The organism is Actinomadura sp. NPDC049382 (genome assembly GCF_040677125.1).
Classification (GTDB): Bacteria; Actinomycetota; Actinomycetes; order Streptosporangiales; family Streptosporangiaceae; genus Spirillospora; species Spirillospora geliboluensis.
The window spans coordinates 1-88,105 of the sequence record NZ_JBFARO010000030.1 but is presented as its reverse complement, the minus strand read 5'-3'; the positions used below and the strand labels follow the sequence as shown (position 1 = coordinate 88,105).

Genomic DNA, 88,105 nt, shown 5'->3' with positions numbered 1-88,105 from the left:
GCCTCGCCGCCGCCACCGCCCACGCGCGCGGCGACCGGGTAGCCGAGCAGGCCGACGGCGATCATGGCGATGGCGCAGCCGTGCGGGCTGCCCACCGGGGCGCGCCGCCCGGCGGCGGCGGCGAGCCCGAGCAGGGCGGGCACGGCGAGGCCCGCGAGCACGACCCGCGCGCCGGGCGACCATTCGTGGGCGGCGGCGACGGCGAGGAACCCGAAACCGGCCGCCGGGGCCAGCGGCAGCAGGAGCAGGCTGCGTTCGCCGTGCCCGCCCGCGGGCAGCGCCCACCGGGCGCGGCCGCGCAGGAGCGGGCGCAGCAGCGCGGCGCCCACGGCGGCGACGGCGAACCAGGGGAACGGCGCGAGGGCGGCACGCCAGCCGGCTCCCACCGCGCCGACTGGGCCGGGGGCGGCCGCCAGTGCCAGCGGCATCGCCAGGACGAGCATGCCCGCGAGCACGCCCGCCCAGACGGCGGTGAGGCGCCGGTCGCGGCGCTCCAAGACGAGCACGAGCGAGGCGGGCAGGACGATGCCGGCACCGGCGCCCTGGGCCGTGCGGGCCAAGGCGATCAGCGGCAGCGACGGGGCCGCGCGGGCGGCGCCGAGACCTGCCAGCAGCACGGCCAGGCCGGTCGCGAGGACCGTCCACGCGGGGAACCGGCGGGCGGCCGCGGCGGCGAGCGGCACGGCGAGCAGCAGCGCGGGCAGCGACAGGCCGGTGGCCTGCAGCAGCCGGGGGACGCCGGAGTCGCCGAGGCCGAGGTCGCCCAGCGCGGCGGGCAGCACGTCCGCGGAGGCGTCGGGCACGGTCAGCACGGCGGCGGGCAGCGCGGTGCCGGTCAGCAGCAGCGCGCCGAGCCCCGCCAGCCTGCGGCGCCCCGCGCGTTCGGCGGGGGCACCGGGCGCGGCGGGGGCACCGGGCGCGGCACCGGGCGCGGCGGGGGCGGCGGGGTGCTCGGCCGTCAGGGGCGGGGCGGGAGGCGGGTGCGCTGCGTCGCCGGACACTGCGTTGCCGGACACTGCGTCGCCGGACACGGCCTGCTCCTTCGGAGGTCGTCATCCGCCGCAGCGCGCATTTCCAGAAAAGGAAGGATGTCCAAATTGGGACGATTAATCTAATTCGCGGTATTCGGCGGGATGAGTGGCTGCCGTCCCCGCAGAACTTAGCGCGGCTGCGCGCTCGCCGCCTTGCGTCCCAGCCAAATGGCCGTCCACCACAGCGCCCCGAAAACGACGCCGAGGAAGAACATGACCGGCACCATGAACCCGGTCGCGATGAGCAGCACCTGCAGCACGGTGCCCGCCGGAACCGCCCACGGCCGGCGCAGCAGCCCGGCCAGCACCAGGCAGGCGAGCGCGAGGCTCCCGCACACGCCGCCGGCGACCGCGCCGTCCACGTCCAGCACCGCCACGGCCACCGGGATCGCCAGCGCGATCACGATCGCCTCGCAGGCCAGCACGGTGGCGAACAGCCTGCGCGCCGGGTTGTCCGCGACCTGGGTGCTCATGACCGTCCCTCCGCGACGCGCAGCAGTGTGCGGGCGTCGCCCGCGGTGACCACCGACCCGGTGATCAGAACTCCGGCGCCCCGGTACTCGCCGGTCTCCTCGGCGAGGCCGATCGCCCGGTCGATCGCGTCGTCCAGCCGCTCGGCGACATGGACGCGCTCGGGGCCGAAGATCCCCTCGGCGATCTCGGCCAGCTCCTCGGGCGGCATCGAGCGCGGCGAGGAGTTGCGGGTCACCACCAGCTCGGTCAGCACGGGTTCGAGCTGGTCCAGCACGCCCGCGACGTCCTTGTCGGCGGAGATGGCGAGCACCCCGGCGAGCCGGGTGAAGCCGAACGACTCGGTGACGGTCTGCACCGTCGCTGCCATCCCGGCCGGGTTGTGCGCAGCGTCCAGCAGGACGGTCGGGCCCGTCCGCGCGACCTCCAGCCGGCCCGGCGAGGCCGACTGGGCGAAGCCGCTGCGCACCAGCGCCGGGTCGAGCTGCCCCTCCTCGCCGCCGAGGTAGGCCTCGCCCGCCGCGATGCGGGTCGCGGCCTCCAGGTTGGCCTCCCCGCGGGTCGGCGCGCCGCCCGCGAACGCCTCCACGGCGGCCAGGGCCGTCGCGGCGTTGCCCGCCTGGTGCTCGCCGAACAGCGGCAGGAAGATCTCGTCGTAGACGCCGTGCAGGCCCTGGAGCCGGAGCTGCTGGCCGCCGACCGCGACGTCGCGGCTCAGCACGCCGTACTCGATGCCCTCGCGCGCCGCGGTCGCGCCGATCTCGGCGACCCGGCGCAGCAGCACCTCGGCCGCCTCGACCGGCTGCTGCGCCAGCACCGCGACCGCGCCCGGCTTGATGATCCCGGCCTTCTCGCCGGCGATCTCCTCCAGCGTGTCGCCGAGGTAGCGGGTGTGGTCGAGCCCGATCGGGGTGAGCACGGCGACCACGCCGTCCGCGACGTTCGTGGCGTCCCAGGCGCCGCCCATGCCGGTCTCGACCACGGCCACGTCGACCGGCGCGTCCGCGAACGCGGCGAACGCCATCGCGGTCAGCACCTCGAAGAACGACAGCCGGGACGGGTGCTTGCCGTCGACCAGCTCGACGTAGGGCAGGACGTCCTCGAAGGCCGCGACGAAGCGCTCCTCGCCGATCGGCTCCCCGTCGATCGCGATGCGCTCGCGCAGCGTGGTCAGCTCGGGGCTGGTGTACAGGCCGGTCCGCAGGCCGCGCTCGCGCAGCAGCGCCTCGATGAGCCGGGCGGTGCTGGTCTTGCCGTTCGTCCCGGCGATGTGGATCACCGGGTACGCGCGGTGCGGCTCCCCCAGGACGTCGACCAGGTCGCGGACGCGGTCGAGGGTGGGATCGATCTCCCACTCGACCCCGCGCGCCATGATCGCGGCGACGGTCGCCCGGTAGCCGGCCGGTTCGGTTCGCTGACTCACGGTTCGAGCCTACTCGGCGGCGCGCCGCACTCCGTCCGGGCCCACACTGGAGGAGTGGACGTGTTCTTCCGGGAATGGGAGCGCCGCGCTCCGGGCGAGACCCGCGACGTCGGGCGGGCCCGCGCCCTCGCCGGCGCCCTGGGCGTGCTGGGCCCGTCCGCGCCCGTCCTGACGGTCGTCGGCTCCAAGGGGAAGGGCACGGCGGCGACTTATGCCTCGGCCTTTCTCGCCGCCGCCGGCTTTCGCGTGTGCACCGTCACCAGCCCCGGCCTCCGCACCAATCGCGACCGGATCCGGATCAACGGACGCGCCGTTTCCAGCGAGGAACTGGCCATTCTCGCGGCCGACCTCGATACGGCCGTCCGCGCGCTCCCGCCGCCCTCGGACGGGTACCTCTCGCCGTCCGGGCTCTTCCTGCTCGCCGGCGTCCTGCACGCGCGCCGGGCGGGCGCGGACGCGCTCGTCCTGGAGGCCGGCATGGGCGGGCGGTCGGACGAGGTCGCCCTGTTCCCGCCGGACGTCGCCGCGATCACGCCGGTCTTCCTGGAGCACACCGGCGTCCTCGGCGACACCGAGGCCGAGATCGCCCGGGAGAAGCTCGGCGTGGCGGCGCCGGGGACGGTCGTGCTGTCGGCGCCGCAGTCCGCGCCGGTCGCGGAGGTGCTGCGGGGCGTGGAGGTCGTCGGCCCCGGCGGCGCGGGCCTGCCCGCCGACCTGCTGCCCGCTGGCCTCGGACGCGCCGGAGCCGAACTCGGCGTCGCCGCCGCCCGCCGCCTGCCGGGCGCCGCGGAGCCACCGGCCGCGAGGCTGCGCGAGGTGCTGGCGTCGGTCGTCCTTCCCGGGCGGATGTCCCGGCACGCGGTGCCGGGGTCCGCGACGGAGGTGCTCGTCGACGCCGCCATCGACGGCGCCGGGGTCACCGCCGCGCTGGCCGCCGCGCGGCACGCCTGGGGGACGGTCGACCACGCCGTCGTCTGCCTCCCCGACCACAAGGACCTGGACGGCGCCGTCGCCGCGCTGGGCGACCTGCCCGTGACGTTCGTCCGGCTGCCGCTGCCGCACCTGCGCTTCACCCGCCCGCTGCCGGACGCCTGGGACGTCGTCGACGCCGACGCGATCACCCCGGAGTCGCTGGCGACGCTCGGGCACCGCGTCGCCGTCCTCGGCACCGGCTACTTCACCGGGCGCGTGCTGGACGTCCTCGGCGCCGACACCGAGCGGCTCTTCGTCACTTCGGCTTCTCGACGTCCTTCCTGATGCGCCCCATCACGTCGGCCATCAGCGGGAACTGCGGGTTCACCGTCGGGCGGTTCGCCGCGACGATGCCGTAGGAGTCCCGGGTCGCCCACGCGCAGTAGGTGTGGGTCTCGGCCAGCACGGCGAACGTGCCGCAGAACGCCTTCGCGCCCTTGCCGCCCAACGGGACGTCCTGGCCCCAGATGAACGTGGTGGGACGCGTCTTGCGCAGGAACGCCGCCGGATCGCCCACCGCGCCCGTTCCGCCCATGAACAGGACGTTCAGCTTTCGCACCGGCTCCGCGGTGTAGACGGCCGTGCCGTGCTGCGCGGCCGGGACGCCGCCCGCCTCGACGGCGCGCGCGATGAACGGGTACGCCGCGCTCGCCTGCGGCGCCGTCAGCGCGTCCTTGTGGAGCCCGCCGGCCGCCGCGCCCGCCGTGATCACTTTCTTGGGCGCGGGGAGCGCCGCCGTGGGCGCGTCCTGCACGCCGCCGCCGCCCGTCCGGAACGCCAGCGCCCCCGCCATCAGCGCGACCCCGGCGACCACGGCGGCGCCGGCGACGAGCAGCAGCCGGGGGACGCGCCGCCGCCGTCCGGCGGCCGGCGCGGCGGGGACGGGCGGCAGCGGGCCGGTGCCGTCCCTGACCACCGGATGGCCGCCGGTACCGACGGCGGGATGCCCACCGGTGCCCACGGCGGGGTGCCCGCCGGTGCCGACCACGGGATGCCCGCCGGTGCCCACCCGCGGGAAGGCGCCCGAACCGCCCACCATCGGGTGCCCGCCCGTACCCAGCGACGACAGCGGCCCCGTCCCGCCGGAGTCGGCCGACCACCATGGGCGCTTCCCGCCCCAAGGCGCCGGATCGGCGCCTCCTTGCGCGGCTCCTTCGGCGCCGCCCCGAGCCGAGTCCGCCTCATCGCCGGACATGTAGCCCGGCATGCCGGGCTGGCCCTCGGCGGGGGGAACACCCGCACCCCCCTCAGAGACCGGCCGGTCGGGCTCCCTACGCTCCGCTCGCGCTCCGCTCCGGGAACCGGACTGACCCTCGGTGGGGGAAACCCCCACACCCCCCTCAGAGAGCGGCCGGTCCGGCTCCCTACGCTCCGCTTGCGCTCCGCTCCGGGAACCGGACCAGCGGGGTGACTCCGCCATTGCACTCCTGATGGTTCACCTAGCACCAAAAGCCCGCAGGCCCACCCGGATCGTAACGGCGGCGGGCCCGCCGCGCCGACGGTTCGCGCGGTCGCGTCCGGGGTTCGCGCGTCAGCCCGCGGGCAGCGCCGCCAGCTGCGACTCCAGCCGGGTGATGTCGGCCTCCGCCTGGGCGAGCCGGTCCCGGTTCTTCGCGACGACGGCCTCGGGCGCCTTCGCCATGAACGCCTCGTTGCCGAGCTTGCGCCGGGCCTGCTCGACCTCCTTGCGGGCGGCGGCGAGGTCCTTCTCCAGGCGCTTGCGCTCGGCGGCGACGTCGATCGCGCCGGCGGTGTCGAGCCGTACCGCGACGCCCTCGACGGGCAGGGACGCGGTCGCGGCGAACCCGTCGCCGGGCGCGGTGAGGCGCAGCAGCGCGCGGACGCCCTCCTCGTGCGCGGCCAGCGGCGACCCGCCCCACTCCAGCGCCGCCGCGACCCGCTGACCCGGCTTCAGGCCCTGGTCGGCGCGGAACCGGCGGACCTCCGTCACGAGCCGCTGCAGCGACTCGATCTCGGCCTCGGCGGCCCGGTCGGCGCGGGCGGGCTCGGCGGCCGGCCACGGCGCGGTGACGATCGTGTCGCCGCCGGTCAGGGACGTCCACAGCTCCTCGGTCACGAACGGGATGACCGGGTGCAGCAGCCGCAGCAGCTTGTCGAGGACCTCGCCGAGGACGCGCCGCGTCGCCTCGGCCCGCTCGTCGGCGAGCTGCACCTTGGCGAGCTCCACGTACCAGTCGCAGACCTCGTCCCACGCGAAGTGGTAGAGCGCCTCGCACGCCTTCGCGAAGTCGTAGGACTCCAGGTGCTCGTCGACCTCGGCGATGACCGTCTGGAGGCGCGACAGGATCCACGCGTCGACGGTCGTCACCTCGGCGGGCATGGCGCCGCGGACGTGCGCGCCGTTGATGAGCGCGAACCGCGTCGCGTTCCACAGCTTGTTGCAGAAGTTGCGCGAGCCCTGCGCCCACTGCTCGGCCACCGGGACGTCGCCGCCCGGGTTCGCGCCGCGCAGCAGCGTGAAGCGGGTCGCGTCGGCGCCGTACGCGTCCACCCAGTCGAGCGGGTCGATGACGTTCCCGAACGACTTGGACATCTTCTTGCCGTACTGGTCGCGGACCATGCCGTGCAGGGCGATGGTGTGGAACGGCTGGACGCCGTCCATCGCGTACAGGCCGAACATCATCATGCGGGCGACCCAGAAGAACAGGATGTCGTAGCCCGTCACCAGCACCGACGTCGGGTAGAACCGCTGCAGCTCGGGCGTCTTGTCAGGCCAGCCGAGCGTGGAGAACGGCCACAGCGCCGAGGAGAACCAGGTGTCGAGGACGTCGCCGTCCTGCGTCCAGCCGGCGGGCGGCTCCTCGTCCGGGCCCGGGCACGCGACCTCGCCGTCCGGCCCGTACCAGACCGGGATGCGGTGCCCCCACCACAGCTGCCGGCTGATGCACCAGTCGTGCATGTTGTCGACCCACTCGAAGTAGCGGGCCGCCATCTCCGGCGGGTGGATCGCCACGCGGCCGTCGCGGACGGCGTCGCCGGCGGCCCGCGCCAGCGACTCCACCTTCACGAACCACTGCAGCGACACGCGCGGCTCGACGACCGTGGAGCAGCGCTGGCAGTGCCCGACCGAGTGCTTGTAGGGGCGGACCTCCTGAACGATCCGGCCCTGCTCGCGCAGCGCCGCGACGACCGCCGGGCGCGCCTCGAACCGGTCGAGGCCCTCGAACGGGCCGGACGCGGTGACGACGCCGCGCTCGTCCATCACCGACATCGACGCCAGGTCGTGCCGGCGGCCGATCTCGAAGTCGTTCGGGTCGTGCGCCGGGGTCACCTTGACCGCGCCCGTCCCGAACGCGGGGTCGACGTGCGCGTCCGCGACGACCGGGATGCGGCGGCCGGTCAGCGGGAGCTCGATCTCCCGCCCGACCATGTGCGCGTAGCGCTCGTCGTCGGGGTGGACGGCCACGGCGGTGTCGCCGAGCATCGTCTCCGCCCGGGTCGTCGCGACGACCAGCTCGTCCTCGCCGGAGCCGTACCGGATCGAGACCAGCTCGCCGTCGACCTCCTCGTGCTCGACCTCGATGTCGCTCAGGGCCGTCAGGCAGCGCGGGCACCAGTTGATGATGCGCTCGGCGCGGTAGATCAGGCCGTCGTCGAACAGCCGCTTGAAGATCGTCCGGACGGCGCGGGCGCGGTCGTCGTCCATCGTGAACGCCTCGCGCGTCCAGTCGACGCTGTCGCCGAGCCGGCGCATCTGCCCGAGGATCCGGCCGCCGGACTCGGCCTTCCACTGCCAGACCCGCTCGACGAACGCCTCGCGGCCGAGGTCGTGGCGCGACAGGCCCTCCTTGGCCAGCTCGCGCTCCACCACGTTCTGGGTGGCGATGCCGGCGTGGTCCATGCCCGGCACCCACACCGCCTCGTGGCCCTGCATGCGGCGCCGCCGGACGAGGGTGTCCTGGATGGAGTGGTCGAGGGCGTGCCCCATGTGCAGCGAACCGGTGACGTTCGGCGGCGGGATCACGATCGAGTACGCGGGACGCTCCGGCGCGCGCTCGGGGTCGGCGGTGAACAGCCCCGCCGATACCCACCGCTCGTAGAGCCGGCCCTCTACATCGGCCGGTCGGTACTGGGTGGGCAGGTCGACGTCCGCGGCGGCCCCCTGGCCGCGCTCACTGCTGGGCTGTGTCACGGCTGACGATTCTACGGGGACGCAGGGGGTGAGGCGCCCCGGGGACGTGCGCGGGTGCGCGACAATCGGCACCGGCGAGCACCCCGCCGAGCCGCCTCGCCGTTCCGGCTCCTGGAAAGGACTCAAGTTGAGCGGTTGGAACCCCCCTCCCCCGCCCGGCGGCGCCCCTCAAGGTCAGCCCATCCCCCCGCCGCACCAGGGCCCGCCCGCACCCGGCGGCCCCGTCCCCCCGCCTCCCGGCGCCCCGGTGCCGCCCGGCGGCGGCGTTCCCCCCGGCCCGCCCATGCCCGGTGCACCCATGCCCGGTGGGCCGGTGCCGCCCGGCGGGCCCTTCCCGGGGGCGCCCTACGGGCCGCCGCGGCGCCGCGGGGGCGGCGGCAAGGCCCTCGGCTGCCTGATCGGGGGCTTCGTCGTGTTCCTCCTGCTGTGCGCGGGCGGGTACGGCATCTACCTGCAGCAGACGTCCCACACGCTGACCGCGCCGTCGTCGGCCGGCGGCATGAGCCGCGACACCGCCACCGAGGCCAAGGCCGACGACGCCGTGAACCGGTTGAGCCGGATCCTCAGCGACGCGAGCGACTACAAGGTCCACCGGACCGTCAGCGCGGTGTACGGCCTCGGCAAGGAGAAGTACCTGTTCGTCGGGGGCACCGGCGACCACCGGCTGAAGTACCCGGAGCAGGACTTCAACGGCGCCGTCAGCAGCGCTTTCACCGGCATCGACAACACGGTCTACTCGCCCAGCACGGTGAAGCTGTCGGACGCGGGCGGTGACGGCGTCGGCCTGTCCACCACCATCCAGGTCTCGATCATCACCTCCGCAGGGACGCGGAACACCACCGGCTACATGGCGTCCTGGTCCACCAGGACCACCATGGGCATCGTCATGCAGATCGGCGAGCCGTCCGAGAGCATCGACCTTCCGAGCGTCATGCGCCGCATCCGCGCGGACGTGGAGGACTGAGCGCGGGCGCGGAGGAGCGGGCCGCCTCCCCGTCCGTCCGGCTGAGAGCGTTTTCCCGCCGAGGTCGGGACACAGGTCACCTGACACCGGGTCGCCCCGCCCGAAAAGGTGGTGCCCTGAGGTCCGCGACACCGGGCGGAGAGAGAGGGACGGGATGCGAGCGGTACTGGCACGCGCCGCCGTGCTGGCCGGCGCGTTCACAGCGGGGGCCGTGGCGGCACGTGCCGCGACCATCCCTCACCTCCGCCGGCTCACCGCGGACCTGCAGCGCTCCCGGGAGCGGATCCTCGCCAGCCGGGAGGAGGAGCGGCGGCGGCTGCGGCACGACCTGCACGACGGGCTCGGGCCGACCCTCGCCAGCCTCGCCATGTCGCTGGACGCCGCCCGCATCACGCTCGCCTGCGAGCCGGAGCGGGCCGACCCGCTGCTCGCCGACGTCCGGGACCGGCTGGCCAGCGCCGTCGGCGAGATCCGCGACCTCGCGCACGGGCTGCGCCCGCCCGCGCTGGACGACCTCGGCCTCGTCGCCGCCATCGAGTCGTTCGCCGACGGCTGCTGCGAGCGGGTCGACGTCCGGTTCGACGGCGAGCCCGCCGGGCTGCCCGCCGCGGTGGAGGTGGCCGCGTACCGGATCGCGCAGGAGGCGCTGACGAACGTCCGGCTGCACGCGCCGGCGAGCTGCGCGTCCGTCCGGCTGAAGCGCGACACCGACCTGCACCTGGTGGTGGCCGACAGCGGGCCCGGGCTGACCGACGCCGCGCGCGGCGGCGGCCGGCCGCGGCCCGCGCGGGGCCTCGCCGCGATGCGGGAGTGGGCCGCCGAGGTCGGCGGCAGCTGCGAGATCACCTCCCGCAGCGGCGGCGGCACCCTCGTCGCGGTCCGGCTGCCGCTCGGCGCCGCGGAGACCGCCGCCGGGTATCATCAACGTCCCTCGGTCGGGAGAAAGCGGGCGTAGATGTCGGAGACCATCCGGGTCCTCATCACCGACGACCACCCGGTGTTCCGGCAGGGCCTGAAGGGCCTCCTGCAGGCGCTGGGCGTCGAGGTCGTCGGCGAGGCCGAGAACGGGCCCGAGGCCGTGCGGATGGCGGCCGAACTGCAGCCCGACGTCGTCGTGATGGACCTGCACATGCCCGGCGGCAACGGCATCGAGGCCACCCGCACCATCACCCGCACGAGCCCGCGCATCGGCGTCCTGGTGCTCACCATGTTCCGCGACGACGACTCGGTGTTCGCGGCGATGCGCGCCGGCGCCCGCGGCTACCTGCTGAAGGAGTCGGGCGCCGAGGAGATCGCGCGCGCCGTCCGGGCGGTCGCGGCGGGCGAGGCCATCTACGGCCCGGAGATCGCGCGCCGCGTGCTCACCTACTTCACCGACATGCCCGACCCGCGGCAGGCCGCGTTCCCGCAGCTGACCGAGCGGGAGCGGGAGGTCCTCGAACTGATCGCGCAGGCCCGCAGCAACGCCGAGATCGCCGCGACGCTCTTCCTCAGCCAGAAGACCGTCCGCAACCACGTCTCGAACATCTTCATGAAGCTGCACGTCGCCGACCGCGCCCAGGCCATCGTCCTCGCCCGCGAGGCCGGGCTCGGCGAGTCCGCCCCCCGCTGAACCCCCGCGCCGGGCCGAGTCGTCCGCGCCCCGCCGCATTCCAAGGCACGGCCGCCCGAGCGTCCGCGCCTCCGGTGCCCCTGCCTCCGGTGTTCGTGCGTCCGGGTCCGGGCCGTCGCCCCCGGAAAGGCGGAACGCCCCCGGTCGGTGTGACCGGAGGCGTTCCTGGGCTTCTCTCGCTCGCCCTACGCGCTCTTCTCGCGCGGTTCGCGCTTGGGGCGGTCGCGCGGGACGAGGGTCGGGTTGACGTGCTCCAGCACGGCCTCCCGGGTGATCACGACGCGGGCGACGTCCTGCCGGCTCGGGACCTCGTACATCACGGAGAGGAGGACCTCCTCCATGATGGCGCGCAGGCCGCGGGCGCCGGTGCCGCGCAGGATGGCCTGGTCGGCGATCGCCTCCAGGGCGTCGTCGGTGAACTCCAGGTCGACCCCGTCGAGCTCGAAGAGGCGGTGGTACTGGCGCACCAGCGCGTTCTTCGGCTCGGTGAGGATGTTGATCAGGGCCTCGCGGTCGAGGTTGTGCACGGAGGTGATCACCGGGAGCCGGCCGATGAACTCGGGGATCATCCCGAACTTCAGCAGGTCCTCCGGCATCACGTCGCCGAGCACGGCCGACGACTCCTCGAAGTCGGACTTGGAGCGGATCTGCGCGCCGAACCCCATGCCCTGCTTGCCGACCCGGGATTCGACGATCTTCTCCAGCCCGGCGAAGGCGCCACCGCAGATGAACAGCACGTTCGTGGTGTCGATCTGGATGAACTCCTGGTGCGGGTGCTTGCGGCCGCCCTGCGGCGGGACGCTCGCGGTGGTGCCCTCCAGGATCTTCAGCAGCGCCTGCTGGACGCCCTCACCCGAGACGTCCCGGGTGATCGACGGGTTCTCGCTCTTGCGCGCGACCTTGTCGACCTCGTCGATGTAGATGATCCCGGTCTCGGCCTTCTTCACGTCGTAGTCGGCCGCCTGGATCAGTTTGAGGAGGATGTTCTCGACGTCCTCCCCGACGTATCCGGCCTCCGTCAGCGCCGTTGCGTCCGCGATCGCGAACGGGACGTTGAGGAGTTTGGCGAGCGTCTGCGCGAGTAGCGTCTTGCCGGATCCGGTGGGGCCGAGCAGCAGGATGTTCGACTTGCCGATCTCGACCGGGTCGTCTCTGCCGCTGTCACCCGACTGGATTCGCTTGTAGTGGTTGTAGACGGCGACGGAGAGCGCCTTCTTCGCCGTCTCCTGCCCGATCACGTAGGAGTCGAGGAACTCGTAGATCTCCCGCGGCTTGGGCAGGTTGTCCCACTTGAGGTCGGAGGTCTCGGAGAGCTCCTCCTCGATGATCTCGTTGCAGAGATCGATGCACTCGTCGCAGATGTACACGCCCGGACCCGCGATGAGCTTCTTGACCTGCTTCTGGCTCTTCCCGCAGAACGAGCACTTGAGCAGGTCACCACCGTCGCCGATGCGTGCCACCCAACTGTCTCCTTTTCGTGGGGCCGCCCGCCTTGGAGGATGCGGCGCAGCTCGGTTGCGTCCCGAAGGCTCTCGACGTTGGACTCGACGTTACCGCCTCCGACGGACTTGGAAAGCCCCTCGCCCGGAAGTGTGGCGCCCGGGCTCGGGGACTCTCCCGTCCTTGTGCCGTCTCAGGACGACACTACCTCGGCTTTCCGCTTCCTGCTGGCGAAGACGTCGTCGATGAGGCCGTAGTCCTTGGCCTCGTCCGCCGTCAGGATCTTGTCGCGCTCGATGTCGTGGCGCACTTCGTCGATGCTCCGGCCGCTGTGCTCGGCCAGGATGCTCTCCAGCAGCTCGCGGATCCGCATGATCTCGCGCGCCTGGATCTCTATGTCGCTCGACTGCCCGTAGGTGCCCTCGGTCGCGGGCTGGTGGATCAGTATCCGCGAGTTGGGCAGCGCGGCCCGCTTGCCGGGCGTGCCGGCGGCGAGCAGCACCGCGGCGGCCGAGGCGGCCTGCCCGATGCAGACCGTCTGGATGTCCGGCTTGACGAACTGCATCGTGTCGTAGATCGCCGTCATGGCGGTGAAGGACCCGCCCGGCGAGTTGATGTAGATGCTGATGTCGCGGTCCGGGTCGATGGACTCCAGCGTGATCAGCTGGGCCATCACGTCGTTCGCGGAGGCGTCGTCGATCTGCACGCCGAGGAAGATGATGCGCTCCTCGAACAGCTTGTTGTACGGGTTCATCTCCTTGACCCCGTACGTGGTGCGCTCGACGAACGACGGAATGATGTAGCGGTTGTCGACCGGCATCGGGCCGGCGCCCGGCCGGACGATATCGGCGAAACCGGGACGGTACAGGTCGCTCATGGTGGGCCTCCGATCAGTGGTCAGGTCGTCAGGAGACGGTGCCCTCGGAGGGCACCTGGGTGGCACTGAGCACCACGTGGTCGACGAACCCGTAGTCCTTCGCCTCGTCGGCGGTGAACCAGCGGTCCCGGTCGGAGTCGCGCTCGATCTGGTCGAGCGCCTGGCCCGTGTGCACGGCGATCTTCTCGGCGAGCGTCTTCTTCACGTAGAGCATCTGCTCGGCCTGGATCTTGATGTCGGAGGCCGTGCCGCCGATGCCGCCGGACGGCTGGTGCATCATGATCCGCGCGTGCGGCAGGGCGTAGCGCTTGCCGCGGGTGCCGGCGCACAGCAGGAACTGCCCCATCGACGCGGCGAGGCCCATGCCCACCGTGACGATGTCGTTCGGGACGTACTGCATGATGTCGTAGATCGCCATGCCGGCGGTGACGGAGCCACCTGGCGAGTTGATGTAGAGCGTGATGTCGCGGCGGCCGTCCTCGGCCGACAGCAGCAGGAGCTCGGCGCAGATGCGGTTGGCGATGTCGTCGTCGACCTGCTGGCCGAGGAAGACGATGCGCTCGCGCAGCAGCCGCTGGAACAGCTGGTCGCCCAGAGGCAGCAGGGGCGCCTCGGCGACCCGTGCCTGGATCCGCGACGACTCGTCGAAAGTCGGAGGCATGCTCACCGGGTGTTCCTCCGGTCCTTTTAATCGGTTCGGATGCTTGGACATTAACGCGCTCCCGGGCCCGCTTAAGCCCGGGGGGCCGCCTTTTCGCCAGGGGCGTACCCGCGTGCGGCCGGATGTCCCGCGCGTTCCGGACGATCTTCGCCAACGCGGCGCCCCGTCCCCGGCCGGAACGGGACACGCCCCGCACCCGGTGGTCGGGTGCGGGGCGTGTCCGCGATGCGCCGGGGACGTCCCGGAGGCGTGCGGCCGCCCCGGAGCGGGGCGAAGCCGTCAGAAGCCTCAGGCGTCCTTGTCCTTGGCGTCCTTCTCGTCCTGCGCCTCGGTGGCCGGGGCCTCCTCAGCGGCGGCCTCAGCGGTCTCCGCGGGCGCCTCCTCCGCGGCGGCGGCGTCCTCGCCCTCCTCCGCGGCCTGGACTGTTTCGCCCGTCTCGCCGTTCAGCTCGCGCTGCACGGCCTCGACGTCGATCTCGTTGCCCGACTCGTCCTTGACGGTGACGTGCTCGACGACGAGGTTCAGCGCCTTGCTGCGCAGCACCTCGGAGACGATCGCCGGAAGCTGGTTGTTCTGCGTCAGGTACTCGGCGAGCTGCTGCGGCTGCACGCCCATCTGCATCGCCTGCGTGACGACGTACTCGCTCAGCTCCTCGTTCTCGACGCCCAGCTCCTCCTGGACGGCGAGCTGGTCGAGGACGAACCCGCCCTTGACCGCGAGGCGGGCGGCGTCGGCGACCTCGGCGTCGAACTCCTCGGCGGACTTCTCCTCGTCCTTGAGGTAGTCCTCCTTGGTCATGCCGGCCATCTGGAGCTGCTGCTCCAGCTGCTGGTTGCGGCGGCCGATCTCCTCTTCCACGACCTTCTCGGGAAGCGGGATGTCGACCTTCTCCAGCAGCGCCTCGAGGGCCTTGTCGCGCGCCTCGGACAGCTGCTGCAGCTTCACCTGCCGGCCGAGCCGGGTCCGGACGTCCTCGCGCAGCTCCTCGATGGTGTCGAACTCGCTGGCGAGCTGGGCGAACTCGTCGTCCAGGTCGGGCAGGTTCTTCACCTTGACGCTCTGCACGGTGACGGTGATCTCGGCCTCCTCGCCGGCGTGCTCGCCGCCGACCAGGGTGCCGGTGAACGTCGCGTCCTCGCCGGCGGCCAGGCCGGTCAGCGCCTCGTCCAGCCCCTCGATGGCCGAGTTGCTGCCGACCTCGTAGGAGTAGCCGGTGGTGGAGGCGTCCTCGATCTCCTCGCCGTCGATGCGGGCGACCAGGTCGATGGAGGCGAAGTCGCCCTCCTCGGCGGCGCGCTCGGCATTGGTGAGGGAGGCGAACCGCTCGCGCAGGTTGCCGAGGGTCTCCTCGACCTGCTCGTCGGTGACCTCGGCGTCGTCCACCACGACCTCGAGGCCGTCGTAGTCGGGCACCTCGAACTTCGGCCGGATGTCGACCTCGGCGGTGAACGCGAACTGGGTGCCGTCGTCCAGCTCGGTCACCTCGACGTCGGGCTGGCCGAGCACGAAGATCTCGGTCTCCTCGACGGCGCGGCCGTACAGCTCCGGAAGGGCGTCGTTGACGGCCTCCTGCAGGACCGCACCCCGGCCGACGTACTTGTCGATCAGCGGGGCGGGGACCTTGCCGGGCCGGAAGCCCTTGATCCGCACCTGTTGCGAGATCTCCTTGTACGCCTTGTCGAGGTTCGGCTTGAGCTCGTCGAACGGAACCTCGACGGTGAGCTTGACCCGGGTGGGGGTCAGCTCCTCGACATCGGTCTTCACTGGGGTTGGTCTCCTTGATCGGGCGCTGTCTCGGCCGCGGCGTTCGACGCGTGCTCAACTCGAGGGGCGCGGCCACGCCGAAAGCCGGCTCCGCGCCTTCGCGCGCTCAAGTGTATGGGGTCACGGCGCCGGCTGCGGACATCGGAGGCCCGCAACACCGGCGAACACCTGTCAACGATGCCGCACAGGCAGTGACATACGTGCCCCGAACCTCCATACTCGTCCGGGATGAACGGGATAGCCGCGGCCTTCAGTGCGACCGGTCTCTACTACCTCGGGTTCGCCGTGTTCAAGCTGGCGGCGGACCGGATGCCCGCGCTGCGGGGCAACCGCATCCCGCACATGATCTGGACGATCGTGAGCAACTGGATCTTCCTGATCGCGCTCTCGGTCGTGCTCGGCGGGCTCACCCTGCAGATCATCGCCCTCCGGAACCTGCCGCTGTCCACCGCCGTGCCGATCTTCATGTCCGGCATCGTCCCGCTGCTGCTGATCGCGCTCGTGTTCTTCGGCGAGCGGCTCACCGCGCGCGAGTGGCTGAGCCTGCTGCTGACCGGCGCGGCGATCCTGCTGCTGACCGCGTCCCTGAGCGGGGACGAGCCGATCGGCTCGGCGGACGCCCCGCTGTGGAAGATCGCGGTCGTGGTGGCCCCGGCGGTGGCGGTGCCCGTGCTGATCCTGGTCCTCGGCGACTACCGGCCGGACGGCCGGCACGCCCGCCCGGTCACCGGCATCGCCTACGGGCTCAGCGCCGGCTTCCCGGTCGGCACCGCCGAGCTGGCGATCAAGGGGTGGAGCGACGACCCGCACGCCGCCGGAGCCGACATCCTCGCGACGCCGTGGCCGTACCTGACGGTGGTGGCGGCCGGCATCGGGTTCGGGATCATGGTGACGGCGTTCCAGCGCTGCCGGGTCTCGATCGTGGCGACGGTCATGACGGTCGCCGCCAAGTCCTACCTGCTGGCGATGGGCTCGTTCATGTACGGGGAGCCGTGGCCGCAGGACGCCGCCCGCTCGGCGATGCGGCTCGGCGCGCTGGCGCTGGGCGCGGTCGCCGTCCTGCAGTTCCCCCGGCACCGGCCGGTCGAGGAGGAGCCGGACGGGGCGTCCGGCGGGGCCGCGGCCCGGGAGGACGCGGCCGCCGCGCGCGACCCGTTCGGCGGGGCGGCGGTCGGCGGCCCGGTGCTGGGCGGGCCGGTGCTGGGCGGGCCGCGGCTCGGCGAGGTGTACGGGGCTCCGGTGCCGCCGCCGCGCTCCCCCTACGCGCAGGACCCGCTCGGCCAGGGCCCGTACAACCCGCCGGAGGGATACGAGCGGCCGGAGGCGCAGGCCCCACAGGAAGGACCCTCGCGGGAGGGAGCGCCGCCGCGCCGGCCGATCCGTCCGCAGAGCCCGACCGAGACCGGGTCGGACGGGCGCTGGCGCGGCTTCAACGAGTGAGCCCCCGGCCCGCCCGCGCCGGTGGGCGGCCTGTTCCGGACGCGACGGTCCCCGGCCTCCGCTGAGAGGCCGGGGACCGGTTCGTCTCAGCGGCGCTTGGAGTCGCCGCCCGGGAGGCCCTTGTCGAGGCCGGCCCGGCGGAGGGCGTCGGCCATGGCGCCGCCGCCTCCCTGGCCGCCGCGCTGGTTCTGACCGCCGCGGCCCTGCCCGCCGCGCCCGCCGCCGCGCTGGTTCTGGCCGCCGCGGTTCTGCCGCCCGCCGCCGTCGCGCTGCTGCTCCCGGCCCTGCCGCGGGCCGCCCTGGCGCCCGCCGCCCTGCTTGGCGCCGCCGCCCTGCTTGGCGCCGCCCTGCTTGCCACCACTGGACTTGCCGCCACCGGGCTCGTCGTCCAGGCGGAGGGTGAGCGAGATGCGCTTGCGCTGCAGGTCGACGTCCAGGACTTTCACGCGGACGATGTCGCCGGGCTTGGCGACGTCGCGCGGGTCCTCGACGAACTTGTCGGACATCGCGGAGATGTGCACGAGCCCGTCCTGGTGGACGCCGACGTCGACGAACGCGCCGAACGCGGCGACGTTGGTGACGACGCCCTCCAGCAGCATCCCGGGTTCGAGGTCGGAGAGCTTGTCGACGCCCTCCTTGAACACGGCGGTCTTGAACGCCGGGCGCGGGTCGCGGCCGGGCTTCTCCAGCTCGGCGAGGATGTCGGTGACGGTCGGCAGCCCGAACGTGTCGTCGACGAAGTCGCCGGGCTTGAGCGCGCGCAGCGCGGCGGTGTTGCCGATGAGGCCCTTGATGTCATCGCCGGCCGCGTCCAGGATCCGGCGGACGACGGGGTACGCCTCCGGGTGCACGCTGGAGGCGTCCAGCGGGTCGTCGCCGCCGGGGATGCGCAGGAAGCCCGCGCACTGCTCGAACGCCTTCGGCCCGAGGCGGGGCACCTCCTTCAGCCCGGCGCGGCTGCGGAACGGCCCGTTGGCGTCGCGGTGCGCGACGATGTTCTCCGCGAGGCCCTCGCCGATGCCGGACACGCGGGTGAGCAGCGGCGCGGACGCGGTGTTGACGTCCACCCCGACGGCGTTCACGCAGTCCTCGACGACGGCGTCCAGGGAGCGGGACAGCTTCACCTCGGAGACGTCGTGCTGGTACTGGCCGACGCCGATCGACTTGGGGTCGATCTTGACCAGCTCGGCGAGCGGGTCCTGCAGCCGGCGGGCGATGGACACCGCGCCGCGCAGCGAGACGTCCATGCCGGGCAGCTCGCGGCCCGCGTACTCCGACGCCGAGTACACCGACGCGCCCGCCTCCGACACCATGATCTTGGTGAGCCCGAGGTCGGGGTGCCGGGCGATCAGCTCGGCGGCGAGCTTGTCGGTCTCCCGGGACGCGGTGCCGTTGCCGATCGAGACGAGGTCGACCTTGTGCTCGCGGGCGAGCCGCGCGAGCGTCTCGATCGACTCGTCCCACTTGCGGCGCGGCTCGTGCGGGTAGATGGTGTCGGTCGCGACGACCTTGCCGGTGGCGTCCACGACGGCGACCTTGACGCCGGTGCGCAGGCCCGGGTCCAGGCCCATGGTGGCGCGGGTGCCGGCGGGCGCGGCGAGCAGCAGGTCGCGCAGGTTGGCGGCGAACACGCGGACCGCCTCGTCCTCGGCCTCCTGCCGCAGCCGGGTGCGCAGGTCGATGCCGAGGTGGACGAGGATCCGGGTGCGCCAGGCCCAGCGGACGGCGTCGGCCAGCCACGGGTCGCCGGGGCGGCCCTGGTCGGAGATCTGGAACCGGCGCGCGATCTCCGCCTCGTAGGAGCTGCGCGGCGCGGAGTCGTCGGCCTCCTCGGGCTCCAGGTCGAGGTCGAGGACCTCTTCCTTCTCGCCGCGGAACAGCGCGAGGACGCGGTGCGAGGGCAGCTTGGCGAACGGCTCGGCGAACTCGAAGTAGTCGGAGAACTTGGCGCCGCTCTCCTCCTTGCCCTCGCGGACCCGGGAGACCATCCGGCCCTGGTTCCACATGCGCTCGCGGAGCGCGCCGATGAGGTCGGCGTCCTCGGCGAAGCGCTCGACGAGGATCGCGCGGGCGCCCTCCAGCGCGGCGGCCTCGTCCGCGACGCCCTTCTCGGCGTCGACGTAGCCGGCGGCCTCGGCGTGCGGGTCGCGGGACGGGTCGCCCAGCAGCGTCTCGGCGAGCGGTTCGAGGCCGGCCTCGCGGGCGATCTGCGCCTTGGTGCGCCGCTTGGGCTTGTACGGGAGGTAGATGTCCTCCAGCCGCGCCTTGGACTCGGCGGCCATGATCTGGGCGCGGAGCTCGTCGGTGAGCTTGCCCTGCGACTCGACCGACTCCAGGATGGCGGCGCGCCGCTCGTCCAGCTCGCGCAGGTAGCGCAGCCGCTCCTCCACGGCGCGGAGCTGCGCGTCGTCGAGCGTTCCGGTGGCCTCCTTGCGGTACCGGGCGATGAACGGGACGGTCGCCCCGCCGTCGAGCAGGTCCACCGCGACCCGCACCTGCCCCTCGCGGACGCCGATCTCCTCGGCGATGCGCTGGGTGATGGTCGGCGTGGTCTGGCCGGTGGACGTCTGGCTGATGGTCGCTGTCACAGCTTGGATTCGCTTTCTCCCCTGGGTGTCGCCTGTGCATTGTCCAGGGAACGGGGCCGGTTGTCTTGTCACCGCTCGAATGACGGACCGGTCGGCGACCGGCCGTCCCGCTCACTCCGCCAGAGGGTAGGGCTAACTCCCCCATGATCCGCCCCGGTTCGGGGGCTTAGGCCCACTGGGCGGCGGGGCGTCCGGCGACACAATGGTGGGACCGGGAGCCCGGCGCGGCGGGCTGCCCCAGGACCTCGGATCCCTTGGAGGACGGGTGGACGGCAGGAAGCGCCTCATCGACCGGATGAGCGAGATCGCCCGGGGGACGTTCCTCAACGTCCTCCGCTCGGTGGTCCAGATCGTCCTGGCCTACGCGGTGAACCTCCCGCTGTTCATCCTCGCCGTGCTGGCGATCGCCTTCATCCCGCTGGGGGTGGGGATCGTGCTGGCGCCGGCGGTGCTGCTGGCGATCCGGGCGGTGGCGAACCTGCAGCGGACCCTGGCCGCGGACTGGCAGGGCGTGTCGATCCCGGAGCCGTACCGGCCGGAGCCGGCCGGGGCGTCCGGTCCGATCGGGCGCTTGAAGTGGGTGCTCGGCGATCCGGCGACGTGGCGGGATCTGCTGTGGTCGCTGCTGAACGTGCCGGTCGCGCTCGTGCTCGGGGTGCTGGCCGGGGGCATGACGGTGTACGGGCTTGAGGGCGTGTTCTTGGCGTGGTGGGTCGCGCTGCTGACGAACTACGGCTGGGGCCCGTTCTGGATGCTCGACGACTTCGGCGTGGTCGGGTACGTGGGGACGGCCGTCGGCGGCGCCCTTCTGCTGGTGCTGTCGGTTCCGGCGGGCGGGGCGATCCTGAAGGCGCACGCGCAGTTCAGCCGGTCGCTGCTGGCGCCGACGCGGAGCGCGCTGGCCGAGCGCGTGCGGCGGCTGACCGAGACGCGGGCGGAGACGGTGGACGCCTCGGCCGCCGAACTGCGCCGCATCGAGCGGGACCTGCACGACGGCGCGCAGGCCCGGCTGGTCGCGCTGAGCATGAACATCGGCCTCGCCGAGGAGATGATGAAGCACGACCCGGAGACCGCGCAGCAACTGCTCGCCGAGGCGCGGGAGGCGAGCGGGACGGCGCTGACGGAGCTGCGCGACCTGGTGCGCGGCATCCACCCGCCGGTGCTGGCCGAGCGCGGCCTGGACGGGGCGGTGCGGGCGCTGGCGCTGACCCTGCCGCTGCCCGTGGACGTCCACGTCGACCTGCCGGGGCGGGCCGACGCGCCGGTCGAGTCGGCGGCGTACTTCGCGGTCGCGGAGATGCTCGCCAACGTCGTCAAGCACTCCGCCGCGCGGCGGGCCTGGATCCAGGTCGAGCACTCCGGCGGCCGGCTGCTGATGATCGTCGGGGACGACGGGACGGGCGGCGCCGACCCCGCCGCCGGCAGCGGGATGCGCGGTATCGAGCGCAGGCTCGCGGCGTTCGATGGGACGATGGCGGTGACGAGCCCGCCCGGCGGGCCGACCGTCGTCACCATGGAGCTGCCGTGCGCGTTGTCATCGCCGAAGATCTCGCCCTCCTCCGGGACGGGCTGATCCGCCTGCTCGGCGCGTTCGGCTTCGAGGTCGTCGAGGCGGTGGACAACGGGCCGTCGCTGCTGCGGGCGCTGACCGCGCACCGCCCGGACGTCGCGGTGGTGGACGTCCGGCTCCCGCCGACGTTCACCGACGAGGGGCTGCGGGCGGCGCTGGAGGCCCGCAAGGAGATCCCCGGCCTGCCGGTGCTGGTGCTGTCGCAGCACGTGGAGCAGCTGTACGCGCGGGAGCTGCTGTCCGACAGCAGCGGCGGCATCGGCTACCTGCTGAAGGACCGCGTGTCCGACGTCAAGGTGTTCGTGGAGGCGGTGCGCCGGGTCGCGGACGGCGGCACCGCCCTCGACCCGGACGTGGTGGCGCAGCTGCTCACCCGGCACGCCCGCGAGGAGCCGCTGCAGCGGCTGACTCCGCGCGAGCGCGAGGTGCTCGGGCTGATGGCGGAGGGGCGCTCGAACGCCGCCATCGCGGCGAAGCTGTTCGTCACCGAGAAGGCGATCAGCAAGCACACCAACAGCATCTTCGGCAAGCTCGGGCTGCCGCCGTCCGAGGACGACAACCGCCGGGTGCTGGCCGTCCTCGCCTACCTGGGCGCCTGAGCCTTCCCCTCGGCGCGGGCTACCGGGCCCACGGCGGGACGATCCGCTCGGCGCCCTGGGGGGCGATCGCGCACTTGGTGTCGTCCACCAGCTCGTCGGGGTCGTAGGCGAGGCAGCCGGCGTGGGCGGCGACGACCGCGGTGAAGCCGGTGTCGCCGGTCGCCATCTGCCGGGGCACGTCGGCCGCGAGCACGATGGTGTCGCCCGGCCCGGCCTCCATCGTGCGGCCGTCGAGGTCGATGGTCGCGGCGCCGTCCAGGAACGTCCACACCTGCTCGGTGTCGAAGGCGTGCAGCGGGCCGGTCCTGCCGGGGAGCATGTCGACGCGCCAGACGGCGATGCCCTCGGTGCCGCCCTGGGTGGGCGTCGCGAACGTGGTCATGGTGCCGTTCGGCGTCTCGGTGCGGCGGCCGTCGGCGTTGCGGATGAGCGTCACGGGTCCTGATCCCCTAGGTTTGGACAACATGGTTGTCCATATAGTCAACGAGGTTGTCTTTCATGTCAAGCGACGGCACGGCACCTGACGGTGCGGCACGCGGCGGCGGGCCCCCGGACGCGCCCGGCTTCGAGCTTCCGCTGCGGCTCTTCCTCGCCTTCCGCGTGATCGTCGACGAGGTGCACGCCGAACTGGCGCGCGAGGGGCATCCCGAGCTGCGCCCGATGCACGGCTTCGTCTTCCAGGCCATCGGCCCGGACGGCACGACGGCCGTGGAGCTCGGCCACCGCCTCGGGGTGTCCAAGCAGGCCGCGGGCAAGATGGTCACGTCGCTGGAGCGCGCCGGGTACGTCGAGCGCGGCACCGACCCGCGGGACGCCCGGCGCAAGATCGTCCGGCTGACCGCGCGCGGGATCGACTCGCTCGACCGCTCCGCGCTGGCCTTCGAGCGGATCCGGGCCGACTGGGTCCGGACGCTCGGCGCGGACCGCGTCCGGGCCCTGGAGCACGACCTGCGCCGCATGACCCCCGCCGAGCTGTGGCGGCTCGACATGCCGGGCTGGTTCGGATCCGGCTGAACTTTTTCGCGGTCGGTGACCGTACGGGTCCAGGCAGTCGCTTAGACCACTCGCGGCGGGGCCCGCGGGGTTGCCGCAGGCCCTTGAACGCGCCGTTCCGCCCGGTTACCATCCTCCCAATTCTTAGGAAACTTTCCTAAGAGTTGAGCGGGGATTCCTGTTTGATTCGGGGGCCGGACCGAACGGAGAATCATGTCAAGACCGGGCGGACGGCGGGCCATCGCGCTCGCCGGCGCAGCGACACTGGCGGTGGCCACCGCCCTGCTCACGGCGCCACCGGCGTCGTCGGCGGGGACCGTCACCGCCACCTGCAAGAAGGGTTCCGACTGGGGCACCGGCTTCGACGGGACCTGCACCATCACCAACGGGAGCGGCGCCGCCGTCACCGGCTGGAAACTCGAAGCGGACCTGCCGTCCGGGACGTCCATCGGCAACGTGTGGAACGCGACCAAGACCGTCTCCGGGAACCACTACACCTTCACCAACGCGGGCTGGAACGGCACGATCGCGGCCGGCGCCACCGCCAGCTTCGGGTTCGGCGGCAGCGGCTCCGGGTGGTTCACCAACTGCACGGTCAACGGCGCGTCCTGCGACGGCTCGGGCAACCCCGGCGACGACACCGAGGCCCCGACCGCCCCGTCCGGCCTCACGGTCACCGGCAAGACCGCCACCAGCGTGACGCTGTCCTGGACCGCCTCGACCGACAACGTCGGCGTGAAGGGCTACGACGTCTACAACGGCAACACCAAGGCCGCCTCGACGACCGGCACGAGCACCACCGTCGGCGGGTTGTCCGCCAAGACCGCCTACACCTTCAGCGTCAAGGCCACGGACGCCGCCGGGAACACCTCCCCCGCCTCGGCCTCCGTGTCGGTCACCACCGACGACGGCGGCGGCGGCAACCCCGGCGCCGGCGACAAGGTCATCGGCTACTTCGCCGAGTGGGGCGTCTACCAGCGGAACTACCACGTCAAGAACATCCAGACGAGCGGCTCCGCCGACAAGCTGACCCACATCAACTACGCGTTCGGCAACGTCACCGGCGGCCGGTGCGCGATCGGCGACTCCTACGCCGACTACGAGAAGGCCTACACCGCCGACCAGAGCGTCGACGGCGTCGCCGACACCTGGGACCAGCCGCTGCGCGGCAGCTTCAACCAGCTCCGCAAGCTGAAGAAGCTGCACCCGAACCTGAAGATCCTCTGGTCGTTCGGCGGCTGGACGTGGTCCGGCGGCTTCACCCAGGCCGCGCAGAACCCGGCCGCGTTCGCCGAGTCCTGCTACAACCTGGTCGAGGACCCGCGCTGGGCCGACGTGTTCGACGGCATCGACATCGACTGGGAGTACCCGAACGCCTGCGGGCTGACCTGCGACACCAGCGGGCCGGACGCGTTCAAGAAGCTGATGAGCGCGGTGCGGGCCAAGTTCGGCTCCGGCAACCTCGTGACGGCCGCGATCACCGCCGACGCCAGTGACGGCGGCAAGATGGACGTGACCGACTACGCGGGCGCCGCCCAGTACGTCGACTGGTACAACCCGATGACCTACGACTACTTCGGCGCCTGGGACGCCAAGGGGCCGACGGCGCCGCACTCGCCGCTCACGTCCTACCCGGGCATCCCGCACGCCGGGTTCAACTCCACCGACACCATCGCCAAGCTCCGGGCCAAGGGCGTCCCGGCGAGCAAGCTGCTGCTCGGCATCGGCTTCTACGGCCGCGGCTGGACGGGCGTCACCCAGTCCGAGCCCGGCGGCACCGCCACCGGCGCCGCGCCCGGCACCTACGAGGCCGGCATCGAGGACTACAAGGTCCTCAAGGGCAAGTGCCCCGCCACCGGCACCGTCGCCGGCACCGCCTACGCCAAGTGCGGCAGCGAGTGGTGGAGCTACGACACCCCGTCCACCATCCGGGGGAAGATGTCCTTCGCCAAGGACCAGGGCCTGGCGGGCGCCTTCTTCTGGGAGCTCAGCGGCGACACCGCGAACGGCGAGCTGATCGCCGCGATGCGCGGCGGACTCGGCTGAGCGCGATGAGCCGTCTCGGCTGAGCTGTTCGCAGGAAGGGGTACTCCCAGCCCCTCAGCAGGCCGAGACATCCGGGCCCCCGACCAGACGGACGCCGGTCGGGGGCCCGCCCCTTTTCTCGGGCGGTCGCCTGGTTCAGGCGAGGGACTGGCCGCCGTCCACCGTGAGGACCTCGCCGCTCATGTAGGGGTTGGCCATCAGGAACACGGCGGCGGAGGCGGCCTCCTCGGCCGTCCCGAACCGTCCGAGCGGCATGGCGGCGCCCGCCTCGGCGATCGCCGCGTCGCCCTCCGCGCCGTCGGCTCCGTAGCGGCTGCGCAGCAGGGGCGTGTCGATGGCGCCGTAGCGGACCGCGTTGGCCCGCAGCCGGGCCGGTGCCAGCTCGACGGCCAGCGCGCGGGCGAGCGTCTCGACGGCGCCGGCCGCCGCGACCGGCGCGGCCATGCCCGGACGCGGGCGGGCCACGAGGATGCCCGAGCTGAGCGTGATCGAGCCGCCCGGCTCCATACGGGGGACGGCGGCGCGCACGATGTCGAGGACCGCCCCCACCGGAGCCGCGACGGCGTCCCGCGCGGCGGCCCGGCCGAGTTCGGTGACCGGGCCGATTCCCGCGGGGCGCCCGGCCGTCATCAGGACGTGGTCGACGGCGCCGGCCCGTGCGAACACCTCCTCGATCGCGTGGTCGTCGGTGACATCGGCGGGCATCCCGTGCACCTCGGCGGGGGCGCCGGTTCCGGCGGCGGTCACGCGGGCGACGGCGGACCCCAGCCGCTCCTCGTCGCGGCCGACGAGCAGGATGCGCGCGCCGACCGAGGCGAGCAGCCCGGCGGCGGCCAGGCCGATGCCCGAGCTGCCGCCGAGGACCACCGCCGTCCGTCCGGCCAGGCTCGACGGGCGCGGCGAGCGGACGGGGACGGGCGCCGGTGCGGGTGCGGCGGTCGTGGCCATGGGACCCTCCTAAATAAACCATCCGGTTGTTTTAGTGTGATCCCGTGGGCGGGCCCAAGTCAACCGGATGGTTTAATTACGGCCATGGGCTACGACGCCGAGGCGACCCGCCGGCGGATCTTCGAGGCCGCCGCCGCCGAGTTCGCCGCGCGCGGGCTCGCGGGCGCCCGGATCGAGCGCATCGCCACCGAGGCGCGGGCCAACAAGCAGGCCATCTACCTCTACTTCGGCAGCAAGGAGAAGCTGTTCGGCGCCGTGGTGCGGGCCGCGATGGAGGAGATCGGGAAGACGACCGAGATCGACCCCGCCCGCCTGACCGAGTCGGTGGGCCGGCTCTTCGACTGGTACCAGGAGCATCCGGAGCTGATCAGGCTCCTGCTCTGGGAGGCCCTGGAAACGCGGGGCGAGGTCCAGGGCGAGGACGAGCGGCGCGAGGCGTTCCGGCGGAAGGCCGACCGCTTCGCCGGCGCCGCCGGCGGCAGCGCGGAGCCGGGCGCCGGATCGCCGGAGGTCAGGGACCTGATGTTCACCGTCTTCGGCCTCATCGCGTGGAACTTCGCCGTCCCGCAGTTGCGGCGACTGATCCTGGACGAGGACGACGAGGCCGCCGCCCTGGCGCGCCGCCGCGCGGCGGTCCTGGAGGCCGCCCGCGTCCTCGCCGAAGCGCACGGGTCCGGCGGGGCCGGGTCCGCGCGATGATCAGCGCGGTGCTGTTCGACCTCGACGAGACGCTCCTCGACCACGAGGGCGCGGCGGGCGAGGCGGTCGCCCGCCTGTTCCCGGACGTGGACGAGGAGTGGCTCGTCCGGCGCTGGCACGAGCTGACCGAGGAGGCCGTCGACCGGTACCTGGCGGGCGAGCTGGACTTCCCTGGCCAGCGCCGCGCCCGGATCCTCCGGCTCGCCCCGGAACTCGGGCTCGGCGACTGGGACGACGCCCGCGCCGACGCGTGGATCGCCCGGTACGTGGCGCTGTACGAGGCGGCGTGGCGCCCGTTCCCCGAGGCCCGGCGCGTCCTGGACGTCCTGGCGGCGCGCGGCCTGCGGCTCGGCGTGATCACGAACGGGGACGCCGCGCAGCAGCGCCGGAAGATCGGCGCGATCGGCCTGGCGGACGTCCTGCCGTACGTCGTGGCGTCCAGCGAGGCCGGCTCCGCCAAGCCGGACCCCGCGATCTTCCGGACGGCCTGCGCGGGCCTCGGCGTCCCCCCGGAGTGCGCCGCCTACGTCGGGGACCGGCTCGTCACGGACGCGCAGGGCGCCGCCGCGGCCGGGCTCACGGGCGTGTGGCTCGACCGCGCCGGCGGCCCCGCGCCGGGCGAGCCGTCCGTCCCGCGCATCACGACGCTGAAGGAGCTGCCCCGGCTGCTCGCCGGCCGCTGACGCCGGGGTCAGCCCGTCTGCAGGACGGCCTCGATCTCCAGGATGATCTGGACCTTCTCCCCCAGCCCGAGGCCGCCGCCGCCCGGGACCTTGGCGGTGTCGCCGACCCCGAACTCCAGGCGGCTGATCTCGCCCGTCGCGGTGAACCCTGCGCGGGCGCCCTTGAACGGGTCGTCCTCCCGGAACGGGTCGGGGCCGAACCCCTCGATCTCCAAGCGCAGCGGGACCTGCCGGGTCAGGCCGCGCAGCGTCAGCTCGCCGTCCAGGACGAAGCCGTCGCCGTCCCGCCGCACCCCGGTGGAGCGGTAGGTCATCGCGGGGTACTTCGCGACGTCCAGGAAGTCGGCGGACCGGACGTGCTCGTCCCGCGTGGCGTTGCCGGTGTCGACGGAGGACAGGTCGATGGTCGCGGTCACCGACGAGTCCAGCGGGTCGTCGCCGGTCACGATCGTCCCCTCGAACGTCCCGAACCGGCCGCGGACCTTGCTGACCATCAGGTGCCTGATCGTGAAGCCGACGCCGGAGTGGAGGGGGTCGATGGCCCAGGTGCCGGCGACGTAGCCGGGGACCTCGACAAGCTCGGCGGTCATGGTGTCTCCTAGGTTATGAATGGTAAGGCGGTTCCGATCGGTAACCGCTCCCATAGTGCGGAGACCCCCGCGGTCGGCACAAGAAGGCACTTTTTTCTGCCCCGGTAACCTGGAGGGAACCATGGAGCACCACCCGGACCAGTGCCGGGCCCGCGAGATCCTCGACCGGGTCGGCGACAAGTGGTCGCTGCAGGTGATCGCGCTGCTCGGCGAGGGGACCAAGCGGTTCACCGAGCTCAAGCGCGAGATCGAGGGCATCAGCCAGCGGATGCTCACGGTCACGCTGCGCGGCCTGGAACGCGACGGCATCGTCACGCGGACCGTCTACCCGGTCGTGCCGCCCCGCGTGGAGTACTCCCTCACCCCGCTCGGCGCCACCCTGATGGACGCGGCCGAGACCCTCGTCATGTGGGCGGCGAGCCACATCGACCAGATCGACAGCGCACGCGCCGACTACGACGCGCGCGCGGCCGCGGAGGCGTCCCTCGTGAGATCCGCGTCGCAGAACACGCAGACGTAGTGCTCGTCTTTCACGACGTTGAGCTCCCCGCATTCGGCGCAATGCCGGAAAACGAACAAGGCCGTGAATTTCTCGGGCCGCTGAAACCCCGCACGGTCTAGCGCGGCGGCGACGGCGGGCCAGGATTCCTCCCCCGGGCAATACCCGGTCGACTGGTTGCTGACCTCGGTGACCACCGCGCCGTCGAAGGCGATCTCACCCGCTGCCAGGACGTCGCGTCCGCCGGCGCACACCACGTGCTCGCTGCGGCGCGGCGCAATGCGCAGAACCCCGTCGAGAGTGACGACAAAGGTGAACGGCTCGTCCTGGGCCTTCACGTCGGACGCCGACCTGACGGGCTCACCCGCCGTCCCGGGACGGACCAGCGCCCGCAACTCCGGCGGCCCCACATAGGCGTACACATCGCCACCGTAGGATCGTCCGCCGCTCGGCGCACCCGAAAACCATGTGCCGCTCCCCAGGCCGCGGGGTACGGTGGACGGCGATGGTCATTCACGAGGTGGGACGGCGAGCTAGCCGCGCCGAGCTGGGGAACGAGCAGTCGTGCCCGGCCCGGCTCGGCGGTGTGCGCCGTCATCCCATCGACCTCGTGAGGCCGTCCCATGCGCTCTTCTGACATCCGCTCGACCTTTCTCGGCTTCTTCCAGGAACGCGACCACCGCGTCGTGCCGTCGAGCCCGCTCGTCCCGTCCGATCCGACGCTGCTGCTGACGAACGCGGGCATGAACCAGTTCAAGCCGTACTTCCTCGGCGAGACCACGCCCGAGCATCCCCGCGCGGTATCGGCGCAGCGGTGCGCGCGCACGTCCGACATCGAGAACGTGGGCCGCACCACCCGGCACGCGACGTTCTTCGAAATGCTCGGCAACTTCTCCTTCGGCGATTACTTCAAAGAAGAGGCGATCACCTGGGCGTGGGAACTGTTCACGCGCCACTACGACCTCGACCCGGAACGCCTCTGGGTCACCGTCTACCGCGACGACGACGAAGCGCACCGCCTGTGGCGGCGCATCGGCGTCCCGTCCGACCGCATCCAGCGGCTGGGCATGGAGGACAACTACTGGTCGATGGGCATACCCGGCCCGTGCGGACCGTCGTCCGAACTCCACTACGACCGGGGCCCGTCCTTCGGCCGCGAAGGCGGCCCGGCCGTGGACGGCGAGCGCTACCAGGAACTCTGGAACCTGGTCTTCATGCAGAACCTCCGCGGCGAAGGATCGGGTAAGGACGATTACCCGATCCTGGGCGAACTCCCGGCGCGGAACATCGACACCGGCCTCGGCCTCGACCGCCTCGCCGCGATATTGCAGGGCGTCGACACCGTCTGCGAAACCGACCTCCTTTCGCCGACCCTCCGCCTCGTCCAGGAAAGGGCGGGACGCGCCTACCCCGGCCGCGACGGAAGCGACGACTCGACGTCCTTCCGCGTCGTCACCGAGCACTCCCGCTCGATCGCGTTCCTCATCGCGGACGGCGTCCTGCCCGCCCGCGACGGCCGCGGCTACGTCCTGCGCCGCCTGATGCGCCGCGCGATCAGGCACGCGCGCCGCCTCGGCATCGACCCCGCGCTCCCGGACCTGACGTCCAGCGTCGTCGGCACCTACCCGGAACTGGCGCCGCAGTCGGACCTCATCCGCCAGGTGGTCACCTCCGAGGAAGAGGCGTTCGGCCGCACGCTCCGCCAGGGCACCCGCCTCCTCGACACGGCGATCACCCGCGCCACGTCCACGATCTCCGGCCGCACGGCGTTCGAGCTGCACGACACCTACGGCTTCCCGATCGACCTGACCATCGACGCGGCGCGCTCCGCGGGCCTCACCGTCGACGAGGACGAGTTCGCCGAACTCCTCGACCGGCAGCGCCGCCAGGCGCACCGGGCCGGCCAGGACCGCAAGGGCGACGCGGTCGCACGCCAGGACCACTACCGCCGCATCACCGCGCGCCACGGCCTCACGGACTTCGTCGGCCACCACACCGAAACAGCGGAAACACGCATCACCGCGCTCCTCGACCCCACCGGGGAACTCCCGAGCGCGCACGAGGGCGACGAGATCGACGTGATCCTGACCCGCAGCCCGTTCTACGCGGAGTCGGGCGGCCAGGTCGGCGACACCGGAATGATCCGCACCACCGGCGCGACCCTGCACGTCCTCGACACCCAACTAGGACTGGACGGCCTCCACGTCCACACCGTCCGCGTCCTGAACGGCGAGCTGCGCCCCGGCGACGAGGCGGAGGCGTCCATCGACGGCGACCGGCGCGCGGCCACCGCGCGCTCCCACAGCGCGACCCACGTCCTGCACGCGATGCTGCGCCGCCTCCTCGGCGACCACGCGACCCAGCGCGGCTCCCGCGTCGAACCCGGCCGCCTGCGCTTCGACTTCGCGCACTTCTCCCCCGTCGACACCGTCCCCGTCCAGACCCTCGTCAACGACTACCTCCTGGACGACCCCGAAGTGCGCGTCTGGGAAACCAGCCGCTCCTCAGCGAAAAAGGCAGGAGCGCTGGCGATGTTCGGCGAGAAGTACAACGACGACGTCCGCGTAGTCGACATCGGTGACGCGTCCCGCGAACTGTGCGGCGGCACCCACGTCGGCCACGGCTCGCAGGCGGGCCCCGTCCACATCGTCGGCGAATCGTCCATAGGCACGGGCCTGCGCCGCATCGAAGCGCTCACCGGCCCCGACGCCCTCCGCCACTACGACCACCAGACCCACCTGCTCAACGAACTGGCGGCGCTCCTGAACGTCCACCCCAACGAAGCACCAGACCGCCTCCGCCAGCGCCTGGAAACCCTCGCGGCGACCCAACGCGAACTAGAGGAACTCCACAGAACGAACCTGCGCGTCCAGGCCCAGCACCTCACCCCCCACAAGGAACCTCACCCCAACGGCTGGCTCCTGGCCCAAACGATCCCCGGCCTAACCCCCAGCGACCTCCGCACCATCGCGACCGACGTCCTCACCCCGCGCGGCGTAGTGATCCTGGGCACCACCGCCAACGACAAAACCGCACTGGTCGCGGCAGTGGGCACGGACCTCGACATCACGGCACGCGACCTCCTGACCAGCGCCGCCCAAGAGCTGGGCGGCGGCGCCGGCGGCAAGGGCAGGATCGCGAACGCGGGCGGCCGCCACCCCGAGAAGCTCCCGCACGCGATCGCCACGGCCGCGGCCGAAGCCCGCGCCCTCCTCGGCTAGGCGAGCGACCAGGGTCTGATCAGGACTAGACTTCTCCCCGTCATCGCGATCAGCGGTGATGTGCGGGCTGTAGCGCAGTTTGGTAGCGCACTGGCTTTGGGTGCCAGGGGTCGTGGGTTCGAATCCCGCCAGCCCGACCGGGGAGACCGTCCGGCGGCCGACCACCGTCTCCACCCGTCCCCGAAACCCTGTACGCTACGGGTTGGCGATCGAGACCCCCGAGGCTCTCCATCCGCCCGCGGGCGTAGCTCAATGGTAGAGCCCCAGTCTTCCAAACTGGCTACGCGGGTTCGATTCCCGTCGCCCGCTCCCACCGCAAAGGCCCAGGCAGGAACTGTCTTTCCCCGCCTGGGCCTCGCCATTTCCCACGATCGCCACGGCCTCCGCACCCGTTGCGTGCCCAACCGTTTCAGCGTGCCCTCGTCACCTTGTCTCACTGGCCCGACCCCCCTCGAACGCCTCCCCAAGCACCACCGCGATCACCCTGTCTCGATCCTGGCTAGCGTGCTGATAGACCAGCGCCACCCGCGTGGAGACGTGGCCCGTCCTCCCCATCAACTCTTTAAGGCTGGCACCGCGCCATCGGGACCTCGGACACCCCGGCGACCTCACGCCCCAACCCCAACGCGTCAGCCGTCCCCGCCCAGGGAACCGGTGCCACGCTCCCACTCCCCAAGGCCAACACTGCCGTTCAGCCGCCCACGGTCGGGGCCGACTTCTCCGCCATCAACGGCGCGTTGCGTCGCCTCTACTTCTCCGTTCAGCCCGCCCAACTCCACCCGACAGTGGTCGAGCACACCAAGCTCGGCACGCAGCTCCTGGCCGAGACGACCGGCGTCCCGCGCACCATCCTGGCCACCGCGCTCGCCGAGTCCCTGCTCCTGGTCGGCCGCATCGAGTTCTTCGACCTGCGCCAGCCCGACGACGCCGACGCCTCATACGTCCGCGCCCTCCAGGCCGCCGGCGAAGCCAACGACCCGCTCTTGGGCGCGGCGATCCTGGCTCACGCCGCGTTCATCCCCGGATGGGACGGCCGACGCGACGAGGCAGCCGAACGCATGCGCGCCGCCCGCACCTACGCCCGACGCGGCACCGCCCCCGCCGAATTCCTGGCATGGCTGGACGCCGTCGAGGCCGAGTGCGAAACCCGCTGCGGACACCCCCGCGAAGCGCTCCGCCTCATCAACCACGCCGAACACCTGCTGGCCGAGAGCACCGGGCAGCCCGCCCCCGACTGGTTCAACTGGTTCTCGCCCATCAGCCTCGCGTCATTCAAGGGAGACACCCAGCTCAAGGCCGGTCAGCCCGCCCAGGCCAAGGCCACACTCCTCGGCGTCCTGGACGCTATCGGCGACACCAACGCCAAGCAACGAGCCGTCATCCTCGGCGACCTGGCCGCCGTCGAGGTCGCCCAGCGTGACCCCGAAGCCGCATGCTCCTACGCCCAGCAGGCCCTAGAGCAACTCGCCGTCACCTGGTACGCCACCGGCATGGACCGCGTCCACGACGTCCGCCGCACCCTCCAGCCATGGGCCGACACCGAATGCGTCCGCCGCCTGGACGACCGCCTCTACGGATGGCAGACCACCCTCAGCGCGCTCCAGCGTTGAACTCAGCGATACGACCCGGAAGCTCGGCCAGCGAATCAATCCGCATCGTCGGAACGCGGTCGGCTTCCGGGTCGTCCTGCTGAACGATCCCCCACGGCCCCCGCCGGATCAGCGCCGTCCGCAACCCCGCCGCAGCCGCGGGCATGATGTCGTTGTCCAAGCGGTCACCCACATACAGCACCTCGCCCGCATCGCAGGGCGCAGCGTCCACCACGCACCGGAAGAACCCCGGATCAGGCTTGGACACACCCCAGTCATCCGACGTCGCGATCATGTCACTGGGCAGGTCCAACGACCGCAGGATCCCGCCGGCCCGCACCGTCTGATTCCCCGCGATCCCGACCCACAGCCCATCACCCCGCAGCTTCGCCAGCGTCGGACGCGCATCCGGATACAAGTCCTCATCCCCGAACGTCTCAGGCCGCCCCACCTCGGCCCGCTCCTCACGCTGCTGCGTCAGATCAAACCCCGGCGCGAACACCTGGAACGTCTCCCGGTAGTCCAACCCCCGAGCGATCACCGCCCCGAACATCGCCGAGAACGTATGCCGAGGCACCCCCAACCAGTCAGCCCACGTCCCATACTCCCGAGTCTCGTTCACCAGACACTCGCCGACATCGAACACCACAGCGCGAATCATGTTGTGCAGCTTACGAGACGCAACTAGCCCGTTAGAGACTGCCTTCAAGCCAACCAAGACAGTTACCGCTTCCGGGAGACGTGGGGCGTGCACGCGCTCTAAACTGCCAGGATCCCGTCGCTTCATATTGATCGCACAGGCAGCCCGGACCCGTCATCGGACGCCTACAGCCCCGACCAACATAATCCGGCGGCCCCAGCAACGCAGGTTGGACAAGGTACTAGCCATGACAGACCATCAGAAGAATCTACCAGCGCGTTTCTACACTGACGACACACAAAGCATCGCATTTATGCTGCAAAAATTTGGAGAAGTACTGTCGCATCTCAGAGAAGGTGAAACCCTTCAGGACTATACATCGCGAAAAGATGAAGTAATAGTATCGACGGTTCAGTCCATTCTCGAATTGACTCGCGATTTCGACGCATTCGACATCATAGACCTGATGCGCCAGCGGGAAACGCCCCTATATCTGCCGCATTATAGAGAGAGTTCGACCGACAAGCGCGCTGCGGCAATCGAACTAGTTGCCGTCCTGATGAGCGCAAGAGGCTATCGCGAACCAGACACAAAAAGCACCAGCTATCCAAATGAAATCATCGAAAAACTTCACGCATACTGCAGCCAACTTCTCGACCTGTCTGTCTTTGCGCGCCTGCATGAGGCAGAGAGGCACCCAGAGGAACCTCTTGCTGACTTGGCAGCAACTTACGCCGGCCATGAACTGAACGTGAGAGTTAAACAGTATGTCGACATTCAGGAAGAAATAAATAGTGAACTGTTCTCAAGTCGACGCGGTGATGCGCAAGTCCTTGAAACCATCGGGTTCACCTACGAGGAATTCACCCGCGTCCGTGACAGCGTCTCAGAACTCTATGAGGAGAAGTTTCATGACGCTCTTGCAAAGCTTGGCCAGTCTGTACAAAATTGGGTTCCTGGCGAACCTCCAAGCGACGTCGACCTTCGGCGTGGCTCCGAAGCCACTTTCTCCATATTCGCCACTCCTGGAAAGCGCGCTTCCTTCACTACCGAGGATGTAGTTGCGCACACCGGCCTAGAACTATCCAAAGTAAACATTATTCTCAACACCTTTTCAACGCATTTCGAGGCCAAGGATGCAACGGAAAGTGTGGCCTCATTTCTCGACGGAGATGGCCCATACAATCGGGCAGCACTTCTAGTCGACAATGAAGGCAATTACATAACTATTGGCTTGCCACTGGGAACGGACTGCTTCAGACAAGTCGTTGAAGCCCGCTTGAAGGGGACCAAGGCATGGAATCGTTATGATAGTCGACGGATGCGTGCAAGTGAGCAGCTTTCAGTAAAGTATTTGAGTCGGCTTCTGGGGGTCCCTGTCGCTCATGTGGCGCTGAAGTATCTTCGCCCGAGGGAAGGGGTACCGATCACTGCACTGAACCATGAAGCAACGAATCTCCAGTCAATCTCTGATCAGACAGAAGCGGACGCGCTGTTCCTAATTGAGGATGTCGCGATCTGCGTTGAAGTTAAAGCGCGAAGCGTCTCCGAGCAGGCTAGGCGAGGGCAGATAAGAAGGCTATCTACAGATCTGAAGAGAACGATCGGCGAAGCACATGAGCAAGCATGCAGACTTGAAACACTGATCGCTGAGAATCAAGGTCTTTGGCTTGAAAATCGAGAGTGGCTGGATTTGGAGCAGGTCAGGGAGATTAGATCCATCGCAGTCTGCCTGGATGACATGGGCCCCCTCGGCACAGGTCTCGATGAATTGGTCCGCGCTGGGATCATAAAACGTGAAACCTTCCCCTGGATTGTCTCTTTGCATGATCTCGCGGTTATCTCCCGGGTACTTGACCGCCCGGCCGAGTTCTTGCTCTATCTACGCAGAAGAACCAACTCTCACATTTCCCTCCTATTCAGGGCGGTCGATGAGCTCGACCTATTCATGTTGTTTATGGGAGGTAAGCTCTATGCCGAGCCGGACCCCCAACTCGTTTACGAGAGATTCTCGCAATCTGGAAAACCGACACCTCAAGCAGAGAAGCAATTTCGCAAACAATCGACACTAACACGCGTCTCTACGCTAACGGATCGGCTAGACCATTGGATGTACGGCAAGCAGGGAGTCTTTCACGAGGCCCCCTCCAAGCCCACCTTTGTTCCGCTTGAAGGCATTGCCGAAATAGTGGACTATCTTGCCAATGGACACAAATCCGGCTGGCTAAGATTTTCTGCAGATCTCCTCAATCTATCAACCGAAAGTCAGCGCCGAACGCTAAGAAATCTGAAGAAGATAACAGACGCCACCAAGCGTGATCAATCCTCCCACTCCACAGTTCAATGCTATCCGGACGATGAGGGGTTTCCAACGCTCTTCGCAGCTACCCTGCCTCCCGGGGGCGAGATAGGGCACGCGTTGCGAAGTCTTGAGATGTATATCACGGCGAAGAAGCATCAACTTGGTTCCGATCGTTCTTTAGGGATACTTCTTAGCGAAGGCAATATAATTGCGAGTCGCTACATGAACACAAGGGTGACAGAAGACGCCCAACTCGATCGATTGGTAGCGGCCATGGGCCTTCAGTCTCCCGAGGTAATGCGTCGCCCTGTTCCACCGCCGAAGAAGAGCAAGCGAAAGCCAACGAAGAAGAGCAAACGTAAGCCGAGTTCGAAGAACAGGCGCAAGCGTCGGTGACGCCAACTCCATCGGCTTGCCGAATTGGGCTGTTTTGGATCAAGGGGCGGCGGCGCTCAGGCCGCTGCGCGGCCTCGCGCCAGGCCGCCCGGAGCGTGCGGCGTAGGCGCCGGTCACCGGACGGCCGCGCCGGGCCTCGCATCGCGACGCATCCGCCGGCTACGCCCCGAACCGGTCGTCGCGGGGCGCGCCGCCGCCCTGACGAATCGACGCCGGAGCCTCTCAGCCCGTTCGGCGATGAGCACCAGGCGCGAGTCTGGTCAGGCCATTCGGCGACGAGCACCAAGGCGTGACTGTGGTCGAGCACCGTTGGAGTCTTCGGGGAGTTGCCGGAAGATCGGTTGAGCGTGCGCTACTGGGGAACCCCGTGGTTCCCCAGACCTCTCCTGGAGCCGGAGGGCACTCCCGCGCGGAACGGTCTGTCACGGGGTTCTCGCCGTTCGCGCGGGAGCACCCTCCGGACAGGTCTCGTCGGAGCCGGAGAGGCGCGCGGGGGAGAACAGCAGTTACGCCGCATGCCCCGGGCGGCCCCAAAGAGGCAGCGTCTTGAGTGCGGATGGCCAGGAGCGGGCAACCGCTTCTCCCGAACGGTCGCCGGCACCATTGAACGTCCCTAGCATCGAGCTTGTGAGCCGAGACAAGACGACGCCGGAGTATCGGCCGGTGAAGGACGCGCACAAGACCCTCGGGCTCTGGTCGATCCGCCGGGCGCTGACGTTTGCCTTTACCACCGCCGTGGTGTTGCTGGTCGCTGCGTGGTTCCTACTGTCGTTGCTCTTGGGGTCACCGTCGCATGCCGAGCCCAAGCCACTGGAGACCAAAGACCTCCTGGACTTGCTCAAACTGGTCTTCGCCTTGGTCGCTGGTGTCGGTGCCCTGGTCGCCCTGGTGACCGCCTACCGCCGTCAACGGGTCGACGAGGCCGCAGGGGAACGCGCCGAACGTGTCCAAGCCCACGTCGAGTACGGCCAGGGCGTCGAGCTACTCGGCCATGACAGGGCCGCAGTGCGACTGGGCGGGTTGTACTCCCTGGAGCGCTTGGCCCAAGACCACCCCTACTACCGTCAGACGGTTACTGATGTCGTGTGCTCCTACCTGCGGATGCCCTTCCCAGCGTTGCCAAGCGGCCAGGATGATCAATCCGAGCAGCCTGCCGACCACACCACCCAAGATCCCGAACTACAGGTCCGGCTCACCGCGCAACGGCTCCTCAAACGCCACCTGACCATCACCGACCCAGACCAGCAGCCCCCCACCTACTGGGACAGCATCCACATCGACCTCACCGGCGCTTACCTGATCGATTTCAACTTCAGAAACTGCCACCCAACAAGCGCGACATTCACCAAGACCCACTTCAGTGGGGAAGCCGGGTTCGTCGGGGCGAAGTTCAGCGGGGACGCCGGGTTTGTCGGGGCGAACTTCAGCGGGGACGCCTGGTTCAACAGTGCGGAGTTCAGCGGAGAAGCCGAGTTCGTCGGGGCGAAGTTCAGCGGGGACGCCTGGTTCAACAGTGCGGAGTTCAGTGGGGGCACCAAGTTCGACCAGGCGAAGTTCAGCGGGAACGCTGAGTTCCTCGGGGCAATGTTCCATCACTACACCTATTTCGACTGGGCGGAGTTCAGTGGAGACGCCAAGTTCGTCGTGGCGGAGTTCAGTGGGAGCGCCTGGTTCGGCGACGCGAAGTTCAGTGGGGACGCCGAGTTCGGCGAGGCGGAGTTCGGTGGGGAAGCCTGGTTCGGCCGGGCGGAGTTCAGTGGGGACGCCAAGTTCGACGAGGCAGAGTTCGCACAGGAACCCAACTTCGTTGAAGCCAAAGCGACCTATCCGAACGTAAACAACGTATGGCCGAGCCCTTGGCGGGTAGAGGGAGAGGCCTCTGGCATGGCGCGGCTTACCCGCGGGGGCTGACAGCAACGATGACAGCAACATCAGCAGACGCCACCGCACATGATCAGCCGTCACAACGAGGTCATCGGAGGGAAGCAAGGCAGCGACCTTGGTCATGATCGAACTGATAAGGATGCGGTCAAGCACCCAAGTCGGCCCAGCACACGTGTGAACCAAGATCCGGAACATGTGCGGAATGCTGAGCAGCACGAAGGGCGAGCGGGAGCGTTCATGCGCAGGTCAGCACGGTTGCCCGTGCCGATCGGGTACGCGCCCTCCGGAGCCGTGTGCGCGGACCCCAGCGTGCCCTGATCGTGCCCGTTGGGGTGGTCGGTAGTGGGGTGCTACGGTCGCTTGCGGATCATGGGGCGTGGTCGTTGAGCTGCATCGGGGCTGGTTTCAAGATCGGGAACCGATATCTTCCAAACTGGCTACGCGGGTTCGAATCCCGTCGCCCGCTCCCACCGCAAAGGTCCAGGTAGGAACCCTGTTTCCCCCTGGGCCTTGCTTTTCCCACAATCGCTACGGCTTCCGCGGCCGATCGTTAGGGCGTGTCCTCCAGGAGCTGTCCGCCGTCCAACTCGGCGAGCGCGCCCACCACGCGCACGATGCCCGCGTCCAGGTCAAGGGGCGGCGGCGCTTGGGCCGCTGGCGTGGGCCCGCGTCTGGCCGCCCGGAGCGTGCGGTGGGGGTGCCGGTCACCGGACGGACGCGCTGGGCCGCGCATCGCGACGCGTCCGCCCGTCCGCCGACGAACCGAAGTTACGGGGTCGCGCCGCCCGCCTCGAAAGCCTTTGCCACCGTCTCGCGGACCTGGTGCCACAGGTCGTCGTGAAGTGATGCGTCCAACCCCTCGGCTCGAAAGACCGCCTCTGTGAACGAATCCACGTCCAAGGGTGGCGATGCACATAGCGCCGCCTGATCTGCTGGGGACAGGCAAAACCCCAGGCGGACGCACAGGTCACGAAGTAGGAAGCCCACATCCTCAGGGGCAAACTCGGGAACGGTCACACGCACCATGCTCGGCCACCGACGTAGCTAGGACCAAGTGGGTTTCACCGGTGGGTGAACGGGTGTTGCGAGTTGGCCTGGAAGGTGCTCCTTTCACAGGCGTGGTCTGCTGGTCCTGTGGGGGACGTCTCGCAGACCCGTCGTGTGTGCACCGCTCGCTCCACGTCCCGTGGTTGCTTCGTGCGTGGAAGAAGCGGCGGGCCACGCTGCGGGTACTGGGCGTGCTGCGCTCGCAGGTCCGCCAGGACGAGGCCGTGGCGTCGGTGCCAGTGCCGGGATCATCGGCTCCTTGAGCATCGACTCTGGTCTGGCTGGCCGCACACCGGTGGCCGGCCTGCGGCTACGAACGCCATACCGCCACCAGTGCAGCCGTGATCTGCTGGGCCGCCTTCGGCCTCATGGCCCTCTGCCTGATCCGCGGCGAACCACCCTCCCTCCGCCAAGACCCCTCACATACCGATAACTAGATCATTTTCGAACGCGCACTTTGAAAGCCCCGGCCGTACCGCTCGGCTCAGGAGCTCTCGTCGTGATGCGCATGATCGGGTGTCAGGGGAGGTCGTGTGCTCCACGCTTGATGTCGGCGGCCAGACTGCGGAAGCGCTCGACCGGGAGTGTGATGCGGGGGCCGCTCGGGTCCTTGCTGTCACGCACGCCGACTGCCTGGGGGGAGCGCGCCAGCTCGACACAATCAGAGGTCGCACTGCCGCCGCTGTAGCTCGACTTGCGCCAATTCGTCATCGATGGTTCTCCAGTTCGACCGCCACCAGTGCAGCCATGATCTGTTGGGCCGCCTTCAGCCTCATGACCCTCTGCCTGATCCGCAGCGGACGACCCGCCGTCCACCAAGACCCCTCACATACCGATAACTAGATCATTTTCGAACGCGCACTTTGAAAGCCCCGGCCGTGCCGCTCGGCTCAGGGGCTCTCGTCGTGATGCGCATGATGGGGTGTCAGGGGAGGTCGTGTGCTCCTCGCTTGATGTCGGCGGCCAGACTGCGGAAGCGCTCGATCTGGAGGGTGATGCGGGGGCCGCTCGGGTCCTTGCTGTCACGCACGCCGACGTCACCAGAGAGATTCGCAACCTCCACGCAGTTGGACTGACCGCCTGTACCGCTGCGGCTCGACTTGCGCCACTGGGTCATGTGAACTTCTCCAGTTCAGCCTCCAGCAAGGCCCGACTTGGGCCGACTGGGGCGGCTATGTCGCTCATCAAGTCGTACCTTACTGCCACTTCCTGCACATCGAACGGGTCCATGAGGAAGCAGCCACGCGTCGCCGCTTCGGTGTAGGCGAGGTCCCGGTCCCCGACCGTGAGGAGCACAAAAGGGCCGTCAAGGCCCGGATGAGCACCCGCGTTCTTCTCCACTATCCGGATACTGATGAAGGGAAGCTCGCTCAACTCGATCAGCCGAGTGAGTTGGCCGCGCATGACGTCTGGACCGCCCACGATTTGCGACACTGCCGCCCAGCTGAGAAGGGCCGTCACTCGCGGTGGCTTCGTCTTGCCGAATACGGTGGCCTGCCGCGCCAGTCGCCGGTCAAGGGCCGCTTCAAGATCCTCCGCAGTTCCGGCGCTCAGTGCGGCACGCGCGTAGTCCGGTGTCTGGAACAGCCCCGGGATGACCGATGACTCCCACATCCTGAGCCTTGACGAGCGCGCCTCCAACTCGGCGAGTTCCAGCAGCCAGTTGCCCTCGTCGGCACGCTCGGCGAACCCGACCAGGGCCGTGAACATGCCGTCCGTGTTCCACACACGGTCGATGATCTCCGCATGCTCCCGCTTGAGCTTGAGCGTGTTGGACTCGTACCGGGAAACAGTCGAACGGTCACAGTCAAGTAGGTCACCGAGCGCCTGCCCCGACATCCCGTGTGCTTTGCGATAGCGACGCAGGTGGAACGCCATGAAGTGCCAAATCGATCTTGACGGGTCGAGTGACTCCCGCGCGAGCATGGCCTCTCCCGTTTGTTGCGGATGATTCCGGAACGTAGCGATCGTAGCTCAGAGCGAGCACGCTTACACCCGAAGTAACCGGCAACGTTCCGAAGGTCGTAGCGATATGTCCGTACCTGCCCCAGAAATCCCGACTCTTCTTCTCGATCCCAACGCAAACGCGCTGGCGCTGGCAAGGGATTTCCTTGCCACTCTGTTCCAGGAGTGGGGCTCCGCGGACGACTTCATGGCGCGTCTGGTGGTGTGCGAACTGGTGACCAACGCGTGGCGGCACGGCGAGGGTCAAATCATCCTTCGTGTCTTCCGCGACGTCCGCGCTCACCTGGTGGTGATCGAGGTGTGGGACCAGGGGGACGGACTGCCGGTGGTCCGCCCCGAGGACTTCGAGGCGACCTCGGGGCGGGGCCTGCTGCTGATGTCGCAGGTCGTGGACGACTGGGGAACCCGACCGATCGCGGAAGGCGGAAAGATCGTATGGGCCAAGTGCGCCCTGTGAAGGCCCAGGCTGAGCAGTACGTCCTGCGGTGGCGGACGTACCGGGGCCATGCGACGGCGGAAAGGTTCCTGAGCCTGTTGGCCGTGGCTCTGGAGCCTCGGGGGTGGCGTCTGGTCCGGCTCTATCGCCCGCAGGGGTTCCCGGTGCCCCTGCTGTGGATCTACGCCGGCGGCCCCGTCGATCACGTCGGACTCGGGGTCATCGTGCTGGCCGTTCCGGGTGGAGCATGGGGGTACCACGACGCCGAGCGTGGGCGGCGCGGCTACCTGGCTCCCTGCGGTGACGCCAAAGCCGCCGCCGGACAAGTCGAAGACCTGCTCAAGCACCGCATGTTCCCCGGCACCTGGTAGGCCACAAGAGGGGCGACCCCATGGGGTGGGGCTCAGGGATCGACCTTCATTCCCGGCGGTGACACGCGGCCCTGGCTGGGGAGTTCGGGCCGTCGCTCGTCACCGTCCGCCCCGCCTCTCCGCTTAACCCCCGGAGCAGAGAGGCGGGGCCACGCTTCCCGTGCAGCATGCTGAGCGGATCGACCGCTCGCCGCCGGGTCGCGCCGCCGCTTTAGTCGTCCTCAGGCTCTATCAGGCCCATGGCGAAGGCGAACGTCTCCACGAACTCTCGGTACGCCGAATCCGTCTCACTCGCGGCCAGGGCCGCCAGCTCGTCAGCAACCCGCTGCTTGTCCGCCTCGGAAAGCTGGTTGAGGAGGTAACCGGCGTACTCCTGCTGCTTGATCGCCGTGTCATCGTCCAACACCACCTCGTCGCAGGTCTCGAAGAACCAGGTGTACGCAACTACCACCTTGAGCAACTGCGTGACCAGTTGAGGGGATTCACTCATCCCCGCATCCCACCAGACGCCACCGACGTGATGGCATCGCCGTCCGAGTTACCCGCGCTCATCTAGGTGAGCCAGCAGGGTGCGGAAACGGCGAGCGTCGCGCCGGGGCAGAGCGTGAGCGGCCGCCTCTAAGTAGGAGCGCACCTCCCAGGGGTCGGCGCAGCACTCCCAGAAGCCCCAGCCCTCATATCTCGGGTCGTAGAGCCGGTGGTAGAGATCGTCCAGGACGGCTCCCCAGAGTCGGAGGGCCTGTCCTGTGGTTCCTGGGCCTCTGCGGCGAAACTCGAACGGGATCAGCATGGTCATGCCGTGGGGCGATAGCGAGGTGTCCGCATTTTTGGGGGCGTCAGTCTTGGCGGGACGAGTTGCTCGTGTTCGTTTGTTGAGACCGGGCTGCACGTTCGTTTGTGACACCGCTGATCACCTGTCAGGCAGGCTTTCGGTCCCCAGGGCTTCGTCCAGTGGGTAGCCCTGGTCCCTCCGGTTGATTGAAGCGCGAAGGTGATTGGTGTCAGGTAGCGGGGACGCGTCCTCGTCCCACGGGGGCGGCGAGGACGCGCACCGCCGACTGTGACGTGTCGAGCAGTGACGGGAGGCACGGCCATGGACGGTCCCGGATGGGTGGCGCCCTTCTCCCTTTCGCGGGGCGTCGCTGTACAAGCGTGCGGATCGTTGATGGCGGCCCGGGCCTTTGGTCCCGTCTACGGCTGCCAGGTGTTGGGAAGTGCCATGTTGAGCGCCCTCCGCTGATGCCGACGAGTACGGCCAGGGTGATCGGCCTGGAGGGTACGCATGACGTTGAGGACGCCTGTTTCATCGGAGGGGACGAGATGACGCATCAACTGGTTTCCGAACGGCTCGTCCTGCGGCCGTGGGCGGTGGACGACGCCGAGGCCGCGCTCGACATCTACGGCACCGGCGAGGTCACGCGCTGGCTCAGCCCGGCGATGGACCGGGTGGCCGACGTCGATTCCATGCGCTCGCTGCTGGAGCGGTGGCTCGCCGAAGGCGCGCGGATGATCGTCCCCGGTGGTCGCTGGGCGATCGAGAATCGCGAGTCCGGGGAGCTGGTCGGGGCCGCGACGCTGCTGCCGCTGCCGCCGGACGAGGCGTACGAGATGGGATGGCAGCTCCGGCCCACGGCGTGGCGGAACGGCTATGCCACCGAGGCTGGGGAGGCCCTGGCGCGGTGGGCGTTCACGCAAGGGCTTGAGGAGGTGATCGCGCTCGTCCGGCCGGCGAACAAGCGGGCCGCCGCTACGGTCAAGCGGATCGGCATGGAGTGGGTCGGCGAGACCGAGAAGTATTACGGGCTGCGGCTTCAGGAGTACCGGCTGCGTCCTGGCGATCTTGATGTGGATGGCCTATAGCGTCAGCGCAACACCGCTCAGGCCAACACTGAATGTGCTTACCGGTCGGCTTTATGAGTCGTCCTAGGCAGACGTCCCGGGGTGTCGTCGTGGTGATCGGGCACGCGGGCCGGCGCCGGGATGGTCGTCTCGGCGCGGCCCGCGTGGGCGTCGGTGTCAGCCGTGGACGGGGTACCGGCTGGTGATCGCGACACGGTTGAAGGCGTTCATCACCGTTGTCAGCCAGACGACCGCCGAGAGCTGCTCCGGGGAAAGGACCGCCGCGGCGGCGTTGTAGTCCTCGTCGCTGACGTGCCCGTCCGGCACCTGCGTGACCGCTTCGGTCAGGCGGAGGGCGGCGCGGTCCGTCTCAGAGAAGTAGCCCGTCTCCCCCCACGCGGGCAGCACGGCGATCCGGTCGGGGTTCTCGCCCTTCTTCAGGGCGTCGCGCGTGTGCATGCGCAGGCAGAACGCGCAGCCGTTGATCTGGGACGTGCGGATCCTCACCAGTTCGATCAGGAGCGGGTCAAGGCCGGCCGCGACGGCGTTCTCTTCCACCTTCGCCGACCAGGCGATGAGGCTCTTGTAGGCGCTCGGGTGCTGCTCGCCGATATTGACACGCTGCGTGTTGGTCATGGTTCCTCCGGTTCGGGCTAGCGGGCTGCGTCCCTGCGTTCGGCTCATACCGTCGGCAGGGGCACTAGGTAGACAGGTTGGCCACCTGGGTTGTGACAGGGTGACCGGCCTCGTGCGGGAGCTGCCTTGCGCTTGGCTGCGGTGAGGGTGCGGGTCGGCCCGGGGGCTGCGGGGCCGCCGCGTGCGGTCGGCCGCTAGGACAGGACGCGGTCTAGTTGGCTGCGTGAGGTTATGCCGAGTTTCTGGAAGACCTTGCCCAGGTGGTACTGCACCGTGCGGGCGCTGATGAACAGTCGGGTGGCGATCTCCGGGTTCGATAGCCCGTCGCGGGCCAGCCGGGCTATCTGGGCCTCCTGCGCGGTCAGCTCGGCACTGGTGGCGATGGTGCGCTTGCGGGTTCTCTCTCCGGTGGCCCGTAGCTCGCGTCCGGCCCGCTCCGCGAATGCCGTGATGCCCATCGTCTCCAGCAGGCGGTGGGCCTTGTGCAGTTGCTCGCGGGCGTCGGTACGGCGGCGTTCGCGGCGCAGCCATTCGCCGTACAGGAGGTGGGCGCGGGCGAGGTCGGTGCGTATCCGGCTCTTCCCTAGGTACGTGATCGCGTCCCGGTACAGCCGCTCGGCGGCGTCGCCTTCGGCGAGGAGTGCGCGTGACCGGGCTTCGACGCCGAGGGCCCAGTCGGTGCGGCAGGCGGCGGTCATCTCGGCGATCCAGCGGCAGGCGTCGGCGGCCGCCTCGCTCATTCCGCTGCGGACGGCCGCCTCGACGAACTCGGGCGCGGCCCAGTTCGCGATGCCCGGGTACCGGATGGCCGGGTACTCCTGGTGATGGAGTGCCCGCTGGGCGGCGGCCATCGCCGCGGGATAGTCGCCGAGGCCGTTGTGGAGCACCGCGTTCGTCCACTCGGCGACGGCGATCCCGATGCCTTCGCCTCGTGAGACCGCCTCCTTGCCGGTCGCCTCGACCAGCGCGGACACCTCTTCCTGCTGGCCGCGCAACGCGGCGAGGAACAAGGCGCTGTAGGGGACGAGCTTGCTCCCCGTCGCCTCCTTCACCGTCCGCAGCTCCTCGACCAGCGATGTCGCGGCGGCCAGGTCGCCGGTGAACAGCAGCACGTACGCGCGCCCGCTGAGGGCGAGGGGAAGTTCGCTCAACGCGCCGGACGTGCGCGCGTGCCGGAGGTATCGGGCAGTGAACTCGTCCCAGTGCTCGTCATCCCACAGGTCCATCGCGGCCAACCACAACCAGCGCAGGTCCTCGTCGGCGGACTCGCCGCTGTGGAAGGCGGCCACCGCCTGCTGCAAGATCGGCACGCCCGCCGCGTATCCCTCGGTGTAGTTCGCCGCCCAGCCGTCCAGGAGGAGATCAGGACTGCGAGGTGGTCGCGACGGGCGCGGCGCCGCGACGGCTGCGCGTGCCACGTCCAGCACGTGGCCGCCGGGGCTGGCCAGGCGGCCGGCGAGGGACGCGGCGACCAGCGCGTCCAGGTGGGTCGCCCTGGCGAGGTCGGCGGCGATCGGCTCGAACCGCACGGCCGCCTGGACGAGCAGGAGGGGAGCGTCTCCCCCGCGATCGGTGGTGAAGGCGAGTTGGGCGCGCAGGAGGGCGACGCGGGCCCGTTCCATCTCGCTGAGCGGTCCGGCCTCGGCCATGACCAGCAGGTCCAGCGCCGCGTCGAGGGCGCCCGCCTGGGCTTTCGCGCCCGCGGCGGCCAGTGCCCGTCCGGCCCGCCGTGCCGGGTCGAGGGTCAGCATCGCCGCCCGTTCGAGGAAGGCGGCCGCCGCGCCCGGCCCGCCGCGCGACCGCGCCCGGTCGGCGGAGCGTTCCAGCTCGTCGGCGATCTCCTGGTCCGGTGCCGCGGCGGCCTGCGCCCGGTGCCAGGCGCGGCGGTCGGGATCGGCGGAGGGGTCGGTGACCTCCGCCAGCGCCTCGTGCACTTCCCGCCTCGGCGCGGGCGCCGCCGACCGGTAGACCACCGAGCGCACGAGCGGATGACGGAACAGCGTCCGGACCCCGAATTCGGCGAGGCCCGCCTCGGTCGCGGGCGCGGCCGCCTCGATGCCGATGCCGAGCAGCGACGCGGCGTGCCGGACGAGGGCCGTGTCGCCGGTCGGATCGGCCGCCGCGAGCAGCAGCAGCAGCCTGGTGTCGGCGGGCAGCACGTCCACGCGCCGCCGGAAGCTCTCCTCGACGCCGCCCGTACCGGGTGAACCGCCCGGGAGGACCGCGCCGGGGAGCCCGAACCCGCCGGCCAGTTCCACCGCCGTCAACCCGCGGGGCAGTTCCAGCAGCGCCAGCGGGTTGCCCCGGGCCTCGGCGAGGATCTGGTCGCGGACGCGTTCGTCCATCGGACCGGTCAGTGCCGTGTCCAGCAGCGCCCGCGCGTCGGTGTCCGGCAGACCGTTGACCGGAAGCTCCGGCAGACCCGCCAGGTCGCCGCCGGAGACCCGCGTCCCGAACACCAGGCCGACCGACTCCGCTCCCAGGCGGCGGGCCACGAAGGCGAGTACCTGGACCGACGTGCGGTCGAGCCACTGCTCGTCGTCCACCAGGCACAGCAGTGGCCGTTCCTCGGCCACGTCGGACAGCAGGGTCAGGACGGCCAGGCCGATCAGGAACCGGTCCGCGACCTGCCCCGACCTGAGCCCGAACGCCACCCCCAGGGCGTCGCGCTGCGGCGCCGGGAGGCGGTCGAGGCGATCCAGCATCGGCGTGCACAGCTGGTGCAGCCCGGCGAACGGCAGTTCCATCTCCGACTGGACGCCCGACGCGCGCGCCACCCGGCAGCCGGACGCGCGTCCCGCCAGGTAGTCCAGGAGCGCCGACTTGCCGACGCCCGGCTCGCCGTGGACCACCAGGGCCCGGCTCTGCCCGGCGCGGACGTCGCCGGCCAGCCGGTCGAGCGCGCCGCGTTCGGCACGACGGCCGGTCAGCGCCCTTCCACGCCCCACCATCGGGGGATATTACCTTTTCGCAGCCTTCCGGTGTCCGACCGGTCGGCGTGGCTGGGCAGTGGCGGATGCGACCTCATCCGGCCTTCGGCGACCTTGGGCGCATGGGCATGGACGTTGGTTCACCGCAGCCGTCGGGCACCCGTCGCCTGCTTCCCGTTGACCCGGCCGCCACGCCGGATGGCGACGCGCCTGGTCAGGCTCGCTCTGGACGAGACGGTGGACCTTCTGTTCCGGGAAGCGCACGGGGCCGGCGGCGCGCGGAGTGCGGATGGAAGGGGCGGGACGGCACCGGGGCCCCGCCCGGCGGCTCGCGTCTGCTCGGACGCGAGCCGGAACTGGCCATGCTCCGCCGGTTCCTCACGGGGCTGCCGGACGGGGGCGGCGTCCTGGTCGTGCGCGGCGGGGCGGGGGTCGGCAAATCGTCCCTGCTCAGAGCGGCGGAGGAGGCTACGGCGGGCTCGGCCGTGGAGACGCTCTCCTTCACCGGGGTGCAGGCCGAGTTCCCTCTCCCCTTCGCCGCCGCCCACACGATGCTCGGCCTCCTCGGCGGCACCGTGCCGTCGCCGGTGGGCGGCGACGACCGGTTCCAACTCGGCCTGGCCTTGCTCGCGGCGGTGACCGGCCGGTCCGCGCGGCGGCCGTTACTGCTCCTGGTGGACGATGCGCAGTGGGTGGACGCGCCCAGCTGGGAGGCCCTGGCGTTCGTCGGGCGGCGGCTGTCGGCGGCCCCGGTCGGGGTGATCCTGGCGATGCGCGACGGCGCCGAGACCGAGTCGCGGCTCGCCGCCCTGCCGGTGCCCGAACTGCGGGTGGAGCCGCTGCGCGACGATACCTCGGCCATGCTGCTGGACGAGCACGCGCCCGCACTCGCGGCCCCGCTGCGCGCCAGGGTGCTCGGCGAAGCCGCAGGCAACCCGCTCGCCCTCACCGAACTCGCGGTGGCAGCGGCCCGCATCGGCGAGAAGGGCCCGCCGTCGGCCGCACTGCCGCTGACGCCCCGGTTGCGGCGCTCCTTCGGTGCCGCCGTGGCGGAACTGCCTGCGGCGACTCGCACGCTCCTCCTGGTGGCCTCGCTCGACGAGGGCGACCGTCTCGACGAGATCCTCGCGGCGGGCGGCGCCATGGCGCGGACCACGCCGGCGGTCGAGGACCTGGAACCGGCCATCGCCGCCCGGCTGGTCGACGTCGACGACGCGTTCCGGCTGCGGTTCCGCCATCCGCTGGTCCGGTCGGCGATCCGGCAGGGCGCGAGCCTGTCCCGGCGGCGGCGGGCGCACGCCGCCCTCGCCGCGGCCGTCCCCGATCCCGACCAGGCGCTCCACCACCGCGCGGCCGCCACCGTCGGCACGGACGAGCGGGTCTGCGCCGACCTGGACGGCCTGGCCGTCCGGCTGCACCGGCGCGGCGCGTCCGGCGAGGCGGCCCGGGCCTGGGAGCAGGCCGCCCGGCTGACCGGCGACTGCGGGCGGCGCGCGAGCCTGCTGCTGCGGGCACTGGAGGCGACGATGGAGCTCGCCGACCACGACGGGGCGGACCGGCTCCTGCGCGCGATCGTCCCGGACGACCTGCCCGCAGAGGACGGGGTCGTCCGGCAGTGGCTGGAGGAGGTCGAGGCCGGCACCTGGTCGGGCGCCGCGCGGCTGCCCTGCCATCTCGACGCCGCCGAGCGGCTGCGGCGGTCCGGCCGGGACGAGCGGGCGCTGGAGGTCTTCCACCGCGTCGCGGTGCGCGCGTACTTCTCCCATCCCGGCCGGGAACTGCGCGACGAGGGCGTCGGGCTGCTCGAACGGCTGCCCCTGCCGCCGCTGACGCCGAAGCTGGTCGCGGCCCTCGGCCTGGTCGCGCCGGTCGAGCGGGGCGCGGTGGTCGTCGACCGGCTGGACGCCCTGCTGGCCCGGCCCGGCCTCCCCGGTCCGGACCTGGCGGCCCTCGCCGCGGCCGCGACCGGCGTCGGCGCGCTCGGACCGGCGGCGCGGCTCGCCGCCCACGCCATCGCCCGGAGCCGCCGCGAGGGCAACCTCGTCACGCTGACCTGGGCGCTCGCCTTCCAGGCTTGGAACGCCGTCCAGCGCGGAGACGCCTCCCTTGGACGCGCCGCCGCGGCCGAGGCCGACGCGCTCTCGACCGAGACCCGCCAGGGCGGCTTGAAGGTGCCCAACATGCTCATCCGCGCACACGCGGAGGCTCTCCGCGGCAACGGCGAGGCCGTGCGGGACCTCACCGAGCGGGGCGAACGCGCACTGCTCGCGAACGCCGCGCACCCCATGCTCTGCCTGGTCCGGGTCGCGCGAGGCATCCACGCACTCGCCGACGGGCGCTACCGCGAGGCCCACGACGAGCTGGACGCCGTCTTCGACCCGGCCGCGGTCGGATACCACCCGTACGTGCGCTTCTCCGTGCTCGGCCACCTGGCCGAGGCGGGAGCCCGCAGCGACCGCCACGACCGGGTGGCGGCCCGCGTCCGCGAACTCGAACCGGTCGGCGCCACCGGCGCATCGCCGCTGCTGCGCGTGCTCCTGCACTGCGCGAAGGCGCTGCTGGCGCGGGGCGAGGGCGCGGCGGAGGCGCTGGAGAGCGCGCTGGAGGCCGATCTCGCCGAGTGGCCGTTCGAACGCGCCCGCCTCCAACTCGCCCACGGCACCCTGCTGCGGCGCGGCCGCCCGTCGGCCGCGCGTCCCGTGCTGCGCGCCGCCGCCGAGACGTTCGACGCGCTCGGCGCACGGCCGTGGGCCGTCCGGGCGCACGCCGAGCTGCGCGCCACCGGCGAGAGGCGGCACCGCCGGTCCGGCGGGGTCGACCGGCTCACCCCGCAGGAACTGCAGGTGGCCCGCCTGGTCGCGGAGGGGCTGAGCAACCGCGAGATCGCCGACCGGCTCTTCCTGTCGCCGCGGACGATCAGCACCCATCTCTACCGGATCTACCCGAAGGTCGGCGTGGGCTCACGGACCGGACTCGCCACGGTGATGGCCCGCGACCCGTGAACCAGCTCCCTTTTGAGCCGTCACCCGAATGCGCGATATGTGCTGTCCCAGGTGGACGTGATGTCACATCTGCGGCACTGCGCTGGTCTTCCTTTAAAGCCGGGCCGGCCGACACCCGCCGGATTATGAGGACAGGGAGCCGAGATGGACGCGCTGCCGGGAAAGAACTATTCCGACCCCGATTCATGGCGCATCGAAGGCACCGCCAGCGAGGCCGTCCTGTCGGCGGTCACCGGAAGCGGCACCGAACCGATCTTCCGGTCGGCGGACCTGGAGGGGGCGTTCATCCTGAATCCGTCCGGACTGCTGTCGGGCTTCTCCCTCGGCCTCGACCTGCCCGAGCAGGCGCTTCCGGCCCGGCGGTGGGGGCGGTACCCGTCCAGCCTGTCCTGGGAGGCATCGGGCCTGCGGCCGAGCGAGGCGGAGCCGCACGGCCTGGAGGGACGCGGCACGCTCGCCCTCGGGCACCGGGAGACGCGGACGGCGCTGTCGGGAACCTGCACCCGGGTGCCGAACGCGCGCACCGGCGTCCCCTACCTCAAGATCGTCCTGGAGACGGTGTTCGCGTCGGCCGCCCTGTGGTGGCCGCGCGAGGCACGGCGGCGGCTCCGTCCCGTCCAGCTCACCCTGTTCGCCGAGATCCGTCCCGTCCGCATCGGCCCTGACGCAAGGGGGCGGTAGGGCGAGGCCCTCATTCGCTGACGGAGACGGGCGGGGGCTTCTGCTTTCGGCGGTAGGCGCCCGGAGATATGCCGATGACCCGTTTGAACGCCACGCTGAACGCGCTTTCGGAGCCGTATCCGACCTCGCGGGCGACGGTGGCGACCGTGTCGTCACCGCCCCGGAGACGGTCGGCGGCGAGTTCGATCCGCCAATCGGTGAGGTATTCCAACGGGCCCATGCCGACGGTGCTCTTGAAGCGCGCCGCCATTGTCGAACGGGAGACACCGGCCGACCGGGCGAGTTCTTCCACCGTCCACGGATGCGCGGGGCGCAGGTGGAACTGCCGCAGCGCCACCGAGACCACCGGGTCGGCGGTTCCGGCCAGCCAGCCCGACGTGTGCGGGGCGTCCCGCATGAGGTGGACGCGGAGGGCCTGGATCAGCATGACGTGGGCGAGGTGCTCGGCGACGAGCGTCGAGCCGAGGCGCCGGTGCCGCAGTTCGGCGTCGATCCGGCCGATCGCCCACCGGACGCCGGACGCCTCCTCGGCCGCGGCCGGGATGTGGACGACGGGCGGTAGGTCGTCGAGGAGCAGGGTGCGCGCCCGGTCGCCGAACGAGAACGCGCCACCGATCATGAAGACGTCGTCGCCGTCGCCGGCGTGCGCCACCCCGTCGACGGCCGCCAGGAAGATCGGTTCCGCCGGCGCCGGCACCGCCGCGGGATCGCTGAACAGCGTGAACGGCCGCGGCTGAGTCAGCAGGAAGCAGTCGCCCGTTTGCAGGTCGTACGGGTCGGCACGGCCCTCGACCTTGAGGTGGCAGCGCCCCCGCCGGACGGCGTTGAACTTCACTCCGGTCTGAGGGGCGAACTGGATCGCCCAGCTTCCGCCGGCGGCGAGGGACGTGGAGATACGGCTGGTGGCGCCGAGCAGCGCCAGGACGTCCTCCAAGGGATCCACGCACGGCCTCCCTGGACGCTCGCTAAAGGAATCTGGACGTTCGATCGTAGTGAGTCCGGTTCCCGGCCCGTACGTTGAGGATCCGTGGACACGACAACGAACACGACGCGAGGGCGTCTCACCACCTCGTTCGGCCCGCGCGCCACCGGCGCGGAGATCCTCGACGGGGTCGACCTCACCGGTCGGCGCATGATCGTCACCGGTGGGGCGTCCGGGCTCGGCAGCGAGACGGTCCGCGCGCTCGCCCGCGCGGGGGCCGAGGTCACCATCGCGACCCGCGACCCCGCCCAGGCCAAGGCGCTCATCGAGGAACTGGCGGCCGTCACCGGCGCGGGCGCGGTCAGGGCGGCGGCGCTCGACCTGGCCGACCTGACGTCGGTCTCCGCCTTCGCGGACGCGTGGCGGGGGCCGCTGCACGCGCTGGTGGCCAACGCGGGGATCATGGCGCTGCCCGCCCGGCGGCTCACCCCCTACGGCTGGGAAATGCAACTGGCGACCAATTACCTCGGGCATTTCTCCCTTGCCAATGGCCTGCACGGCCATCTCAAGGCCGCGGGCTCGTCCCGCATCGTGCTGGTCGGCTCCGGGGCGAACCTCTTCTCGCCGTTCGTCTTCGACGACCCGCATTTCGAGCGGCGCCCGTACGACCCGTGGTCGGCCTACGGCCAGTCGAAGACCGCGATGGGCCTGCACGCCGTGGGCGTCGCCCAGCGCTGGAGCGACGACGGGATCACCGCGAACGCGCTCAACCCGGGTTTCATCCTGACCAAGCTGCAACGCCATCTCAGCGATGACGAACTGCGCGGCTTCGGCGTGATGGACGAGGCGGGCGACCTCGTCCCGCCGTCCCATTACAAGACCCCCGCCCAAGGAGCGGCGACCTCCGTGCTGCTCGCGGCCTCGCCCCTGCTCGACGGCGTCAGCGGACAGTACTTCGAGGACAACCAGGAGATCCGGCCCGCGCCGGGGGACGAGGAGCCCAAGGAAGGCGTCGCCGCTCACGCGCTCGACCCGGAGGCCGCAGACCGGCTCTGGACCTACGCCGCCGACGCCATCGAGACGGCCCGCTGACCTAGGGAACGGCCCACGGGCGCCGCGCCCGTGGGCGCGCGTCATCTCCGGCGGGAGGTCACCTTGCGCAAATGTTCCGGTCTGGGCTTGACGATGTGGTCGTTGTACTCGGGGTGCTTCGGGAGCCACGCGGCGACATAAGGACAGACGGGAACAATGGCGTATCCGCGGGCGATGACGTCGTCGACCACGGTGCGGACCAGCAGGGAGGCGAGCCCTTGGCCGCTGTAGTCCTCGGAGACGCCCGTGTGGAACAGCACTCGCTGGACGCCGCCGGTGGTGTCGACGTCGACATAGCTCTCCTCACCGATGATCTTGTCCTCCGGGTCGGCGGCGTCGTGGTCGATGAGGACGTAGCGTGATTCATCGGGCCGATGCTGCACCTCGAAGCGCTGGCCGGTCATGGTCGTCCTTCTTCCTGTGATGGCGTGTTCTCGGTCGTGCCGGGGTGGTGCCGCGGATCTCCTGCGAGAAGGTCTGCGCGGCCTGCCACGCCTCGGGCATCACCCTGTCCAGGAACGGTCGCATCTGTCTCCCCTGACTCGTTATCGTCTCGGTTCTTATCGGTGCCCGGGGCGAACCCGGCGGCGACGGGCGTCGGCTCGACGGCCGGCCGCTCGGTGTCTTCGGCCTAGTCGTGCGCGCTGGGTTCGACCGCTTTTCGTTCCCGGTCTTCGTGGCCGTCCGGCGGCTCGGGGTGCTCGGCCAGATCGGCGGTGAAGCGGCGGTTGAGCGCCAGGCGCAGCCTGCCGAGTGCCTGGCGGCTTTCGGGGGCCGGCACTCCGTTCTCCTCTGGACGGGTGAGGACGATCGCCGGGGGCGGGCGCTCGTCGGTGATGGGCGCGGCCTCCTCTGGACGCAGGCGCCGCTCCACCTCGGAGTACCGGCCGTCGGGAGAGCGGACGATGACGCCGGTCTCCACCCCGTGCTCGACCAGCGCGCGGTCGCGCAGTTGCAGGCCGATGCAGATCCGGTAGGTGACGGCGTACGCCAGGACCGGGCCGAGGATGAAGGTGACGCGGAAGAACCAGGTCGTCCAGTAGAGCGGGATGTGGAAGGCGTTCGCGATGACGTCGTTCCCGCCGGCGGCCCACAGCGTGCCGAACCAGACGATCCCGGCGACGCCGAGGCCGGTGCGGGCGGGGACGTCGCGGGGACGGTCCAGCAGGTGGTGGATCTGGCGGTCGCCGGTCACCCAGCGTTCCAGGAACGGGTAGAGGGCCAGCCCGGTGAACAGGGTCCCGGGGACGATCAGGGCGGGGATGAGCACGCCGAACGCGACGGTGTGCCCCATGACGTTCCATTCCCAGCCGGGCATCATCCGCAGTGCGCCCTCCAGCCAGCCCATGTACCAGTCGGGCTGGGACCCGGAGCTGATCGCGCCCGGGTCGTAGGGGCCGTACAGCCAGATCGGGTTGATCTGGAACAACGTGGCGAGAATGGCGCACGTGGCGAAGACCCAGAGGAAATACGCGGTGGTCTTGCCGATGAAGACCGGGAAGAAGGAGTAGCCGTACTGGGTCTTGTTGGTGGCGCCCTTGCCGGGATAGGTCGTGTGCGTCACCCGCCAGGTCATCAGAACCCCGTGCAGCGGGATCAGCGCGGCCAGCAGGCCGGGGATCAGCAGCACGTGGACGACGTACAGCCGGGAGATGATCATGTCGCCCGGGAACTCGCCGCCGAACAGGAACATCTGCACGTAGCTGCCGACCAGGGGGACGCTCAGGATGACGCCCTCCAGGATCCGCAGGCCGGTGCCGGACAGCAGGTCGTCGGGGAGCGAGTAGCCGAACAGCCCGTTCAGCATCACCAGCATGAACAGCACGATCCCGACCAGCCAGTTCAGTTCGCGGGGCTTGCGGAACGAACCGGTGAAGAAATGGCGGAGCATGTGGGCGAGGATCGCCGCCATGAACAGGAGCGTCGCCCAGTGATGGATCTGGCGGACGAGCAGTCCGCCCCGCACGTCGAACGAGATGCGCAGGGCGGACTCGTACGCCCGACTCATCTCGACGCCCCGCAGCTTGGTGTACGACCCGTCGTAGACGACCTCCTCCATGCTCGGCACGAAGAACAGGGTGAGGTACACCCCGGTCAGGAGGATGATGACGAACGCGTACAGCGCGATCTCACCGAGCAGAAAGCTCCAGTGGTCGGGGAACACCTTGCGCATCGACTTCCGGGCCCATGCCGCTCCCCCGAACCGCTCGTCGATCGCGTTGGCCGCGCCCGCGAGCGCTCCCGGCGCGCCGCGGCCCTTCTGATCGGCTACCACGGGAACCTCCCGGCTGCGGCACGCGCCCGCGCGGCGGCACCGTTCCCGGAGGCATGCCGGTAAGGCGTGTCCGTCACGGGCAGCGCGGCAAGACCGGCCTCACGACTTCGGAGAGTGATGGCATGCATTAGGTCTTGGTCCTTATCAGGGGTCATGGGTTCTCATCAGGGATGACCAAGTAGGTCCCTCGAGTTGTGACAGCCGCGCCTGTCCACGGAGGAAAAAGGTCCACCGTCGGGCGTCGGGGCGAACTCGCCGCCGGCCTCGGGATCCAGGCGAGCACGCCGGGATTAAGTCATCCGACGCACGCTGTCGCGCCGGTCCCGGCCGTACGGTCGACCTCACTGAGAGGGGGCCGCTGGTCAGGGCCGCGGGGGAAGCCATGTCCCATGCCTGCGCTGGTTGACGGCACGTCCACGAAGCGGTGCCGTCCCGTCCGCCGGGCGCCCGTACCGCGTCGGGGCGCGGACGGCAGCCGGAGCAGCGCACGCCTCCGCGTGCCCGGGAACGGCCGGTTCGGTGCTCTTGACATCCATGCCGGATGGCACGGCGGAAAGGAAGAGAACCGCTTATGACCAGGCACGCTCGGGGATCGGCCGCGCGAGGGCGCGCCTCCGGCGCCCGCGCAGGAACCGCGCAGCCGGCAACGGGCCCGGAATTCCGCACGACGGACGCCGCACTCGAAGACGCCACTTCGGTCTTCACTCGGGCGCGCCCGCTCCTTTTCGGCATCGCCTACCGGATGCTCGGCAGCGCCACCGAGGCCGAGGACGTCCTCCAGGAGACCTGGCTGCGCTGGCGGGAGGCCGACCACCCGGCCATCGCCAACCCGCCCGCCTTCCTCGCTCTCATCACGACGCGGCTGGCGATCAACACGTCCAAGTCCGCCCGGTCGCGCCGCGAGATCTCCATCGGGCGCAGGCCCCCCGAGTTCGCCGACGGCGGCACCGACCTCGCCGCCGGCGCCGAGCGCGGCGAGGCGCTCGAACTCGCGCTCCTCGTGCTGCTGCAGAGACTCACCCCGACCGAACGCGCCGTCTACATCCTGCGCGAGGCGTTCGACTACCCCCACTCGGAGATCGCGGAGATCGTCCGGATCAGCCCGGACAATGCCCGCCAGCTCTTCCGCCGCGCCCGCAAGCGCCTGACCACGGCGCACCGCAAACCGATCGACAGGGCCGAGCACCGCCGCCTCGTACGCGTCTTCCGCGACGCCTCCCGAAGCGGGAACATCGCCGCCCTCGAAGACCTCTTCGCGTCCGCCTCCGCCGGTTCCCGCCCTGGCGGCGGCATCGGAGAAACGGCACCCCTGCCCGCCGACCGCAGGCGCGCGGCGTGATTCGCCGCCGTAGCGGTACCACAGACCGGCTTAAAGGAAGGACTCCCCCAAAGATCGTGGTCACCGCGCCGACGGCGGTGTAGACCGCCGAGGCGGGGGTACCCGGCATCACCATCCAGCTAAGGAGTTGTTCATGACCACCCAGGCGAAGAAATTCGGCTTCGGCATGCCGTGGGAAGCCCTTTACGGCTACAGCCAGGCAATTCAAGTCGGCGACACCGTCCGCGTCTCCGGGCAGCTGTCCCACGACCAGGACGGCAATTTCGTGGGCGCGGGCGATTTCGAACTCCAGGTCAAGACCACACTGGCCAACCTGGACCTGGTGCTGAAGCACTTCGGGGCCGAGCGCGGCCAGATCGTCGAAACGACGGTGCTGGTCAGGAATCTGCGGGAGAACTTCGACGCCACCGCACGCCTCCACTCCGGGTACTTCGGGGAGCACCGCCCCACCAGCACCGTCCTGGGCGTCTCCGACCTCGCCCTCCCGGACCAGCTGGTCGAGATCGGCGCGATCGTGCGCCTCGACGTGGAACCGTAGGCGCGGAGCCGATCCGGGCCTCCGGACGCCCCGAGGTCATCGAGACCGAACGCGCGACGGCCACCGCCGTGATCACGCGGGTTCGCGGGAACCCGACCGGTCGGCGGTGGCCGTGCCGCATGGAGTACCGGCCCGTCACTTCGGCGACGGCCGCCTTCGCTCATGGGGGATGGTGGGCAGTTCGGGGGCGGCGGTGTCCAACGGCACGATCGGAGACCGCACCAGGCCGAGCTGGACGGTCTGGCGGTGCAGAAGCCCGTTCTGGAGCCAGTCCATGACGATCCGCGAGCGGTTACTGGGCAGTGACAGCAGGTGGTACCCGCGGGTGACCACCTTGGCGGGCAGCCCCGACAGCGGCACCCCCAGCGGGTTCGCGGTCGCCTGCATCCCGCCCAGATCGACCACGAACCCCAGGTCGCGGTGCCGATAGGGGCGCATCTCACCGGTGCCGTAGGACGCCGCGACGTTGCGCGCCGCCCGCGAGCCCTGCCGGACGGCGTGCTGCGCGGTCATCGCGGTCACCTCGCCCGGGCGGTGCAGATCCGGTACCGCGGCCGCGTCACCGCAGGCATAGATCTCCGGACGGTTCGGCACGTGGAGATACTCGTTCACCACCAGCCGTCCCTTCATGGTCTCCAGGCCGAGGCCCTTCACCACGGGGTCGGGCCGAACCCCCACGCACCAGACGAGCGACCTGCTCGGCACGAAAACGCCGTCGGTGAGCCACGCGCCGTCCAGGGTCGCCTCCCTGACCGACATGCCCATCCGAACCTCGACACCGCGCTCGCGCAGCACACGGTCGGCCGTACGCGACAGCCGCTCGTCCAGCTCGGGCAGCACACGGTCGGCCACGTCCAGCAGGAGCCAGCGCGGGGTGACGTCCCGCAGCCGCGGATGGCTCCGCAGGAGGGACCGGGTGAACAGCGCGCCGTGCGCGGCCACCTCGACCCCGGTGTAGCCGGCTCCGACGACGATGAACGTGCAGCGCGCCTCGCGTTCGGCCGGGTCGTCGGTCGCGTCGGCCAGCTCGATCTGCCGGACGACGTGGTCTCGCAGGTAGAGCGCCTCGGGGATGCTCCGGAAACCGTGCGCGTGCTCGGCCACGCCGGGGATCGGCAGCAGCTTGTTCACGCTGCCCACGGCCAGTACAAGCCGGTCATAGCCGACCTCACCGAGCCCGTCCTCCGGATCGGTGTAGTGCACCTTCCCGGCATCGACGTCGATCCGCTCCGCCTGCCCCAGAACCATCCGCACTCCGGGCAGCGCCGCAGGCAGGGACACCGCCACCCGGCGCGGGTCGATCAGTCCCGTCGCCACCTCCGGCAGCAACGGCACGTACAGGAAGTAATCGGTCGGGTTGACCAAGGTGATCTCCGCCCGTCCCCGGGCAAGCCGCGACAGCGTGCGGGCAGCGGAGAAACCCGCGAACCCGGCCCCGACGATGACGATCCTCGCGCGCCTCGTCCCTTTCTCCCCTGATTTCCGGCTCGACCCCGTCGGCTCCGCAACGGCACTGTCCATATCCCCGCGTCCTTTCATCTCTGTGGTCCGCAGGCTGCGGGAGCGAGTCCCACGCATCCTTCTGACCGGGGAAGACGCGAACACGAGCCCGGCATGGCCCGGCCGGGCCCGGCCCGGTGCGTTCCGCGGTCGGCGTCCGGTCGCCCTGTATGACACGGCGGATCCTCGGGTTTGTGACAGCCGGCCGCCTTTGCCTGCAACGCACGGCACGCCACTGCTGCTGGACGGCGCCATCGAACTGCCGCGCCGGGCGTCAAGGGCAGATCGCCACCGGCACGGACTCGCCGTACCAGCCGTTATCTCCGCCGCCACCAGCGGGCTCGACGGTCCTTCCCTTGGAGAACCTTCAGGGCATCCTTGGGCGGCACCCCGCGCGCCAGCATGACGACGTAGTCCCCCAGATCCGTGAGAGACAAGCCGAAGTCAACCGGGTCCAGGACTCGCACCTCGGCAAACGCCGCACTTATCTCCAAGTGGGGGCCGCCCCCGGCGGGAAACTCGACGTCCACGCCGCATGGGTGCTCGTAGAGTGGAAACTCAAAGGTCGCCGAAAGGCCCTCGGCCGAAAGCCGCTGCCTGAGGTACTCGACCACTTCTTCGGCACGGACTACATTGTCGGTCACGGGTTCTCATTCTGCCCCACGATTTGGAATCGGCCGACCTGAAGGGCACATGAGCCGCCGCGAACGCTCTACGGGCTTACGATGACAACGCGAGGGCACCCCCGTGCCGCCGGAGGCATCGCATGAGCTGCTTTGGTTGCGTCCTGGCCCTTCTCTCGACCTTCAGCGGGTTCTGCATAGGCTTCATTCTCGGTGCCCTCATCGCCGACGCCATGGGCCTCGAAGGCGTCGGTTTCTACGCTCTTGCCATCCTCTGTGCCATCGCAGGCGCCATTGCGGGTGCCGTTGAAGGCCGGCGCGATCCCGTTGATTAGTGCCGGGTTTTCGGTGCCGGTCGGGGTTGGGCGGCTACTTCGGTGCCAGGCGGGGGAACAGCGGGTGGGCGTTGGTGCGGGCTATGGCGTCGTCGGTGGCGATGAAGTCGGTGAAGTAGGAGACGGCCAGGTCGGGGGCGAAGGGCCAGTCGCTGCCGTAGAGGACGTGTCCGGGCTTCGCGAAGGCGTGCAGGGACGGTAGTGCCGAGGGCGCGCGCCGCCTCCCCGGTGGCGGCGGGCACGTCGGGCAGCGGTAGCGACTCCCAGAGGCCGAAGCGTTCGGGGTGGTCGGCCACCAGCGCGGCGCCGAAGTCGCACGTCGATCCGGGCGGGTTGCGGCCGGGGCGGTCCGGGTCGGGTGTGGTTCGTCCGCGTGTGGGGGCGGCACCGGTAACGTCGCGGCCATGCCAGCCCGCACCCGCGGTGCCCGGCGCGTTCAGCGCGTCTCGCCGCTCCGCGACCCCAAGCCGCCCCGGCTTCCGGAAAGCCTCTCCCCGGCCTCCCCTGCCGACCTGGAGTTGACCCACGACGGGAAGTACCTGTCGCTGGCCTACGGCCCCGGCCGGGTGACCGGCGCCGACACCGAGAACGTCGAGGTCGAGCGGTGCTGTTTCGCGGGCGGCACGCTGGCGGGTTCGCTCGTCCGGGCCGAGATCACCGACGCCGAGCTGACCGGCTGCGACCTGGCCAACCTGAAACTCCGGGACTCCCACGTCTCCACCACGGCCGTCCTGGACTGCCGGATGACCGGGATGCGGCTGGACGACGGCGCGCTGCGCGAGGTGCTGTTCACCGGCTGCCGCGCCGACCTGACCTCGTTCCGGTTCGCCCAGTTGCGCGAGGTGGTGTTCCGTGACTGCAACCTGTCGGAGGCGAACTTCCAGAACGCCGAGCTGACGCGGGTCCAGTTCGAACGCTGCACCCTCACCGCGGCGCAGTTCTCCGGGGCTCGGCTGACCCAGGTCCGCTTCTCCGGCTGCGACCTGTCCGGGATCGGGGGGATCGGTTCACTGAAGGGCGCGATCATGTCCCGGGCGGACGCCGCCGCCGCGCTCGACCAGTTCGCCGCCGCGCTGGGCATCACGATCGACTGACACGGCAGCGCGAGGTGGCGGATAAAGGAGTGGACGGTGCGTTGTCCGGGCCTATAGCTTGCGGGTGGCCGTGACACCGCCCGAGGAGGTGAGACCCATGAACGCTGTATCGATGTGGGTGCTCCCCTCGTCGTCATGGTCGGGCGATTGACGTAGGGGTCGCCGGGAGCGCCTCGCCAGTCAGGCACTCCCGAAAGGCAACACCCCATGCGCTCTTCGCAATTCACCGCCGGGCCGTCGTCGGACGACATGGCCGACCGCGCGCCCCTCACGTACGACGTCGTCATCGCCGGATGCGGGCCGACCGGTGCGATGCTGGCCGCCGAACTGCGGCTGCACGATGTGCGGGTCCTCGTTCTGGAGAAGGAGACCGAGCCGGCTTCGTTCATCCGTGTCGTGAGCCTGCACATCCGCAGTCTCGAAGTGATGGCGATGCGCGGACTGTTGGAGCGCGTTCTCCAACACGGAAGGCGGCGTCCGGCCGGGGCCTATTTCGCCGCCATCGCCAAACCCGCGCCCAAGGATCTGGATTCCGCGTACGCCTACCTGCTGGGCATCCCGCAGCCGGTCATCGATCGGCTGCTCGAAGAACGCGCGGTCGAGCTGGGGGCGCAGGTCCGGCACGGGTGCGCGGTGGCCGGTTTCGAGCAGGACGACGAGGGCGTGACCGTCGAACTGGAGGACGGGGAACGGCTGCGGTCGCGTTACCTCGTGGGCTGCGACGGCGCGCGCAGCACGGTGCGCAAAGTGCTCGGCGTCGGCTTCCCCGGCGAGCCCTCGCGGAACGAGACGCTGATGGGCGAGATGGAAGTCGGTGCGCCGCGGGAGGAGATCGCCGCCAAGGTGGCCGAAATCCGCGAGGCCCATCCGTCCTTCAGCCTCGGGCCGTTCGGAGAACGGGCCTATCGCGTCGTCGTCCCCGCCGCGGGAGTCAGCGATCGCGCGGAGCCGCCCACGCTCGAAGACTTCAAGCGGGAATTGCGCGCCATCGCCGGAACCGACTTCGGCGTGCATTCCGCGCGCTGGCTCTCGCGCTTCGGCGACGCCACCCGGCTGGCCGAGCACTACCGGGTCGGGCGGGTGCTGCTGGCCGGCGACGCGGCGCACATCCACCCGCCCGCCGGCGGTCAGGGCCTCAACCTCGGCGTGCAGGACGCGTTCAACCTCGGCTGGAAACTGGCCGCGCAGATCCGCGGCTGGGCGCCGGAGACGCTGCTGGACACCTACCACGCCGAACGTCGTCCGGTCGCCGAGGACGTGCTGGACAACACCCGCGCGCAGACGGAGCTGACGTCCGCCGAACCGGGCCCGCGGGCCGTGCGCAGGCTGCTCACCGAGCTGATGGACTTCGACGAGGTGAACCGCCACCTCACCGAGAAGATCAGCGCGATCGGCGTCCGCTACGACTTCGGCGACGGCCCCGACCTGCTCGGCCGCCGCATGCCCGACATCGGCGTGGCCCAGGGCAACCTCTACAGCCTGCTGCATCGCGGGCGCGGCCTGCTCCTGGACCGCACCGGGCACCTGACCGCCGGCGGCTGGTCGGACCGGGTCGACCGCCTCGCGGATCCCGCCGCGGAGCTGGACGCTCCGTGCGTCCTGCTGCGCCCGGACGGCCACGTCGCCTGGATCGGCGACGGCCGGCGGGACCTGGACGACCACCTCGCCCGCTGGTTCGGCGAGCCCGCCGGCTGATCCCGCGAGGCGGTGCCCCGGTCACCGTTCCGGGCTAGGAGTCGTCTGCTTCGAGCTTGGCGATGTCGGACGCGTAGGCGATCATCCAGTGCGGGCGGAGCTGGTAGTAGACGACCTCGTCCCAGTCGAAGAGGTCGGCACCGTAGAACTCCTTGAGGTGGGCGAGCAGTTCGGGCCAGTCCGCGTGCGGCTCGCCGTCCCGCGGGTTGAGGACCTCGACCGTGCCGTGCGTGAACACCCCCAGGTCCTCGCCTCGGATGTGGGCGGCGCTGACGGCGGGGCGGGCGGCGAGGTGGCGGGCCTTGGCGGCGTCGCGCGCGGTGCCGAAGTGCCACTTCCCGTGCAGGAAGTGCCCGTCCACGCCGCTGATGCGCGGCTCGCCCTTCGCCGTCACGGTCGACAGGGCCAGGACGCACATCCCGGTGAGGACCTTCGTGAGCTGCCCCGCCGTCACCGCGCGCTCCCCAGTGACGATCGAGCGGAGATGCGAGGTGGAGCGGGACAGGGAGGCGTCCAGGAGGGCCTGCAGTTCCTTGAGGTCTGCGGGCGTTTCGTACATCGAGGTCCTTCTCTCTGGGTGTGCTCGTTCGTGGGCCCGGTCCGCTTCTGCGCTAGATGGCGGCCGGTGAAACCCATCCTGGCGGCAAAACCTGACATCTCATGGCAGGTTTCTTCGCGTCTCCGGACGCGGGTGCCGCCGGGAGTGCCGAGGTGGATCCTCCATAAGGCAGTTCGATGGATCTGCGTATGACCACGGGGCGGGTCTGGTTCGCACACTGCGGGCGCACGCCTTTCCGAGCCTCCGGGAGTTGGGCCCCGGAGTCCCCCTGCGAAATCCGTCCGGCAGCGGTGCCGGACGGCCACCCCCCGGAGGGAAACCCCCGTGAGAAACAGACGCAGAGCCGCGCGATGCCTCGTGGCGTCGCTGGCGGTCGTCCTCGGGACGACGTTCCTGGCCGCGCCGGCGGTCGCCGCGCCGAAGCCGCCTCCCGTCACCGGCGGCGACGTGGTGCGGCAGCCGCAGAAGTCGCCGCTGCCCGTGAAGGACCGGCCGCCGCTGGCGGCGGAGAAGGACGCGCTCAAGAACCCCGACGCGAAGCACACGGAGCACCGGCGGCCGTCCAGCACGGCGAAGAAGGGGCTCAAGGCCGCCGCCTGCAGCCCCAGCGAGTTCACGAGCCGTTCCGGGAGCGCGCTCGTCCAGCAGGTCAAGGCGTCCACGACCGACTGCATCAACTCGCTGTTCAGCCTGACCGGCGGGGACGCCTACTACGCGTTCCGCGAGTCGCAGATGACGACGATCGCGTACGCGCTGCGCGACAACGGCGTCTACTATCCGGGCGACAACAGCACCGGTACCGCGCAGCTCGTCCTGTACCTGCGCGCCGGGTACTACGTGCAGTGGTACAACCCCTCCACCGTGGGGAGCTACGGCCAGTCGCTGAAGACCGCGATCCAGGCCGGACTGGACGCCTATTTCGGCAACGCGAAGTCGTCGACGGTCAGCGACGCGAACGGCGAGGTGCTCGCCGAGACGGTCACGCTCATCGACAGCGCGCAGGAGAACGCCCGCTACATCTACGTCGTGAAGCGGCTCCTGAACGGATACAACAGTTCCTACGACGCGTCGTGGTGGATGCTCAACGCGGTCAACAACGTGTACACGGTGCTGTTCCGCGGCCACCAGGTTCCGGAGTTCGTCACGGCGGTCCAGTCGGACCCGAGCCTCCTCGACACGTTGAACTCCTTCGCGGCGAACCACCTCGGCCTGCTCGGCACCGACCGCAGCTACCTGGCGTCCAACGCGGGACGGGAGATGGCCCGGTTCCTCCAGCATTCCGCGCTGCAGGGCAAGGTCAGGCCCCTGGCCAGGGGGCTGCTCGGCCAGAGCGCGATGACCGGGAAGACCGCTCCCCTGTGGGTCGGCATCGCCGAGATGACCGACTTCTACGACAAGGCGAACTGCTCGTACTACGACACCTGCAACCTGCAGCAGCGGCTCGCCCAGAACGTCCTGACCATCACGCACTCGTGCAGTTCCAGCATCAAGATCCGGGCGCAGGACATGACCGCGTCCCAGCTGTCGGACACCTGCGCGAGCCTGCTGAACCAGGACGCCTACTTCCACGGCCTCGTCAAGGACGGCAACAAGCCCGTCGCGAACGACGGCAACACCACGATCGAGGTCTGCGTCTTCGACTCCAGCACCGACTACCAGACGTACGCGGGCGCGATGTTCGGCATCGACACCAACAACGGCGGGATGTACCTGGAAGGGGACCCGGCCGCCGCCGGGAACCAGCCGCGGTTCATCGCCTACGAGGCCGAATGGGTGCGCCCGAAGTTCGAGATCTGGAACCTCAACCACGAGTACACGCACTACCTGGACGGCCGCTTCGACATGTACGGCGACTTCAACGCGAACGTCGCCACGCCCACGATCTGGTGGATCGAGGGGTTCGCCGAGTACGTCTCCTACTCCTACCGGAAGGTGACGAACGACTCGGCCATCGCCGAGGCCGCCAAGGGCACCTACGCGCTGAGCACGCTCTGGAACACCACCTACAGCCATGACACGACCCGCATCTACTACTGGGGCTACCTGGCGGTGCGGTACATGTTCGAGAAGCATCCCGGCGACATCTCCACCGTGCTCGGCTACTACCGGACGGGCGACTGGAACGCCGCACGCACGTTCCTGACCAGCACGATCGGCAGCCGCTACGACGGCGACTGGCGGACGTGGCTCGCCGCGTGCGCGGCCGGCGCCTGCGCCGGCGGGGGCGGCGGCAACCAGGCGCCGTCCGCGCGGTTCTCCTACTCCGCGAACGGGCTCGCGGTCGCCTTCACCGACCAGTCCACCGACGCCGACGGGACGATCGCGTCCCGGCGCTGGGACTTCGGCGACGGCGCCACGTCCACGGCGGCCAGCCCGTCCCACACCTTCGGGGCCGACGGCACCTACACCGTGTCCCTGACGGTGACCGACGACGCCGGGGCCACCGGCACCGCGTCCCAGCGGATCTCCGTGTCGGCCGGGGGCGGCGGGACGACCCCCGAGTGCACCGGGTCCGACACCCGGCAGCTCGACCGGAACTGCCAGCGCGGCAACCTGTCGGCGGCCAAGGGCGGCACCGCCTACCTCTACCTCTACGTTCCGTCCGGCACCCGGTCGATCACCATCACCTCCTCCGGCGGGACGGGTGACGGCGACCTCTACTACAGCTCCGGCAGTTGGGCGACTCCGTCGTCCTACAACCAGCGCTCCACCAACACCGGGAACGGCGAGACGCTCACCATCGCCAACCCGCCGGCCGGTTACAACTACGTCAGCCTGTACGGGAAGGAGGCGTTCAGCGGCGCGGCCGTGAAGGTCGAGTACTGACCCGCGGCATCGAAAGGCCGGGGCCGGACCGCGAAGGTCCGGCCCCGGCTTCGTGCCGCGCCCCGGTCAGGCGAGGGGGCCCCGCTCGGGGAAGTGGCAGGCCACCGCGCGCCCGGCGGTCCCGTCCAGCGGGGCGAGCGGCGGGCGCTCGACCCGGCAGCGGTCCTGCGCCTTGAAGCACCGGGGGTGGAAGGCGCAGCCGGGCGGAGGGGCGGACGGGCTCGGCGGGTCGCCGCGCAGCACGATGCGCTCCCGCGTCCGCTCCGCCACCGGGTCGGGCAGCGGGATCGCCGACAGCAGCGCCCGGGTGTAGGGGTGCGCCGGGGCGCCGTAGAGCGCGTCGCGGTCGCCGATCTCGACGATCCGGCCGAGGTACATCACGGCGACCCGGTCGCACACGTGCCGCACCACGGCGAGGTCGTGCGCGATGAACACGTACGCCAGGCCGAGGCGCCGCCGCAGCCCGGCCAGCAGGTTGACGATCTGGGCCTGGATCGACACGTCCAGCGCCGACACCGGCTCGTCCGCGACGACGAGGCGGGGGCCGGTGACCAGCGCCCGCGCGATCCCGATCCGCTGTGCCTGCCCGCCGGAGAACTCGTGCGGGTACCGGTCGGCGTGCTCGGCGCCGAGGCCGACGAACTCCAGCATCTCCCGCACCCGCGGGACGGGGTCGGCCTCGCCCTGCGCGCGCAGCGGCGCCGCCACGATGGAGCCGACCGTGTGCCGGGGGTTCAGCGACGCGAACGGGTCCTGGAAGATGATCTGGAGGTCGCGGCGCAGCGGGCGCATCCGCCGCTGCGACAGCCCGGTGATGTCGCGCCCGTCGAAGGTGATCCGCCCGGCGGTCGGGTCCAGCAGCCGGACGAGCATCCGCCCGGTCGTGGACTTGCCGCAGCCGGACTCGCCGACCAGCCCGAGCGCCTCCCCGGCGCGCACCTCCAGGTCGAGGCCGTCCACCGCGCGGACGGCGCCGTGCCGGGTGCGGAACGTCTTCGTCAGCCCGTCCAGGCTGAGCAGCGGCGTCATCCCGCCACCTCCTCACCGGCCGTCAGCAGATGGCAGGCCGCCGGGTGCGGCGCGCCCCGCAGCGGCGGCCGGTCGGTCGCGCACACCGCGATCCGCTCCGGGCACCGCGGCTCGAACGGGCACCCCGCCGGCGGACGCGACGGCGACGGCGGGGCGCCCGGGATCGGGACCAGCTCGCCGGGCGGCCCGGTCAGCCGGGGCAGCGAGCCGAGCAGGCCGCGGGTGTAGGGGTGCCGGGGCGCGGCGAACAGCGCACCGGCCGCCGCGCGCTCCACGGCCCGTCCCGCGTACATGACCAGGACGTCGTCGGCGACCCGCGCGACCACCCCGAGATCGTGGGTGATCATCAGGACGGCGAGGCCGCGGTCGCGCTGGATCCGCGCGATCAGCTCCAGGATCTGCGCCTGGACGGTCACGTCCAGCGCGGTCGTCGGCTCGTCGGCGATCAGCAGCTCCGGCTCGCAGGCCAGCGCCATCGCGATCATGACGCGCTGGCGCATGCCGCCGGAGAACTGGTGCGGGTGGTCGCGGGCGCGCTCGCCCGGGTCGGGGATGCCGACGTCGCCGAGCAGCCGGACGGCGTGCGCGTGCGCCGCGCGGCGCGATTCGCCGAAGTGCAGCCGGCGCGCCTCGGCGATCTGCTCGCCGACCCGGTAGTGCGGGTGCAGCGAGGTCAGCGGGTCCTGGAAGATCATCGCGATCCGGCGGCCGCGCAGCGCGCGGATCCGCTCCCGGCCGGCGCCGACGACCTCGGTGCCGGCGACGTCGATCGACCCGGTCACCCGGGCCCGGTCGTGCAGCCCCATGACGGCGAGGCTGGTCACGGACTTGCCGGAGCCGGACTCGCCGACGATGCCGAGGGTGCGGCCCGCGCCGACGGTGAACGACAGCCCGTCCACCGCGCGCACCGGCCCCCGCGGGGTCGGGAACTCGACGACGAGGTCCCGGACGGTCAGCGGCGTCATGCGTACCTCACCTGGGGATCGATCGCGGCGTAGAGCAGGTCGACCGCGAGGTTGGCGAAGGTGATGAAGAACGCGGCCAGCAGCGCGACCCCCATCACGACCGGCTGGTCGGACTTGTCGATCGCGTCGATGGTGAGCCGGCCGACGCCGGGCAGCCCGAACACGCTCTCGGTGATCACGGCGCCGCCCAGCAGCGCGCCGAGGTCCATGCCGAACACGGTGAGGACGGGGGTGAGCCCGGCCCGCAGGCCGTGCTTGGCGACGACGGTCCGCTCGGGCAGGCCCTTGGCGCGCGCCGTCCGGATGTAGGGCTCGGCCATCGTCTCCACCATCGACGCCCGCGACATCCGCGCGTACATGGCCGCGTACAGCAGCGCCAGCGCCGCCCAGGGCAGGACGAGGTTCCGCGCCCAGCCGACGGGGTCGTCCGCGATCGGCACGTAGCTGGAGTAGGGCAGCAGGCCGCCGAGCTGGACGACCAGGACGGTCAGCGCCATCGCCGTGAAGTAGATGGGCAGGGACGCGGCGGTGAGCGTGCCGACCATCAGCGTCCGGTCGAGCAGGGTGTCCTTGCGCAGCGCGGACACGACGCCGACGCCGACGCCGCCCGCGAGCCACAGGACGGCGGCGCCGACCCCGATCGACAGGGTCGTGGGGAGCCGCTGCATCATCAGGTCCCAGACCGGCATGTTGTTCTGGTAGGAGAACCCGAGGCACGGGAAGTGGCACTGGACGGCCAGGGGCCCCGACCCGTAGGTGCGGCCGGCGAAGATCCCGGCGAGGTAGTCGGTGAACTGGCGCCACAGCGGCCGGTCCAGGCCCATCTGGTGGTGCAGCATCGCGAGCCGCTCCGGCGTGCACGACTTCCCGCACGCCTGCAGCGCCGGGTCGGCGGGGAACACGTAGAAGATCGTGAAGGTGACCGCGCAGATGACGAGCAGCACGCCCGCGACGCCGGCCAGCCGCAGCGCGAGGTAGCGGATCACCGGTCGGCCCCGCGCGGGTCGAGGGCGTCCCGGAACGCGTCGCCGAGCAGCGTGAACGCCAGCACGGTCAGCAGCAGGCACACGCCGGGCACCACGAAGAACGTCGGGTCGACCTGGTACCAGTCGATCGCCTTGGCCATCATCTGCCCCCAGGACGCGTCCGGCGGCCGGACGCCGATGCCGAGGAACGACAGCGCCGCCTCGGTGCCGATGTTGATCGGGATGGTGAGCGTGGCGTAGACGAGCACCGGCGCCAGCAGGTTCGGCAGCACCTCGCGGAACACGATCCGGGTGCGCGGCATGCCGGTGGCGCGCGCGGCGTCCACGAACTCCCGGTGGCGCAGCGAGAGCGCCTGCCCGCGCACGATCCGCCCGATGTAGGGCCAGCCGAAGAAGCCCATGACGACCACCAGCTCCAGCATCCGGTTCGCCTCCGGCAGCACCGACACCAGGGCGATCATGAAGATGAGGTGGGGGAAGGACAGCACGAGGTCCATGGCGCGGCTGATCAGCGCGTCGACCCGGCCGCCGGCGAAGCCCGCGGCGAGCCCGAGGACGGTGCCGGCGACGGTGGAGACGCAGGTCGCCGCGACGGAGATCAGCAGCGAGACGCGGGCGCCGTAGACCGTCCGGCTGAACACGTCGCGTCCGGTGCCGGGCTCGACGCCCAGCCAGAAGTCGCCGTCGATGCCGCCGAACGCGCCCTTGGGCGCCCCGGCGAGCGCCTTGTCGATCTTCTCCGGGTGGAACTCGTTCGGGCCGTGCCCGTTCAGCGCGGTGAGCAGCGGGGCGGCGACGGCCATCAGCACGAACAGCGCGATGATCGCGAGGCCGGCGAGGGCGGCCGGGTCGCGGCGCAGCCGCCCGCCGGCCAGCCGCCAGGGCGACCGGCCGGCGGGCGCCGGCGCGCCGCCCGCCGCCTCGGTGAGCGACGGGACGGCCACTACTTCACCCCGAGGACGGCGAAGTCGAGCTCGCCCTCCCAGATGGGGTGGCCGAACGCGCCGGTGACCTTGGAGCCGTGCAGCAGCGGCAGCTTGTCGTGGATCAGCGGGACCATCGGCGACAGGCCCATCAGGTCGCGGTCGAGCGCCTGCCACCGGGCGGGGTCGTTCGCCGCCACGGCCGCGTCGATCTTCGCGTTGACCCCCTCGTCGTCGAGCTGGGAGACGACGGTGTTGCCCTTCGGCGCGATGGTGCGGCCGTCGAAGATCGGCGGGATGAACGAGCCGGCGGACGGGTAGTCGGCGCACCAGCCGTAGAAGACCAGCTCGTCCTCCTTCTCGATGTCGCCGATGGCGTCGTAGTAGACGCTCTTCGCGACGGAGTTGATCTGGACCTTCACGCCCGCCCGCGCGAGCGCCTGCTGGACGGCCTCCGCCTCGGCCTTGCCCTGCTCGGTGCTGGTCGTGGTCAGGCGGATCGACAGGCCCGCGCTCTTGCCGGCGGCGGCGAGCAGCTCCCGTGCCTTGGCGGGGTCGCCGGTGGGCGGGGCCTTGTAGACGTCCTGGGCCCGCCCGCCGGTCATGGCGGGCGGGAGGTAGGAGCCGGCGAGTTCGCCGACGCCGCTGCCGCCGTGCGCGGTGCGGTACGCCTCCTTGTCGACGGCGAACTGCATCGCCTGCCGCACCTTCGGGTCGTCGAACGGGGGCTTGGAGGTGTTCATCGCCAGGAACCGCGTGCACAGGCTGGTCGCGCTGACGAACCGCTTCTTGACGTCCGGGCGGGTCAGGACGCGGGGCATGCTGGCCGGGGCGACGCTGTAGAGGGTGACGGCCCGCTGGTCCCCGCCCTGGTCGGCGATCAGCCGCTGGTCGATGGTGGGCTGCGCGATGCCCTCCTCGACGACGATCCGGTCGGGGTTGGCCTGCCGGACGCCGTCGGTCGCCTTGCTCCAGTGCGGGTTCCTGACCAGCGCCAGCCTCTTGCCCCGGTCGTAGGACTCCACCTTGTAGGGGCCGGACGAGAACGGCCGCCTGTCGAAGTTGACGCCGGTGTCCTCGGCCTTCGGGACGGGCGCGAACGTCGGCAGCGTCGTGATCTTCGGCCAGTCCATGGACGGTTCCTTGAGCTGGAACACGATGGTCTGCGCGTCCGGGGCCTTGATGGAGGCGAGGCCGTTCTCGTCCTGGTAGGGGCCCTTGTAGCGGTCGCCGCCCGCGAGCATCGTCCTGGCGTAGCCGGGCCCCTCCGGGAGGTCGGGGGCGAAGGAACGCTCCACGCCGTACTTGACGTCGGCGCTCGTGATGGGCGAGCCGTCCTCGAACTTCAGGCCGGGCTTGAGGTGGAACGTCCAGGTCCTGCCGTGGTCGGACGTGGTGCCGGTGCCGGTCGCGAGGTCGGGGACGACCTCGGTGCCCGCCTGGCCGGGCTTCGCGGCGTAGGTCGTCAGCGTCCGGTAGAGCAGCCGGGTGCCGAAGTCCATCGCGAACATCACGTAGTTGCGCTGCGGGTCGAGATGGGCGAAGTCCTCGTTGAACAGGACGGTGAGGGTGCCGCCGGCCTTGGGCGCGGCCCCGTCGCCGCCCGAGCCGCAGGCGGCGGACGCGCCGCCGGCGACGGCCAGCGAGAGGGCGAGGGCGAAACAGGTCCTTACCGGACGTCTCATGGCATCTCCGTGCATCGTCGGGCGGAGTGCCATATAAAATAGTACAGTGCAATTGCACTACAAGGCCCGTTATCGAATCTCCACATCCGGGACAGCACACGGAGGACATGGCCGCCATGGACGACCGCCCCACCGACCGACCCGCCGCCGACCCGCCGGGTCGATCCGCGGCCCCATCCGCCGACCGGTTCGCCACGGGCAGCCATGACCTGCCCGTCTCCGCGGCGCTCGCCTCCTTCATGACCACCGGCTGGGCCGCGCCCGACACGCCGCCCGCCGAGCGGCTGCCGGTCGCGGCCTACGCGGAGAAGCGGCGCGCCGCCCTCTCGGCCCGCTTCCCGGGCGAGCGCCTCGTCCTGCCCGCCGGGCCGCCGAAGGTCCGCAGCAACGACTGCGACCACCGCTACCGCCCCCACACCGCCTACGCGCACCTGTCCGGCGACACCGCGGCGGACACCGGGACCGGCGCCGTCCTGGTGCTGGAGCCGACCGCCGCCGGGCACGACGCCGTCCTCTACCACCGGCCCCGGTCGCCGCGCGGCGACGGCGGCTTCTACCGGGACCGCCGGCACGGGGAGTTCTGGGTCGGCCGCCGCGCCGCCCTCGCCGAGACCGCGGAGCGGCTCGGCCTCGCCTGCGCGCCGCTGGACGACCTCGCCGGCGCGCTCCGCGGGCCGCGCCCCGCCCGCGTGATCCGGGGCGTGGACCCGGCGGTCGACGCGGCGGTCCCGGTCCGGGACGCCGAACGCGACCGCGAGTTCGCCGCGGCCGCCGCCGAACTCCGCCTCATCAAGGACGAATGGGAGATCGCGCAGCTCCAGGCCGCCGTCGACCACACCGTGACGGCCTTCACCGCCGTCGCCGCCGCGCTCCCCCGCGCGACCGGGATGCCGCGCGGCGAGCGCTGGGTCGAGGGGACGTTCGAACGCGTCGCGCGGATGGAGGGCAACGGCGTCGGCTACGAGACGATCGCCGCGTCCGGGGCGCACGCGTGCGTCCTGCACTGGACCCGCAACGACGGCACGCTGCGGCTCGGGGAGATGCTCCTGCTCGACGCCGGCGTGGAGACCGACACCCTCTACACCGCCGACGTCACCCGCACGATCCCGGTCAGCGGCTGGTTCACCCCGCGCCAGCGGCAGGTCTACGACCTCGTCTACCTCGCGCAGGAGGCGGGCCTCGCGGCGGTGCGCCCGGGCGCCCGCTTCCGCGACTTCCACCTGGCCGCGATGCGCGTCATCGCCGAGGGCCTCCAGGAGTGGGGCGTGCTGCGCAGCGCCGAGGAGGCGCTCGACCCCGAGTCGGGCGTCTACCGCCGCTACACGCTGTGCAGTAGCGGGCACATGCTCGGCATGGACGTGCACGACTGCGCGGCCGCGCGCGCGTCCCAGTACCTCGACGCGGAGTTGCGCCCCGGCCACGTCCTCACCGTCGAACCGGGCCTCTACCTGCAGCCGGACGACCTGACCCTGCCCCCGGAGCTGCGCGGCATCGGCGTCCGCATCGAGGACGACGTCGTCGTCACCGAGACCGGCGCGCGGCTGATGTCCGCCGAGCTGCCGCGCCATCCCGAGGAGATCGAGCTCTGGATGCAGTCCCTCGCGGGTTGAGAGCACGCCGGAGGGGCCGTGCCGCACCCGCCACCGGGTGCGGCACGGCCCCGTGTCCGGACGATGTCAGCCGCTGAGCAGCGACACGCCCCAGGTGGACAGGGCCCGGCCGATCGGTTCGTGGATCATGCCGCACCCGGAGTTCGGCCCGCCGCTCAGGATGCCGTGGGCGTAGTTGCCGTAGAACACGCCGCTGCCGCTGTCGCCCGGACCGTCGCACGCCGTGCTCCAGGTCATGCCGGAGAGCGTCCGGTTCGGGTAGGAGACGGTGGCGTCGATCTCGGTGACCGTCCCGCAGGTGTAGCCGGTCGTCGAGCCCTGCTTGCAGACGTATCCGCCGACGTAGTCGGCCTCGCTGCCGCGAACGGGCGTCTCGTACAGCACCCAGCCGCGCGGCCGCCACCAGCCGGGGTCGCCGACCGACACGATCGCGGAGTCGCCGTACCAGCCGAACGTGTAGTCGGCGACGCCCCCGACGTTCTGGTAGCCGTAGCTGTAGGTGGACACGTCCCACCAGTAACCGAGCTCGGCGCAGTGGCCGGCGGTGAGCATGTAGTACCTGCCGCCCGAGTACGCCGTGAACGCGCTGGTGCACCGCGCCCCGCCGGTGAAGATCGCCAGCCCGGAGCGCAGCGGCGGGTCGCACGCGTAGTCGTCGTAGCAGTAGCGCGGCACCGACCGGTGCGCGTACGCGGAGACCTCCACGGCCGCGCCGAACTCGCGCTTCGCCCAGCTCAGCACGTCCTTCTGGGCGCGGGTGAGCGCGGCGCCGCGCACGCCGCCGAGCTTCACCGCGTTGCGGGACGTGACGATGCCGCTCTGGAGGCCGTTCCGGGCGCCCTCGTTGGCCTTGGCGATCCGCTCGGCCAGCGCGTCCGACACCTTCTGGAGGTGGTCGAAGCCGTACCGGACGGTGGTCGTGGCGGTGTCGCCCATGCCGGACGCCCTGGCGGCGGCGCGCGCCTTGGGCGCCGCCGATCCGGCGGTCACGCCGACGGTGAGCCGGCCGCCGTGCGCCTGGTCGATCCAGGCTCCGCCGTAGGCCGCGCCGAGGTCCGCGCGGATCTCGGCGGCGAGCCTGAGCTGGGCGGGTTGCCGGTCGGCGCGGCGCCGCGCCTCCGCCGCGGAGACGCCGTGGTCCTTCGTGATCTGTGTGACGAGTGCCTGCTCGGCCTCCTTCTGGGTCTGTACCTGGGTGCCGGTACGGGGGGACGGGGCGGGGGGCGCGCCGCGGTCGCCCGCCGCACCGGCGCGGGCCGGTGCGGTGAGCGCGGTCGCGGACAGCGCGGCGGCCAGGGCCAGGGCCAGGGCGGCGCGGCTGCGCTTGTGGCGGACCATCCGGGGTTCCTCCTTCGCGGACCGGGGGGAGTGCCACGGCCCGGTGCCGTGGCGTCCGCTGTGCAATGTGAAATTGCACTGTAAAATGTAAAATGGCTCTTGCCAAGGGCCGGTGCGTCCGGTTCCCCGGAGGACGTGCTCAGGCGGGTGGGGTCAGGCGTCCGCGTTCCGGACGTGGTCGAGGTGGCGGGTCATGATGCCGCCGGCGCGTTCGGCGTCGCCGGCGACCAGGGCGTCCAGCAGCCGGAGGTGCTCGTCGGCCGACGCCGCCAGTTCGGCCGCCGCCGCGGGCTTGACGAGCCCGTGCATGCGGGACCGGTCGCGCAGGTCGAGGACCGTCCGGACGAGGGTCCGGTTGCCGGTGAGTTCGAGCAGCTCGGTGTGGAACCGGCGGTCGGCGTCCAGGAACCGGAGGGCGTCGCCGTGCGCCGCCGCCTCCGCGCCCTCCTCGGCGAGGGCGCGCAGCCGCGCGTGGGCCTCCGCGGGCACGGCCCCGGCCAGCCGCACGACCGCGGGGACCTCGACCATCTCCCGGAGCTCGGTCAGCTCGGCGAGGTCGCGGTCGGACAGCGGGACCACCCGGAAGCCGCGGTTGCGCACCGCCTCGAACAGCCCGTCCCGGACGAGGTCGATCATGGCTTCGCGGACGGGCGTGGCGGAGATGCCGAACTCCTCGGCCAGCGTGGGGGCGGAGTAGACGACGCCCGACCGCAGCGTGCCGCTGGCGAGCGCGTGGCGCAGCGCCTCGGCCACCTGTCCGCGGAGGCTGGTGTGGCCGCCGAGGTCCGGAAGTCCGCCCACGGCGTCGGCCACCGTATCCATATGCCTCCTCCTCACCCGCGATCAGAATACCGTTCCACGCGGGCGAAGCCGCAGCGCAGGCGCCGCGCTCACAGCAGCGGGTGGACGTGCGGATGGGCGTGCCACCAGGCGCCGAACGCCGGATGGCGGTCCGCGTGCTCGACGAAGGCGGCGGCGAGGCCCCGGTAGAGGGCCGCGGCGTCCGCGTCGTTCAGCCGGTCCCGGCGCCAGGCGACGATCAGCTTGGCGACCTGCGGCTCCCCCGCCAGCGGCCGGACCACCGTGCCGGGCTGCGGCGGCCACGACGGATCCACCAGCCGCACCCCGTGCCCGGCCGCGACCAGCGGGCATGCGGCGCCGCTCGGCGCCTCGTAGCGCACGACGGGCTCGAAGCCGGCGGCGCGGCAGGAGGCGCGCAGCGACGCCAGCGAGCCGTCGTCGGCGCCGGGCGGGCCGATCCAGGACTCGTCCTTCAGGTCGACCAGGTCGATCTCGTCCCGCCCGGCCAGCGGATGGTCCGCGGCGAGCGCCACGAAGATCGGGTAGCGGGGCACCAGCGTGCGGCTGACCACCGGGGCGGTCAGCGCGACGTCGAAGCCCTCCATGATCCCGAGCAGCGCGGCGTCGAGCCGGCCCCGGTTGAGGGCGTCGCCGAGCAGCGCCGAGGACGGCTCGATGCGCAGCGAGACCTCCCGGCCGGGCAGTTCCCCGCCGACCCGCTCGACGATGCTGCCGACGCAGGCGAGGTGCACGCAGCCGAGGGCGAGGGCCGTGCCCGGCTCCGCCGGCGCGGGCAGCTCGCCGAAGAGGGTGTCCAGCTCCGCCAGCACGGTCCGCGCCCGGGCGACGACCTGCCGTCCCAGCGCCGTCGGCTCCAGGCCCGCGCGGCTGCGCTCGAACAGCCGCCCGCCGACGATCTCCTCGACCCTGCGGAGCTGGCTCGACATGGCGGGCTGCGACACCCCCATCCGCGCCGCGGCCCGGGTGACGCTTCCCGTCTCCGCCATCGCGCAGACCATGCGCAGATGACCGATATCGAGATCCATAGCCGGAAATTATGCACCAGCTGATGCCCGCCGTTCCGGGCTCGCGGCAATACTTCCCGTACCTCTCCGGCAGAAGGGAGCACCACCGTTTCCCCGCCGCCGGAAGGGGGCTCCTCACCGCCTCCCCCTTCCGGCGGTCCGGCCCGCGCCGGGCCGGTACGCCCAGGGAAGGCGATCATGATGACGGACAACTCGCGGATCTCCGGGACGGAGGCCGCCCGGTCAGCGAGCGCCTTTCCGGCGTGGCCGCTGCCGCCCGATCCGACGGCGGCGCCCACCGCGCGGTCCATCGCCGGGCGCCTCTCCGCCGAACTGGAACTCTCCCCGTCCGTGACGGACGACATTCGCACGATCGTTTCCGAGCTCGCGGCGAACGCGGTCCTGCACGGCGACCGGTGGAGCGCCGAATTATGGGCCCGGATCGGCCGGCGGAACCGGCCCCATGTCACGTTCACGGTGTTCGACGCCGGCCCCTGGCGCGGACCGGCCGTGCTCCCGGCGGGTCCCATCGAGCCGTCCGAGGCCTGCCGGGGCCGCGGGCTCGCGCTGGTGAGCGCGCTGACGGCGGAGATCGGCGGGCGCTGGGGCGTGCATCCCGGCCGCGCCCGGCTCGGCGCGCCCGGCGGACCCGGCCGGGACCCGGTCTTCGGCAAGGCGGTCTACGTCGCCGTCCCCCTGCCGCTGAGGTTCTTGATCGTCCCGGAGTTCGGCGCGCCGTCGCGCGGACTCCGCTGAGTCAGCGGCATTCGGGGCGGTCGGCCCAGATGCCGCGGATGTGGCGCAGGTGGTGGCGCGTCAGGGCCTCGGTGCGCGCCGCGTCGCCGTCCGCCACCGCGTCGAGGAGTTCCTCGTGCTCGCGGGCGGACGGCTCCAGCTCGCCGCGCTCCGCCAGCCGGGGGACGCCGTAGAGCCGCGACCTGTACCGCAGCTCGCTCACCAGCCGGACGAGGTGCGCGTTGCCGCCGAGCCCGAGCAGCGCGAGATGGAAGCGGTGGTCGGCCTCGATGTAGGCGAGGACGTCCCGCTCCCCCGCGGCCCGCACGATCGCCTCGGCCAGCGGCCGCAGCGCGCGGACCTCGGCGGCCCGGCCGGACTCCGCGACCCGGACGACGGCCGGAACCTCGATCAGCGCCCGCACCTCGGTGATCTCGTCCAGTTCCCGGTCCGACAGCTCGGTGACCCGGAACCCCTTGTTGCGGACGACGCCGACCAGCCCCTCGCGGGCGAGGTCGATCATCGCCTCCCGGACCGGGGTCGGGGACACCCCGAACCGGTCGGCGATCGCGGGAGCGGAGTAGACCGTGCCCGGCCGCATCTCGCCGCTGACGATCGCGGCCCGCAGCGCGTGGGCGATCTGCACCCGGACGCTCTTGCGCGGGCCGAGGGACGGCAGGTTCAGCATCGCGGTGGGCTCTCCCCTCCGGACGGACGCTCCGGATAGTGACATGTAGTATTGCACTCGCACCTGACCGTCGTCGCGGCGCTACACTGGCTGTTCGTTAAAGCGAACGCTAGCGAGGGGCGGGCCGGAGCGTGAGCGCGTCAGGGGAATCGGTGCGGGACGTGCTGGCGGGCAACCTGCGGCGCGCGCGCCTGGAGCTCGGCCTGTCGCTGTCCGAGCTGTCCCGCCGCTCGAAGATCGGCAAGGCGACGCTCTCGCAGCTGGAGGCGGGCGCCGGCAACCCCACCATCGAGACGGTGTTCAGCCTGGCCCGCGTGCTGGAGGTCCCCGTCTCCGAGCTGCTGGACGGGCAGCAGCCCGCCGGCCTCACCGTGGTCCGCGCGGCGGACGTGGAGGTGCTGCGCGGCGAGGGCGTCGACCTGCGGCCGCTGCGCGGGATCGCCTCCGGCGGCGCCCTGTTCGAGGTGTACGACCAGCGCTTCCGGGCCGGCCGCCGGCAGGACTCGCTGGGCCACGTGGGCACCGAGCACACGATCGTCCAGGACGGGCGGCTCGCCGTTCGGGTGGACGACCGGGACGTCGAGCTCGGCCCCGGCGACTACGTCAGCTTCGACGCCCGGCTCCCGCACTCCTACGCCGCGCTGGACGGCCCCGTCCGCTCGGTCCTGCTCCTGCAGTACGACGCCGACCAGCGGGTCCACTCGGCGCCCTCCGAACCGCCGCACCGCTCCGACGCGCCCTGACGATCCGGCCCGGCCGGGCCGTTGACATCCCGCGCGGGGCCGACGTACGCTCGCAATCGTTCGGTTTATCGAACAATGGGAGCCGTGATGACGCGGGTCGTGGTGATGGGCGCCGGGATGATCGGCGCCGCCTGCGCCCGCGAGCTGGCCCTGGCCGACTGCAGCGTCACCGTCCTGGAGCGCGGCCGTCCCGCCGCCGCGACCACCGCGCACGGCGAGGGCAACGTCCTGGTGTCCGACAAGCCGCCCGGCCCCGAGCTGGAGCTGGCGCGGCTGTCCCGGCGGCTGTGGCCGGGGGTGCTCGACGGGCTCCCCGGCGCCGGGGGCGCGGAATGGGACCCCAAGGGCGGCATCGTCGTCGCCACCACCGAACCGGGCGCCGAGGCACTGCGCGAGTTCGCCGCCGCCCAGCGCGCCGCGGACGTCGACGCGCGGGAGCTGGACGCCGCCGCCCTCGCCGCCGCCGAACCGCACCTCACCACCGACGTGACCGCCGCCGTCCACTACCCCGAGGACGCCCAGGTGCAGCCCGCCGGGGCGGCCACCGCGCTGCTCGCCCACGCGGTGCGGCTCGGCGCCGAGCTGCGCACCGGCTGCGAGGTCCTCGGCGCCGTCACGCGCGGCGGCCGGCTGACCGGCGTGCGCACCCCCGCCGGGACCATCGAGGCCGACGCGTTCGTCAACGCGGCCGGGCCCTGGTCGGGCGAGGTCGCCGCGCGGCTCGGCGTCCGGCTCGACGTGCGGCCCCGCCGCGGGGAGATCCTGGTCACCGCGCCGCGGCCGCCGACCGTCTTCCACAAGGTCTACGACGCCGACTACGTGGGCGCGGTCGGCAGCGGCGACGGGGAGCTGCAGTCCTCGGCGGTGGTGGAGTCCACCCGCGCGGGGACGATCCTGCTCGGCTCGTCGCGCCGCCGGGTCGGGTTCGACGACCGGACGCGCCCCGGCGTGCTGTCGGTGATCGCCCGCAAGGCGCTGCGGCTGTTCCCGTCGCTGGCCGGCGTGCCGGTGATGCGCGCCTACGGCGGGTTCCGCCCCTACGTGGCCGACCACCTCCCGGTGATCGGCGCCGACCCGGCCCTGGCCGGGCTGTGGCACGCCACCGGGCACGAGGGCGCCGGCATCGGGCTCGCCGCCGGGACCGCCGCCGTCCTGCGCGACCTGCTGCACGGCCGCGCGCCCGAGGTCGAAGCGGAGCCGTTCCGCGTCGACCGGCCCGCCGTCAGACCGGAGGGAGCACCCGGATGACCCCGCGACTCGTGCGCGCGGACCGCGACGCCACCGGGCGCCGCGACGTCCCGCTGCGCATCACCGTGGACGGCGCGCCGCTCACCGGCGTCGCCGGCCAGACGATCGCCGGGGTGCTGATGGCGGCCGGCCGCACGGCCTGGCGGGAGAGCCCGTCGGGCACGCCGCGCGGCGTCTTCTGCGGCATCGGCGCCTGCTTCGACTGCCTGGTCACCGTCAACGGCGTCCCCGACGTGCGGGCCTGCCGCCGCCGGGCCCGCGACGGCGACGCCGTCACCACCCAGTCCCGCGCCGGGCGGGAGGCCCGGTGACGCGGCACGTCGCGGTCGTCGGCGCCGGCCCGGCGGGCCTCGCCGCGGCGGCGGGCGCGCTGCGCGCCGGGGCGCGGGTGACGCTGCTCGACGCCGCCGACAACCCGGGCGGCCAGTACCACCGGATGCTCCCGGACGCCTACGCCGCCGCCGCCCCCGGACGCCTGCACCACGGCTGGCGCGGCTTCGTCCGGCTCCGCGACCACGTGCTCGGGCACGCGCGCTGCGACTGGTGGCCGGAGAGCACGGTCTGGGCGCTGGAGCGCGAAGGGGAGGGCGCGCCGCACGTCCATGTGCTGCGCGGCGAGGCCGACGCGATGGGGCGGGAGCGCCGCGTGCTGCGGCCCGACGCGCTCGTCCTCGCGCCCGGTGCCCATGACCGCGTCCTGCCGTTCCCCGGGTGGGAGTTGCCCGGCGTCCACTCCGCCGGGGCCGCGCAGGCGCTGGCGAAGGGCGAGCGGGTCGTGGTCGGCGACCGCGTGCTGATCGCCGGCACCGGGCCGTTCCTGCTGCCGGTCGCCGCGTCGCTGCTGGAGGCGGGGGCGGCCGTCCGGGCGGTATTGGAGGCGAACCCGGCGGCGACGGTCACGCGCGGCTGGACGCGCCGCCCCCGGGAGCTGGCGTCCGAGGCCGGCAAGGCGGCGGAGCTCGCCGGGTACGCCGCGCTGCTCGCCCGGCACCGCGTCCCCTACCGGACGGGCCGCGCCGTGATCGAGGCGAGGGGCGACGGGCGGGTGGAGGAGGCGGTCACCGCGCGGCTGCGTCCCGACTGGTCGGTGGTCCCCGGCACCGAGAAGGCCGTCGCGGTGGACGCGCTGTGCGTCACCCACGGGTTCGGCCCGCAGCTCGAACTCCCCGTCGCGGCGGGCTGCCGGCTGCGCGGCGGCGGCGCGTCCGTCGAGGTGGACGGCGACCAGCGCACCACCGTGCCCGGCGTGTACGCCGCCGGGGAGATCACCGGCATCGCCGGTGCCCAGGCCGCCCGCACCGAGGGGCTGATCGCGGGCTGGGCCGCAGGCGGCGGTGCCACGGACTCCCCCGTCGCGGTGTCAGCGCGCCGCCGCCGCGACCGGGGCCGCGCGTTCGCCGCGCGCCTCGCCGCCGCGCACCCGATCGGCGCGGCCTGGCGCGGCTGGCTGCGGCCCGGCACGATCGTCTGCCGCTGCGAGGACGCCCGGTACGGCGACCTGCTCGACGCGGCCCGCGACCCGGCGGGGGCGTCGGCCCGCGCCGTCAAGCTCGGCACGCGCGCCGGCCTCGGCCCCTGCCAGGCGCGCGTCTGCGGCCCCACGGTCGCCGAACTGCTGTCCGGCGCGGTGGACGCGGCGAACCCGCACCACCGGCCCATCGCCCAGCCGATCCGCCTGGGCGAACTCGCGAATCCCCCCACCGGCACCACTGACCAGGAGGAGAGCGCTCGATGAGCGACACGGAGCTCCGGAGCCTCGGCGGCGTGATCGTCGCCACGGCGCTGCCCTACCGCGCGGACGCCGCCGCCCCCGCCGGGCTCGCCGTCGACTACGACGCCTACGCCGAGCACTGCCGCTGGCTAGTCGCGAGCGGCTGCCGGGGCGTCGGCCCGAACGGGTCCCTGGGCGAGTACTCGGCGCTCACGGACGAGGAGCGGCGCCGCGTCGCGCGGACCGCCGTCGAGGCCGTCGGCGGGGACGGGGTCGTGGTCGCCGGCGTGCACGGCCCCGGCTCCCACCAGGCGAAGCACTGGGCGGAGATCGCCGCCGAGGACGGCGCGGACGGCGTGCTGTGCCTGCCGCCGACCCTCTACCGGGCGAACCCCGCCGAGGTCGTGGCGCACTACGAGGCCGTCGCGTCCGCCGGGCTGCCGGTCATGGTCTACAACAACCCGATCGACACCAAGGTCGACCTGTCCCCCGCCCTGCTCGGCGAGATCGCGCAGATCGACGGCGTCGTGGCGGTGAAGGAGTTCTCCGGCGACGTCCGCCGCGTCCTGGAGATCAAGGAGACCGCGCCGGGGCTGGAGGTCGTCGCGGGCGCCGACGACGTGGTGCTGGAGTCGCTGCTGATGGGCGCGACCGGCTGGTTCGCCGGCTTCCCCAACGTGTTCCCCGCCGCGTCCGCCCGGCTGTACGAACTGGCCACGGCCGGAAAGCTCGCGGAGGCGCGCGCCCTGTACGAGCCGCTGGTGGCCGCGTTCCGCTGGGACTCGCGGACCGAGTTCGTCCAGGCCATCAAGCTCGGCATGGACCAGGTCGGCCGGTACGGCGGCCCGTGCCGCCCGCCGCGCGGCCCCCTCACCGCCGCGCAGCGCGCCGCCGTCACCGCCGACATGGACCGCGCCATCGCCGCGCTCCGGGACGAGGCCGCCTGATGCGCTCCGTCCGGTCGATCACCGCCGTCGACTCGCACACCGAGGGGATGCCGACCCGCGTCGTCACCGGCGGCGTCCCGCCCCTCCCCGGCGCGACCATGGCCGAGCGCCGCGACCACGCCGTCCGGCACCTGGACGGGCTGCGCCGCTTCCTGGTGGACGAGCCGCGCGGCCACGCCGCGATGAGCGGCGCGCTCCTGCAGCCCCCGACCCGGCCGGACGCGGACTGGGGCGTCGTCTACATCGAGGTCAGCGGGTTCCTGCCGATGTGCGGGCACGGCACCATCGGCGTCGCGACCGTCCTGGTCGAGACCGGGATGGTCCCGGTCACCGAGCCGGAGACGGTCGTCCGGCTGGACACCCCGGCGGGGCTGGTGGAGGCGCGCGTCGCCGTCCGCGACGGCGTCGCGGAGCACGTCACGCTCCGCAACGTCGCCTCGTTCGCGCTCCGGCGGGACGCCGCGGTGGCGGTGCCCGGTCTCGGCGACGTCCGCTACGACCTCGCCTACGGCGGCAACTTCTACGCCATCACCGACCTGGCGCCGCTCGGGCTGCCGTTCGACCGGGCCCGCAAGGACGACATCCTCAAGGCCGGGCTGGCGGTGATGGCGGCGATCAACGACGCCGATCCGCCCGTCCATCCGGCCGACCCGCTGATCGCCGGGTGCAAGCACGTCCAGTTCCTCGCGCCCGGGTCCACGGCGCGGCACTCCCGCAACGCCATGGCGATCCATCCCGGCTGGTTCGACCGGTCGCCGTGCGGCACCGGGACGTCCGCCCGGATGGCGCAGCTCCACGCGCGCGGCGAACTGCCGCTGCACACCGACTTCGTCAACGAGTCGTTCATCGGCACCCGGTTCACCGGGCGGCTGGTCGGCACCGCCGACGTCGCCGGGGTCCCCGCCGTCGTGCCCGAGTTCACCGGACGCGCCTGGATCACCGGCACCGCCACCTACCTGCTCGACCCCGCCGACCCCTTCCCCGAAGGCTTCGTGCTCTGACGGGTCGCGGTCCGGCGGGTCAGCCGAGGGTGGCGGCGTCGATGACGAACCGGTAGCGGACGTCGGACGCCAGGACCCTCTCGTACGCCTCGTCGACCTGGTCGGCCGCGATCAGCTCGATCTCGGCGCCAAGCCCTTCCACCACCCGGTCGTCGGGGACCTGCTCCTGACCTACGAGTCCATGGAGCTGCCCGCCGACGACCTCACCGTGGTCGCCTACGGCGCCGAACCCGGCGGCGACTCCGCGGAGAAGCGGAGAAGCTGCGCCTCCTGGCCAGCTGGGTCGCCGAGCAGGCCGAGCACGAGCCCGCGCTCGGGGACTGACCGGCGCCCCGGTCAGTCGAGGCAGAACTCGTTGCCCTCGGGGTCGGCCATGATGATGTGGCCGGCGCCGAGGGGCGGGGCCGGCTCGTGGCGCCGGAGGCGGGCGGCGCCGTGCGAGACGAGACGGTCGGCCTCGGCTTCGAGGGCCGCCATCCGGTCGTCGCCCTGGAGTCCGGGGGCGGCGCGCACGTCGAGGTGGACGCGGTTCTTGACCTGCTTCGGTTCCGGGACGCGCTGGAAGAACAGCCGCGGGCCGGCGCCGTCGGGGTCGACCACCGCCGAGGCGTCGTTGCGGTTCTCCGGCGGGACGCCCATGGCCTCCAGGGCCTCGTCCCAGGTGGCGAAGCCGCCGGGCGGGTCCTGCAGCCGGTAGCCGAGGGCCTCCGCCCAGAACGCCGCGAGGGCGGCGGGGTCGGCGCAGTCGAAGGTGATCTGGACGTCGCGGGCCATGTCAGCGCGCCTCCTGGTTCTGGTTCCGGTTCTGGTTCTGGTGCTGGTGCAGGTACAGGTCGCGGAGCAGGCACACCTCGCCCAGGTGGTGGATCACCTCGCGGTTGATGTGCAGGACGAGGGTCGCCATCGGGTACTCGGTGTACGGGGCCTCCGCCTCCCCGCAGGGGCGGGCGAGGCCGGTCTCGCCGAGCGACTCGACCCCGTCCAGCCAGGCGGCGTACTCGGCGTCGAGCTGGGCCAGCGCCTCGGCGGCGGTCGCGGCGTACGGGAACGACCCGTAGTCGGTGGGCGTCCGGCCGAAGTGGCCGGCGTTGCGCACCGCGAGGACGCCGACGATCACGTGCGCGAGCCGCCAGGCGATCGTGGTGAACGGCGGCGGGTCGGGCGGCGGGAACGCGAAGTCGATCGGCGGGTCGCCGCCGGGGCGGACGGTCCAGCAGCCGGGCACCGGCTCCCAGAAGTACTCGTCGTCGGTGAGCCCCTCCAGGCGGGCGCGCAGCTGGTGGTCCCAGTGCCAGGTGAGCTGCTCCCGGAGCAGGGAGTTCATGGTCGGGTCGGTCATGGCTCCAGCCTGGCGGCAATAGCGGACAGGTTCGTTCCGCGATCTGTGGGACGATGCGCGGATGGCGGTGGAGGCGACGGCCGAGCGCGTGCTGCGGCTGCTGGGGCTGCTGCAGCGGCGGCCGTCCTGGACCGCCGCCGAGCTGGCGGACGAGCTCGGGGTGACCGACCGCTCGGTGCGCCGGGACGTGGAGCGGCTGCGCGCCCTCGGCTACCCGGTGCGCGCGGCGGCGGGCGTCGGCGGCGGCTACCGGCTCGGCGCGGGCACCCGGCTGCCGCCGCTGCTGCTGGACGACGAGGAGGCGATCGCCACGGCGGTGTCGCTGCGGCTGGCGTCCGGTGGCACGGTCGCCGGGTCGGGCGAGGCGGCGCTGCGCGCGCTCACCAAGCTCGACCAGGTGATGCCGCCCCGGCTGCGCGCGGAGGTGCGGGCGGTGCACGGCGCCACCGACACCCTGGCCGCGCCGGGCGTCGAGGTGGATCCGGAGCTGCTGGTGACGCTCGCGCGGGCATGCCGCGACGCCGTGCGGGTGCGGTTCCGCTACGCGGGGCGCGGCGACGCCGACCGGGAGCGGACGGTGGAGCCGGTGCGGATGGTCGCCACCGGCCGCCGCTGGTACCTGATGGCCTGGGACGTCGACCGCGGCGACTGGCGCACCTTCCGGCTGGACCGGATGCGCGCGGCGGCCGCGACGACCTGGCACTTCCGGGCGCGGGAGCATCCGGACCCGGCCGCCTTCGTGCAGCGGGCGGTGGCCGAGGCGCCGTACCGGCATCTGGCCCGGGTGCGGCTGCACGCCCCGCCCGGACGGGTGCGGGAGCTGGTCCCGCCGCAGGTGGGGCGGGTCGAGGACGACCGCGACGGCTGGTGCGTCCTCGTCGTCGGCGGCGACGACCTGGAGTGGCTCGCCGTGCGCGTGGTCGGGCTGGGCTTCGAGGCGGAGGTGCTGGAGCCGCCGGAGCTGCGCGAGGCCGCCGCCCGGCTCGCCCGCCGCCTCGGCGCGATGGCCGCCGGCTGAGCGGCCCGTCATCCGGGCGCGGCCCCTCCTTCGGGCGCCGCCCGCTCTTCCGGCGCGGCCTGCCATGCGTCCGCGGACGGCAGCAGCCGGGGCGCCACGGCGGCGCCGAGGGTCGCGGCGGCCGCCGACAGTGTCACGACCGTCCAGGCGCCGGGCCCGAGCGGGGTGCAGCCGAAGAACTGGCTGATGCCCGGCGTCTCGACGATGCCGAACAGCGCGGCGGCGGAGACGGCGCAGGTGGCCAGCAGCAGCGGGCTGTGCCAGCGGGCGATGAGGGTCTGGCCGAGCTGGGCGCCGACGAGCGCGGCGAGGCCCATCGTGGAGGCCCGGCGGCGGCCGCCGGGGACGAGCCCGGTGAGCCGCCCGGTGTGCCAGGACGCGAGGGCTGCGGCCGCGGTGGCGGTGCCGCGCACGGCCAGCACCCGGCCCATGTCCTGGCCGGTGAACCCGCGCACGGGCGCGGTGCCGAGCGGTACCTCGTCGGCGGGCCGCGGGTCGGCCGGGGTGATCGCCACGGCGAGCGACGGCAGCATGTCGGTCAGCATGTTCACCACCAGCAGCTGGCGGGTGCTGAGCGGGGCGTTCCCGCCGAGCGCCGTGCCGAGGACGGTGAAGGCGACCTCGCCCGCGTTGCCGCCGACGAGGATCGCGGCGGCGTCGCGGACGCTGTGCCACAGCGCGCGGCCCTCGCGCAGCGCGTCCAGGATGAGCGCGGTGTCGGGCGCGGTCAGGACGAGGTCCGCGGCGTTGCGGGCGGCGCCGGAGCTGCGCCCGGCCACCGCGATGCCGACGTCGGCGCGGCGGATGGCGGCGGCGTCGTTGGCGCCGTCCCCGGTCATCGCGACGACCCGGCCGACCCGGCGCAGGTCCTTGACGATGCGCACCTTGTGGGCGGGGGTGACGCGGGCGAACACGGCGGCCCGCTGGACGGCCCGGCGCCGCTCGCCGGCGGGCATGGCGTCGAGCTCGGCGCCGGTGACGACCTCGCCGGCGCCCGGGATGCCGAGCTCGGCGGCGACGGCCGCGGCGGTCGCCGGATGGTCGCCGGTGATCATGGTGACCCGGATGCCCGCCTCGTGCAGCCGGTGCACGGCCTCCTCGGCGGTGGGGCGCGGCGGGTCGGCGATGCCGATGAAGCCGAGCAGCGTCAGGTCGGCGACGTGGTCGGCGATCTCGCCGCGCGCCTCGGCGGGGCCGGCGACGGGCCGCTCGGCGATGGCGAGGACGCGCAGCCCCTCCCCCGCCAGCCGCCGCACCGTCGCGGCGGCGGCGCGGCGCCGGGACGCGGTGAGCCGGCCGCCCTCCCCGTCGAGCCGGCTGCACTTGGCCAGCAGCACCTCGGGCGCGCCCTTGACGGCGATGACCCACCGGTCGCCGTCGCGGCCGAGCGAGGCGGAGAACCCGCGGGTGGTCTCGAAGGGCAGCTCCTCCTCCAGCCGCCACCGGCGGTCGGGCGGCAGGCTGCGGGCGCGTTCGAGGACGGCCCGGTCGGTGGCGTGCGGGGCGGTCCGGCCGCCGGGCGGCGGGCAGGCGCGGGCGGCGACCCGCAGGACGCGCCGCGCGTCGTCGCCGGTCAGCGGGAGGGCGCGGGCGGGCCCGGCGGCGCGGACCAGCCGGAGCCTGCCCTCGGTGAGCGTGCCGGTCTTGTCGAAGCAGAGGGTGTCCACCCGGCCGAGCGCCTCCAGCGCGCGGGTGGAGCGGACGAGCACGCCGAGCCGGGACAGCCGACGCGCTGCGGCGAGCTGCGAGACGGTCGCGACCAGCGGCAGCCCCTCCGGGACGGCGGCGACGGCGACCGCGACGCCGGACCCGAGCGCGCTGCGCAGCGGCAGCCCGCGCAGCATCCCGAGCACGGTGACGGCCGCGCCGCCGAGCGCTGTCGCGGGCAGGGCCTGGTGGGTGAGCTCCGCCAGCCGCGTCTGCATGCTGGCGGAGGCGTCGGCGGCGCCGGCGAGCGCGGCGGCCCGTCCGGTCTCGGTGGCGTCGGAGGTGGCGACCACCACGGCGGCGGCCTCGCCCGCGACGACGATCGTGCCCTCGTAGACCATGCAGTGCCGGTCGGCGGGCTCGGCGCCGGGGCACGGCTCGGTGCCCTTGTCGACGGGGACGGACTCGCCGGTGAGCGTGGCCTCGTCCACCTCCAGCGACTCGGCCCACAGCAGCCGGGCGTCCGCCGGGACGACGTCCTCGGAGCGCAGCAGGATCACGTCGCCAGTGCGCAGGCTCGCGGCGGTGACGCGGTCGCCGCCGGCGGTCCCGAGCCGGGCGAAGCCGTCCGGGCCCCGCACGGTCTCCAGCGCGGCGGCGGGCACCCGGCGGGCGTGGATCTGCTGGCCCAGCATCAGCTCGCCGAGGGCGCGCTCGGCCCGCATCCGCTGCGCGCCGCCGATGAGGGCGTTGCCGGTCATGACGCCCGCGACCAGGGCCGCGTCCACGCTGGACCCGACGACGGCGGAGGCCGCCGCGCCGAGCGCGAGGATCGGGGTGAGCGGGTCGTCGAGTTCCTGCCGGACGGCCGCGGCGAGGCGCAGCCCCGCGCGCAGGGGCCCGGCC

The 88,105-nt window shown here is 71.8% G+C and carries 75 protein-coding genes, 2 tRNA genes and 2 pseudogenes; 39 read left to right on the top strand and 40 right to left on the bottom strand.

Annotation, left to right across the window (positions count from 1 at the left end; genetic code table 11):
• From AB0K34_RS20210 to AB0K34_RS20200, 3 genes and pseudogenes are all read right to left on the bottom strand, one after another.
• Nucleotides 1-1,031 (bottom strand): annotated as a pseudogene (locus AB0K34_RS20210) (hypothetical protein); the annotation flags it as partial.
• A 128-nt stretch (nt 1,032-1,159) separates the two neighbouring features.
• Nucleotides 1,160-1,504 carry a DUF4233 domain-containing protein gene (locus tag AB0K34_RS20205; RefSeq protein ID WP_138641300.1) on the bottom strand — a complete coding sequence of 115 codons (345 nt, stop codon included), beginning with the start codon at nt 1,502-1,504 and terminating at the stop codon, nt 1,160-1,162.
• A complete protein-coding gene (locus AB0K34_RS20200) occupies nt 1,501-2,874 on the bottom strand; it encodes a folylpolyglutamate synthase/dihydrofolate synthase family protein (RefSeq protein WP_138641304.1) in 1,374 nt (457 codons plus the stop codon). The genes AB0K34_RS20205 and AB0K34_RS20200 overlap by 4 nt, the downstream gene beginning before the upstream one ends.
• A 111-nt stretch (nt 2,875-2,985) precedes the next feature.
• On the opposite strand from AB0K34_RS20200, the gene AB0K34_RS20195 reads away from it, so the two are divergent.
• The gene (locus AB0K34_RS20195) at nt 2,986-4,182 is read left to right on the top strand and encodes a hypothetical protein (RefSeq protein WP_364550234.1); all 1,197 of its coding nucleotides are present in this window, start codon (nt 2,986-2,988) and stop codon (nt 4,180-4,182) included.
• On the opposite strand, the gene AB0K34_RS20190 is transcribed toward AB0K34_RS20195, so the two are convergent.
• Complete coding sequence (locus AB0K34_RS20190) at nt 4,154-5,092, bottom strand: hypothetical protein (protein ID WP_138641302.1); 939 nt, start codon at nt 5,090-5,092, stop codon at nt 4,154-4,156. The two genes, AB0K34_RS20195 and AB0K34_RS20190, sit on opposite strands and share 29 nt — an antisense overlap.
• Nucleotides 5,093-5,428: 336 nt before the next feature.
• Nucleotides 5,429-8,050 carry a valine--tRNA ligase gene (locus tag AB0K34_RS20185; protein WP_364550232.1) on the bottom strand — a complete coding sequence of 874 codons (2,622 nt, stop codon included), beginning with the start codon at nt 8,048-8,050 and terminating at the stop codon, nt 5,429-5,431.
• A 298-nt stretch (nt 8,051-8,348) separates the two neighbouring features.
• Between AB0K34_RS20185 and AB0K34_RS20180 the strand changes: the two genes are divergently transcribed.
• The 3 genes from AB0K34_RS20180 (at nt 8,349) to AB0K34_RS20170 (ending at nt 10,626) form a co-directional block, all read left to right on the top strand.
• Entirely contained in the window at nt 8,349-9,014 is a 666-nt protein-coding gene (locus AB0K34_RS20180; protein ID WP_301178039.1) for a hypothetical protein, read from the top strand.
• A 154-nt stretch (nt 9,015-9,168) separates the two neighbouring features.
• Nucleotides 9,169-9,969, top strand: coding sequence for a sensor histidine kinase (locus AB0K34_RS20175; protein ID WP_138640817.1), 801 nt, complete (start codon nt 9,169-9,171; stop codon nt 9,967-9,969).
• Complete coding sequence (locus AB0K34_RS20170; protein WP_301178154.1) at nt 9,970-10,626, top strand: response regulator transcription factor; 657 nt, start codon at nt 9,970-9,972, stop codon at nt 10,624-10,626.
• A gap of 185 nt (nt 10,627-10,811) precedes the next feature.
• On the opposite strand, the gene clpX is transcribed toward AB0K34_RS20170, so the two are convergent.
• The 4 genes from clpX to tig form a co-directional block, all read right to left on the bottom strand.
• On the bottom strand, nt 10,812-12,086 hold the full coding sequence (clpX, locus tag AB0K34_RS20165; RefSeq protein ID WP_138640819.1) for an ATP-dependent Clp protease ATP-binding subunit ClpX: 1,275 nt from the start codon (nt 12,084-12,086) through the stop codon (nt 10,812-10,814).
• Nucleotides 12,087-12,259: 173 nt separating this feature from the next.
• The gene (locus AB0K34_RS20160) at nt 12,260-12,886 is read right to left on the bottom strand and encodes an ATP-dependent Clp protease proteolytic subunit (protein ID WP_171069384.1); all 627 of its coding nucleotides are present in this window, start codon (nt 12,884-12,886) and stop codon (nt 12,260-12,262) included.
• An 85-nt stretch (nt 12,887-12,971) separates the two neighbouring features.
• Nucleotides 12,972-13,604 carry an ATP-dependent Clp protease proteolytic subunit gene (locus AB0K34_RS20155; protein WP_138640823.1) on the bottom strand — a complete coding sequence of 211 codons (633 nt, stop codon included), beginning with the start codon at nt 13,602-13,604 and terminating at the stop codon, nt 12,972-12,974.
• Between the two features lie 288 nt (nt 13,605-13,892).
• Nucleotides 13,893-15,368: a trigger factor gene (gene tig / locus AB0K34_RS20150; protein WP_138640821.1), complete on the bottom strand. Its 1,476-nt coding sequence runs from the start codon at nt 15,366-15,368 to the stop codon at nt 13,893-13,895.
• Between the two features lie 228 nt (nt 15,369-15,596).
• Between tig and AB0K34_RS20145 the strand changes: the two genes are divergently transcribed.
• A complete protein-coding gene (locus AB0K34_RS20145) occupies nt 15,597-16,808 on the top strand; it encodes a hypothetical protein (RefSeq protein WP_364550229.1) in 1,212 nt (403 codons plus the stop codon).
• An 86-nt stretch (nt 16,809-16,894) separates the two neighbouring features.
• On the opposite strand, the gene AB0K34_RS20140 is transcribed toward AB0K34_RS20145, so the two are convergent.
• Nucleotides 16,895-19,396 (bottom strand): Tex family protein, encoded by a 2,502-nt coding sequence (locus tag AB0K34_RS20140; RefSeq protein WP_364550227.1) that lies wholly within the window; start codon nt 19,394-19,396, stop codon nt 16,895-16,897.
• A 265-nt stretch (nt 19,397-19,661) separates the two neighbouring features.
• Between AB0K34_RS20140 and AB0K34_RS20135 the strand changes: the two genes are divergently transcribed.
• Both AB0K34_RS20135 and AB0K34_RS20130 read left to right on the top strand, forming a co-directional pair.
• Entirely contained in the window at nt 19,662-20,969 is a 1,308-nt protein-coding gene (locus AB0K34_RS20135; RefSeq protein ID WP_364550225.1) for a sensor domain-containing protein, read from the top strand.
• Complete coding sequence (locus AB0K34_RS20130) at nt 20,921-21,565, top strand: response regulator transcription factor (protein WP_138632831.1); 645 nt, start codon at nt 20,921-20,923, stop codon at nt 21,563-21,565. The genes AB0K34_RS20135 and AB0K34_RS20130 overlap by 49 nt, the downstream gene beginning before the upstream one ends.
• A 19-nt stretch (nt 21,566-21,584) precedes the next feature.
• Here AB0K34_RS20130 and AB0K34_RS20125 read toward each other — a convergent pair whose 3' ends face one another.
• The gene (locus tag AB0K34_RS20125; protein ID WP_364550223.1) at nt 21,585-22,001 is read right to left on the bottom strand and encodes a cupin domain-containing protein; all 417 of its coding nucleotides are present in this window, start codon (nt 21,999-22,001) and stop codon (nt 21,585-21,587) included.
• A 62-nt stretch (nt 22,002-22,063) separates the two neighbouring features.
• Between AB0K34_RS20125 and AB0K34_RS20120 the strand changes: the two genes are divergently transcribed.
• Together AB0K34_RS20120 and AB0K34_RS20115 are read left to right on the top strand one after the other, a co-directional pair.
• Nucleotides 22,064-22,579 (top strand): MarR family winged helix-turn-helix transcriptional regulator, encoded by a 516-nt coding sequence (locus AB0K34_RS20120; RefSeq protein ID WP_364550221.1) that lies wholly within the window; start codon nt 22,064-22,066, stop codon nt 22,577-22,579.
• 192 nt (nt 22,580-22,771) lie between these two features.
• On the top strand, nt 22,772-24,604 hold the full coding sequence (locus AB0K34_RS20115) for a glycosyl hydrolase family 18 protein (RefSeq protein ID WP_364550219.1): 1,833 nt from the start codon (nt 22,772-22,774) through the stop codon (nt 24,602-24,604).
• A 135-nt stretch (nt 24,605-24,739) separates the two neighbouring features.
• Here AB0K34_RS20115 and AB0K34_RS20110 read toward each other — a convergent pair whose 3' ends face one another.
• Complete coding sequence (locus AB0K34_RS20110) at nt 24,740-25,552, bottom strand: SDR family oxidoreductase (protein ID WP_364550217.1); 813 nt, start codon at nt 25,550-25,552, stop codon at nt 24,740-24,742.
• Between the two features lie 84 nt (nt 25,553-25,636).
• Here AB0K34_RS20110 and AB0K34_RS20105 point away from each other — a divergent pair, with 84 nt between their 5' ends.
• A complete protein-coding gene (locus AB0K34_RS20105) occupies nt 25,637-26,251 on the top strand; it encodes a TetR family transcriptional regulator (RefSeq protein WP_364550215.1) in 615 nt (204 codons plus the stop codon).
• Complete coding sequence (locus AB0K34_RS20100) at nt 26,248-26,934, top strand: HAD family hydrolase (RefSeq protein WP_364550214.1); 687 nt, start codon at nt 26,248-26,250, stop codon at nt 26,932-26,934. Before AB0K34_RS20105 ends, AB0K34_RS20100 begins: the two co-directional genes overlap by 4 nt.
• 8 nt (nt 26,935-26,942) lie before the next feature.
• On the opposite strand, the gene AB0K34_RS20095 is transcribed toward AB0K34_RS20100, so the two are convergent.
• Complete coding sequence (locus tag AB0K34_RS20095) at nt 26,943-27,524, bottom strand: YceI family protein (protein WP_138632810.1); 582 nt, start codon at nt 27,522-27,524, stop codon at nt 26,943-26,945.
• Nucleotides 27,525-27,645: 121 nt separating this feature from the next.
• On the opposite strand from AB0K34_RS20095, the gene AB0K34_RS20090 reads away from it, so the two are divergent.
• Nucleotides 27,646-28,044 carry a helix-turn-helix domain-containing protein gene (locus tag AB0K34_RS20090; RefSeq protein WP_138632807.1) on the top strand — a complete coding sequence of 133 codons (399 nt, stop codon included), beginning with the start codon at nt 27,646-27,648 and terminating at the stop codon, nt 28,042-28,044.
• Here the strand turns inward: AB0K34_RS20090 and AB0K34_RS20085 are convergent.
• Complete coding sequence (locus AB0K34_RS20085) at nt 27,978-28,445, bottom strand: hypothetical protein (RefSeq protein ID WP_364550213.1); 468 nt, start codon at nt 28,443-28,445, stop codon at nt 27,978-27,980. The genes AB0K34_RS20090 and AB0K34_RS20085 overlap by 67 nt on opposite strands.
• A gap of 201 nt (nt 28,446-28,646) precedes the next feature.
• On the opposite strand from AB0K34_RS20085, the gene alaS reads away from it, so the two are divergent.
• The 4 genes from alaS to AB0K34_RS20065 all read left to right on the top strand — a co-directional run bounded on the left by alaS (nt 28,647) and on the right by AB0K34_RS20065 (nt 32,854).
• Entirely contained in the window at nt 28,647-31,244 is a 2,598-nt protein-coding gene (alaS, locus tag AB0K34_RS20080; protein ID WP_364550212.1) for an alanine--tRNA ligase, read from the top strand.
• A 63-nt stretch (nt 31,245-31,307) separates the two neighbouring features.
• A tRNA-Pro gene (locus AB0K34_RS20075) sits at nt 31,308-31,381 on the top strand.
• A gap of 101 nt (nt 31,382-31,482) precedes the next feature.
• A tRNA-Gly gene (locus tag AB0K34_RS20070) sits at nt 31,483-31,553 on the top strand.
• Between the two features lie 428 nt (nt 31,554-31,981).
• Complete coding sequence (locus AB0K34_RS20065) at nt 31,982-32,854, top strand: transcriptional regulator (RefSeq protein WP_364550210.1); 873 nt, start codon at nt 31,982-31,984, stop codon at nt 32,852-32,854.
• On the opposite strand, the gene AB0K34_RS20060 is transcribed toward AB0K34_RS20065, so the two are convergent.
• Nucleotides 32,835-33,494, bottom strand: a complete 660-nt coding sequence (locus AB0K34_RS20060; RefSeq protein WP_301176049.1) for an HAD family hydrolase — start codon at nt 33,492-33,494, stop codon at nt 32,835-32,837. The genes AB0K34_RS20065 and AB0K34_RS20060 overlap by 20 nt on opposite strands.
• Before the next feature lie 226 nt (nt 33,495-33,720).
• On the opposite strand from AB0K34_RS20060, the gene AB0K34_RS20055 reads away from it, so the two are divergent.
• Both AB0K34_RS20055 and AB0K34_RS20050 read left to right on the top strand, forming a co-directional pair.
• Nucleotides 33,721-36,171, top strand: coding sequence for a hypothetical protein (locus AB0K34_RS20055; RefSeq protein WP_364550208.1), 2,451 nt, complete (start codon nt 33,721-33,723; stop codon nt 36,169-36,171).
• Between the two features lie 627 nt (nt 36,172-36,798).
• On the top strand, nt 36,799-38,082 hold the full coding sequence (locus tag AB0K34_RS20050; protein WP_138639168.1) for a pentapeptide repeat-containing protein: 1,284 nt from the start codon (nt 36,799-36,801) through the stop codon (nt 38,080-38,082).
• 1,539 nt (nt 38,083-39,621) lie between these two features.
• Here AB0K34_RS20050 and AB0K34_RS20045 read toward each other — a convergent pair.
• The 3 genes from AB0K34_RS20045 to AB0K34_RS20035 all read right to left on the bottom strand — a co-directional run bounded on the left by AB0K34_RS20045 (nt 39,622) and on the right by AB0K34_RS20035 (nt 41,028).
• Nucleotides 39,622-39,813 carry a DUF397 domain-containing protein gene (locus tag AB0K34_RS20045; RefSeq protein ID WP_364550206.1) on the bottom strand — a complete coding sequence of 64 codons (192 nt, stop codon included), beginning with the start codon at nt 39,811-39,813 and terminating at the stop codon, nt 39,622-39,624.
• 214 nt (nt 39,814-40,027) lie between these two features.
• Nucleotides 40,028-40,219 (bottom strand): DUF397 domain-containing protein, encoded by a 192-nt coding sequence (locus AB0K34_RS20040; protein ID WP_364550204.1) that lies wholly within the window; start codon nt 40,217-40,219, stop codon nt 40,028-40,030.
• The gene (locus tag AB0K34_RS20035; RefSeq protein ID WP_364550202.1) at nt 40,216-41,028 is read right to left on the bottom strand and encodes a helix-turn-helix transcriptional regulator; all 813 of its coding nucleotides are present in this window, start codon (nt 41,026-41,028) and stop codon (nt 40,216-40,218) included. Before AB0K34_RS20035 ends, AB0K34_RS20040 begins: the two co-directional genes overlap by 4 nt.
• A gap of 106 nt (nt 41,029-41,134) precedes the next feature.
• Between AB0K34_RS20035 and AB0K34_RS20030 the strand changes: the two genes are divergently transcribed.
• Nucleotides 41,135-41,524 carry an ATP-binding protein gene (locus tag AB0K34_RS20030; protein ID WP_138639163.1) on the top strand — a complete coding sequence of 130 codons (390 nt, stop codon included), beginning with the start codon at nt 41,135-41,137 and terminating at the stop codon, nt 41,522-41,524.
• Between the two features lie 143 nt (nt 41,525-41,667).
• On the top strand, nt 41,668-41,874 hold the full coding sequence (locus tag AB0K34_RS20025) for a hypothetical protein (RefSeq protein ID WP_364550200.1): 207 nt from the start codon (nt 41,668-41,670) through the stop codon (nt 41,872-41,874).
• 211 nt (nt 41,875-42,085) lie between these two features.
• Here AB0K34_RS20025 and AB0K34_RS20020 read toward each other — a convergent pair whose 3' ends face one another.
• Nucleotides 42,086-42,364: a hypothetical protein gene (locus AB0K34_RS20020; RefSeq protein WP_138639161.1), complete on the bottom strand. Its 279-nt coding sequence runs from the start codon at nt 42,362-42,364 to the stop codon at nt 42,086-42,088.
• Between the two features lie 830 nt (nt 42,365-43,194).
• On the opposite strand from AB0K34_RS20020, the gene AB0K34_RS20015 reads away from it, so the two are divergent.
• Nucleotides 43,195-43,734: a GNAT family N-acetyltransferase gene (locus AB0K34_RS20015; protein ID WP_364550238.1), complete on the top strand. Its 540-nt coding sequence runs from the start codon at nt 43,195-43,197 to the stop codon at nt 43,732-43,734.
• Between the two features lie 156 nt (nt 43,735-43,890).
• Here AB0K34_RS20015 and AB0K34_RS20010 read toward each other — a convergent pair whose 3' ends face one another.
• Entirely contained in the window at nt 43,891-44,349 is a 459-nt protein-coding gene (locus AB0K34_RS20010) for a carboxymuconolactone decarboxylase family protein (protein WP_138639158.1), read from the bottom strand.
• A gap of 194 nt (nt 44,350-44,543) precedes the next feature.
• Nucleotides 44,544-47,300: an AAA family ATPase gene (locus AB0K34_RS20005; protein WP_364550198.1), complete on the bottom strand. Its 2,757-nt coding sequence runs from the start codon at nt 47,298-47,300 to the stop codon at nt 44,544-44,546.
• A 65-nt stretch (nt 47,301-47,365) separates the two neighbouring features.
• Here AB0K34_RS20005 and AB0K34_RS20000 point away from each other — a divergent pair, with 65 nt between their 5' ends.
• Nucleotides 47,366-50,281: a LuxR C-terminal-related transcriptional regulator gene (locus AB0K34_RS20000; protein WP_364550196.1), complete on the top strand. Its 2,916-nt coding sequence runs from the start codon at nt 47,366-47,368 to the stop codon at nt 50,279-50,281.
• Between the two features lie 144 nt (nt 50,282-50,425).
• Nucleotides 50,426-50,962: a hypothetical protein gene (locus AB0K34_RS19995; protein WP_364550194.1), complete on the top strand. Its 537-nt coding sequence runs from the start codon at nt 50,426-50,428 to the stop codon at nt 50,960-50,962.
• A 10-nt stretch (nt 50,963-50,972) separates the two neighbouring features.
• Here the strand turns inward: AB0K34_RS19995 and AB0K34_RS19990 are convergent, their stop codons facing one another.
• The gene (locus AB0K34_RS19990; RefSeq protein ID WP_138638329.1) at nt 50,973-51,905 is read right to left on the bottom strand and encodes an AraC family transcriptional regulator; all 933 of its coding nucleotides are present in this window, start codon (nt 51,903-51,905) and stop codon (nt 50,973-50,975) included.
• 84 nt (nt 51,906-51,989) lie between these two features.
• Here AB0K34_RS19990 and AB0K34_RS19985 point away from each other — a divergent pair, with 84 nt between their 5' ends.
• Nucleotides 51,990-52,976, top strand: a complete 987-nt coding sequence (locus AB0K34_RS19985; RefSeq protein WP_240807985.1) for an SDR family NAD(P)-dependent oxidoreductase — start codon at nt 51,990-51,992, stop codon at nt 52,974-52,976.
• 41 nt (nt 52,977-53,017) lie between these two features.
• Here AB0K34_RS19985 and AB0K34_RS19980 read toward each other — a convergent pair whose 3' ends face one another.
• Entirely contained in the window at nt 53,018-53,380 is a 363-nt protein-coding gene (locus AB0K34_RS19980; protein ID WP_138638328.1) for a GNAT family N-acetyltransferase, read from the bottom strand.
• Nucleotides 53,381-53,607: 227 nt separating this feature from the next.
• On the bottom strand, nt 53,608-55,251 hold the full coding sequence (locus AB0K34_RS19975; protein WP_364550192.1) for a ubiquinol-cytochrome c reductase cytochrome b subunit: 1,644 nt from the start codon (nt 55,249-55,251) through the stop codon (nt 53,608-53,610).
• Between the two features lie 541 nt (nt 55,252-55,792).
• Here AB0K34_RS19975 and AB0K34_RS19970 point away from each other — a divergent pair.
• Together AB0K34_RS19970 and AB0K34_RS19965 are read left to right on the top strand one after the other, a co-directional pair.
• Nucleotides 55,793-56,590, top strand: coding sequence for a sigma-70 family RNA polymerase sigma factor (locus AB0K34_RS19970; RefSeq protein WP_364550190.1), 798 nt, complete (start codon nt 55,793-55,795; stop codon nt 56,588-56,590).
• A 133-nt stretch (nt 56,591-56,723) separates the two neighbouring features.
• Nucleotides 56,724-57,128, top strand: a complete 405-nt coding sequence (locus AB0K34_RS19965) for a Rid family hydrolase (RefSeq protein ID WP_138638326.1) — start codon at nt 56,724-56,726, stop codon at nt 57,126-57,128.
• Nucleotides 57,129-57,263: 135 nt separating this feature from the next.
• Here AB0K34_RS19965 and AB0K34_RS19960 read toward each other — a convergent pair whose 3' ends face one another.
• Complete coding sequence (locus AB0K34_RS19960; protein WP_301176051.1) at nt 57,264-58,571, bottom strand: NAD(P)/FAD-dependent oxidoreductase; 1,308 nt, start codon at nt 58,569-58,571, stop codon at nt 57,264-57,266.
• Nucleotides 58,572-58,945: 374 nt separating this feature from the next.
• The gene (locus tag AB0K34_RS19955) at nt 58,946-59,272 is read right to left on the bottom strand and encodes a hypothetical protein (protein WP_138638324.1); all 327 of its coding nucleotides are present in this window, start codon (nt 59,270-59,272) and stop codon (nt 58,946-58,948) included.
• Nucleotides 59,273-59,394: 122 nt separating this feature from the next.
• Here AB0K34_RS19955 and AB0K34_RS19950 point away from each other — a divergent pair, with 122 nt between their 5' ends.
• The 3 genes from AB0K34_RS19950 to rox all read left to right on the top strand — a co-directional run bounded on the left by AB0K34_RS19950 (nt 59,395) and on the right by rox (nt 62,375).
• Nucleotides 59,395-59,586 (top strand): hypothetical protein, encoded by a 192-nt coding sequence (locus AB0K34_RS19950; protein WP_138638323.1) that lies wholly within the window; start codon nt 59,395-59,397, stop codon nt 59,584-59,586.
• A gap of 404 nt (nt 59,587-59,990) precedes the next feature.
• On the top strand, nt 59,991-60,680 hold the full coding sequence (locus AB0K34_RS19945) for a pentapeptide repeat-containing protein (protein ID WP_138638322.1): 690 nt from the start codon (nt 59,991-59,993) through the stop codon (nt 60,678-60,680).
• A 249-nt stretch (nt 60,681-60,929) separates the two neighbouring features.
• Nucleotides 60,930-62,375: a rifampin monooxygenase gene (gene rox, locus AB0K34_RS19940; protein ID WP_364550236.1), complete on the top strand. Its 1,446-nt coding sequence runs from the start codon at nt 60,930-60,932 to the stop codon at nt 62,373-62,375.
• 34 nt (nt 62,376-62,409) lie between these two features.
• Here rox and AB0K34_RS19935 read toward each other — a convergent pair whose 3' ends face one another.
• The gene (locus AB0K34_RS19935; protein ID WP_364550187.1) at nt 62,410-62,934 is read right to left on the bottom strand and encodes a pyridoxamine 5'-phosphate oxidase family protein; all 525 of its coding nucleotides are present in this window, start codon (nt 62,932-62,934) and stop codon (nt 62,410-62,412) included.
• A 357-nt stretch (nt 62,935-63,291) separates the two neighbouring features.
• Here AB0K34_RS19935 and AB0K34_RS19930 point away from each other — a divergent pair, with 357 nt between their 5' ends.
• A complete protein-coding gene (locus AB0K34_RS19930) occupies nt 63,292-65,760 on the top strand; it encodes a collagenase (protein ID WP_364550185.1) in 2,469 nt (822 codons plus the stop codon).
• Nucleotides 65,761-65,826: 66 nt separating this feature from the next.
• On the opposite strand, the gene AB0K34_RS19925 is transcribed toward AB0K34_RS19930, so the two are convergent.
• From AB0K34_RS19925 to AB0K34_RS19905, 5 genes are read right to left on the bottom strand one after another with little or no spacing between them, the layout of a single operon-like run.
• Nucleotides 65,827-66,789, bottom strand: coding sequence for an ABC transporter ATP-binding protein (locus tag AB0K34_RS19925; RefSeq protein WP_301176048.1), 963 nt, complete (start codon nt 66,787-66,789; stop codon nt 65,827-65,829).
• Entirely contained in the window at nt 66,786-67,754 is a 969-nt protein-coding gene (locus AB0K34_RS19920; RefSeq protein WP_364550183.1) for an ABC transporter ATP-binding protein, read from the bottom strand. The genes AB0K34_RS19925 and AB0K34_RS19920 overlap by 4 nt, the downstream gene beginning before the upstream one ends.
• A complete protein-coding gene (locus tag AB0K34_RS19915) occupies nt 67,751-68,740 on the bottom strand; it encodes an ABC transporter permease (protein ID WP_301176047.1) in 990 nt (329 codons plus the stop codon). Before AB0K34_RS19915 ends, AB0K34_RS19920 begins: the two co-directional genes overlap by 4 nt.
• Entirely contained in the window at nt 68,737-69,684 is a 948-nt protein-coding gene (locus AB0K34_RS19910) for an ABC transporter permease (RefSeq protein ID WP_138635952.1), read from the bottom strand. Before AB0K34_RS19910 ends, AB0K34_RS19915 begins: the two co-directional genes overlap by 4 nt.
• Nucleotides 69,684-71,348 carry an ABC transporter substrate-binding protein gene (locus tag AB0K34_RS19905; RefSeq protein WP_138635953.1) on the bottom strand — a complete coding sequence of 555 codons (1,665 nt, stop codon included), beginning with the start codon at nt 71,346-71,348 and terminating at the stop codon, nt 69,684-69,686. Before AB0K34_RS19905 ends, AB0K34_RS19910 begins: the two co-directional genes overlap by 1 nt.
• Nucleotides 71,349-71,455: 107 nt before the next feature.
• Here AB0K34_RS19905 and AB0K34_RS19900 point away from each other — a divergent pair, with 107 nt between their 5' ends.
• The gene (locus AB0K34_RS19900) at nt 71,456-72,958 is read left to right on the top strand and encodes an aminopeptidase P family protein (RefSeq protein ID WP_364550180.1); all 1,503 of its coding nucleotides are present in this window, start codon (nt 71,456-71,458) and stop codon (nt 72,956-72,958) included.
• A 66-nt stretch (nt 72,959-73,024) separates the two neighbouring features.
• On the opposite strand, the gene AB0K34_RS19895 is transcribed toward AB0K34_RS19900, so the two are convergent.
• The 3 genes from AB0K34_RS19895 to AB0K34_RS19885 all read right to left on the bottom strand — a co-directional run bounded on the left by AB0K34_RS19895 (nt 73,025) and on the right by AB0K34_RS19885 (nt 76,143).
• Nucleotides 73,025-74,296: a S1 family peptidase gene (locus AB0K34_RS19895; RefSeq protein ID WP_364550178.1), complete on the bottom strand. Its 1,272-nt coding sequence runs from the start codon at nt 74,294-74,296 to the stop codon at nt 73,025-73,027.
• Between the two features lie 153 nt (nt 74,297-74,449).
• Nucleotides 74,450-75,118, bottom strand: a complete 669-nt coding sequence (locus tag AB0K34_RS19890) for a GntR family transcriptional regulator (protein WP_364550176.1) — start codon at nt 75,116-75,118, stop codon at nt 74,450-74,452.
• 68 nt (nt 75,119-75,186) lie between these two features.
• Nucleotides 75,187-76,143, bottom strand: a complete 957-nt coding sequence (locus AB0K34_RS19885) for a LysR family transcriptional regulator (RefSeq protein WP_138635956.1) — start codon at nt 76,141-76,143, stop codon at nt 75,187-75,189.
• 177 nt (nt 76,144-76,320) lie between these two features.
• On the opposite strand from AB0K34_RS19885, the gene AB0K34_RS19880 reads away from it, so the two are divergent.
• Entirely contained in the window at nt 76,321-76,878 is a 558-nt protein-coding gene (locus tag AB0K34_RS19880) for an ATP-binding protein (protein WP_364550174.1), read from the top strand.
• Between the two features lies 1 nt (nt 76,879).
• On the opposite strand, the gene AB0K34_RS19875 is transcribed toward AB0K34_RS19880, so the two are convergent.
• On the bottom strand, nt 76,880-77,545 hold the full coding sequence (locus AB0K34_RS19875; protein WP_364550172.1) for a GntR family transcriptional regulator: 666 nt from the start codon (nt 77,543-77,545) through the stop codon (nt 76,880-76,882).
• A gap of 131 nt (nt 77,546-77,676) precedes the next feature.
• Between AB0K34_RS19875 and AB0K34_RS19870 the strand changes: the two genes are divergently transcribed.
• The 6 genes from AB0K34_RS19870 (at nt 77,677) to AB0K34_RS19845 (ending at nt 83,195) form a co-directional block, all read left to right on the top strand.
• Complete coding sequence (locus tag AB0K34_RS19870; protein WP_364550170.1) at nt 77,677-78,288, top strand: XRE family transcriptional regulator; 612 nt, start codon at nt 77,677-77,679, stop codon at nt 78,286-78,288.
• Nucleotides 78,289-78,375: 87 nt separating this feature from the next.
• Nucleotides 78,376-79,536 (top strand): FAD-dependent oxidoreductase, encoded by a 1,161-nt coding sequence (locus tag AB0K34_RS19865; protein ID WP_364550168.1) that lies wholly within the window; start codon nt 78,376-78,378, stop codon nt 79,534-79,536.
• Entirely contained in the window at nt 79,533-79,847 is a 315-nt protein-coding gene (locus tag AB0K34_RS19860) for a (2Fe-2S)-binding protein (RefSeq protein ID WP_138635960.1), read from the top strand. The genes AB0K34_RS19865 and AB0K34_RS19860 overlap by 4 nt, the downstream gene beginning before the upstream one ends.
• Nucleotides 79,844-81,271, top strand: a complete 1,428-nt coding sequence (locus tag AB0K34_RS19855; RefSeq protein WP_364550166.1) for an FAD/NAD(P)-binding oxidoreductase — start codon at nt 79,844-79,846, stop codon at nt 81,269-81,271. The genes AB0K34_RS19860 and AB0K34_RS19855 overlap by 4 nt, the downstream gene beginning before the upstream one ends.
• The gene (locus tag AB0K34_RS19850; RefSeq protein ID WP_138635962.1) at nt 81,268-82,194 is read left to right on the top strand and encodes a dihydrodipicolinate synthase family protein; all 927 of its coding nucleotides are present in this window, start codon (nt 81,268-81,270) and stop codon (nt 82,192-82,194) included. Before AB0K34_RS19855 ends, AB0K34_RS19850 begins: the two co-directional genes overlap by 4 nt.
• Nucleotides 82,194-83,195, top strand: coding sequence for a proline racemase family protein (locus AB0K34_RS19845; protein WP_364550164.1), 1,002 nt, complete (start codon nt 82,194-82,196; stop codon nt 83,193-83,195). The genes AB0K34_RS19850 and AB0K34_RS19845 overlap by 1 nt, the downstream gene beginning before the upstream one ends.
• A gap of 19 nt (nt 83,196-83,214) precedes the next feature.
• Here the strand turns inward: AB0K34_RS19845 and AB0K34_RS19840 are convergent.
• From AB0K34_RS19840 to AB0K34_RS19830, 3 genes and pseudogenes are all read right to left on the bottom strand, one after another.
• A pseudogene (locus AB0K34_RS19840) lies at nt 83,215-83,331 on the bottom strand (alcohol dehydrogenase); the annotation flags it as partial.
• Nucleotides 83,332-83,531: 200 nt separating this feature from the next.
• A complete protein-coding gene (locus AB0K34_RS19835) occupies nt 83,532-83,969 on the bottom strand; it encodes a VOC family protein (RefSeq protein ID WP_138635964.1) in 438 nt (145 codons plus the stop codon).
• A 1-nt stretch (nt 83,970) separates the two neighbouring features.
• Nucleotides 83,971-84,534 (bottom strand): DinB family protein, encoded by a 564-nt coding sequence (locus AB0K34_RS19830; RefSeq protein WP_364550162.1) that lies wholly within the window; start codon nt 84,532-84,534, stop codon nt 83,971-83,973.
• A 61-nt stretch (nt 84,535-84,595) separates the two neighbouring features.
• On the opposite strand from AB0K34_RS19830, the gene AB0K34_RS19825 reads away from it, so the two are divergent.
• On the top strand, nt 84,596-85,552 hold the full coding sequence (locus AB0K34_RS19825; RefSeq protein WP_364550160.1) for a YafY family protein: 957 nt from the start codon (nt 84,596-84,598) through the stop codon (nt 85,550-85,552).
• 8 nt (nt 85,553-85,560) lie between these two features.
• Here AB0K34_RS19825 and AB0K34_RS19820 read toward each other — a convergent pair.
• The coding region (locus tag AB0K34_RS19820) for a cation-translocating P-type ATPase (protein ID WP_364550158.1) at nt 85,561-88,105 on the bottom strand (2,545 nt) is incomplete at its 5' end.

Bases quoted from the DNA above. Each gene is read 5' to 3' on its own strand.
- AB0K34_RS19980 (WP_138638328.1), bottom strand. From the start codon at position 53,380: ATGACCGGCCAGCGCTTCGAGGTGCAGCATCGGCCCGATGAATCACGC.
- AB0K34_RS20115 (WP_364550219.1), top strand. From the start codon at position 22,772: ATGTCAAGACCGGGCGGACGGCGGGCCATCGCGCTCGCCGGCGCAGCG.
- AB0K34_RS20170 (WP_301178154.1), top strand. From the start codon at position 9,970: ATGTCGGAGACCATCCGGGTCCTCATCACCGACGACCACCCGGTGTTC.
- AB0K34_RS20010 (WP_138639158.1), bottom strand. From the start codon at position 44,349: ATGACCAACACGCAGCGTGTCAATATCGGCGAGCAGCACCCGAGCGCC.
- AB0K34_RS20160 (WP_171069384.1), bottom strand. From the start codon at position 12,886: ATGCCGGTCGACAACCGCTACATCATTCCGTCGTTCGTCGAGCGCACC.
- AB0K34_RS19895 (WP_364550178.1), bottom strand. From the start codon at position 74,296: ATGGTCCGCCACAAGCGCAGCCGCGCCGCCCTGGCCCTGGCCCTGGCC.
- AB0K34_RS19950 (WP_138638323.1), top strand. From the start codon at position 59,395: ATGAGCTGCTTTGGTTGCGTCCTGGCCCTTCTCTCGACCTTCAGCGGG.
- AB0K34_RS20120 (WP_364550221.1), top strand. From the start codon at position 22,064: ATGTCAAGCGACGGCACGGCACCTGACGGTGCGGCACGCGGCGGCGGG.
- AB0K34_RS20000 (WP_364550196.1), top strand. From the start codon at position 47,366: ATGCGACCTCATCCGGCCTTCGGCGACCTTGGGCGCATGGGCATGGAC.
- AB0K34_RS20045 (WP_364550206.1), bottom strand. From the start codon at position 39,813: ATGACGAATTGGCGCAAGTCGAGCTACAGCGGCGGCAGTGCGACCTCT.
- AB0K34_RS19945 (WP_138638322.1), top strand. From the start codon at position 59,991: ATGCCAGCCCGCACCCGCGGTGCCCGGCGCGTTCAGCGCGTCTCGCCG.
- rox (WP_364550236.1), top strand. From the start codon at position 60,930: ATGGCCGACCGCGCGCCCCTCACGTACGACGTCGTCATCGCCGGATGC.
- alaS (WP_364550212.1), top strand. From the start codon at position 28,647: ATGCGCTCTTCTGACATCCGCTCGACCTTTCTCGGCTTCTTCCAGGAA.
- AB0K34_RS19965 (WP_138638326.1), top strand. From the start codon at position 56,724: ATGACCACCCAGGCGAAGAAATTCGGCTTCGGCATGCCGTGGGAAGCC.
- AB0K34_RS19920 (WP_364550183.1), bottom strand. From the start codon at position 67,754: ATGACGCCGCTGACCGTCCGGGACCTCGTCGTCGAGTTCCCGACCCCG.
- AB0K34_RS19890 (WP_364550176.1), bottom strand. From the start codon at position 75,118: ATGGATACGGTGGCCGACGCCGTGGGCGGACTTCCGGACCTCGGCGGC.
- AB0K34_RS20155 (WP_138640823.1), bottom strand. From the start codon at position 13,604: ATGCCTCCGACTTTCGACGAGTCGTCGCGGATCCAGGCACGGGTCGCC.
- AB0K34_RS19845 (WP_364550164.1), top strand. From the start codon at position 82,194: ATGCGCTCCGTCCGGTCGATCACCGCCGTCGACTCGCACACCGAGGGG.
- AB0K34_RS19995 (WP_364550194.1), top strand. From the start codon at position 50,426: ATGGACGCGCTGCCGGGAAAGAACTATTCCGACCCCGATTCATGGCGC.
- AB0K34_RS19970 (WP_364550190.1), top strand. From the start codon at position 55,793: ATGGCACGGCGGAAAGGAAGAGAACCGCTTATGACCAGGCACGCTCGG.
- AB0K34_RS19875 (WP_364550172.1), bottom strand. From the start codon at position 77,545: ATGCTGAACCTGCCGTCCCTCGGCCCGCGCAAGAGCGTCCGGGTGCAG.
- AB0K34_RS20040 (WP_364550204.1), bottom strand. From the start codon at position 40,219: ATGACCCAGTGGCGCAAGTCGAGCCGCAGCGGTACAGGCGGTCAGTCC.
- AB0K34_RS19905 (WP_138635953.1), bottom strand. From the start codon at position 71,348: ATGAGACGTCCGGTAAGGACCTGTTTCGCCCTCGCCCTCTCGCTGGCC.
- AB0K34_RS20055 (WP_364550208.1), top strand. From the start codon at position 33,721: ATGACAGACCATCAGAAGAATCTACCAGCGCGTTTCTACACTGACGAC.
- AB0K34_RS20180 (WP_301178039.1), top strand. From the start codon at position 8,349: ATGCCCGGTGGGCCGGTGCCGCCCGGCGGGCCCTTCCCGGGGGCGCCC.
- AB0K34_RS19925 (WP_301176048.1), bottom strand. From the start codon at position 66,789: ATGACGCCGCTGCTCAGCCTGGACGGGCTGACGAAGACGTTCCGCACC.
- AB0K34_RS20105 (WP_364550215.1), top strand. From the start codon at position 25,637: ATGGGCTACGACGCCGAGGCGACCCGCCGGCGGATCTTCGAGGCCGCC.
- AB0K34_RS20145 (WP_364550229.1), top strand. From the start codon at position 15,597: ATGAACGGGATAGCCGCGGCCTTCAGTGCGACCGGTCTCTACTACCTC.
- AB0K34_RS19850 (WP_138635962.1), top strand. From the start codon at position 81,268: ATGAGCGACACGGAGCTCCGGAGCCTCGGCGGCGTGATCGTCGCCACG.
- AB0K34_RS20090 (WP_138632807.1), top strand. From the start codon at position 27,646: ATGGAGCACCACCCGGACCAGTGCCGGGCCCGCGAGATCCTCGACCGG.
- AB0K34_RS19900 (WP_364550180.1), top strand. From the start codon at position 71,456: ATGGCCGCCATGGACGACCGCCCCACCGACCGACCCGCCGCCGACCCG.
- AB0K34_RS20200 (WP_138641304.1), bottom strand. From the start codon at position 2,874: ATGGCGCGCGGGGTCGAGTGGGAGATCGATCCCACCCTCGACCGCGTC.
- AB0K34_RS20110 (WP_364550217.1), bottom strand. From the start codon at position 25,552: ATGGCCACGACCGCCGCACCCGCACCGGCGCCCGTCCCCGTCCGCTCG.
- AB0K34_RS19865 (WP_364550168.1), top strand. From the start codon at position 78,376: ATGACGCGGGTCGTGGTGATGGGCGCCGGGATGATCGGCGCCGCCTGC.
- AB0K34_RS19835 (WP_138635964.1), bottom strand. From the start codon at position 83,969: ATGGCCCGCGACGTCCAGATCACCTTCGACTGCGCCGACCCCGCCGCC.
- AB0K34_RS20005 (WP_364550198.1), bottom strand. From the start codon at position 47,300: ATGGTGGGGCGTGGAAGGGCGCTGACCGGCCGTCGTGCCGAACGCGGC.
- AB0K34_RS19860 (WP_138635960.1), top strand. From the start codon at position 79,533: ATGACCCCGCGACTCGTGCGCGCGGACCGCGACGCCACCGGGCGCCGC.
- AB0K34_RS20190 (WP_138641302.1), bottom strand. From the start codon at position 5,092: ATGTCCGGCGATGAGGCGGACTCGGCTCGGGGCGGCGCCGAAGGAGCC.
- AB0K34_RS20035 (WP_364550202.1), bottom strand. From the start codon at position 41,028: ATGCTCGCGCGGGAGTCACTCGACCCGTCAAGATCGATTTGGCACTTC.
- AB0K34_RS19935 (WP_364550187.1), bottom strand. From the start codon at position 62,934: ATGTACGAAACGCCCGCAGACCTCAAGGAACTGCAGGCCCTCCTGGAC.
- AB0K34_RS20030 (WP_138639163.1), top strand. From the start codon at position 41,135: ATGTCCGTACCTGCCCCAGAAATCCCGACTCTTCTTCTCGATCCCAAC.
- AB0K34_RS19880 (WP_364550174.1), top strand. From the start codon at position 76,321: ATGATGACGGACAACTCGCGGATCTCCGGGACGGAGGCCGCCCGGTCA.
- AB0K34_RS19830 (WP_364550162.1), bottom strand. From the start codon at position 84,534: ATGACCGACCCGACCATGAACTCCCTGCTCCGGGAGCAGCTCACCTGG.
- AB0K34_RS19885 (WP_138635956.1), bottom strand. From the start codon at position 76,143: ATGGATCTCGATATCGGTCATCTGCGCATGGTCTGCGCGATGGCGGAG.
- AB0K34_RS20015 (WP_364550238.1), top strand. From the start codon at position 43,195: ATGACGCATCAACTGGTTTCCGAACGGCTCGTCCTGCGGCCGTGGGCG.
- AB0K34_RS20060 (WP_301176049.1), bottom strand. From the start codon at position 33,494: ATGATTCGCGCTGTGGTGTTCGATGTCGGCGAGTGTCTGGTGAACGAG.
- AB0K34_RS20205 (WP_138641300.1), bottom strand. From the start codon at position 1,504: ATGAGCACCCAGGTCGCGGACAACCCGGCGCGCAGGCTGTTCGCCACC.
- AB0K34_RS20100 (WP_364550214.1), top strand. From the start codon at position 26,248: ATGATCAGCGCGGTGCTGTTCGACCTCGACGAGACGCTCCTCGACCAC.
- AB0K34_RS20095 (WP_138632810.1), bottom strand. From the start codon at position 27,524: ATGACCGCCGAGCTTGTCGAGGTCCCCGGCTACGTCGCCGGCACCTGG.
- AB0K34_RS20020 (WP_138639161.1), bottom strand. From the start codon at position 42,364: ATGAGTGAATCCCCTCAACTGGTCACGCAGTTGCTCAAGGTGGTAGTT.
- AB0K34_RS19825 (WP_364550160.1), top strand. From the start codon at position 84,596: ATGGCGGTGGAGGCGACGGCCGAGCGCGTGCTGCGGCTGCTGGGGCTG.
- AB0K34_RS20175 (WP_138640817.1), top strand. From the start codon at position 9,169: ATGCGAGCGGTACTGGCACGCGCCGCCGTGCTGGCCGGCGCGTTCACA.